Source organism: Streptomyces sp. NPDC101237 (assembly GCF_044767465.1).
GTDB lineage: Bacteria > Actinomycetota > Actinomycetes > Streptomycetales > Streptomycetaceae > Streptomyces > Streptomyces gramineus.
Genome location: NZ_JBIWNY010000002.1, coordinates 56,402 through 167,465 on the forward strand (window position 1 = coordinate 56,402; position 111,064 = coordinate 167,465).

The 111,064-nt window shown below is 70.7% G+C and carries 110 protein-coding genes and 5 pseudogenes (1 of these 115 only partly in view); 79 read left to right on the plus strand and 36 right to left on the minus strand.

What is annotated here, in order from left to right; genetic code table 11:
• Positions 1-15 precede the first annotated feature (15 nt).
• The 3 genes from ACIRQ9_RS03115 (at position 16) to ACIRQ9_RS03125 (ending at position 4,854) form a co-directional block, all read left to right on the plus strand.
• Positions 16-1,815, plus strand: coding sequence for a phosphatidylglycerol lysyltransferase domain-containing protein (locus ACIRQ9_RS03115; protein ID WP_404166552.1), 1,800 nt, complete (start codon positions 16-18; stop codon positions 1,813-1,815).
• Positions 1,816-1,990: 175 nt separating this feature from the next.
• Complete coding sequence (locus ACIRQ9_RS03120) at positions 1,991-2,998, plus strand: cytochrome c oxidase assembly protein (RefSeq protein WP_404166555.1); 1,008 nt, start codon at positions 1,991-1,993, stop codon at positions 2,996-2,998.
• A 350-nt stretch (positions 2,999-3,348) separates the two neighbouring features.
• Complete coding sequence (locus tag ACIRQ9_RS03125; protein WP_404167500.1) at positions 3,349-4,854, plus strand: dolichyl-phosphate-mannose--protein mannosyltransferase; 1,506 nt, start codon at positions 3,349-3,351, stop codon at positions 4,852-4,854.
• 10 nt (positions 4,855-4,864) lie between these two features.
• Here the strand turns inward: ACIRQ9_RS03125 and ACIRQ9_RS03130 are convergent, their stop codons facing one another.
• The gene (locus ACIRQ9_RS03130; protein ID WP_404166558.1) at positions 4,865-5,458 is read right to left on the minus strand and encodes a dihydrofolate reductase family protein; all 594 of its coding nucleotides are present in this window, start codon (positions 5,456-5,458) and stop codon (positions 4,865-4,867) included.
• A 108-nt stretch (positions 5,459-5,566) separates the two neighbouring features.
• Between ACIRQ9_RS03130 and ACIRQ9_RS03135 the strand changes: the two genes are divergently transcribed.
• Entirely contained in the window at positions 5,567-6,355 is a 789-nt protein-coding gene (locus ACIRQ9_RS03135) for an SAM-dependent methyltransferase (protein ID WP_404166561.1), read from the plus strand.
• Between the two features lie 362 nt (positions 6,356-6,717).
• On the opposite strand, the gene ACIRQ9_RS03140 is transcribed toward ACIRQ9_RS03135, so the two are convergent.
• A complete protein-coding gene (locus tag ACIRQ9_RS03140) occupies positions 6,718-7,620 on the minus strand; it encodes a YaaC family protein (protein ID WP_404166564.1) in 903 nt (300 codons plus the stop codon).
• 304 nt (positions 7,621-7,924) lie between these two features.
• Positions 7,925-8,140 (minus strand): hypothetical protein, encoded by a 216-nt coding sequence (locus ACIRQ9_RS03145; RefSeq protein WP_404166567.1) that lies wholly within the window; start codon positions 8,138-8,140, stop codon positions 7,925-7,927.
• Between the two features lie 239 nt (positions 8,141-8,379).
• Here ACIRQ9_RS03145 and ACIRQ9_RS03150 point away from each other — a divergent pair, with 239 nt between their 5' ends.
• Complete coding sequence (locus ACIRQ9_RS03150; RefSeq protein ID WP_404167502.1) at positions 8,380-9,027, plus strand: YdcF family protein; 648 nt, start codon at positions 8,380-8,382, stop codon at positions 9,025-9,027.
• A gap of 7 nt (positions 9,028-9,034) precedes the next feature.
• Here the strand turns inward: ACIRQ9_RS03150 and ACIRQ9_RS03155 are convergent, their stop codons facing one another.
• The 4 genes from ACIRQ9_RS03155 to ACIRQ9_RS03170 all read right to left on the minus strand — a co-directional run bounded on the left by ACIRQ9_RS03155 (position 9,035) and on the right by ACIRQ9_RS03170 (position 11,134).
• On the minus strand, positions 9,035-9,169 hold the full coding sequence (locus ACIRQ9_RS03155) for an acetyltransferase (protein ID WP_404166570.1): 135 nt from the start codon (positions 9,167-9,169) through the stop codon (positions 9,035-9,037).
• A gap of 83 nt (positions 9,170-9,252) precedes the next feature.
• Positions 9,253-10,032, minus strand: a complete 780-nt coding sequence (locus ACIRQ9_RS03160) for a glycosyltransferase (RefSeq protein ID WP_404166573.1) — start codon at positions 10,030-10,032, stop codon at positions 9,253-9,255.
• A complete protein-coding gene (locus ACIRQ9_RS03165) occupies positions 10,029-10,910 on the minus strand; it encodes a phosphotransferase enzyme family protein (RefSeq protein WP_404166576.1) in 882 nt (293 codons plus the stop codon). The genes ACIRQ9_RS03160 and ACIRQ9_RS03165 overlap by 4 nt, the downstream gene beginning before the upstream one ends.
• The gene (locus tag ACIRQ9_RS03170; RefSeq protein ID WP_404166578.1) at positions 10,907-11,134 is read right to left on the minus strand and encodes a hypothetical protein; all 228 of its coding nucleotides are present in this window, start codon (positions 11,132-11,134) and stop codon (positions 10,907-10,909) included. Before ACIRQ9_RS03170 ends, ACIRQ9_RS03165 begins: the two co-directional genes overlap by 4 nt.
• Positions 11,135-11,277: 143 nt before the next feature.
• Here ACIRQ9_RS03170 and ACIRQ9_RS03175 point away from each other — a divergent pair, with 143 nt between their 5' ends.
• The 4 genes from ACIRQ9_RS03175 to ACIRQ9_RS03190 all read left to right on the plus strand — a co-directional run bounded on the left by ACIRQ9_RS03175 (position 11,278) and on the right by ACIRQ9_RS03190 (position 14,423).
• Positions 11,278-12,096 carry a hypothetical protein gene (locus tag ACIRQ9_RS03175; RefSeq protein WP_404166581.1) on the plus strand — a complete coding sequence of 273 codons (819 nt, stop codon included), beginning with the start codon at positions 11,278-11,280 and terminating at the stop codon, positions 12,094-12,096.
• Positions 12,097-12,113: 17 nt separating this feature from the next.
• Positions 12,114-12,599: a hypothetical protein gene (locus ACIRQ9_RS03180; protein WP_404167504.1), complete on the plus strand. Its 486-nt coding sequence runs from the start codon at positions 12,114-12,116 to the stop codon at positions 12,597-12,599.
• A 444-nt stretch (positions 12,600-13,043) separates the two neighbouring features.
• Positions 13,044-13,328 carry a hypothetical protein gene (locus tag ACIRQ9_RS03185; protein ID WP_404166583.1) on the plus strand — a complete coding sequence of 95 codons (285 nt, stop codon included), beginning with the start codon at positions 13,044-13,046 and terminating at the stop codon, positions 13,326-13,328.
• A gap of 240 nt (positions 13,329-13,568) precedes the next feature.
• Positions 13,569-14,423 (plus strand): tyrosine-type recombinase/integrase, encoded by an 855-nt coding sequence (locus tag ACIRQ9_RS03190; protein WP_404166586.1) that lies wholly within the window; start codon positions 13,569-13,571, stop codon positions 14,421-14,423.
• Here the strand turns inward: ACIRQ9_RS03190 and ACIRQ9_RS03195 are convergent.
• Positions 14,402-15,076 (minus strand): hypothetical protein, encoded by a 675-nt coding sequence (locus ACIRQ9_RS03195; RefSeq protein ID WP_404166588.1) that lies wholly within the window; start codon positions 15,074-15,076, stop codon positions 14,402-14,404. The genes ACIRQ9_RS03190 and ACIRQ9_RS03195 overlap by 22 nt on opposite strands.
• A gap of 352 nt (positions 15,077-15,428) precedes the next feature.
• On the opposite strand from ACIRQ9_RS03195, the gene hemL reads away from it, so the two are divergent.
• The 8 genes from hemL to ACIRQ9_RS03235 all read left to right on the plus strand — a co-directional run bounded on the left by hemL (position 15,429) and on the right by ACIRQ9_RS03235 (position 23,451).
• Complete coding sequence (gene hemL / locus ACIRQ9_RS03200) at positions 15,429-16,757, plus strand: glutamate-1-semialdehyde 2,1-aminomutase (protein WP_404166591.1); 1,329 nt, start codon at positions 15,429-15,431, stop codon at positions 16,755-16,757.
• Complete coding sequence (locus tag ACIRQ9_RS03205) at positions 16,754-17,437, plus strand: histidine phosphatase family protein (protein WP_404166594.1); 684 nt, start codon at positions 16,754-16,756, stop codon at positions 17,435-17,437. Before hemL ends, ACIRQ9_RS03205 begins: the two co-directional genes overlap by 4 nt.
• A 125-nt stretch (positions 17,438-17,562) precedes the next feature.
• Entirely contained in the window at positions 17,563-18,822 is a 1,260-nt protein-coding gene (locus ACIRQ9_RS03210) for a hypothetical protein (protein WP_404166597.1), read from the plus strand.
• 68 nt (positions 18,823-18,890) lie between these two features.
• Complete coding sequence (locus ACIRQ9_RS03215) at positions 18,891-19,481, plus strand: TlpA family protein disulfide reductase (protein WP_404166599.1); 591 nt, start codon at positions 18,891-18,893, stop codon at positions 19,479-19,481.
• A 1-nt stretch (position 19,482) separates the two neighbouring features.
• Positions 19,483-20,256, plus strand: a complete 774-nt coding sequence (locus tag ACIRQ9_RS03220; RefSeq protein WP_404166602.1) for a cytochrome c biogenesis CcdA family protein — start codon at positions 19,483-19,485, stop codon at positions 20,254-20,256.
• Positions 20,257-20,259: 3 nt separating this feature from the next.
• Positions 20,260-21,954, plus strand: coding sequence for a cytochrome c biogenesis protein ResB (locus ACIRQ9_RS03225; RefSeq protein ID WP_404166605.1), 1,695 nt, complete (start codon positions 20,260-20,262; stop codon positions 21,952-21,954).
• Positions 21,951-23,045 carry a c-type cytochrome biogenesis protein CcsB gene (ccsB, locus tag ACIRQ9_RS03230; protein WP_404166608.1) on the plus strand — a complete coding sequence of 365 codons (1,095 nt, stop codon included), beginning with the start codon at positions 21,951-21,953 and terminating at the stop codon, positions 23,043-23,045. The genes ACIRQ9_RS03225 and ccsB overlap by 4 nt, the downstream gene beginning before the upstream one ends.
• 25 nt (positions 23,046-23,070) lie before the next feature.
• Positions 23,071-23,451: an SRPBCC domain-containing protein gene (locus tag ACIRQ9_RS03235; RefSeq protein ID WP_404166611.1), complete on the plus strand. Its 381-nt coding sequence runs from the start codon at positions 23,071-23,073 to the stop codon at positions 23,449-23,451.
• 26 nt (positions 23,452-23,477) lie between these two features.
• On the opposite strand, the gene ACIRQ9_RS03240 is transcribed toward ACIRQ9_RS03235, so the two are convergent.
• The 3 genes from ACIRQ9_RS03240 to ACIRQ9_RS03250 all read right to left on the minus strand — a co-directional run bounded on the left by ACIRQ9_RS03240 (position 23,478) and on the right by ACIRQ9_RS03250 (position 27,688).
• Positions 23,478-25,010: an ABC transporter substrate-binding protein gene (locus ACIRQ9_RS03240; RefSeq protein ID WP_404166614.1), complete on the minus strand. Its 1,533-nt coding sequence runs from the start codon at positions 25,008-25,010 to the stop codon at positions 23,478-23,480.
• Positions 25,011-25,024: 14 nt separating this feature from the next.
• Positions 25,025-27,103, minus strand: coding sequence for a hypothetical protein (locus ACIRQ9_RS03245; protein ID WP_404166617.1), 2,079 nt, complete (start codon positions 27,101-27,103; stop codon positions 25,025-25,027).
• A 132-nt stretch (positions 27,104-27,235) separates the two neighbouring features.
• Positions 27,236-27,688 carry a nucleoside deaminase gene (locus ACIRQ9_RS03250; RefSeq protein ID WP_404166620.1) on the minus strand — a complete coding sequence of 151 codons (453 nt, stop codon included), beginning with the start codon at positions 27,686-27,688 and terminating at the stop codon, positions 27,236-27,238.
• A 147-nt stretch (positions 27,689-27,835) separates the two neighbouring features.
• Between ACIRQ9_RS03250 and ACIRQ9_RS03255 the strand changes: the two genes are divergently transcribed.
• The gene (locus ACIRQ9_RS03255) at positions 27,836-28,810 is read left to right on the plus strand and encodes a CorA family divalent cation transporter (protein WP_404166623.1); all 975 of its coding nucleotides are present in this window, start codon (positions 27,836-27,838) and stop codon (positions 28,808-28,810) included.
• 93 nt (positions 28,811-28,903) lie between these two features.
• Positions 28,904-29,287 (plus strand): glycine cleavage system protein GcvH, encoded by a 384-nt coding sequence (gene gcvH / locus ACIRQ9_RS03260; RefSeq protein WP_404166626.1) that lies wholly within the window; start codon positions 28,904-28,906, stop codon positions 29,285-29,287.
• 75 nt (positions 29,288-29,362) lie between these two features.
• Here gcvH and ACIRQ9_RS03265 read toward each other — a convergent pair whose 3' ends face one another.
• Positions 29,363-29,602, minus strand: coding sequence for a chaplin (locus ACIRQ9_RS03265; RefSeq protein ID WP_351327929.1), 240 nt, complete (start codon positions 29,600-29,602; stop codon positions 29,363-29,365).
• A gap of 117 nt (positions 29,603-29,719) precedes the next feature.
• Complete coding sequence (locus ACIRQ9_RS03270; RefSeq protein ID WP_404166629.1) at positions 29,720-30,370, minus strand: FMN-dependent NADH-azoreductase; 651 nt, start codon at positions 30,368-30,370, stop codon at positions 29,720-29,722.
• 129 nt (positions 30,371-30,499) lie between these two features.
• Between ACIRQ9_RS03270 and ACIRQ9_RS03275 the strand changes: the two genes are divergently transcribed.
• Positions 30,500-30,853: a winged helix-turn-helix transcriptional regulator gene (locus tag ACIRQ9_RS03275; RefSeq protein WP_404166632.1), complete on the plus strand. Its 354-nt coding sequence runs from the start codon at positions 30,500-30,502 to the stop codon at positions 30,851-30,853.
• A gap of 6 nt (positions 30,854-30,859) precedes the next feature.
• On the opposite strand, the gene ACIRQ9_RS03280 is transcribed toward ACIRQ9_RS03275, so the two are convergent.
• Positions 30,860-31,498 (minus strand): hypothetical protein, encoded by a 639-nt coding sequence (locus tag ACIRQ9_RS03280; RefSeq protein ID WP_404166635.1) that lies wholly within the window; start codon positions 31,496-31,498, stop codon positions 30,860-30,862.
• A 68-nt stretch (positions 31,499-31,566) separates the two neighbouring features.
• Between ACIRQ9_RS03280 and ACIRQ9_RS03285 the strand changes: the two genes are divergently transcribed.
• From ACIRQ9_RS03285 to ACIRQ9_RS03295, 3 genes and pseudogenes are all read left to right on the plus strand, one after another.
• The gene (locus ACIRQ9_RS03285; protein WP_404166638.1) at positions 31,567-32,529 is read left to right on the plus strand and encodes a Scr1 family TA system antitoxin-like transcriptional regulator; all 963 of its coding nucleotides are present in this window, start codon (positions 31,567-31,569) and stop codon (positions 32,527-32,529) included.
• Positions 32,498-32,602 (plus strand): annotated as a pseudogene (locus tag ACIRQ9_RS03290) (DUF397 domain-containing protein); the annotation flags it as partial. The gene ACIRQ9_RS03285 and the pseudogene ACIRQ9_RS03290, both read left to right, overlap by 32 nt.
• Positions 32,603-32,725: 123 nt before the next feature.
• Entirely contained in the window at positions 32,726-34,426 is a 1,701-nt protein-coding gene (locus tag ACIRQ9_RS03295; protein ID WP_404166641.1) for a LamG-like jellyroll fold domain-containing protein, read from the plus strand.
• 16 nt (positions 34,427-34,442) lie between these two features.
• Here the strand turns inward: ACIRQ9_RS03295 and ACIRQ9_RS03300 are convergent.
• Positions 34,443-34,706, minus strand: a pseudogene (locus tag ACIRQ9_RS03300) (PLD nuclease N-terminal domain-containing protein); the annotation flags it as partial.
• 295 nt (positions 34,707-35,001) lie between these two features.
• The gene (locus ACIRQ9_RS03305) at positions 35,002-35,562 is read right to left on the minus strand and encodes a TlpA family protein disulfide reductase (protein ID WP_404166644.1); all 561 of its coding nucleotides are present in this window, start codon (positions 35,560-35,562) and stop codon (positions 35,002-35,004) included.
• Between the two features lie 76 nt (positions 35,563-35,638).
• Here ACIRQ9_RS03305 and ACIRQ9_RS03310 point away from each other — a divergent pair, with 76 nt between their 5' ends.
• From ACIRQ9_RS03310 to ACIRQ9_RS03345, 8 genes are all read left to right on the plus strand, one after another.
• Positions 35,639-37,096, plus strand: coding sequence for a menaquinone biosynthesis decarboxylase (locus ACIRQ9_RS03310; protein ID WP_404166647.1), 1,458 nt, complete (start codon positions 35,639-35,641; stop codon positions 37,094-37,096).
• Complete coding sequence (mqnP, locus tag ACIRQ9_RS03315; RefSeq protein ID WP_404166650.1) at positions 37,093-37,995, plus strand: menaquinone biosynthesis prenyltransferase MqnP; 903 nt, start codon at positions 37,093-37,095, stop codon at positions 37,993-37,995. The genes ACIRQ9_RS03310 and mqnP overlap by 4 nt, the downstream gene beginning before the upstream one ends.
• A 126-nt stretch (positions 37,996-38,121) precedes the next feature.
• Positions 38,122-38,766, plus strand: coding sequence for a UbiX family flavin prenyltransferase (locus tag ACIRQ9_RS03320; RefSeq protein WP_404166652.1), 645 nt, complete (start codon positions 38,122-38,124; stop codon positions 38,764-38,766).
• Between the two features lie 60 nt (positions 38,767-38,826).
• Positions 38,827-39,282, plus strand: coding sequence for an Lrp/AsnC family transcriptional regulator (locus ACIRQ9_RS03325; protein ID WP_362647513.1), 456 nt, complete (start codon positions 38,827-38,829; stop codon positions 39,280-39,282).
• 82 nt (positions 39,283-39,364) lie between these two features.
• A complete protein-coding gene (gene mqnE, locus ACIRQ9_RS03330; protein WP_093499805.1) occupies positions 39,365-40,528 on the plus strand; it encodes an aminofutalosine synthase MqnE in 1,164 nt (387 codons plus the stop codon).
• A 185-nt stretch (positions 40,529-40,713) separates the two neighbouring features.
• On the plus strand, positions 40,714-41,238 hold the full coding sequence (locus tag ACIRQ9_RS03335; RefSeq protein WP_404166656.1) for a GNAT family N-acetyltransferase: 525 nt from the start codon (positions 40,714-40,716) through the stop codon (positions 41,236-41,238).
• Between the two features lie 75 nt (positions 41,239-41,313).
• Positions 41,314-41,613 carry a DUF4229 domain-containing protein gene (locus tag ACIRQ9_RS03340; protein WP_404166660.1) on the plus strand — a complete coding sequence of 100 codons (300 nt, stop codon included), beginning with the start codon at positions 41,314-41,316 and terminating at the stop codon, positions 41,611-41,613.
• A gap of 38 nt (positions 41,614-41,651) precedes the next feature.
• Positions 41,652-42,290 carry a TetR/AcrR family transcriptional regulator gene (locus ACIRQ9_RS03345; RefSeq protein WP_404166663.1) on the plus strand — a complete coding sequence of 213 codons (639 nt, stop codon included), beginning with the start codon at positions 41,652-41,654 and terminating at the stop codon, positions 42,288-42,290.
• A gap of 13 nt (positions 42,291-42,303) precedes the next feature.
• Here the strand turns inward: ACIRQ9_RS03345 and ACIRQ9_RS03350 are convergent, their stop codons facing one another.
• Positions 42,304-43,152, minus strand: coding sequence for a MaoC family dehydratase (locus ACIRQ9_RS03350; RefSeq protein WP_404166666.1), 849 nt, complete (start codon positions 43,150-43,152; stop codon positions 42,304-42,306).
• A 363-nt stretch (positions 43,153-43,515) separates the two neighbouring features.
• Between ACIRQ9_RS03350 and ACIRQ9_RS03355 the strand changes: the two genes are divergently transcribed.
• Entirely contained in the window at positions 43,516-45,426 is a 1,911-nt protein-coding gene (locus tag ACIRQ9_RS03355) for an AMP-dependent synthetase/ligase (protein ID WP_404167506.1), read from the plus strand.
• Positions 45,427-45,532: 106 nt separating this feature from the next.
• On the opposite strand, the gene ACIRQ9_RS03360 is transcribed toward ACIRQ9_RS03355, so the two are convergent.
• A complete protein-coding gene (locus tag ACIRQ9_RS03360) occupies positions 45,533-46,261 on the minus strand; it encodes a TetR/AcrR family transcriptional regulator (protein WP_404166669.1) in 729 nt (242 codons plus the stop codon).
• Positions 46,262-46,351: 90 nt separating this feature from the next.
• On the opposite strand from ACIRQ9_RS03360, the gene ACIRQ9_RS03365 reads away from it, so the two are divergent.
• Positions 46,352-47,221 (plus strand): NmrA family NAD(P)-binding protein, encoded by an 870-nt coding sequence (locus ACIRQ9_RS03365; protein ID WP_404166671.1) that lies wholly within the window; start codon positions 46,352-46,354, stop codon positions 47,219-47,221.
• A gap of 18 nt (positions 47,222-47,239) precedes the next feature.
• Here ACIRQ9_RS03365 and ACIRQ9_RS03370 read toward each other — a convergent pair whose 3' ends face one another.
• Both ACIRQ9_RS03370 and ACIRQ9_RS03375 read right to left on the minus strand, forming a co-directional pair.
• Positions 47,240-47,878: a class I SAM-dependent methyltransferase gene (locus tag ACIRQ9_RS03370; RefSeq protein WP_404166674.1), complete on the minus strand. Its 639-nt coding sequence runs from the start codon at positions 47,876-47,878 to the stop codon at positions 47,240-47,242.
• A 151-nt stretch (positions 47,879-48,029) separates the two neighbouring features.
• Positions 48,030-48,233: a cold-shock protein gene (locus ACIRQ9_RS03375; RefSeq protein WP_003992177.1), complete on the minus strand. Its 204-nt coding sequence runs from the start codon at positions 48,231-48,233 to the stop codon at positions 48,030-48,032.
• 293 nt (positions 48,234-48,526) lie between these two features.
• Here ACIRQ9_RS03375 and ACIRQ9_RS03380 point away from each other — a divergent pair, with 293 nt between their 5' ends.
• On the plus strand, positions 48,527-49,375 hold the full coding sequence (locus tag ACIRQ9_RS03380; protein ID WP_404166677.1) for a menaquinone biosynthetic enzyme MqnA/MqnD family protein: 849 nt from the start codon (positions 48,527-48,529) through the stop codon (positions 49,373-49,375).
• 42 nt (positions 49,376-49,417) lie between these two features.
• On the plus strand, positions 49,418-51,196 hold the full coding sequence (locus tag ACIRQ9_RS03385; protein WP_404166680.1) for a serine/threonine-protein kinase: 1,779 nt from the start codon (positions 49,418-49,420) through the stop codon (positions 51,194-51,196).
• 21 nt (positions 51,197-51,217) lie between these two features.
• On the opposite strand, the gene ACIRQ9_RS03390 is transcribed toward ACIRQ9_RS03385, so the two are convergent.
• Positions 51,218-55,792 (minus strand): FtsK/SpoIIIE domain-containing protein, encoded by a 4,575-nt coding sequence (locus ACIRQ9_RS03390; RefSeq protein ID WP_404166683.1) that lies wholly within the window; start codon positions 55,790-55,792, stop codon positions 51,218-51,220.
• A gap of 237 nt (positions 55,793-56,029) precedes the next feature.
• On the opposite strand from ACIRQ9_RS03390, the gene ACIRQ9_RS03395 reads away from it, so the two are divergent.
• Positions 56,030-56,335: a WXG100 family type VII secretion target gene (locus ACIRQ9_RS03395; RefSeq protein WP_351317920.1), complete on the plus strand. Its 306-nt coding sequence runs from the start codon at positions 56,030-56,032 to the stop codon at positions 56,333-56,335.
• 73 nt (positions 56,336-56,408) lie between these two features.
• On the opposite strand, the gene ACIRQ9_RS03400 is transcribed toward ACIRQ9_RS03395, so the two are convergent.
• The gene (locus tag ACIRQ9_RS03400; RefSeq protein ID WP_404166686.1) at positions 56,409-57,101 is read right to left on the minus strand and encodes a hypothetical protein; all 693 of its coding nucleotides are present in this window, start codon (positions 57,099-57,101) and stop codon (positions 56,409-56,411) included.
• A gap of 78 nt (positions 57,102-57,179) precedes the next feature.
• Here ACIRQ9_RS03400 and ACIRQ9_RS03405 point away from each other — a divergent pair, with 78 nt between their 5' ends.
• Genes ACIRQ9_RS03405 through ACIRQ9_RS03425 form a run of 5 tightly spaced genes read left to right on the plus strand, consistent with a single transcriptional unit; the run spans position 57,180 to position 60,613 of the window.
• The gene (locus tag ACIRQ9_RS03405) at positions 57,180-57,485 is read left to right on the plus strand and encodes a hypothetical protein (protein WP_404166689.1); all 306 of its coding nucleotides are present in this window, start codon (positions 57,180-57,182) and stop codon (positions 57,483-57,485) included.
• Positions 57,482-58,756, plus strand: a complete 1,275-nt coding sequence (locus ACIRQ9_RS03410) for a putative T7SS-secreted protein (RefSeq protein ID WP_404166691.1) — start codon at positions 57,482-57,484, stop codon at positions 58,754-58,756. The genes ACIRQ9_RS03405 and ACIRQ9_RS03410 overlap by 4 nt, the downstream gene beginning before the upstream one ends.
• A 50-nt stretch (positions 58,757-58,806) precedes the next feature.
• The gene (locus ACIRQ9_RS03415) at positions 58,807-59,385 is read left to right on the plus strand and encodes a hypothetical protein (protein ID WP_404166694.1); all 579 of its coding nucleotides are present in this window, start codon (positions 58,807-58,809) and stop codon (positions 59,383-59,385) included.
• Positions 59,382-60,050, plus strand: coding sequence for a hypothetical protein (locus ACIRQ9_RS03420; RefSeq protein ID WP_404166697.1), 669 nt, complete (start codon positions 59,382-59,384; stop codon positions 60,048-60,050). Before ACIRQ9_RS03415 ends, ACIRQ9_RS03420 begins: the two co-directional genes overlap by 4 nt.
• Positions 60,047-60,613 carry a hypothetical protein gene (locus ACIRQ9_RS03425; RefSeq protein WP_404166699.1) on the plus strand — a complete coding sequence of 189 codons (567 nt, stop codon included), beginning with the start codon at positions 60,047-60,049 and terminating at the stop codon, positions 60,611-60,613. Before ACIRQ9_RS03420 ends, ACIRQ9_RS03425 begins: the two co-directional genes overlap by 4 nt.
• 106 nt (positions 60,614-60,719) lie before the next feature.
• Here ACIRQ9_RS03425 and ACIRQ9_RS03430 read toward each other — a convergent pair whose 3' ends face one another.
• The 7 genes from ACIRQ9_RS03430 to ACIRQ9_RS03460 all read right to left on the minus strand — a co-directional run bounded on the left by ACIRQ9_RS03430 (position 60,720) and on the right by ACIRQ9_RS03460 (position 66,174).
• Positions 60,720-61,736, minus strand: coding sequence for a hypothetical protein (locus ACIRQ9_RS03430; RefSeq protein ID WP_404166702.1), 1,017 nt, complete (start codon positions 61,734-61,736; stop codon positions 60,720-60,722).
• A gap of 65 nt (positions 61,737-61,801) precedes the next feature.
• Positions 61,802-62,473 (minus strand): hypothetical protein, encoded by a 672-nt coding sequence (locus ACIRQ9_RS03435; RefSeq protein WP_404166705.1) that lies wholly within the window; start codon positions 62,471-62,473, stop codon positions 61,802-61,804.
• A gap of 345 nt (positions 62,474-62,818) precedes the next feature.
• Positions 62,819-63,484, minus strand: a complete 666-nt coding sequence (locus ACIRQ9_RS03440) for a hypothetical protein (RefSeq protein ID WP_404166708.1) — start codon at positions 63,482-63,484, stop codon at positions 62,819-62,821.
• Positions 63,481-64,353: a hypothetical protein gene (locus tag ACIRQ9_RS03445; protein ID WP_404166711.1), complete on the minus strand. Its 873-nt coding sequence runs from the start codon at positions 64,351-64,353 to the stop codon at positions 63,481-63,483. The genes ACIRQ9_RS03440 and ACIRQ9_RS03445 overlap by 4 nt, the downstream gene beginning before the upstream one ends.
• Before the next feature lie 50 nt (positions 64,354-64,403).
• The gene (locus tag ACIRQ9_RS03450) at positions 64,404-65,591 is read right to left on the minus strand and encodes an enoyl-CoA hydratase/isomerase family protein (RefSeq protein WP_404166714.1); all 1,188 of its coding nucleotides are present in this window, start codon (positions 65,589-65,591) and stop codon (positions 64,404-64,406) included.
• 58 nt (positions 65,592-65,649) lie between these two features.
• On the minus strand, positions 65,650-65,952 hold the full coding sequence (locus ACIRQ9_RS03455; RefSeq protein ID WP_404166716.1) for a hypothetical protein: 303 nt from the start codon (positions 65,950-65,952) through the stop codon (positions 65,650-65,652).
• Between the two features lie 63 nt (positions 65,953-66,015).
• A complete protein-coding gene (locus ACIRQ9_RS03460) occupies positions 66,016-66,174 on the minus strand; it encodes a hypothetical protein (RefSeq protein ID WP_404166719.1) in 159 nt (52 codons plus the stop codon).
• A gap of 431 nt (positions 66,175-66,605) precedes the next feature.
• Here ACIRQ9_RS03460 and ACIRQ9_RS03465 point away from each other — a divergent pair, with 431 nt between their 5' ends.
• From ACIRQ9_RS03465 to ACIRQ9_RS03485, 5 genes are all read left to right on the plus strand, one after another.
• Positions 66,606-66,908 carry a hypothetical protein gene (locus tag ACIRQ9_RS03465; RefSeq protein ID WP_404166721.1) on the plus strand — a complete coding sequence of 101 codons (303 nt, stop codon included), beginning with the start codon at positions 66,606-66,608 and terminating at the stop codon, positions 66,906-66,908.
• Positions 66,905-68,311: a hypothetical protein gene (locus ACIRQ9_RS03470; protein WP_404166724.1), complete on the plus strand. Its 1,407-nt coding sequence runs from the start codon at positions 66,905-66,907 to the stop codon at positions 68,309-68,311. Before ACIRQ9_RS03465 ends, ACIRQ9_RS03470 begins: the two co-directional genes overlap by 4 nt.
• Before the next feature lie 46 nt (positions 68,312-68,357).
• Positions 68,358-69,161 carry a hypothetical protein gene (locus ACIRQ9_RS03475; RefSeq protein WP_404166727.1) on the plus strand — a complete coding sequence of 268 codons (804 nt, stop codon included), beginning with the start codon at positions 68,358-68,360 and terminating at the stop codon, positions 69,159-69,161.
• A gap of 65 nt (positions 69,162-69,226) precedes the next feature.
• On the plus strand, positions 69,227-69,820 hold the full coding sequence (locus ACIRQ9_RS03480) for a hypothetical protein (protein ID WP_404166730.1): 594 nt from the start codon (positions 69,227-69,229) through the stop codon (positions 69,818-69,820).
• Positions 69,820-70,419, plus strand: coding sequence for a hypothetical protein (locus ACIRQ9_RS03485; protein WP_404166733.1), 600 nt, complete (start codon positions 69,820-69,822; stop codon positions 70,417-70,419). The genes ACIRQ9_RS03480 and ACIRQ9_RS03485 overlap by 1 nt, the downstream gene beginning before the upstream one ends.
• 7 nt (positions 70,420-70,426) lie before the next feature.
• On the opposite strand, the gene ACIRQ9_RS03490 is transcribed toward ACIRQ9_RS03485, so the two are convergent.
• Positions 70,427-70,558, minus strand: a complete 132-nt coding sequence (locus ACIRQ9_RS03490; RefSeq protein WP_404166736.1) for a hypothetical protein — start codon at positions 70,556-70,558, stop codon at positions 70,427-70,429.
• A 462-nt stretch (positions 70,559-71,020) separates the two neighbouring features.
• Between ACIRQ9_RS03490 and ACIRQ9_RS03495 the strand changes: the two genes are divergently transcribed.
• The 14 genes from ACIRQ9_RS03495 (at position 71,021) to ACIRQ9_RS03560 (ending at position 83,760) form a co-directional block, all read left to right on the plus strand.
• Positions 71,021-71,761: a hypothetical protein gene (locus ACIRQ9_RS03495; protein ID WP_404166739.1), complete on the plus strand. Its 741-nt coding sequence runs from the start codon at positions 71,021-71,023 to the stop codon at positions 71,759-71,761.
• 14 nt (positions 71,762-71,775) lie between these two features.
• Positions 71,776-72,615 (plus strand): hypothetical protein, encoded by an 840-nt coding sequence (locus tag ACIRQ9_RS03500; RefSeq protein ID WP_404166741.1) that lies wholly within the window; start codon positions 71,776-71,778, stop codon positions 72,613-72,615.
• Positions 72,612-73,919 carry a CpaF family protein gene (locus tag ACIRQ9_RS03505; protein WP_404166743.1) on the plus strand — a complete coding sequence of 436 codons (1,308 nt, stop codon included), beginning with the start codon at positions 72,612-72,614 and terminating at the stop codon, positions 73,917-73,919. The genes ACIRQ9_RS03500 and ACIRQ9_RS03505 overlap by 4 nt, the downstream gene beginning before the upstream one ends.
• Before the next feature lie 6 nt (positions 73,920-73,925).
• Positions 73,926-74,906 (plus strand): type II secretion system F family protein, encoded by a 981-nt coding sequence (locus ACIRQ9_RS03510; protein ID WP_404166745.1) that lies wholly within the window; start codon positions 73,926-73,928, stop codon positions 74,904-74,906.
• Entirely contained in the window at positions 74,903-75,823 is a 921-nt protein-coding gene (locus ACIRQ9_RS03515; protein ID WP_404166747.1) for a type II secretion system F family protein, read from the plus strand. Before ACIRQ9_RS03510 ends, ACIRQ9_RS03515 begins: the two co-directional genes overlap by 4 nt.
• 49 nt (positions 75,824-75,872) lie before the next feature.
• On the plus strand, positions 75,873-76,124 hold the full coding sequence (locus ACIRQ9_RS03520) for a hypothetical protein (RefSeq protein ID WP_404166749.1): 252 nt from the start codon (positions 75,873-75,875) through the stop codon (positions 76,122-76,124).
• Positions 76,125-76,161: 37 nt separating this feature from the next.
• Positions 76,162-76,611 carry a TadE family protein gene (locus ACIRQ9_RS03525; protein ID WP_404166751.1) on the plus strand — a complete coding sequence of 150 codons (450 nt, stop codon included), beginning with the start codon at positions 76,162-76,164 and terminating at the stop codon, positions 76,609-76,611.
• Positions 76,612-77,040: a TadE/TadG family type IV pilus assembly protein gene (locus ACIRQ9_RS03530; RefSeq protein WP_404166753.1), complete on the plus strand. Its 429-nt coding sequence runs from the start codon at positions 76,612-76,614 to the stop codon at positions 77,038-77,040.
• 2 nt (positions 77,041-77,042) lie between these two features.
• Positions 77,043-77,504, plus strand: coding sequence for a TadE/TadG family type IV pilus assembly protein (locus ACIRQ9_RS03535; protein WP_404167508.1), 462 nt, complete (start codon positions 77,043-77,045; stop codon positions 77,502-77,504).
• 143 nt (positions 77,505-77,647) lie between these two features.
• Entirely contained in the window at positions 77,648-77,998 is a 351-nt protein-coding gene (locus ACIRQ9_RS03540; RefSeq protein ID WP_404166755.1) for an SsgA family sporulation/cell division regulator, read from the plus strand.
• A gap of 226 nt (positions 77,999-78,224) precedes the next feature.
• A complete protein-coding gene (locus ACIRQ9_RS03545; RefSeq protein WP_404166756.1) occupies positions 78,225-81,200 on the plus strand; it encodes a BTAD domain-containing putative transcriptional regulator in 2,976 nt (991 codons plus the stop codon).
• Entirely contained in the window at positions 81,197-82,033 is an 837-nt protein-coding gene (locus tag ACIRQ9_RS03550) for a prepilin peptidase (RefSeq protein WP_404166758.1), read from the plus strand. The genes ACIRQ9_RS03545 and ACIRQ9_RS03550 overlap by 4 nt, the downstream gene beginning before the upstream one ends.
• A gap of 73 nt (positions 82,034-82,106) precedes the next feature.
• Positions 82,107-83,306, plus strand: a complete 1,200-nt coding sequence (gene mqnC / locus ACIRQ9_RS03555) for a cyclic dehypoxanthinyl futalosine synthase (RefSeq protein WP_404166760.1) — start codon at positions 82,107-82,109, stop codon at positions 83,304-83,306.
• 7 nt (positions 83,307-83,313) lie between these two features.
• On the plus strand, positions 83,314-83,760 hold the full coding sequence (locus ACIRQ9_RS03560) for an imidazolonepropionase-like domain-containing protein (RefSeq protein WP_404166762.1): 447 nt from the start codon (positions 83,314-83,316) through the stop codon (positions 83,758-83,760).
• 27 nt (positions 83,761-83,787) lie between these two features.
• Here the strand turns inward: ACIRQ9_RS03560 and ACIRQ9_RS03565 are convergent.
• Positions 83,788-84,300: pseudogene (locus ACIRQ9_RS03565) on the minus strand (hydrolase); the annotation flags it as partial.
• Between ACIRQ9_RS03565 and ACIRQ9_RS03570 the strand changes: the two are divergent.
• The 3 genes and pseudogenes from ACIRQ9_RS03570 to ACIRQ9_RS03580 all read left to right on the plus strand — a co-directional run.
• Positions 84,296-85,554, plus strand: a pseudogene (locus tag ACIRQ9_RS03570) (glycosyltransferase family 2 protein); the annotation flags it as partial. The pseudogenes ACIRQ9_RS03565 and ACIRQ9_RS03570 sit on opposite strands and share 5 nt — an antisense overlap.
• Positions 85,547-86,608 (plus strand): annotated as a pseudogene (locus tag ACIRQ9_RS03575) (acyltransferase); the annotation flags it as partial. The pseudogenes ACIRQ9_RS03570 and ACIRQ9_RS03575, both read left to right, overlap by 8 nt.
• Positions 86,609-86,631: 23 nt before the next feature.
• Complete coding sequence (locus ACIRQ9_RS03580) at positions 86,632-87,327, plus strand: demethylmenaquinone methyltransferase (RefSeq protein ID WP_351317992.1); 696 nt, start codon at positions 86,632-86,634, stop codon at positions 87,325-87,327.
• 15 nt (positions 87,328-87,342) lie between these two features.
• Here the strand turns inward: ACIRQ9_RS03580 and ACIRQ9_RS03585 are convergent, their stop codons facing one another.
• The gene (locus ACIRQ9_RS03585) at positions 87,343-87,651 is read right to left on the minus strand and encodes a PASTA domain-containing protein (protein ID WP_404166764.1); all 309 of its coding nucleotides are present in this window, start codon (positions 87,649-87,651) and stop codon (positions 87,343-87,345) included.
• Between the two features lie 110 nt (positions 87,652-87,761).
• Positions 87,762-88,334: a GNAT family N-acetyltransferase gene (locus ACIRQ9_RS03590; protein ID WP_404166766.1), complete on the minus strand. Its 573-nt coding sequence runs from the start codon at positions 88,332-88,334 to the stop codon at positions 87,762-87,764.
• A gap of 99 nt (positions 88,335-88,433) precedes the next feature.
• On the opposite strand from ACIRQ9_RS03590, the gene ACIRQ9_RS03595 reads away from it, so the two are divergent.
• The gene (locus tag ACIRQ9_RS03595; RefSeq protein ID WP_404166768.1) at positions 88,434-89,717 is read left to right on the plus strand and encodes a geranylgeranyl reductase family protein; all 1,284 of its coding nucleotides are present in this window, start codon (positions 88,434-88,436) and stop codon (positions 89,715-89,717) included.
• Between the two features lie 6 nt (positions 89,718-89,723).
• Here the strand turns inward: ACIRQ9_RS03595 and def are convergent, their stop codons facing one another.
• Together def and ACIRQ9_RS03605 are read right to left on the minus strand one after the other, a co-directional pair.
• Complete coding sequence (gene def, locus ACIRQ9_RS03600) at positions 89,724-90,350, minus strand: peptide deformylase (protein WP_404166770.1); 627 nt, start codon at positions 90,348-90,350, stop codon at positions 89,724-89,726.
• Between the two features lie 384 nt (positions 90,351-90,734).
• The gene (locus ACIRQ9_RS03605; RefSeq protein WP_404166772.1) at positions 90,735-91,541 is read right to left on the minus strand and encodes a C40 family peptidase; all 807 of its coding nucleotides are present in this window, start codon (positions 91,539-91,541) and stop codon (positions 90,735-90,737) included.
• A gap of 754 nt (positions 91,542-92,295) precedes the next feature.
• Between ACIRQ9_RS03605 and ACIRQ9_RS03610 the strand changes: the two genes are divergently transcribed.
• From ACIRQ9_RS03610 to nuoN, 14 genes are read left to right on the plus strand one after another with little or no spacing between them, the layout of a single operon-like run.
• Complete coding sequence (locus ACIRQ9_RS03610) at positions 92,296-92,655, plus strand: NADH-quinone oxidoreductase subunit A (RefSeq protein ID WP_007383963.1); 360 nt, start codon at positions 92,296-92,298, stop codon at positions 92,653-92,655.
• Between the two features lie 14 nt (positions 92,656-92,669).
• Positions 92,670-93,224: an NADH-quinone oxidoreductase subunit B family protein gene (locus tag ACIRQ9_RS03615; RefSeq protein WP_351318004.1), complete on the plus strand. Its 555-nt coding sequence runs from the start codon at positions 92,670-92,672 to the stop codon at positions 93,222-93,224.
• Entirely contained in the window at positions 93,221-93,973 is a 753-nt protein-coding gene (locus ACIRQ9_RS03620) for an NADH-quinone oxidoreductase subunit C (protein WP_404166775.1), read from the plus strand. The genes ACIRQ9_RS03615 and ACIRQ9_RS03620 overlap by 4 nt, the downstream gene beginning before the upstream one ends.
• The gene (locus ACIRQ9_RS03625) at positions 93,970-95,310 is read left to right on the plus strand and encodes an NADH-quinone oxidoreductase subunit D (protein WP_404166777.1); all 1,341 of its coding nucleotides are present in this window, start codon (positions 93,970-93,972) and stop codon (positions 95,308-95,310) included. The genes ACIRQ9_RS03620 and ACIRQ9_RS03625 overlap by 4 nt, the downstream gene beginning before the upstream one ends.
• Complete coding sequence (gene nuoE / locus ACIRQ9_RS03630) at positions 95,307-96,173, plus strand: NADH-quinone oxidoreductase subunit NuoE (protein ID WP_404166779.1); 867 nt, start codon at positions 95,307-95,309, stop codon at positions 96,171-96,173. The genes ACIRQ9_RS03625 and nuoE overlap by 4 nt, the downstream gene beginning before the upstream one ends.
• Positions 96,173-97,519 carry an NADH-quinone oxidoreductase subunit NuoF gene (gene nuoF / locus ACIRQ9_RS03635; protein WP_390633106.1) on the plus strand — a complete coding sequence of 449 codons (1,347 nt, stop codon included), beginning with the start codon at positions 96,173-96,175 and terminating at the stop codon, positions 97,517-97,519. Before nuoE ends, nuoF begins: the two co-directional genes overlap by 1 nt.
• Complete coding sequence (locus ACIRQ9_RS03640) at positions 97,516-100,020, plus strand: NADH-quinone oxidoreductase subunit G (protein ID WP_404166781.1); 2,505 nt, start codon at positions 97,516-97,518, stop codon at positions 100,018-100,020. Before nuoF ends, ACIRQ9_RS03640 begins: the two co-directional genes overlap by 4 nt.
• Positions 100,017-101,387: an NADH-quinone oxidoreductase subunit NuoH gene (nuoH, locus tag ACIRQ9_RS03645; RefSeq protein ID WP_404166783.1), complete on the plus strand. Its 1,371-nt coding sequence runs from the start codon at positions 100,017-100,019 to the stop codon at positions 101,385-101,387. The genes ACIRQ9_RS03640 and nuoH overlap by 4 nt, the downstream gene beginning before the upstream one ends.
• Positions 101,380-101,982 (plus strand): NADH-quinone oxidoreductase subunit NuoI, encoded by a 603-nt coding sequence (gene nuoI, locus ACIRQ9_RS03650; protein ID WP_404166785.1) that lies wholly within the window; start codon positions 101,380-101,382, stop codon positions 101,980-101,982. The genes nuoH and nuoI overlap by 8 nt, the downstream gene beginning before the upstream one ends.
• Positions 101,982-102,824, plus strand: coding sequence for an NADH-quinone oxidoreductase subunit J (locus ACIRQ9_RS03655; protein WP_404166787.1), 843 nt, complete (start codon positions 101,982-101,984; stop codon positions 102,822-102,824). Before nuoI ends, ACIRQ9_RS03655 begins: the two co-directional genes overlap by 1 nt.
• Complete coding sequence (gene nuoK, locus ACIRQ9_RS03660) at positions 102,821-103,120, plus strand: NADH-quinone oxidoreductase subunit NuoK (RefSeq protein ID WP_351318021.1); 300 nt, start codon at positions 102,821-102,823, stop codon at positions 103,118-103,120. Before ACIRQ9_RS03655 ends, nuoK begins: the two co-directional genes overlap by 4 nt.
• Before the next feature lie 14 nt (positions 103,121-103,134).
• Positions 103,135-105,030: an NADH-quinone oxidoreductase subunit L gene (gene nuoL / locus ACIRQ9_RS03665; RefSeq protein WP_404166789.1), complete on the plus strand. Its 1,896-nt coding sequence runs from the start codon at positions 103,135-103,137 to the stop codon at positions 105,028-105,030.
• A 5-nt stretch (positions 105,031-105,035) separates the two neighbouring features.
• A complete protein-coding gene (locus ACIRQ9_RS03670; protein ID WP_404166791.1) occupies positions 105,036-106,607 on the plus strand; it encodes an NADH-quinone oxidoreductase subunit M in 1,572 nt (523 codons plus the stop codon).
• The gene (nuoN, locus tag ACIRQ9_RS03675) at positions 106,604-108,253 is read left to right on the plus strand and encodes an NADH-quinone oxidoreductase subunit NuoN (RefSeq protein ID WP_404166793.1); all 1,650 of its coding nucleotides are present in this window, start codon (positions 106,604-106,606) and stop codon (positions 108,251-108,253) included. The genes ACIRQ9_RS03670 and nuoN overlap by 4 nt, the downstream gene beginning before the upstream one ends.
• A gap of 110 nt (positions 108,254-108,363) precedes the next feature.
• On the opposite strand, the gene ACIRQ9_RS03680 is transcribed toward nuoN, so the two are convergent.
• A complete protein-coding gene (locus ACIRQ9_RS03680) occupies positions 108,364-108,885 on the minus strand; it encodes a hypothetical protein (RefSeq protein ID WP_404166795.1) in 522 nt (173 codons plus the stop codon).
• Positions 108,886-109,130: 245 nt separating this feature from the next.
• On the opposite strand from ACIRQ9_RS03680, the gene recQ reads away from it, so the two are divergent.
• On the plus strand, positions 109,131-111,064 hold the 5' portion of the coding sequence (recQ, locus tag ACIRQ9_RS03685; protein WP_404167510.1) for a DNA helicase RecQ. 88 nt of this gene lie beyond the right edge of the window; 1,934 of the gene's 2,022 nt are visible here — the first part of the coding sequence; the start codon lies at positions 109,131-109,133; its stop codon lies off the right edge, out of view.

A 111,064-nucleotide genomic window follows, 5' to 3' on the forward strand; every position in this document is an offset into this window, starting at 1 on the left:
GGTGACCCGGCCACCATGTCCGCACAGCAGTCGACCCTGAACCTCCCGCGCCCGTCCGCCGACCGGCGCGCCCCCGACACCACGCCCGGTGCCGCGCTGCGCAGACGGGCCGCCGACGCCACCGTCTGGTACCTGCGCCTGATCGCCGTCCTGAACATAGCGGCGGTGCTGTCCCTGCCGTTCAGGCAGGAGGTCGACGAGCACAACAACGGCCGTCTCACCCTGCACCTCCACCGGCAGCACGCCCACCACTCCGGCCAGTTCTTCACCCCGTACCTGGCCACCGCCGGCCTGGTCTCGGCCGCCCTCGCGATCTTCTTCGTGCTGGTGATGCGCCGCCGCAAGCGGGCCGCGTGGGTGGTCAACGTCGTACTGTCCGCGCCGCTCTTCGTCCTCTACGTCCTCGCGCTGACCCAGCACGAGTACCGCGCCCACGCCTTCAACTGGGTCTCCGCCGCCCTCACCGGCCTCTTCGTGGCCGCGCTGCTGATCAGCCGCCGGGAGTTCGACGCGATCGGCGATCCGTCGAACCCGCGGCTCGCGCTGGCGGTGGGCGTGGGCGGCGTGGCCGTCACCGGCGTCCTCGGCACGCTCCTGGTGCACGTCACGAACACCTCCCGCGGCGCCACCCTCCCCGACGAGATCGCCTACACGCTGCTGCGCGGCATCAGCGTCGGGCCGCTCGCCGACCGGGTCACCGCGGTGCACGCCTCGCGCTGGACCGACATCGTCATCAACGTCCTGCTCGCCGCCGCCTTCTGCCTGGTCCTGTACGCCGGCTTCCGTTCCCCGCGCGGCCGCCGCCTGCTCGGCGCCGAGGACGAGGAGAAGCTCAGGGGCCTGCTGGACCGGCACGGCGCCCGCGACTCCCTCGGGTACTTCGCCCTGCGCCGCGACAAGGCGGCGATCTTCTCGCCCACCGGCAAGGCGGCGATCACCTACCGCGTCGTCGGCGGCGTCAGCCTGGCCTCCGGCGACCCGATCGGCGACCCGGAGGCGTGGCCCGGCGCGATCGACGCGTGGCTGACGGAGGCACGGCAGCACGCCTGGACGCCCGCCGTCATGGGCGCGAGCGAGGAGGCGGGCACCATCTACGCCCGCCACGGCCTGGACGCCCTGGAACTCGGCGACGAGGCGATCGTCGACATCGCCGACTTCACCCTGGAGGGCCGCGCGATGCGGGTGGTCCGCCAGGCCCACAACCGGGTCCGCCGCGCCGGCTACACGGTCCGGGTCCGCCGCCACGAGGACATCCCGCCCGACGAGATGTCCCTGCTGACCGACCGGGCGGACCACTGGCGGGACGGCACCACGGAACGCGGCTTCTCGATGGCGCTCGGCCGCCTCGGCGACCCGGCCGACGGCCGCTGCGTGATGCTGGAGTGCCGGGACGCCGACGACGTGCCCCGCGCCCTGCTCAGCTTCGTCCCCTGGGGCGAGCACGGCCTCTCCCTGGACCTGATGCGCCGCGACCGCGACGCGGAGAACGGCCTGATGGAGTTCATGGTCGTGGAACTCCTCCTGCGGGCTCCCGACCTGAAGGTGGACCGGGTCTCCCTCAACTTCGCGATGTTCCGCTCGGTCTTCGAACGCGGTTCCCGCCTCGGCGCCGGCCCGGTGCTGCGCCTGTGGCACGCGACCCTCACGTTCTTCTCCCGCTGGTGGCAGATCGAGTCCCTGTACCGGGCGAACGCCAAGTACCGCCCGATATGGGAGCCGCGCTACCTGCTCTTCGCCCGCAGCAGCGACATCCCGAGGATCGGCCTGGCCAGCGCCCGCGCGGAGGGCTTCCTCACGGTTCCCTGGGGGGCGTGAGCCTCCCGGGGCGGCCCGCAGCGGCCGCCCCGGGCCGGGTGCCGCCGCCGGTACGGGGAGCCCGGTGCGAGGGCCGGGCGCGTCGGGTATAGCGTCGCGCAGTGGGTCGGACCTGACCCGTTTCGTCCTGGACCCGAGCGCGGCAGGACCGAAGGACCCGAGGAGGGCGAGCGGGATGGCCGAACCGACCGTGGGCGGGCTGCTGACGGCGTGGCAGCCGGACGTCCCCGCGCTGCTGCTGGTCGTGCTGCTGGGCGGCCTGTACGGCTGGGGTGTGCTGCGGGTGCGCGCCGCGGGCGGATCCTGGTCGCCGGTGCGCACCGCCGCCTTCGCCGTCGTCGGGCTCGGCGCGCTCGTGGTGGCGACGATGTCGGCGCTCGCCGTCTACGACCACGTGCTGTTCTGGCCGGCCGCCGTCCAGAACGTGCTGCTCGACCTCGTCGCGCCGCTGGGCCTGGCGCTCGGCGACCCGCTGCGTCTCGCCGCGCGGGCGCTCCCCGGGCCCGCGGCGGCACGGCTGCGCCGCGCCACGACCGGCCGGGTGCTGCGCCTGCTGACCTTCCCGCTGGTCAGTACGGCGCTGGTGCTCGCCACCGAGCTGACGGTCTACTTCACGCCCTACTTCGCCACCGCGCTGCGGGTGGGCTGGCTGCACGAGCTGATGTACCTGCACCTGCTGGCCGCGGGCTGCCTGTTCGTCGTCCCCGTGCTGGCCGGGGAGGAGACCCTGCCCGCCTGGTGCACCCACCCGGTCCGGGCCGCGCTGGTCTTCCTGGACGGCGTGATCGACGCGATCCCGGGCGTGGTCGTCATGACGCACGGCACGCTGATCGCCGGCGCCTGGTACCTGCACCACCATCCGTCCTGGTCCCCGGACGTCCGCCAGGACCAGCAGATCGGCGGCGGCGCCATGCTGAGCATCGCCGAGCTGGTCGCGCTGCCGTTCCTGCTGCTGATCCTGTTCCAGTGGGCGCGGGCGGAGCGGGTGCAGACGGCGGCGCTGGACCGGCGGTTGGACCGGCAGCAGGCCGCCGCGGTCGCCGCCTCCGTCCCGGCGGCCGGGTCCGCCCCGTCCGTCCCGTCCGCGGGGTCCGCCGGGTCCGCCGAGCGGGTCCGCCCCTGGTGGGAGACGGAGACGAACGAGGTGGCCGCCAGGATCCGCCGCCAGCACGGCGAGGAGTGACCGGGCCGCGGGAGTGACATCTCCGACACCCGGGACCGCAACCCGTACGGACGAAATCACGTCCAACTGACGTGGCTCACTTGCTCGATGGCATAGACGGCACATACGGGACGGACGGATCGGGCGGGACGGACGGAACGGTCGGAACGGTCGGGACGGACGGAACGGACCGGGGCCGCGGCACCGGCGGCCGGACGCGGCCCGGGGACCGGCGGATCACCGGCCCGGTTCCCGTCCGCCCCGTCTCCGGTGTGCGGGAGCGCCTCGTCCCGCCGTTCCCGGAACCGTCCCCGCGCCTGTGGACGTTCCTCGGCCTCGCGCCCGCCCCGGCGTACCGCCTCGCGAGGGCCATGGCGTGGCTGGGACCGCTGCTGGTCGCCGTGCTCGCGGGCGCGATCCGCTTCTGGCGGCTCGGGAGCCCGCGGCAGATCGTCTTCGACGAGACCTATTACGCCAAGGACGCCTGGTCGATGCTGCGTCTCGGCTACGAGGGCACCTGGCCGGACCGGAAGATCGCCGACCCGCGGATCCTCGCCCATCCGCAGGTCGTCCCGCTCTCCGACGGAGGGTCGTTCGTCGCGCACCCGCCGACCGGCAAGTGGGTGATCGCCCTGGGGGAGGGGCTGTTCGGCCTCACCCCGTTCGGCTGGCGGTTCATGACCGCGCTGCTCGGCACGGTGTCGGTCCTGATGCTGTGCCGGATCGGCCGCCGCCTGTTCCGTTCCACCTTCCTGGGCTGCCTGGCCGGCGCGCTGCTGGCGGTGGACGGCCTGCACGTCGTGATGAGCCGGACCGCGCTGCTGGACCTCGTGGTGATGTTCTTCGTGCTGGCCGCCTTCGGCTGCCTGCTGGTCGACCGGGACCGGGCGCGGGCCCGGCTCGCGGCGGCGCTGCCGGCCGGCGCGGACGGCCGGATCCGCCCGGACGGCGACACCGGCGACCGCACGGGAACGGGCGCGCGGCCCTGGCGGCTCGCGGCCGGCCTCCTCCTCGGCCTGGCGGCCTCCACCAAGTGGAACGGCCTCTACTTCCTGGCCTTCTTCATGGTCCTGACCCTGCTCTGGGACGTCGGCGCGCGCCGGGTCGCCGGGGCCCGGCGACCCTACCGAGCGGTGCTGCGCAGGGACCTCGTGCCCTCCGCGCTCTCCCTCGCGCCGGTCGCCGTCGGCACCTATCTGGCGACCTGGACCGGCTGGTTCCTGTCCGACGACGGCTGGGGGCGCCACTGGGCGGACGGCCGCGGCGGCACCTGGTCATGGATCCCGGCCCCGCTGCGCAGCCTGTGGCACTACGAGTACCTGGTCTACCAGTTCAATGTGGGCCTGCACACGCCGCACAAGTACCAGTCGAACCCGTGGAGTTGGCTGGTGCAGGGCCGGCCGGTGCTGTTCTCCTACACCTCGCCGCAACCCGGCGAGGAGGGCTGCCACACGGCCGCCCCCTGCACCCGGACGGTGCTCGCGCTCGGCACCCCGCTTTTGTGGTGGGCCGCCTGCGCCGCCCTGGTCTACCTCCTCCACCGCTGGGCGCTGCGCCGCGACTGGCGGGCCGGCGCCGTGCTGTGCGCGGTCGGCGCCGGCTATCTGCCGTGGTTCCTCTACCAGGACCGCACGATCTTCTCGTTCTACGCGGTCGCCTTCGTGCCCTACCTGTGCCTGGCCGTGGCGATGATGATCGGGGCCGTGCTGGGGCCGCCGGGCGCGACGGAGCGCAGGCGCCTGACCGGCGCGGTGGCCGCGGGCGCCCTCGTCCTGCTCATCGCCTGGAACTTCGTCTACTTCTTCCCGATCTACACCGGGCAGACCATCCCGTACGCCGGCTGGCAGGCGCGGATGTGGCTCGACACCTGGATCTGAGGGCGGCCGTTCACTCCGCCCCGTCCGGCGCCGGAGCCTCCCGGCGCACCACCCGGTGCCGCAGGTAGACGACCCCGGAACTGACCGGGCGGCTCTCGACGAGTTCCAGGTCCACCCGGCGCTCCTCCCTGGGGAAGAACGGAACGCCGCCGCCGACCAGCACCGGGTAGACCATGGCCCGGTACTCGTCGATCAGGCCCGACGCGGCCGCCTCGGCGGCGAGGGTGGCGCCGCCGATCGCGATCTCGCCCGTCCCCGGCTCGGCCCGCAGCCGCGCGATCTCCTCCGCCACGCCGCCGTGGACCAGCCGGGCGTTGCCCCGGACCTCCGAGAGCGTGGTGGAGAACACCACCTTGGGCAGCGGGTTCCACAGCGCCGTCCACTCGCGGTCCGCGTCGCTGAAGGCGGGCTCCTGGTCGGCGGTCTCCCAGTACAGCATCGTCTCGTACAGCCGCCGTCCCATCAGATGGACGCCGACCCCCCGGATCTCCTCGATCCAGAAGCGGAAGAGCTCCGGGTCGGGGGCCGACCAGTCGAAGCCCCCGTCCGGCCCGACGATGTAGCCGTCGAGCGACATGCTCATCGAATAGGTCACCTTGCGCATCGAAACCCTCCAGAGTGGTCAAGTCGCCCACTGTCCATGGCAGATGAGATGACGAGTACGATCACCGCGAACTCGCTCTGTACTTCTCACCGGCGCGATGGAGTTGCCATGACGTCCAATCCTCAGCCGTCTCCGTCGATCGACACCAGCAGGGCGCACCCTGCGCGGGTCTACGACTGGCTGCTCGGCGGCAAGGACAACTACCCCGTCGACGAGGCGGTCGGCGAGAGGCTGCCGCCCGAGGCCAGGGACGCCGCCCGGCAGAACCGCCAGTTCATGCACCGCGCCGCCGCGTGGCTCGCCACCCAGGGCATCGACCAGTTCCTGGACATAGGCACCGGCATTCCCACCGAGCCGAACCTCCACCAGATCGTGCAGGAGGTCGTGCCGTCGGCCAAGGTCGTCTACACCGACAACGACCCGATCGTCCTGCGGCACGCGGAGGCGCTGCTGATCAGCCGGCCCGAGGGCGCGACCGACTACATCCAGGCGGACGTCCGCGACCCGGAGGCGATCGTCCGGCACGCCCGGCACATCCTGGACTTCGACCGCCCGGTCGCGCTGTCGCTGATCGCGCTGATGCACTTCATCAGCGACGAGCAGGACGCCCACGGCATAGTCCGCGCCCTGGTCGACACGCTGCCGTCCGGCAGCCACCTGATCCTGTCGCACGCCGCGTCCGACCTCTACCCGGACCTCGTCGAGCAGGTCGTCGCCGAGTACGCGAAGGGCGGCATCAAGCTGGCCTTCCGCACCCGCCCCGAGGTGGAACGGTTCTTCGACGGCATGGACCTCGTGACGCCGGGCCTGGTCACGGCGACGGAATGGTTCGCCGCCTCGGTGGCCCCGGCCGCCGAGGGCAGCGGCATCTACGCGGGCGTGGCCCGCATCCGCTGAGCCGGACGGACCCGGCGACACACAGAGGGCGGGGTCCGAGAACCCCGCCCGCAACCCCCGAACCCCTGGCTCAGGGCCACACCAGACAGTACGGCTGGTGTCCCGCCTCGTGCAGGCGGTGCGAGAAGTCCTGCCACTCGTGCAGCGATTGGCGGCGTGAGGGCGTTGACCTGGAGTTTCGCAAGGAAATGTGCGTTGACCTGGGAAAACTCTTCTCCGTAGTTCTCACGGGTCAACGCCGTTTCCCAGGGTCATGTGCCCCGGCGGCTTCAGAACGCCATCGGCTTCGCGAGCAACAACGGCTCCTGATCCAGCCCCTCGAGGACGAGATGAGGGACGACTTCGAGGGCGATGTCCATGGCTTACTCAAGGGCGGCTGCGCTTTTGGACTTGTCGACGACCAGGGCCTCGGACCACTTTCGGGGCTGGTATCGGGCCAGCATCGAAAAGCTGTAGAGGATCAGCCACCAGGACATGAGGGGAGTCAGAGGAGTCTTGGTGGGCTCGAAAGACGGTCGTGCGAAACGGTCCGCGGTGAAGCGGTAGGCAGGAGCCCTGCTGTCGAAGAAACTGTCGACTTCAGCCTCCTCCATCGCCCGCTCGGGGGCAGGCCAACAGATGTCAACGGAAAAGCGCCCAGGGCGGATCTCCGTGAAGGCATCCTGCTCACTGCCCCAGAGACGTGCGTCGTGCAGACCTGGGTACTTCGGCAGGAATGACGCCAACCATGCCTTCCTGTCTGCCCCCGAGGGCGTCTCGTCGTTCACACGGATCGTGGCGCGCAGGTACTCGATCGGCGGCGCGGTGTCGCCGTTCCAGCTTTCCCAGTCACCTCGCAAGGCTGGTTGGCTATCTGCGAGGAACATGATCGCCGGGTCGCTCACCATCCCGTCAAGGGGCGCCTCAGTGAGTTCGGGAATCGAGTTCCACAAGGCCCCGACGCTGATCGCAGCCGCCGTCCGCTCGGATCCTGTGGCGTCGGACACCGCCTGGAACGCGCCTTCGCCGTCGGGCCTGACAGCCACGTCGGGGATGTTCTGCTCCATGTCGAGGATCTTCAAGCCGTGCTTGTCGAAGGTGAATCGCCCTGGTGCATGGGCCGCGGTCATCGCGAGGCCGGCCTGCACGAGGCCGTAGTACAGGTTGATGGGCCGTGTGGCGGCGGAGACGACTTTCGCCGCGTTCATCTGCTCCTCGAACTGCTGCAGCGCAGCGGCGAACGTCTTCCTTCTGGACGAGGACTCCTTGAGCTTGGTCTTGTCCAACAGGCTCGTACGGCGGTGCCGTAGACCCACTCGAATGGCTGTTGATCCGTCCATGGTTCGGCAACGATCTCTGAGTATGTGGACGGCTTGAGGACCTTTTTGCGTCCGCTGGATCCGTTCCCGCCTTCACGACCAGGTCCGTCAGCTGCTGCATCCGTACGTCGAGCGGCCGCCTGGGCTGCCGTTGAAGCAGGGTGTTCATGCGGTCTGAGTTCTTGTGCTCGCCGACCTGCATGGACAGTCGGCGCTGGACGCGTACGAGGGGGTGGGCAGGGCCGAGCATCCACACCGCCGTGGAGCGGAATCAGTGGAGATGGTCCACCGCCACGGTCAAAGCGGTCCAGGCGTTGTGGGACGCATGGTAGGGGTCGGCGTTGGCGTCGTCGCCGGCGAGGGCGCTACCGGGCTGGACCTGCCACTGCTTGGAGTCGGACTGGGTGAGGTTCTCGTACGGCCTGGCGCTGTCCAGCAGTGCAAGGATCCGCCTGAGGTATTGATCTTCCTCAGTTGTGGTTGTCACGGCTTGAGGGTATGGGTGAAGGTCATATTCGTGCGCGATATTTACGTATTTCCTGGGATCGTCAAGGAGCAGGGTCTGCCTTAGCCGGAGAACTGGGTGAGTGTCCAGCACTGTTCGGGATCTCGCAGGCATATCTGTCGGCGCCAATGTCCTGGGCGCGGTGCCCGCCAGGCGCTGATGGAATGTGTGGGTAGTTATCACCCGAGGAGGCGTCGGTGTCGGAGCACCAGCAGTGTCAGATGACCAATGCGCAGTTCCACGACACGAAGTTGATCTGGAACTACCACCAGATGGGGCACACCCCGCGCCATTGCTCGGCGGCCATCGGGCTGGGCAGTCACGACCTCGGTGTCGCCACCACAGCTGCCGGACTCTACCGCGCTGGCCATTTCCCGGTCGTTGTCTTCAGCGGCGGCAACAGTCCGACCACGCGTGCCCGCTTCCCGTGCGGCGAGGCCGTGCACTACCGCGAGCACGCCCTGAGCCTGGGCGTGCCGGACGAAGTGATCCTGGTCGAGTCGAAGGCGGCCAACACCGGCCAGAACATCGCTTTCTCCCGCGAGCTGTTGGCCGACGCAGGCGTCACGGTCGACTCGCTGCTGCTGATCTCCAAGCCCTACATGGAGCGCCGCTCGTACGCGACCTGCCGCAAGCTGTGGCCGGAGGTGGAGGTCGTGTGCGCCTCCGAGCCGCTGGAACTGGAGGATTACATCAAGTCCATCGGCGACGAGAAGCTGGTCGTCGACATGCTCGTCGGCGATTTGCAGCGGGTGGTCGAGTACCCGAAGCTCGGCTTCGCCGTCGAACAGGTCGTACCGGGGGACGTCTATGACGCTTACGAGCGACTTGTGTGCGCTGGGTTCGACAGCCGCCTTGTCGCGCTCTGAGCGTGACTCAGTCCCGGAGGTCTTTGTTCGTGACGGCGTACACCAGCGAGTGGGCGAACGGCTGCTGCTCCCCGGCCTTGGTGTTTTCCCATGTCTCGTAGAGCTTTTGCACCTTGGGGTGGGTCACATCGACCAGCAGCACGGCGAGTTCTTCCGTACGTTCCTTGAGCAGTGCTTCGTGAAGTCGTTCGGAGAGTCCCTGTGTGCGTCAGCGGGGGTACACCATCACTCCGGAGAACACGTAGGTGGAGGTGTAGCCGTTGTTCGGCTCGTAGGCGGTGGAGCGCCACCAATCGCGGCCAGTGGTGAGGAGGCGCTGTACGCGAAGCCGGCCGGCTCATCTCCGTCGTAGGCCACTACGCAGGAGAAGTCGCCCATGCCGCTCCAGTGGTCGACGAACCAGGCGAAGAGCTCGTCCAAGATTGCGACCGGGGCGGCGGTGGCCCGGCCATGGGCGGTCAGACGACGGAAGAAGTCGATGTCCTCGCTCATGAACAGGTCGTCTCGATATCCGCCAACCGTGTTGAAAGCCACGGCGGTTGCGAACTGGGCGACGCCCTGCGCGCCACTGTGGGCGGTTCGGTAGTGGTCCCAGTACGCGCACAGCAGCCGTGCCCCGAGCCGCTTGGGGGTGTAGAGGGGCGGGATGGCGCCACCGACGGCCCCCTCGTCCATCGCGGTCGCAGCGGCGGTGATCGCTTCCAAGGGCAGTGCGACGTCGGCGTCCGTGAAGAACAGCCGCCGGCCGCCGGCCACGGCCGCGCCGCTGTTGCGGACTCGCCCGATACTGCGCCCGCTCTCGCTGATCACACGCACGCCGAAGGATGCGGCCACCTCGGCGGTCGTGTCGGTGGAGGCGTTGTCGACCACGATCACCTCCCCCCGCTCACCGCTGCTCTCCTCCCACTGGGTGAGGGAGGCGAGGACGGTGGGGAGGTAGCGGGGCAGGTACGCAGCTTCGTTGTGGGCGGGGATGACGACGGTCAGGCCGGCGGCTCTGGTCATCGGGGAGTCCTTTCCGTGCGTGGTGTGCGGAAGAGGTGGGGTGTCCGGTGGGGGAGGTCTGTAAGCCGCCCGCGCCACAGCGCTCGGTCCTCGCCGGGAGCGGAATACGCCCAGCAGCGGACGGTGATCAGGACCACCCATGCCGACAGACGGGCGCTGTTCAGGGCGAGGGGATAGCTGCTGATCAGTGCGTCACAGTCCCACGGCGGGTGAGCGGCGGTCATGACGAGGGCGTGGGCGACATCCGACTCCCGCGAGCCGGGGGCGGCGTCGGTGAAGTCGACCAGATGGCGTGTGTCCCGGGGACCGGAGAGGACGACGTTGTCGAAGTGCAGGTCCCCGTGGCACCACACCACCGGCGCCGTGCCGGGGGTTTCGGCGATCAGGGCGAGCGCCGGAGCGATCTGGTCCATCAGGTCAGCGGGGCAGCGCCGGGTCAGCGATGAGACGAAGTCGACGAACGGGCGTCGCTTGACCGACGGCGAGAGCGGCGCCCGGTGCAGCCGGCCGAGAAGGTCGCCGAGATCCTTGAGTGCCTGGGTGTGCGGGACGCGTCGGGTGCGTACGGCGGTGCCAAGGGTGCAGGTTCCGAGGTCGGACGTGATGAGCGCGGTGGCTCCGTCGGTGGAGGTGGTGCCACAGCCGAGCACCTTCGGGACGGGAACGGCGCCCTCGGCCGCTCGCATCGCGATGCCTTCGGTGATCGCGTTGCGGCCGGCGGTGGGCGCGTACAGCTTCACGATCACGCTCCGGCCGTCTGCCAGTCCCGCCCGGTATACGGCGGTGCGCGAACCGGCCTTCAGCCGTTCCGCGGTCCGGGCGGGCGTGCCCAGGAGGGTGGTGCATGCGCGGGAGACCCCCGGCGGGGGCGTGATCATCGAAGCCCCGCGGGCTCGGGGTGGGCGGCGCCCAGCGCGCGGGTGTGCCGCAGGGCGCGCTGTAAGAGGGTGCGGTACTCGCGGACGTCGTCTGTGCGCGGGCACGCCACCTGCCACGGCTTCTCCGGGCCCACGAAGTGGATGACCGGTGCGGCTGGGTCGGGACGCAGGGAGCGGGCGACGACGCGGCGCACCCAGTTGCCGCGTTCCAGGAACCGGCCCACTTCGAAACGGTTGTATCCGGCGTCGACTGGGCGGACGCGGCCGGCGTGCAGGATCCACAGGTTCAGGGCGTCTGGAGTCCACCGCTCGTGCCTTCCGTGCCTGGGACCACAAGTACGGCGGCGGCCTGCGCCGCAAGGCGGTCTTGGGCCAGCTCAGCGAGGTCGCCGCTCATCTCGACGAATACCAGGTACCCAGGGTCGAACGGCGCCTGTACCAGGTCATGGCCCAACTGGCAGGCACAGCGGCCACCATGGCCTGGGACACCGGCCTTCAGCGTCGAGCACAGAGTTACTATCTCCTGGCCCTTCGCGCTTCCCACGCCGGCGGCGACATGGTCTTCGGCGCCAACGTCCTCGCGGGCATGGCCCGCCAGATGCTCTACCGGGAGCAGCCCCAGGACGCCCTCGAACTGGTCCGCCTGGCCCAGGACGGAGCACGATCGGTCGCCGGCCCCAGAGTGCGCGCCATGCTCCACACCCGCGAGGCGTGGGCGTACGCGGCGATGGGCCGCACCGCCGCCTTCCACCGCGCCACCACCCAGGCGACCGAGGCGCTGGCAGACGCCAGGCCGGCCGAAGAGCCGTACTGGATCGCCTACTTCGATGAGGCGGAACTCGCCGGCACCACCGGTGGCAGACTCCTCGAACTCGCCCGCCAGAACCCGAAGAAACACGCCGAAGCCGCAGCCGGAGAGATCCGCCACGCCGTCGCCCAGCGCGGTCCCGAAGCCGGCCGCAGCCATGCCCTCGACCGTATCGGCCTGGCCCAGTGCCACTTCCTCCTCGGCGACCTGACCGGCGCCGTGGCGGAGACGCACCGAGCGGTGGACGCGGCGAGCGAGACCCGCTCGAACAGGGTCCGCACCCAGCTGGGCGAGCTGTACCCGTACACCGTGGGCAACAGCGCGGCCCGCCCCGTGCGCGAGGCCCGCGATAGGATCCGCGACCTGCTGTCGACCTGAGAAGGAGCATGACGACCGTGACGACCATCGCGGTGACCGGGCACATGGACCTGACCGAGGACAGCATTCCTCTGGTCCGCACCGCCCTGGACGACCTGCTCAAGCAGTACGCCGACGATCTCGTCGGTGTCTCCTGCATCGCCAAAGGCGCCGACTCCCTCTTCGCTGAAGCAGTTCTGGCTGCGGGAGGACGCCTGACCGTCGTCGTCCCCTCCCAGGACTACCGCCAGAACAAGGTCAAGCCCGATCACGCCGCCCTCTTCGACCGCCTTCTCGAAGCTGCTGGGGAAGTTCTCGTCCTCCCGCACGAGACGGCCAACCGGCAGGCGTACGAGGCCGCGAACGCCGTCCTCATCGAACGCGCAGACCGGCTTGTGGCCGTATGGAGCGGCGAACCGCCCACCGGCAAGGGCGGTGGCACCGCCGATACCGTCCTGGAGGCACAAGCGGCGGGCGTCCCTGTAGACGTGGTCTGGCCGGACGGGGCAACTCGCAGGGGCTGAGTTCCATGAGCCTGACGTCGGCGGACGCGATCAGTGTCGCTGCCCCTTGAACTCCGGTGAGAACGGAACTGCGGGGGAGAAACGGGCTCCGGCGTTGCGCGGAGTGGCGAGCGGTGGCTGCCTGGGCTCGTGGGCCGGGGGCGTGGCGTTCACCGAGGCGTCGGATGCGCCAAGTCAGCGCGCGGGCGGGGCTGAGGGCATCGTCCAGGGTGCGCTGGCCGAGCGCCCGATCGAGGACGGTGGCCGGGTTGTGTCCTGCCGCTTCTGCCTCGGCGAGCACGGTGGCGAGTGCGTCCCACGCGGGGTCGTTGAGAATGCGCCCGACGTGTTCCGGTACCGCCTGCTGGAGGTGGTGGGCGTAGCGGCGCTTGGTCTGGAGGCCGGGGCACGGCGCGCGAGGTCTGTCAGGACCCGGTCGGCGACCTGCGCGTACGCGACCTGCAGATGGACGAGGGCTTGTTCCGCTGCTGCCTCCTGTTGGGCATGCTGGCGGGTGCGGTGCCAGTGAATCGCGTAGGCGATCGCGGTGAGCGCGACGTCCAGCAGCATCGCCAGCCCGGCACCGTCCTCGTGCCGTGCGGGGTCCTTCCAGATCGCCTGGATGCTGCGGCGCAAGACGCGTGTGCTGTCCAGGTCGGCGGCGATGCGGGAGCGGGCGGCGCGCTCGAAGACGGCCGCGGCCTGTTCGAGTTCGGCCTTCAGCGCAGACGGTGCGGTGACCGGCAGTAGGTCCAGTGCGGCCCCGTCTGCGACCAGCTGTCCCTGCCCCGTGGGGGTCGTCGCCGTGGGTGAGGTGGTGGGGAATGCGTTCGGTGGCGGCGGCGGCCTGGTGCCACGGATTTCCCGGCCGGACGGTGACCGGTTCGGGGCTGGTGGTGGCGTGGCGTCGGCGGATCTGAGGGAGGGAGAGGTCGGGGGCGAGGGTGGAACCGGAGTAGAACACCGGTTCGCCCTTGCCGTACGAAGCGGATGGTCCCCACCGCCGACCACGGCATCGGCAAGCGTTGGCAGGTCCGCTACCGCGACCTGGACGGCCACCAGCGCAAGGAGAACTCCCACACGAAGGCCCAGGCGGACAACCGCGCCGCCGAGGCCGACGTCGAGATCCGGCAGGGCTCCTACGTCGTCCCCGCCGAGACGAAGCAGACGCTCGTCGCCTACGCGCAGAACCCGAGGGCAACAGGATCCGGTCAGTGCCCCCTGTCGGCTCAACTCGCCGCAGCCCTCAAGGCGCGCATGAAGGAGTTCCCGCCGGTCGAGGTCACCCTGCCGTGGACCAAGCCGGACGGCGAGCCGAAAACCTTCCGCCTCCTCTTCGTCGACCAGGAAGGGCGGGCCTACAACCGCAGCGTCTTCGACATGGGTGACTGGCGGCGCGCCTTGGCCGCCGTCGGCGTGATCCCTCCCCGAGCGCGGAGCGCGCGCTACCTCCAGGTGGCTCCGGAAGACGGCATGCACGCCCTCCGGCACGCCTACGCCTCCGTGCTCCTGGACGCGGGGGAGAGCATCAAGGCGCTCTCCGATTACCTCGGACACTCGGACCCGGGTTTCACGCTGCGGACGTACACGCATCTGCTGCCGTCCAGCGAGACCCGCACCCGCAAGGCGATCGACGACGTCTTCACAGAAGCCGAGGCAGAAGCCGGCGCAGAAGACGAGGACGACAGGCCCGGCACCCAGGGCACATCAGCGCCCCAGCGAAACCCATGTGCCCTCAATGTGCCCTGGCCGCCTGACGGCCCCCTCCGGCACCAAAAAGGGCGAGGCCCGAAGACCCCGCCCGCTACTAGCAAGACCCCAGGTCAGGGCCACACCAGGCAATAAGGCTGATGCCCCGCCTCATGCAACCGATGGCTGAAGTCCTGCCACTCGTGCAGCAGCTGGTACACGTTGAACGCGTCCCTCGGGCCGCCCCGGTCCGGGACCGTCGACCAGATGAAGGCCGCCGCGCCGACCGCTTCCTCGCCTATGCCGCGCAGCGGGTCCACGACGGTCATGGGGAGCTTGACGACCGCGTAGTCCGGGTGCAGGACGACCAGCTCCAGGGGCGGCACCTTGTTCAGAGGCACGCCTTCGATGCCCGTCAGCACCATCGCGGCCATGGTCTCCGGCTTGATCTTGGTGAACATGCCGTTCATGCCGAGCTCGTCGCCGCCGAGTTCCTCGGGGCGCATCGAGATCGGGACCCGGGCCGCGGTCGCGCCGTCCGGTGCGCCGAAGTATTTGTACGTCACCCCCACCCGACCACCATTCCTGCTACCGCTCTCCGGACGGTCGATCCGGCGATCGATCCGCTGACCCCTCTGGTCCCACTGATCGATACGTCGGTCGCGCCGCTCGGACTCACTCGGTACGCCGCTCTGTTCCTGACGTGCTGCCTCAGCCGCTTCCTCCGCGTCGCGTCGGTGCCTTCCCCGCCGGGCACGTCGAGGACCCAGGTCGTCAGTCCCCTCGCCCAGTCCGCCACCGCGATGCATATCTCCACCCGACTGCTTTTCTAGGACGCGTGGCCCCCGCCGCGCAACCCGATCATCGTGTCAGTGACCTCCCCCACGGCCGCCCGCCGAAACGTGCGTCGAAACATCAGTCCGCAGGATCTTTACAGCCTCCGGCCGGCTCTGTACCGGATGAGCTGGGTGTATCGGGTCACAGTCTCGCAGATGCTCCGGGCCCTGCGCCGGGCCCGCCGATTACCCGTGCGAGAAGCCCCGCCGCCAGCGCGTCCGCCCCGCGAAGGCCCCCGTCGCTGCGAGCAGAGCAGGCTGCTCCGCCTACCCTGAGGAGGTCACCCAGCAACCGGAGTCCGAGAAGCCGGAGAAGCCGCACGCCATGAGTGCCCAGAGCGAAACGCCCTATCCCTACGACGCGCCCGTCTCACAGGCGCTCTTCGACCGCGCCTCCGCGGTCACGCCCGGCGGCGTGAACTCCCCGGTGCGCGCCTTCCGTGCCGTCGGCGGCACCCCCCGCTTCATGGTCTCCGGCAAGGGGGCCTACCTCACCGACGCCGACGGCCGCGAGTACGTCGACCTCGTCTGCTCCTGGGGGCCGATGATCCTCGGCCACTCCCACCCCGAGGTCATCGCCGCCGTCCAGGACGCCGTCTCCCGCGGCACCTCCTTCGGCACGCCCGGCGAGGGCGAGGTCGCCCTCGCCGAGGAGATGGTCGCCCGGATCGAGCCGCTGGAGCAGGTGCGGCTGGTCAGCAGCGGGACCGAGGCCACCATGAGCGCCATCCGGCTGGCCCGCGGATTCACCCGGCGCACCAAGGTGATCAAGTTCGCCGGGTGTTACCACGGTCACGTCGACTCGCTGCTCGCGGCGGCCGGCAGCGGGGTCGCCACCTTCGCGCTGCCCGACACCCCCGGTGTCACCGGCGCCCAGGCCGGCGACACGATCGTGCTGCCGTACAACGATCTCGAAGCCGTGCAGGAGGCCTTCCACCGGCACCCCGGGGAGATCGCCTGCGTGATCACCGAGGCCTCGCCGGGCAACATGGGCGTGGTGCCGCCCGCGCCCGGGTTCAACCAGGGGGTCAGGGACACCTGCCACAAGAACGGCGCCCTGTACATCTCCGACGAGGTCATGACCGGGTTCCGGACCAGCCGCGCCGGATGGTTCGGCATCGACGGAGTGGTGCCCGACCTCATGACCTTCGGGAAGGTGATGGGCGGCGGGTTCCCGGCGGCCGCCTTCGGCGGACGTGCGGACGTCATGGCGCACCTCGCGCCGGCCGGGCCGGTCTACCAGGCCGGCACCCTCTCCGGGAACCCGGTCGCCACTGCCGCCGGGCTGGCCCAGCTGCGGCTGCTGGACGACGCGGCCTACGAGAAGGTCGACGCCGTATCCGCGCAGATCCAGGCGCTGGTCTCGGAGGCGCTGAACAAGGAGGGCGTGGCGCACCAGGTGCAGAAGGCGTCCAACATGTTCTCCGTCTTCTTCACCAACCGTCCGGTGCGCAACTACGAGGACGCGCGGGCCCAGGAGTCGTTCCGGTTCACCGCGTTCTTCCATTCCCTCCTCTCCGACGGCGTCTACCTGCCGCCGTCGTCCTTCGAGTCCTGGTTCGTCTCCACGGCCCACGACGACCGGGCCATCCAGAAGATCGCCGACGCCCTTCCGGCGGCGGCCCGAGCGGCCGCGGAGGCCACGGCAGCATGAGCGAGCAGCAGGACATCACCGTCGTGCACGTGATGCGGCACGGCGAGGTCGACAACCCCGACGGGGTGCTCTACGGCAGACTTCCCGGCTACCACCTCTCCGAGCTGGGCCGGAAGATGGCCGACCGGGTCGCCGAGCACCTCGCCTCGCGGGACGTGACGTACGTCGTCGCCTCGCCGCTGGAGCGTGCGCAGGAGACCGCCACACCGATCGCCAAGGCGCACGGTCTCGACCTCGCCACCGACGAGCGGCTGATCGAGGCGAAGAACATCTTCCAGGGCAAGACCTTCGGGGTCGGCGACGGTGCGCTCAAGAAGCCCGCCAACTGGAAGCACCTCGTCAACCCGTTCCGGCCGTCCTGGGGCGAGCCGTACGTCGACCAGGTCGTCCGGATGCGGGGCGCGCTGGACGCGGCCAAGGACCGGGCCCGCGGCCACGAGGCGGTACTGGTCAGCCACCAGCTGCCGATCTGGATCCTGCGGTCCTACGTCGAGAAGCGCCGGCTGTGGCACGATCCGCGCAAGCGGCAGTGCACCCTCGCCTCCCTGACGACTTTCACCTATCAAGGGGACAGGATCGTTTCCGTCGGGTACTCCGAGCCGGCCATCGATCTGGTCCCGGCTCACCTCCGGGCCGGTGCCAAGCCGGTGCAGGGGAAGGGCAAGGCCTTCGGGGCGTGAAGTCCGCACCCCTGAAAGCCATTTCCTTAAATTAATCTGAAAATATGTTGTTCCTCATGGAACCTCCCGGTTCGTCCCGGCCTCTGAATGAGTGACCACCAGCGGACGTGACGAATCGGGGAACCATGCGGACCTTCACCCGAAGGGGACTACTCGGCGTCGGCGCGGGCGCCGCGGCCGGACTGGGCCTCGCCGGCTGTGGGAGTCACACATCGTCGGACGGCGCGACCCATGCCGGCGGTTCCGGCGCAACCCCGTCCGGAACGCCCAAGCCCAAGCCCACCGCCCGCCCCATCGGTGACGGTTCCACCTCGAACACCGGCAAGCAGCCCCACCAGCCCGCGGCCCCCGAGCCGCTGGAGCCGGGTCAGACCCCGCCGCAGTTCGTGATCTTCTCCTGGGACGGCGCCGGCGAGGTCGGCAACGGCCTCTTCCCGCGCTTCCTGGACCTGGCCAAGGAACACGGCGCGTCGATGACCTTCTTCCTCTCGGGGCTGTATCTCCTGCCCGAGTCGAAGAAGCGGCTCTACAACCCGCCGAACAACCCGCGGGGCGCCTCCGACATCGGCTACCTCACCGACGAGCACGTCAAGGCGACGCTGGCCAACGTCCACCGCGCCTGGCTCGAAGGGCACGAGATAGGCACCCACTTCAACGGGCACTTCTGCGGCGGCTACGGCACGGTCGGCAACTGGACGCCCAAGCAGTGGCGCAGCGAGATCGACCAGGCCAAGGCGTTCGTGAAGGAGTGGCGGACCAACAGCGGCTGGACCGACCTGCCGTCCCTGCCCTTCGACTACGACAAGGAACTGGTCGGCGGCCGCACGCCCTGCCTGCTCGGCCAGAACAACCTGCTGCCCACCGCCCGCGACCTCGGCTGGCGCTACGACGCCTCCTCGCCGGGCGGCCGCCAGGTCTGGCCGCAGAAGAAGCTGGGCGTCTGGGACCTGCCGTTGCAGCAGATCCCCTTCCCGGGCCGCTCCTTCGAGGTCCTGTCCATGGACTACAACATGCTCGCCAACCAGTCGGTCAACTCGACCAAGGCCCCGGCCTACAACTACCCGGGCTGGCGCAAGCAGTCCGCACAGTCGTACATAGCCGGATTCGAGCGGGCATACACGACGAACCGGGCGCCGTTCTTCATAGGCAACCACTTCGAGCAGTGGAACGGCGGGATCTACATGGACTCCGTCGAGGAGGCCTTCAAGCACATCGCCCGTGAGAAGGAGAAGGGCGCGGACGTGCGTCTGGTCTCCTTCCGCCAGTTCGTGGACTGGATGGACGTCCAGAAGCCCGAGGTCCTGGAGAAGCTGCGCACGCTGGACGTCGGGCAGCGGCCGGCGGGCGGCTGGAAGACGCTCCTCAAGCAGGGCACCGCGGCCTGAACCGGGTGCGCCTCCCGGACCCAGGGGGGTGCGCAAGATCCCCAGAACGGGCATGCGAAACTTTTCACATGAGTACCCGTAGCCGCGCCGTCCTGCTCGGCGCCATGGCCGCCGCGGCGGCTCTGACCCTGTCCGCGTGCGGCTCCGGCGGTACCTCGGGCGGTGGCGGCAACACCAACTTCGTCACCGGCAAGAACGGCATCGACACGGTCGCGAAGGGCCACCGCGCGGCGGCCCCCGACCTGTCGGGCAGGACCATCGACGGCAGCACCCTCGACGTCGCGGACTACAAGGGCAAGGTCGTGGTCCTCAACGTATGGGGCTCCTGGTGCAGCCCGTGCCGCGCCGAGGCGCCCTACTTCGCCGCCGTCTCCAAGCAGTACGCGGGCCAGGGCGTCCAGTTCGTCGGCATCAACACCCGGGACACCAGCACCGGCTCCGCGGTCGCCTTCGAGAAGCAGAACGGCATCGGCTACCCGAGCCTGTACGACCCGACGGGCAAGCTGATGCTCCGCTTCAAGAAGGGCACGCTCAACCCGCAGGCGATCCCCTCCACCCTGGTCCTCGACCGGCAGGGCAACGTCGCGGCGCGCTCGCTCGCGGCGCTCAGCGAGGAGAACCTGCAAAAGATGATCAAGCCGGTCGTCGCGGAGAAGTGACGTGAGCGCACTCCTGACGGTCGCCGCGGAGACCGGCCGCAACGAGACCGTCTTCAGCGGGGCCCTGCTGATCGCCCTGCCGATCGCGCTGCTCGGTGGACTCGTCTCCTTCTTCTCGCCCTGCGTGCTGCCGCTCGTCCCGGGCTACCTGTCGTACGTCACCGGGGTCGCCGGCACCGACCTGGCCGAGGCCCGGCGCGGCCGGATGGCCACCGGCGCCGCACTCTTCGTCCTCGGCTTCACCGCCGTCTTCGTCTCCGGCGGGGCGCTGTTCGGCTACTTCGGCCAGAACCTCCAGGAGCAGTCCGGCACCCTCGCCAAGGTGCTCGGCGTGCTGATGATCGCCATGGGTGTGTTCTTCATGGGCCTGATGCCCTGGTTCACCCAGCGCGAGTTCCGCTTCCACCGGCGGCCGGTGGCCGGACTGGTCGGAGCGCCGCTGCTCGGCGCGCTGTTCGGGATCGGCTGGACGCCGTGCATCGGACCGACCCTCGCCTCCGTGATCGCCCTGTCGTCACAGCAGGGCAGCGCCGGCCGCGGTGCCATACTGACCGTCGCCTACTGCCTGGGGCTCGGTGTCCCGTTCGTGCTCACCGCGGTCGCCTTCCGCAAGGCGCTCGGCGCCTTCGGCTGGGTCAAGCGCCACTATGTCTGGGTGATGCGCATCGGCGGCACGATGATGATCGTGACCGGTGTGCTGCTGCTGACGGGCGCCTGGGACCGTCTCGTGCAGGACATGCAGTCCTGGTCCACCGGCTTCACTGTGGGGATCTGATCGATGAGCAACACCGAAACCGGGACCACCGAGCCGGACCTCGGCGAGGCGGGTTCTCAGCTCTCCACCGCGCCGGTCGAGCCACCGGCGGCCCCAGGGCTCGGCGTCGTCGGCTGGGCCCGCTGGTTCTGGCGGCAGCTGACCTCCATGCGGGTCGCGCTGCTGCTGCTCCTGCTGCTGTCGCTGGGCGCGATCCCCGGTTCGCTGATCCCGCAGAGCGGCGCCGACATCAACAAGGTCGCCGAGTTCCAGAAGGCCCACAGGACGCTGTCGCCCCTGTACGACAAGCTCGGCCTGTTCCACGTCTACAGCTCGGTGTGGTTCTCGGCGATCTACATCCTGCTGTTCGTCTCCCTCGTCGGCTGCATCATCCCGCGCGCCTGGCAGTTCGTGGGCCAGCTGCGCGGCCGTCCGCCGGGCGCGCCGAAGCGGCTGGACCGGCTCCCGGCGTACACCACCTGGCGGACCACGGCCGCGCCCGAGGAGGTCCGTGACGCGGCGCTGACCCTGCTGAAGAGGCGCCGCTTCCGCTCCCACCTCGTCGGCGAAGCGGTCGCCGCCGAGAAGGGCTACGTCCGCGAGTTCGGCAACCTGGTCTTCCACGTCGCGCTGATCGTGATGCTGATCGCGTTCGCCTCCGGCCAGATGTACAAGTCGGACGGCACCAAGCTGGTCGTCGAGGGCGACGGGTTCGCCAACTCGATCCTCCAGTACGACGACTTCAAGTCCGGCTCCCTGTTCAGGACCGACGACCTGGTGCCGTTCAGCTTCGACCTGAAGAACTTCAAGGCCAGCTACCAGACCAGCGGCCCCAGCAAGGGCACCCCGGTCACCTTCAGCGCCGACATCGACTACAGCGAGGGCGCCTACGGCAGGTCGAAGCGGACCACCGTCAAGGTGAACCAGCCGCTGCGCATCGACGACGCCAAGGTCTACCTCGTCAGCCACGGCTACGCCCCCGTCGTCACGGTCCGCGACGCCAAGGGCGAGGTCGTCTACCACGACGCCGTCCCGCTGCTCCCGCTCGACGCGAACGTCACCTCGCAGGGCGTGGTCAAGGTGATGGACGGCTACAAGAACGCCAAGGGCGTCAGCGAGCAGCTCGGCATCTCGGCGTTCTTCCTGCCGACCTACGGCGGCGGCTCCTCGGTGCTGTCCACCTTCCCGGCGCTGGACAACCCGGTGCTGAACCTGACGCCGTACCACGGCGACCTGGGCGTCGACTCGGGCATCCCGCAGAGCGTCTACCAGCTCGACAAGTCCCACATGAAGGAGTTCAAGGACTCCAAGGGGGCGCAGTTCCGCGACAACCTGAGGCCCGGGCAGACCATGCGGCTGCCCGACGGCGCCGGCTCCGTGACGTTCGAGAAGGACATCAAGGAATGGGCCGGCTTCGAGATCGTCCAGGAGCCCGGCAGCGGCTGGGCGCTGGGCGGCGCGCTCGCCGCGATCTTCGGCCTCGCCGCTTCGCTGTTCATCCAGCGCCGCCGCGTCTGGGTGCGGGCCGTGCCGGGTCCCGACGGCGTCACCGTCGTCGAGATGGCCGGGCTCGGCCGCAGCGAGTCGGCGAAGGTGCCCGAGGAACTGGGCGACCTCGCGGACATTCTCTACGACCAGGCGCCGGGGGCTCCCGACCCCGACGAAGACGACCAGTCAGCAGCATCCCCCGTACCTGCCGAAGGGGCTGAGAAGCGATGACTTCCGCCGCCGCAACCACGCTCGCCGCGACCAACGAGCATCTCGCGAGCATGAGCAACACGCTCGTCTACTCCTCGATGGCCGTCTACACGCTGGCCTTCTTCGCCTACATCTTCGAGTGGCTGCTCGGCAGCCGCAGCCGGGTCGCCAGGACCGCCAACGCGCTCACCACCGAGACCGCGGCGAAGAAGGCGCCCGCGGTCACGGTCAAGAAGGCCGGCGGCACCGCCGTCCTGGAACGCCCGAAGGTCGTCGTCCGCTCCGCGGCGGGCTCGCGTGACGTGCCGGACGGTCCCGGCGCGCACGGCGGCGACGAGCAGGGCGACCTCTACGGCCGGATCGCGATCTCCCTCACGGTCCTCGCCTTCCTCGTGGAGCTGGCCGGTGTGATCACCCGGGCCGCCTCCGTGCAGCGGGCGCCGTGGGGCAACATGTACGAGTTCAACATCACGTTCTCCACGGTCGCCGTCGGCATCTACCTCGGGCTGCTGACGCTGAAGAAGAACGTCCGCTGGATGGGCCTCTTCCTGATCACCACGGTCCTGCTGGACCTCGGTCTGGCGGTCACCGTCCTCTACACGGCGAGCGAGCCGCTGGTCCCGGCCCTGCACTCGTACTGGCTCTACATCCACGTCTCCACCGCCATCTTCTGCGGCGCGGTCTTCTACGTCGGCGCGGTCGCCACGATCCTCTACCTGTTCAAGGACTCCTACGAGAACAAGCTGGAGACCGGCGGCACCCCCGGCCGCTTCGCCACCTCGGTCCTGGAACGCCTGCCCGCGTCGGCCTCGCTGGACAAGTTCGCCTACCGCGTCAACGCGGCGGTCTTCCCGCTGTGGACGTTCACGATCATCGCGGGTGCGATCTGGGCGGGCAGTGCCTGGGGCCGGTACTGGAACTGGGACCCGAAGGAGACCTGGTCCTTCATCACGTGGGTCGCCTACGCCTGCTACCTGCACGCCCGCGCCACCGCGGGATGGAAGGGCCGCAAGGCCGCCTACCTGGCGATGCTCGCCTTCGGCTGCTGGCTGTTCAACTACTACGGCGTCAACATCTTCGTCACCGGCAAGCATTCCTACGCGGGCGTGTGAGCCACCGGGGGGCCACACTGGTCCCATGGCCGTCCTTCAGCTGCTGATCCGACTGCCGAGGCCCATGGGCCAGGTCTGGCCGAGCCTCTCCACCGCGGAGGGCCTGGCCGCCTGGCTCACCCCGGTCGACGTCCTGCAACCGAGACTCGACGGCATGGTCACCCTGGGTGAGCTGGGCACGGGCCGGGTGACCGCCTGGGACGTCGACCGGATCGCCGAGTACACGGTGGACGGCGGCGACAGGCTCCGCTTCCACCTGGAACCCGACGGCGGGTCGGGCACGCTCCTGCGCTTCACCCTCGACTCCGACGGCTCCGACGGCTCCGACGAGTCCGACCACGAGACGGCCACCGAGCAGCGGTGGTCGAGTCGTTTCGAGCGTCTGACCGAGCTCCTGGCGGAGTGAGGACCGGGGTGCACGGGGTCCGCGTCTCAGGACGGCGGCAGGCACTCCGCTCCCGGCGGCTTCCCCTCCGGCCAGGCGAGGGTCACGAACCGCGACCCGCCCTCCGGCCGCAGCTCCACGATCGGCACCGCCTTGTCGTACGGATTGCCGTGCACGTCCAGGCAGATCCACCCGCTCGCCCCGTCCACCCGCAGCGACCCCTTCACCTGCGGCCACTGGAGTCCGACGTCGGCGAGCGCGGGCACCGACCTGCCCTGCGGCACCGCCTCGCGGATCCCGTGCACCGCGAGCCGGATCGCGTCGTACGCGATGATCAGCTGTCCGTCCTCCAGGGCCACCGGACCGATCGGCCCGACCGGTGACCTCTCGGCGCTGGTCAGCAGCCGGGTCAGCGTCTGCGCCGCGGCCGTCGAACCACCCGTCGCCGGGCTGCCCTTGCGCCACGCGTCCGGGTGCGCGAGCGCGGTGTAGCGGACGGACAGGCGGTGCCTCAGAGCGTCACGGTCCAGGTGCTTCTCGCCGGTGAGGTACGACCCCTCGTCCCCGGTCAGCACCGTGAACTTCCGGTCCTGGCAGCCCCGTCCGCCCAGCGCGTTGATGAACTGCCGCAGCTGCGTGTGCCGTCCGGCGAACAGGATCGTGTCGGTCGACCGCGAGGTGTCGCAGATCAGGTTGGTGATCTGCCGGAACGTGTTCGCGGTCGTGCCCTCCTCGCTGCGGTCGGCCGGCGGCGTGAACGGCTGCGGCTCGTAGGGCGACCCCTTGATCAGCGCGGCGAACGACGTCTGCAGCGTCCGCGTGTACGGGTCACCCGGCCTGTCGTACACCAGCAGCGCCCGGCCGGCGCCGACCTTGGCGAAGGAGGCGAGCGCCCGGGCCTCGTCGGTGTTGGTCGGGGCCACCCGTGCCAGCCCCGGGTACGGGTCCTTGCCGCCCGGCCCGTTGGCGAGGTCGTCGGCGGTGATCGACGAGCCGACCACCGGGATGCCCCGCCGGGTCAGCTCCTTGACGGCCTTCTTGTTGTCGTCGGTGCTCTGCCCGACCCCGGCCACCGCCCGCAGCCGGTCCGGGCCGCCGGTCATGGCCGCCAGCCGGTCCACCATCTCCTTCCAGTACCGGCTGGTGGCACCGGGGTTGGCCAGCACCAGCCGGATCGCCGGCGACTGGCCGTTGGAGTCGTGGTTGGCCTGGTACTGGGCCAGATAGGCGCCCTGCAGCTCGTGCTCTATGTCGGCGAGGCTGGCCGCCGCGGTCGCGGTGTACGGCAGCATCAGCGCGACCGTCACGTAACGCCCCGGTGCGAGACGGGCGTTCTCCCGGGCGATCGCCTCCACGGTCGCGCGCAGCTGCGGATGCCCGAAGTCGAACGCCGTGGTCGCCACGCCCACGCACTCGTCGCCGCCCTCCGGCCGGGCCACTCCCGGCGCGCAGGACCGGTCCTCGCGCACGGCCGCCCGTATCCCGATCACCGCTCCGGCGACCAGTGCCGCCGCGACCAGCAGGGCGAGGTAGCGGCGCAGCGGGATCTCCCAGACGCCCTCGCGCAACCACGTGCCCATGCGCCGCCGTGCCATCACACCACCCCGTTCCGCTCGTCGTCGTCCTCGTCGTCGCCGTCCGCCTGCGGCGGCCGTCCGGCCAGGGCCGCCGCGGGCCAGGCCCGGGAGGCCTGCCACAGCAGGGCGTTGTCGGCCGGGCGCAGGTTGGACAGCTGCTCCAGTTCGAAGCGCAGCCGGTCGCCCACCCTCGCGTCGGGCACCACCAGCGGGTCGGTGAGGTACCACAGGGCGTGCAGCAGCCGCCGTACCCGCAGGTGCAGTACGGGGTCGGCGCCCTCGGGCACCGGGTGGCGCGCGTCGGTGCGGCCCAGCGCCACCGCCGCCCGCCGGTCGCCGTGCCCGGCGAAGTCGCGGCCCGCGGCGTCGTGGGCGTGGAAGTAGGGCGCGGAGGCGAGGAACCGCAGGGTGCGCAGCCAGACGGGGGTCTCCACGGTCAGGAAGGTGTCGCGGAGATGGGCGACGGCCTGGTCGGTCTCGCCGAGCGCCAGCTGCAGGTGCAGCCTGAAGCCGGCCGGCCAGTCGCCGGTGTAGAAGTCGATCAGGGTCTCGTGGACCGTGCGCCAGTCGCCGTGGTCGGCGTCGCGCAGGTGCAGCCGGAGCAGCAGCAGGGTGCGGACGAAGCGGTCGCCGACGAACTGCCCGTACCTGACCGGCATGCCCTCCTCGGCCAGCAGGTCCTGCAACGCCCGTACGCCCGAGGGGCCGAAGTCGTCCGGGAGCAGCGCCTCGGCCAGGGCGCACGCCGAGCCGTAGTCGTGGGCGGCGGCCAGGACGGTCAGTTCGTCCAGCCGGTCCTCGGGGACCAGCCGGTCCAGGAGCTGGGCGTACGCGGGGGCCGCGGGGCCGTCCTCGGCCAGCCGTACCTCGGCCGTCAGCAGGTCGGCGAGGGTGCCGGCCCGGTCCGGGTGCTGGGCCGCGGCCTCGGCGAGCACGGTGGTGCCCAGCGGGTTGCCTCCGGTCAGCCGGTGGACGGCGTGCGGGAGCTGGGGCACGGCCGGGGCGGCGACGAGGTGCAGGGTGTCGTCGGGGGAGAGCGGCGGTAACGCCACCAGCAGGGCCCGGGAGGTGGGCGCGGCCGCGTCCGGTGCCCACTCGGTGTGCCGTGCCACCTCGGCCAGCTCGCGCCGCACGCCGTTGCGCAGCAGCTCCCGGCCGTCGCCGCGCAGTCCGGCGACGAACGCCACCTGGTCGGCGATCCCGTCGGCGCGGTCCTTCAGCACGGCGTCCAGCAGGCCGGGACCGGGCCCGGCCTGCGCGTTGTCGACCAGCGCCAGCGGACGGCCGAGCCGCTGCATCCGGGGCAGCACGCCCGCGTACGCCTCGGCCAGGTCGGCGAGCAGGGCCCGTACGAGGTAGCGCTCGGCGTGCTCCCGTGAGGTGCCGCCGGCCCGGAAGTGCCCGGACAGCAGGATCAGTCCGCGCTGGGCGTGGCCGCCCGCGTTGGGGTACGTGCGGTACCAGACCGACGCCTTCTGGTGCCGGCGGCTGGTGAAGCCCTCGGCGACCGACTCCAGGGTGGCCTCGATGGCGCCGGAGACCAGCGGCCCGGTGCCGGTGGCGGCGGCCACCACCTTCGCGGCCACCTTCCCGGCCCAGCGTCCCGCGAGGCCGCTGATCCAGGAGCCGCTCTCGTTGAGCAGCAGGATCCGTTCCACCTCGCGCCGGATCCGCTCCGAGTCGGCGTCGCCCCAGCCGCCGGCGGCCACCGCGACCAGTCCCGACATGAGACGCGGGAAGGTGATCCGCCCGGCGCCGGTCACCGGTTCCGCGAGCTGCTCGGCGACGACCAGCAGGAGCTGCCCGAGCGGTGACCAGGACTCGGCGGGCCGTTCGGTGGGCGGGGCCGCGAACTGCGCCTCCGCGCAGTCGGCGAGCGCGACCGGAGTGTGCCCCTGGTAGGCGTCCCGTAACTCGCCGAGCACCGCGCTCTTGCCGAGCCCCCGGGCCCCGGTCAGCACGACGAACGGCAGCTCGCCGAGGTGTTCCGGGGGATGCGCGCGATGCTGGTACGGCCGTAACCCGACGATCCTCGGTATGAGCCCGGCCGGCTCCACGTCGAACAGTGCCCCGCGCCCGTGCAACCGTCTGTGCAAGGCATCTCCCCCCTGACACCAGTGTAGGAAGGGGTGGTTGCTCCGGGCCAGACCGAGTGATGTCCGTATGGTTACGAAACCGGCACCGGGAGTGACGTCTTCGGCGGTGTCGGAGGTGCGGACGTGACGGAGTCAGTCCTCGCCGATGTCCTCGTTCCACAGGGCCGGGTGGTCCCTGGTGAAGGCGCGCATCAGGGCGGTGCACTCCGGGTCGTCCAGCAGGACGATCTCCACGCCGTGTTCGGCCAGCCAGTCGTGGCCGCCGTGGAAGGTGACCGCCTCGCCGATCACCACCCGGGAGATCCCGAACTGGCGGACCAGGCCCGAGCAGTACCAGCACGGCGACAGGGTCGTCACCATGGTGGTGCCCCGGTACGAGCGCTGCCGTCCCGCCGCGCGGAAGGCGGCGGTCTCGGCGTGCAGGGACGGGTCGCCGTCCTGCACCCGCCGGTTGTGCCCGCGGCCGAGCAGGGTGCCGTCGGCGCCGTAGAGCGCGGCACCGATCGGGATGCCGCCCTCGGCGAGCCCGGCGCGGGCCTCGGTGACGGCGGTGGCGAGCCAGGTCCGTGCCTGCTGCTGGTCCATGTCCTCACTGTGCGGTGCCCGCGGCGGCGGGGCAACGGGCCGCGTCCTCACCCGTAGGTGGCCGCCGGACGGGCAGACGGGCGTCCCGGCGTGCGCGGGGCGCCGGCCGTGCGGAGGCTGGGACGGTGGCCGAGGGCGGTGAGGGCGATGATCGTGACGAGGGTGTCGGTGCCGGACGGGGGCCGGACGCGGGTGTCCCCGGCCGAGGCGCGGCGGCTGATCGCCGAGGACCCGTTCCTGCTGCTCGGGGTCCAGTTGCTCGACGAGGCGGATCCGGTGGACGGCCCGGCGGGCCGCCTGCTCGGCCTGGACGACGCGGACCTGGCGTGGTTCGGCCGGGCGGACGAGGCGTCGCGGGCCGAGTTCCTCGGTGACCTCGCCGGTTTCGTCGTCCCGGTGGTCGTCGACGACACGATCGCCTACGTGCACGTGCTGGCCGGCGAGCGTTTCGTGGTGGCCGCCCACTGGGGCCAGGACGTCCTGGCGTCGGGCTTCACCGCGCAGTTGTGCCGGGAGCGGCCGCGGGACGCGGTGGCCACGCTGTTCCTGCTGCTCCAGGAGGCGCTGGCCACCTTCCGCCGGGCCACCGTACGGGCGCTGCTCCAGGTGGAGGAACTGGAGGACGCCATGTTCGAGCACCGGCGCCCCGAGCAGATCTACCGGCTGTCCCAGCTGCGCCGCCGGGCCGCGCTGCTGCACCACTCGCTGCTGCCCTACCTCCAGGCGGTCGACGACGTGGTCTCCCGCCGGATGATGAGCAGCGACTTCCCGGCCGAACGGCAGCGGCTGGCACGGGAGTTCGTCCGCGCGGCCCGGCTAGTCCGCACGGACGTCGAGTCCCTCCAGGATGCCGCGCGCCGCGCCCTCGCCAGCTACTCGTCGCTGATCGCGGGCGAACAGAACGGTGTCATCAACCGGCTGGCCATCGTGTCGGTGATCTTCCTGCCGCTGTCCTTCCTGACCGGGTTCTTCGGCATGAACTTCACCTTCCTGACGGACAAGCTGGAGACCCGCGACGAGTTCTGGCTGCTGGCCGTCGGTCTCCAGGTCGTGGCCGTCGCCGCCGCCGGCTACGTCCTGCACCGCACCCGTGTCTGGCGGCGGCTGCGGGACGACGACTAGACCGGAAGGCGTATCCGAACCGTCGCTCCCCGTTACCCAGAGCGACGATGGTGGCAGGCTGATTGCGCCCACCGACCTCGAAGGAGCCGCGCCATGTATCCGACCGACCGCAAGTACACGAAGGAACACGAATGGGTCCGCGTCAACGGTGGCACCGCCGAGGTGGGGATCACCGAGTACGCCCAGAAGCAGCTCGGTGACATCGTGTTCGTCGACGTGCCGAGCGTGGGGATGACCGTCCCGGCGAACGAGGAGTTCGGCACCGTGGAGTCCGTGAAGTCGGTGAGCGCGCTCTACATGCCGGTCGGCGGCAAGGTCGGCGAGGTGAACCCGGATCTGGAGTCCGAACCCGAGCTGATCAACATGGAGCCGCACGACACCTGGATGATCAGGTTCCAGATCTCCGACAAGAAGCAGCTCGACGGGCTGCTGAGCGCCGACGCGTACGAGAAGTACCTCGCTTCCGAGGGGGACTAGGACCGCCACGCACGCGCGGAGCCCGCCGCAGGACAGAGGTCCTCGGCAGGCTCCGCGGGTGGTGTTCCGGCCGTGTCAGCCGTTGGTGCAGGCGTTGGCCGCCGCCGGGTTGAGCAGGCCGATCACGTTGATGCTGTCGCCGCACAGGTTGACCGGGATGCTGACCGGCACCTGGACGACGTTGCCCGACAGCAGACCCGGGCTGTTGGCCGCGGAACCGGTGGCGTCGGCACCGTTGTCGGCGTAGGCGGCGGTGGTGCCCAGGGCGAGGGTGGCGGCGATGGCGCCGGTGACGGCGAGAGCACGGATGCGCATGAAGGCCTCCTGGTAGCGGGATGACAACGCGTCCATCACAACCGCCCGCCACCGGACCCGCATGCGGAGCTGGGCCGATCGGCGCAATCCGCTGCGCCGGACCGCTGCGCCGGGCCGCTACGCGGCGAGGCGGGCCGCGAGGTCCTTCGCCTTGGCGGCCGCGTCCTGGAGGGCACGGTCGCGGGAGGCCTCGTACAGCGGCACCAGCTCGGTCATGGCCGGGTTCTGCGGAGCCATCGTCAGCTCCGGGACGATGAAGTCGACTTCGAGGCCGAGGGCACCGGAGAGGACCGCCTCCAGGTAGTTCTGCACGTACTCGAACGACTCCCGCGGGGTGCCCGGAGCGTACGAACCGCCGCGGCTGGCCACGACGGTGACCGGCGTGCCCTTGGCGGACGGGTTCTCGCCGCCGGTCCGGCCGAACAGGATCACGTTGTCCAGCCACGCCTTGAGCGTCGAGGGGATCGTGAAGTTGTACATCGGGGCGCCTATGAGGATCGCGTCCGCCTGCTCCAGCTCCTCGATCAGCCGCACGCGCTCCGCGAAGGCCGCCGCCTGCTCGGGGCTGTGGGTGGCGGGATCGGCGAATCCGGCGGTGTGGCTGTGCGCGGTGATGTGCGGAACCGGGTCCGCGGCCAGGTCGCGGTAGACCACCGTGCCGCCGGGGTGCTGCTCCTGCCATGCCGCACGGAAGGCCTCGGTGACGGCGCGGGAGGCGGACGCTCCGCCCGGGAGGAGGGACGAGTCGATGTGGAGAAGGGTGGCCATGGAGGTCTCCAGACACAGGGAGGGCGAGCCCGGCGCGAGACGCGGGCTGAGAATTCGTACTCAGCTATAGATAACACAGGTGCTTACTTTTTTTCACCCCCCTCTGTCCTGGGCCTGTACCCTGAAGCCATGGCGGTGGATCAGACGCACGACCCGGAGCAGTGCAAGGCGGTGGACGTCGGTATCACGCGTGTCTTCCAGGTGCTGGGAAAGCGCTGGAACGGCCCGATCCTGTCCGTCCTGCTGGACCGGCCGACGCACTTCGCCACCCTGCGCCGCGCCATCCCCGGCATCAGCGAGCGCATGCTCTCCGACCGCCTCACCGAACTCGGCGCCGCCGGACTCGTCGTGCGCGAGGTCGACGAGGGCCCGCCGCTGCGGGTCTCCTACCGCCTGACCGCGGCCGGCGCCGCCCTGGAGCCCTCGCTGAAGGAACTCGGCGCGTGGGCGAAGGAACACCTGCCCGACGACTCGTCCTGCTGACCCGCCTCAGGGCCGGACGCTCTCCGGCTCCAGCACCGCGTAGTCCGTGAAGCTGCGCCGGTACCGCAGGTGCCGGGTGTCCCGGGTGTGCCGCCGCTGCCACTCCTCCACCGCTCCGGGCGACCCGCACGGCCCCGACTCCGCGCCGCAGTCCGCCTCGTCCCCGGAGACGCAGTACGCCGCGTACTCCGGCTCGGCGGTCTCGTCCTGCGTGATCAGGTACGGCACGAAGCGGAAGAACCGGCGGGGCCTGGTGCCCCAGTGATCGCGGCGCAGGTGCCGTCGCAGCAGCACGTCGGCGTCGGTCACCGCGCTCGCGTCCGACCGCGCCGCCGCCTGCCGCCGCCGCCCGGCGAACTCGGCGCAGGCCGCGCAGCCGGCCACCGGTTCCGGTGCCGGGGAGTCCGCGACCGGGTGACTCAGCGTGCGGGAGCGGTGGTTGGCCGCCCGCACCTCCGCGCCGAGCCGTTCCTCGGCCGTCGCGGGCCGCACCGACTCGGGCCGCGCCTCCCACTCCCGGCCGCCGCCGAGCGGCCGCAGCAGGGCGTACGGTCCGGCCTGTCCCCGGTACTCGCCGACCTTGTCCGCACGGGTGTCGTAGACGACCGTTCCCGCTTCGATCCCGATTTCGATGTGCTCAGTCATGTGCGCTCCGACGCCACCTTCGTAACTCTGGGTGTGCCGAGCGTTGCGGACGGGAACGGTCGGTATCAATGCCGGACGCGTGCCACCGGCACCTGTCACAGAGGGGGCCGGTCGCGGTGACCACCAACGCGGAGTTCTTCGGCGAGCTGTTACGGCACTACCGCGAGGAGGCACTGCTCACCCAGGAGGCGCTGGCCCGGCAGATCCCGTGCGACCGGTCCCTGGTGGCGCGGGTGGAGGCGGGCACCCGGGTGCCGTCGGACTCGTTCGCGAAGAAGTGCGACGAAGTGCTCCGCACGGGTGGAGTGTTGATGCGGCTGTGGGGGAGGGTGGACTGGTATCCGCAGGTGGAGCATCCGGATTGGTTCCAGCGCATGGTGGACATGGAGGCGAACGCCGTCGCGCTGTACACCTACCAAGTCATGCTCGTGCCAGGCCTGTTGCAGACGCCCGACTACGCGCGAGCGCTGCTCTCCCAGCGAGCCGACGGTGACTTGCTGGACAAGCGGGTCAGGGCCCGGCTGAGTCGACAGCCGCGCTACCTCGCCCAGGGCGGACCTACGTACGTCGTCGTGATGGACGAGAGTTGCCTGCGCCACTCGGTGGGGAGCCCCGCCGTGATGCGTGACCAGTGCGCGCACCTTCTGCGGGTGGGCAAGCTGCCCAATATCCGTATCCAGATCGTTCCGGCCGACCGCTTCGACATCGCGCGCCCCGACAAGTCGATGCTGCTGGTGGCACTGCCCGACGGAGAGCACTGGATCTACTCGGAATCGCGGACGCGCGGCCACTTTCACAACGATCCAGAGGACTACGCCGAGTACAGCCGAATCTATGATGTGCTCCGTGCGGAGACTCCGTCATCCCACGAATCCGCCGCTCTGATCGGCAAGTTGATGAAGGAGTACGGCGAGCATGACCCAGCAGCAGTTGAGCGCGGCGACCTGGATCAAGAGCAGCCACAGCGGAGCCAACGCGGGCGACTGCCTCGAATTCGCCCCCGAGTTCACCTCCGTCGTCCCCGTCCGTGACAGCAAGACCCCCGACGGGCCCGTCCTGATCCTCGGCCGGGCCGCGTGGGGCGCCTTCGTCGCCTCCGTGTAGCGGCCTGTCCGCGAGGGCAGACCCGAGGGCAACTTGCCTCGAGGGGGCCAGAATTGGCCAGTCGGGCCGGCCCGCGGTCCTATGCTGACCGGGTCTTCGGGAGTCAGCGGTGCGGGAGGGGTCGTGGCAGCTCTGGAGCCCGGCGATCCGCGCTCCGTCGGGGAGTACCAGCTGCTCGGACGGCTCGGCGCGGGCGGCATGGGCCGGGTCTTCCTCGGCCGCTCGCCGGGCGGCCGGTCAGTGGCCGTCAAAGTGGTGCACGCCGAACTGGTCGCCGGACAGCACGAGTTCAGGTCGCGGTTCCGGCGCGAGGTGGAGGCCGCCCGCAGGGTGAGCGGTGCCTTCACCGCACCCGTCGTGGACGCCGACCCGGACGCCCCGCTGCCATGGCTGGTCACCAGCTACATCGCCGGACCCTCGCTCGAGGACGCCGTCGCCGCGCGCGGGCCGCTGGCCGCCGACGCCGTGCTCCGGCTGGCCGCCGGGCTGGCCGAGGCGCTCATCTCCATCCACGCGGCGCACCTCGTGCACCGGGACCTGAAGCCGTCGAACGTGCTGCTCGCCGACGACGGGCCGCGGGTCATCGACTTCGGCATCGCCCGCAGCGTGGAGTCCGAGACCATCACGAGGGCCGGACTCATGATCGGCTCGCCCGGGTTCATGTCACCGGAGCAGGTCGAGGGCGGCGAGGTCACCGGCGCCGGCGACGTGTTCGCGCTCGGAGCGGTGCTGGCCTTCGCGGCCACGGGCGCCAACCCCTTCGGCGAAGGGTCCACTCCGGCGCTGCTCTACCGGGTGGTGCACGACGGGCCCGACATCACCGCCGTCACCGACCCGGACCTCGCCTCCCTGATCGCCGCCTGCCTGGCCAAGGACCCGGCCAGGCGGCCCACTCCGCGCGAGATCCTGGCCCGGACCGGCTTCACGGCCGACGCCACCGCGCCGCCCCCGCGGCCCGCGGACGCCCCCGCGGCCGATCCCGCGGCGGACGTCACCCGTCCCGTCCCGCGCCCCGTCGCGACCCGCCCGCTGACACGGCTCGAAGCCGCGCCGCAGCCGGTGCCGGACCGGCGGAACCCCGGCACCGGCCGCCGCACCCTGCTGCTGTCCGGCGGAGCGCTCGCCGTCGCCGCGCTCGCGGCCGTACCGGTCGCGCGCCTCGTCGGCCGCGGCGGGGCCGCTTCGTCGCCGAAGCACTCCGGCGGGTCCGTCTCCGTCCCGTCACCGCTCGCCGCCTGGCCGCTGGACGAGACCTCGGGCGCGGTCGCCGCCGACGACACCGGCCGGTACGACGGCACGGCGGCCCGGGTCGGCTGGGGCCGCGGCAAGGACGGTGCCCCGCTGTTCGACGGCGGCACCAGCCAGATCATGACCGCGGGGCCCGTGCTGCGGACCGACGAGGGCCACGGCTTCACCGTCTCGGCGTGGGTGGCGCTGAGCACGCTGCCGGCCGGGTTCGCGACCGCCGTCAGCCAGGACGCCGGGGCCGTCAGCGGTTTCTACCTCCAGTACGCGGCCGCCGAGAACCGCTGGGCGTTCGCCAGGCCCGACCTGCGCGCCCTGTCGTTCACCGTCCCGAAGCCGGACGTCTGGACCCACCTGGTCGGCGTCTACGAGGACCGGCGCCACCAGATGATCCTGTACGTCGACGGCGTCCAGGAGGCGGGCGTCGACGACGGCGACCCGGTGGCAGCCGACGGCCCGCTGGTGATCGGCCGCGCCACCGCGGGCGGCGGACCCGCCGACTGGTTCCCGGGTTCGATCAGACAGGTCCAGGTGTTCCAACGTCCGCTGACCGCGGCCCAGGTCAAGGCGCTGCTCTAGCGGAACGCGCCGGTCAGTCGGTGCGCGGGTCCTCCGGCTTCAGGGACTTCAGGAACTCGGGGTTGTCGTCCGGCGCGACCCACCGCTCGCGCGGCTGCCGCGCCCGGCCCGCGACCAGCCAGGCCACCGGGCCGACCAGCACCTCGCCGAAGAGCAGGATGATCAGCACCCACACCAGCTTCGGCAGCGCGCGGACCTCCTCCTCGGGGGTGTTCAGGCAGTCCACGAAGGCATAGATCCACAGCGCGAGGACCAGCAGAAAAGGCAGATACCTGAGCATGGCGGCCAGGGTAGCGGGTGCCCGCTCAGGGGCGCGCCGAACTGCCCGACAACCCCCGCCGCACCGGTGACGTAGGGGCTGAAGTCGCCGGTGTTCGGCCTGACGCGGCGCCGACCGACGTGTGCGTCAGCGTGGACGTGCGGGTGCGTGGGCGCTGATCGCGCAGTTCCCCGCCCCTGACGGGGCGCACCACAGCGCCGTTTCTTCGAGGGGCGCGGGGAACTGCGCGACAGGCCCCGACGGACCCGCACCCGACGGCGCGCCCGCAGGACGCATGGTCTCGAGCGCGCGCTGATCACGCCTTCTCGGCCAGCAGCGGGCCGACGATCGTGCGTACGTCCGCCGCAGTGAGCGGACCCAGGTACTTCGCGGCGATCCGCCCGGCCCGGTCGATGAAGAGGGTGTACGGCAGCGCCCGCGGCGCGTAGCCCTGGGGCAGCCGGAGCATCTTGCGGGAGCCGGGGTCGTGCAGGCTCGGGTAGACCAGCCCGTGCGCCTTCTCGAAGGACCGCCCGCTGTCCCGTCCGGCGTCCGTGTCCACCCCGAGCACCTGGACCCCTTTGCTGTCCAACTCCTCCTGAGCCTTGGACAGTTCGGGCGCCTCGGCCCGGCAGGGCCCACACCAGGAGGCCCACACGTTCAGGACGACGACGCGGCCACGGTAGTCGGCGAGCCGTACCGCCCTGCCGTCCAGGCCGTCGCCCGACAGGTCGGGGGCCGCCGGGCGGTCGGCGGCCGCGACGCGGGTCAGCGCGGACACCGGCGAGTCGGCGGTGTCCTGACCGGGTGCGCAGGCGGCGAGCACGAGCGGCAGGACGAGCAGCGGTAACCGGCTGATCCGGCGGCGGACTGTCACGGCCGACGAGTATCGCAGGGGGCATCCCCGGGGGTGGTGACCGGGCGGCCGTCCCCGGTGGCCGATACTGGGAGGCATGGCTTACGACGATCTTCGCTCCCTGCTCCGGGCACTGGAGCGTGAGGGAGACCTCAAGCGTGTCAAGGCCGAGGTCGACCCGTACCTGGAGGTCGGGGAGATCGTCGACCGGGTGCAGAAGGCGGGCGGACCGGCGCTGCTCTTCGAGAACGTGCGCGGCTCCAGCATGCCGCTGGCCATGAACGTCTTCGGCACCGACCGGCGCCTGCTCAAGGCCCTCGGGCTGAAGTCGTACGGCGAGATCTCCGAGAAGATCGGCGGGCTGCTGCGCCCGGAACTCCCGCACGGCTTCGTCGGCGTCCGCGAGGCGTTCGGGAAGCTCGGCGCGATGGCCCACGTCCCGCCGAAGAAGGTGAAGGCCGACCACGCGCCGGTCCAGGAGGTGGTCCTGCACGGCGACGACGTCGACCTGCACCAGCTGCCGGCCCTGTTCACCTGGCCGCAGGACGGCGGCTCCTTCTTCAACCTGGGCCTGACCCACACCAAGGACCCCGAGTCCGGCATCCGCAACCTCGGCCTGTACCGCCTCCAGCGGCACGACCGGAACACCATCGGCATGCACTGGCAGATCCACAAGGACAGCCGCAACCACTACCAGGTGGCGGCGCGCAGGGGCGAGCGGCTGCCCGTCGCGATCGCCTTCGGCTGCCCGCCGGCCGTGACCTACGCCTCCACCGCACCGCTGCCCGGTGACATCGACGAGTACCTGTTCGCCGGGTTCATCGCGGGCAAGCGGATCGAGATGGTCGACTGCAAGACGGTCCCGCTCCAGGTGCCGGCGAACGCCGAGGTCGTCCTGGAGGGCTGGCTGGAGCCCGGCGAGATGCTGCCCGAGGGCCCCTTCGGCGACCACACCGGTTTCTACACCCCGCAGGAACCGTTCCCCGCGCTGAAGATCGACTGCGTGACGATGCGCAAGCGTCCCCTCCTCCAGTCGATCGTCGTCGGCCGCCCGCCGACGGAGGACGGCCCCCTCGGCCGCGCCACCGAGCGCTTCTTCCTCCCGCTGCTGAAGATCATCGTCCCGGACATCGTGGACTACCACCTCCCCGAGGCCGGCGGCTTCCACAACTGTGCGATCGTCTCGATCGACAAGAAGTACCCCAAGCACGCGCAGAAGGTGATGCACGCGGTCTGGGGGGCGCACATGATGTCCCTCACCAAGCTGATCGTGGTCGTCGACTCCGACTGCGACGTCCACGACCTGCACGAGGTCGCCTGGCGGGCCCTCGGCAACACCGACTACGCCCGTGACCTCACGGTCGTGGAAGGCCCCGTCGACCACCTCGACCACGCCTCCTACCAGCAGTTCTGGGGTGGCAAGGCGGGCATCGACGCGACGAGGAAGTGGCCCGAGGAGGGCTACACCAGGGACGGGGGCTGGCCGGACATGGTCCTGTCCGACCCCGAAACGGCGGCGACCGTCGACCGCCGCTGGAAGGAGTACGGACTGTGAGCTCCGCTTCCGCAGCGCTCCCGCAGCCGGGACGCACGAAGGCCTTCCTGCGGCTGGTGATGATCGAACACTCGGTCTTCGCCCTGCCCTTCGCCTACATCGCCGCGCTGACCGCGATGTACGAGCGGGACGAGAACATCCACTGGGGCCGGCTGCTCCTGGTCACGATCTGCATGGTGGGCCTGCGCACCTTCGCGATGGCCGTGAACCGGATCATCGACCGCGAGATCGACGCCCGCAATCCGCGCACGGCCCACCGCGAGCTGGTCACCGGCGCGATGAGCGTGAAGCACGCGTGGACCGGCGCGCTGATCGCGGTGGCGGTCTTCCTCGGCTCGGCCGCCCTGCTCAACCCGCTCTGCCTGGCCCTCGCCCCCGTCGCGGTGATCCCGATGGTGGTCTACCCCTACGGCAAGCGGTTCACGAACTTCCCGCAGGCCATCCTGGGTCTCGCCCAGGCCATGGGCCCGATCGGCGGCTGGCTGGCGATCAGCGGCGAGTGGTCCTGGGACGCGGTGATCCTCGGCCTGGCGGTCGGCATCTGGATCGGCGGCTTCGACCTGATCTACGCCTGCCAGGACGTGACGACCGACCGCGAGATCGGCGTCATGTCCGTCCCGGCCCGGTTCGGCATCCCGGCCGCCATCCGGGGCGCGCGGGTGTGCCACGCGGTGACGACAGGCCTGTTCGTCTGGTACGCGCTCGCCACCGGCGCCGGCGCGTTCTTCTGGCTGGGGCTGGTGATCGTCGCGGGCGCCTTCGTGTACGAGCACACCATCGTCCGCCCGCACGACCTCTCCCGTCTCAACCGCGCCTTCTTCAGCGTCAACGGGTTCATCGGCATTGCCCTCTTCGTGTGCGCCCTGCTGGATCTCCTCGTGCGCGGTCTGACCCCCTGAGGAAGCCCGGCGGCCTCCCGGTGGACGCCCTCGGCCCCCGCGCCGGGGCCGAGGCACCCCACCCGGCCTGAACCTCGGTCGGTGCGCCGGTACGCTCAAGGTGTGAACGCAGGAGAAACGCAGCGCGTGCCTTGGATCGTGGGGGTGTCCGGGGCGTCCGGAACGCCCTATGCGGCCGCGGTGCTGCGAGCGCTGCTGGCGGCGGGCGAAAGCGTCGACCTGGTGGTCAGCCGGGCCTCGCGGCTCACCCTGCTGGACGAGACCGGGATCTCCTTCCGGGACGCGCACTGGCGCGAGGACCTGGGGGAATGGCTGGGCCGCGGGGCCGACGGCAAGCCCGGGACCTTCCAGGCGGACCTGACGGCGGTGCGGTACTGGAACGCCGGGGACCTGGCCGCCGGACCGTCCTCGGGGTCGTACCGGACCAAGGGCATGCTGATCGTGCCGGCGTCCACCGCCGCCGTCGCCGGGGTCGCGCTCGGGCTCTCCAAGGACCTGCTCCAGCGGGCGGCCAGCGTCAACCTCAAGGAACGCAGGCCGCTGGTCGTCGCCGTGCGCGAGACCCCGCTGAACGGCCAGACCCTGCGCCACCTGGTCACCCTGGACGACTTCGGGGCCGTCGTCGTACCCACCTCGCCGGCGTTCTACGCGGGCGCGACGCACATCCAGGACCTGGTGGACTTCGTCGCCGGGCGGGTGCTGGACGCGGCCGGTGTGGGGCACCGGCTGTACCGCCGCTGGGAGGGCGACCTCGGCGGCGCGAGCACGTAGCGGTACCCCTGCACCACCTCTCATCTACTTCGGGAACTTTCAGTGGAAGGCTTCGATCGCATGGATGCCGTGGACAGGCAGCTCATCCAGGCCCTGAGGGAGAACGGCCGGGCCTCGTACGCGGAGCTGGGGCGGCTCGTCGGGCTGTCGGGACCCAGCGTCACCGACCGCATCAACCGGCTGGAGGCGGCCGGTGTCATCACCGGCTACCGCGCCACCGTCGACGCCGCCTCGCTCGGCCTCGGAGTCATCGCCCTGATCGGCATCTCCCTCTCCGACGCGGCCGACCACGAGGACGTGGCGCAGCGGCTGCGGGACCTGCCGGAGATCGAGGACTGCTGGTTCATCGCCGGCGACGACTCCTTCATGCTCAAGGTGCGGTCGACGAACGTGGACGGCCTGGAGAAGACCATCCGGCGGCTGTCCGGGACCAAGGGCGTCTCCCGGACCCGCACCACCGTCGTGCTGTCCACGAAGTGGGAGAACCGGGTCGGGGAACTTCCCGAAGAGGTGTAGGCCCGAAGGGCCGTATGGGGGCCGATCCTGCCCGAAGGGCGGGGGCGTACGGTTGTCGAAGTCGTCGTAGAGAGGTGTGGGCATGGACGTCGGGCTCAAGCGCGAGCTGGAGGAGAAGGTCAGAGCCGGTGAGCGGCTGACCCGTGAGGACGGCATCGCGCTGTACGAGTCGGACGACCTGGCCTGGCTCGGGGGTCTCGCCCACGAGGTGCGCACCCGGAAGAACGGTGACGTCGTCCACTTCAACGTCAACCGGCACCTCAACATGACCAACGTGTGCACCGCGTCCTGCGCGTACTGCTCGTTCCAGCGCAAGCCGGGCGAGAAGGACGCGTACACGATGCGCATCGAGGAGGCGGTGAAGCTCGCCAAGGCGATGGAGGGCGAGAACCTCACCGAGCTGCACATCGTCAACGGGCTGCACCCGAACCTGCCGTGGCGCTACTACCCGCGCTCGCTGCGGGAGCTGAAGGCGGCACTGCCGGACGTCTCGCTGAAGGCCTTCACCGCCACCGAGATCCACCACTTCGAGACGATCTCCGGCCTGTCGGCCTCCGAGATCCTCGACGAGCTGATCGACGCCGGTCTCGAGTCGCTGACCGGCGGCGGCGCGGAGATCTTCGACTGGGAGGTCCGGCAGCACATCGTGGACCACCGCACCCACTGGGAGGACTGGTCGCGGATCCACCGCCTGGCGCACGAAAAGGGTCTGAAGACCCCGTGCACCATGCTGTACGGCCACATCGAGGAGCCCCGCCACCGCGTCGACCACGTGCTGCGCCTGCGCGAGCTGCAGGACGAGACGAACGGCTTCCAGGTCTTCATCCCGCTGCGCTACCAGCACGACTTCGTGGACATGAAGGACGGCAAGGTCCGCAACCGGCTCCAGGCGCGCACCCAGATGGCGACCGGCGCGGAGGCGCTGAAGACCTTCGCGGTCTCCCGGCTCCTCTTCGACAACGTCCCGCACGTCAAGGTCTTCTGGGTCATGCACGGCGTGCAGACCGCGCAGCTGGCGCTTCAGCACGGCGCGGACGACATGGACGGGTCGGTCGTCGAGTACAAGATCACCCATGACGCGGACAACTACGGCACGCCGAACAAGCTGACCCGCGAGGACCTGCTGGACCTCATCCGCGACGCCGGCTTCCGGCCCGTGGAGCGCAACACGCGCTACGAGATCATCCGCGAGTACGACGGCCCGGACCCGGCCCGCCGGGAGTCGCCGCAGCCGATGCGGGTGTGAGCGACGCCGGGCGCGTACTCGGGTGCGGGTGCCGCGTGGCCCGTCGCGCAGTTCCTCCCCGCGCCCCTTCAGGGGCGCGGGGAGCTGCGCGAACGGCCCCCGCGCACCCGCACCCGACCAGGCACCCCTGTCCGCATGGCGCATAGTCGTCGCACCCCTCCTGGGGTAAGGGATAGCATCCCGCCATGCCCCTTACCTTCACCCTGGACCCGGCGGTCACTCCCGCCCTCCGCGACGGCGTCCTCGACCTGTGGACGGACGTGTCCAACGCCGGCGGTTCCGTGGGGTTCGTCGCCCCGGTGACCCAGGAGGAGATCCGCCCGGAACTGGTCAAGCACCTCGCCGCCATGGCCGAGGGCCGCACCCGGCTGCTCGTCGGCCACGACGAGGCCGGCAACGTCGCCGCCACCGCCTTCTTCTCCTTCAACACCCACCGCCTCATGAAGCACTGGGTGTGGCTGTACACGGTGATGGTCCACCCCAAGCACCAGGGCCAGGGCTACGGCCGTGACCTCCTCGCGGCCGCCGCCGACGCGGCCCGCGGCTTCGACGGCACGGCCGCGATACGCCTCACCTGCCGCGGCGGCCAGGGCCTGGAGACGTTCTACGGCTCCTGCGGCTACCGGGAGGTCGGCCGCGTCCCCGGCGCGATCCGGGTGGCGCCGGGCGACGACCGCGACGACATCACCATGCTGCTGCCGCTCGGCTGACCCCGCTGCAAGATCGGCCCTGGCCCGTGCTTCACTGGGCGGTGCCCCTTTTCGTCATCGGAAGACTGGATTGAGATGCTCCGCTACACGCTGATGCGCCTCGGTATCTTCGCGGGCTGCTTCCTGGTCGTCTGGGGCCTGGTCTACGCCGGCGCGTTCCCGCGTGGTTTCGGGGACTCCAACCTCCTGTGGGTCCTGTTGCTCTCCCTGGTCCTGTCGGCGCCGATCAGCTTCGTCGTGCTGCGCAAGGAGCGGGACCGCGCCTCGGTCCAGGTCTCGCGGCGGGTCGACCGCATGAAGGCCAACATCGAGGCCAGCCGCAGCCAGGAGGACGAGGTCGTCGACGAGGCGGCGCAGCCCCGGACCTCTTCCTGAACGACTCCCGCGCGTCCGGCCGCCCGTAGGCTTTGCCCATGGGTGCCGTGAAGACCAGACGCATGCCACGGGCGGTCCGGGAGCAGCAGATGCTGGACGCCGCCGTGCGGACCTTCGGGCAGCGCGGCTACATGGCCGCCTCGATGGACGAGATCGCCGAACTCGCAGGTGTCTCCAAGCCGTTGGTGTACCTGTACCTGAACTCCAAGGACGACCTGTTCACGGCGTGCATCCGCCGTGAGGCGAAGGCGCTCACCGAGGCCGTCCGCGGCGGGGTACATGGCGACCTGCCCGCCGACCGCCAGCTCTGGGACGGCCTCCGGGCGTTCTTCGCGCACACCGCCGCACACCCCGACGGCTGGTCCGTACTGCACCTCCAGGCGCGCACGCACGGCGAGCGGTTCGCCTCCGAGGTCGCCGCGATGCGCACCGAGCTGGTGGAGTTCGTGACCCAGCTCATCGTGGTCGCCGCCCGCGAGGCGCGCCGCGACCCCGACCTGCCCGAGCGCGAGGTGGCGGGGCTCGCCGAAGCCCTGGTCGGCGCCGCCGAGTCCCTCGCCGCCTGGGCGAACGTCACTCCCGGTGTCACCGCGCGCGAGGCGGCGACGACCCTGATGAACTTCGCGTGGGCCGGCCTCGGCGGCCTCATGGAGGGCAGGCCCTGGGCCGACGCCTGACCGGCGTCCGCCCTCAGCCGGGAAGCGGCCGCACACCACCGGTCACGTGCACCCGGTCCGCCGGGCCCCGCAGCTCGAACCGTCCCGCCCGCGCCGCGTAGCCGACCGTCGCGGGCAGCAGCACCGGCGCCCGGAACTCCGCCTCCACGTGCGCCCGTTCCGGCACTCCGTGGGCCGCCAGGCACCGGGCCGCGGTCCACATGCCGTGGGCGACGGCCCGCGGGAAGCCGAAGAGCCGCGCGGTGAGCGGGTGCAGGTGGATCGGGTTGCGGTCCCCGGAGGCGGCCGCGTACCGCCGTCCGACGTCGGCGGCGATCCGCCACTCGGCGACGGCGGGCAGCGGCGCCCGCTCCTCCGGCCGGGCGGTGGCCCCGGCCGTCCGCGCGGTCCGGTGCCGGGCCAGGTACCTGCTCCGCGACTCCCACACCAGGGCCTGTGCGTCCCGCACCTCGGTGACGAGCACGGCCTCGGTGCCCCGCCGGTGCGGACGCAACCCGGCCACGTGGACGGAGAGTTCGTACGCCGCGCCGGCCGGCATCACCGCGTACCGGGAGATCTCCAGGTGGGTGTGCACGAGTCCCAGCAGGGGCAGCGGGAACTCGCGCTCGCTCATCAGCCGCATGGCCAGCGGGAACCCGAGGACGTGCGGATAGGTGACCGGCAGTCCGTCCTCGCCGGTGCCGAAGCCGCAGACGCGTTCGTAGGCGGCGAGCCTGCCGACGTCGGCGCGGACGGCCGGGAGCACGAGCCGGGCGTGCGGGAAGGAGGAGGCGGCGGCGGGCTTCTTGAAGGGCGACCGCAGCGCGCCGCGCGCCAGCAGCGGCCCGAGGGCGGGCGTCCCGCCGAGGACGATGTCCGTCATGTGCGTCCCCCGGTCTCGCCCGAACTACTGACTCTGAAGTAATGTTACCGAAGGTAAGGCTACGTCACGGCGGGCAAGGTCCGGAAGTGGGGCCTAACGTGAGAGACCCTCACGTACCCTCCGGGATTGCACAGGCCCGGCCCCGGACCATCCCCGAAACCCCACACCCCCGCCACAGCGGCCCCGTACGATCTCCAGACCTAACCGCCGGTAACCCCTGCCCGAGGGCCGGCGCCGGTGAACGCCTCGCCGCACGAGGCACGTACGTGATGCAGCAAGCAGTTCACCGCTGCACGCCCGAGGAGCCGCCCCGTGTCCACTTCGTCCTTCCAGCACGCCGTCCCCCTCTCCCCGGGCGCCGCGATCCAGGCCACGGACTACGACGGGAAGCCGATCCTGGTCGAACCCCTCGTCCAGCGGCTGGACGGTGTGGTGCGGGAGGCGTCCGTCCCGCCGTTCGCGCCGCCGGTGCGGCACGGCTCGCTCGCCGACCTGCCGTTCGAGAACGCGGAGGCCGGCCCCGGCACGATCGTCCTCAGCCGCAAGTCGGCCGACGGCGAGGGCCGTTGGGAACAGGTGACGGCCACCGAGTTCGCCGCGCAGGTGCTCGCGGTGGCCAAAGGGCTCATCGCGGAAGGACTGATGCCGGGCGACCGGATCGCCGTCATGGCGCGGACGACGTACGAATGGACCCTCCTCGACTTCGGCGCCTGGGCCGCGGGCCTGGTGACCGTCCCGGTCTACCCGACCTCCTCGGTCTTCCAGACCCGCTGGATCCTGCACGACTCCGGCGCGGTCGCCCTGGTCACCGAGACCTCCGCGCAGGCCGCCGCGCTCGGCCCCGAACTGGACCGGCTGCCCGACCTGCGCCACCTCTGGGTGATGGACAAGGGACACGTGGACCGGCTCGCGGAGGCCGGCGGCCACGTCCCGGACGCCGAAGTGGGGGTACGGCGGGGCATGCTGGGCCCCGACACCATCGCCACCCTCATCTACACCTCGGGCACCACCGGCCGGCCCAAGGGCTGCGCGCTCTCGCACGGCAACTTCTTCGCCGAGGTCGACAACGCGATCGAACTCCTCTACCCGATCTTCAAGGCCCGCAAGGACGAGGAGGTCTCCATCCTCCTCTTCCTGCCCATGTCCCACGTCTTCGGCCGGATGGTGGCGATCGCCTGCATCCGCGCGCGGGTCCGTCTCGGCCACGCGCCCAGCCTCCGCCCGGAAGACCTCCTCCCGGACCTGGCCGCCTTCCGGCCGACCTGTCTGCTGACCATCCCCTACATGCTGGAGAAGGTCTTCAACTCCGCCCGTGCGAAGGCGGAGGCGGGCGGCCGGGTCGCGGTCTTCGACCGGGCCACGGGGATAGCGCGGCGGTACGGCGAGGCCCTGGAGGCCAGCCAGACCGGCACCGGCAGCGGCCCCGGCCGCGCCCTGAAGACCGCCCGCGCCGTCTACGACCCGCTGGTGTACCGGCGGATCCGGCACGCCATGGGGGGGAGGGTCCGGCACATCATCTGCGGCGGCTCCCCGCTGGGCCGCCGGCTCGCCGCGTTCTACGCCGGCGCCGGCATCGAGATCTACGAGGGCTACGGCCTGACCGAGACCACCGCGGCCTCGACCGTCACCCCGCCGCTCAAACCCCGGCTCGGAACGGTCGGCTGGCCGATGCCCGGCACCAAGGTGCGGATCGCCGCCGACGGCGAGATCCTGCTCGCCGGCGACCACGTGCTGCGCGGCTACTGGGACCCGCAGGCCGGCGGGGTCGTCCCGGCGACCCGGGACGGCTGGCTGGCCACCGGCGACATCGGCGAACTCGACGACGAGGGCTACCTCACCATCACCGGCCGCAAGAAGGAACTGCTGATCACGGCGGGCGGCAAGTCGGTGGCCCCGGCGCCGCTGGAGAACTGGCTCCGCTCCCATCCGCTGATCTCCCAGGTGATGCTGGTCGGCGACGGACTGCCCTACGTCAGCGCGCTGATCACCCTGGACCGGGACGGCCTCACCCACTGGCGCCAGATGAACGGCAAGCACCCGGTGCCCCCCGAACTCCTCCTGGACGAGCTGGAGTTGCGGGCGATCCTGCAACGGGCCGTCGACGAGGCCAACAAGCTGGTCTCCCGCCCCGAGTCCATCCGCCGGTTCACGATGCTGCCCGTCGACTTCACCGAGGAGGCGGGCCACCTGACACCGTCGATGAAGCTCCGCCGAGAGGCGATCATGAAGGACTTCGCGGCGGAGATCGACGGCCTCTACACGAAGGAGCGCTAGGTGTATTGCCCTGTCTGGCCGTTCCCGTCGTCGCCCGGAGCGCGGCAGACGGGAACGGCCAGACAGGCCCTGGCTCCGGGGGCCCTCGGCACCGCCCGGACCGGTGTCACGCGTCGTCCGCCAGGCGGTCCAGCCACTCCGTCAGGAGGTGCTGTTCGGCGGTGGTGAGCGGGGTCGGGCGGTCGGCGAGGCCGGCGCGCAGGGCGCGGGCGGCGCCGGCCGGGCCCGCGGTGCGCACGGCGGGCTTCTCGTCGGTGACGGCGGTGACCATCGCCTCGCGCAGGGTGGTCAGCAGGGCCGGGTCGCGCTCGGCCTCCGGCATCGACAGCCAGGTGAGGACGGCACCGCGGGCCGTGGCGTGGATGACGTTGGCCGCCAGGGTCTCGCCCACCCGCAGCAGGCCGGCCACCGCGAGCCGCCGCACCCGGCCCTTCAGGATGCCGAGCCCGGTCCGGAAGGCGGCCGACTCCGCGCGCGTGGCGTCGCCGTACATCAGCGAGTAGAGCGCCGGGTTCTCCAGACCGAACCGGACCGCCAGGTCCCAGCCGTCGCGCAGGTCCTCGATCGGGTCCTCCGGATCAGGGACGACGTGCTTGCTCGCGAGGAACGTGGCGAAGCCGTGCTCGGCCACCGCGTCCAGCAGGCCCTCCTTGTCGCCGAACAGCCGGTAGAGGGCCGGAGGCTGCAGCCCCGCCGCGACGGCGACCGCCCGCGTGGTGACCGCGTCCCGCCCCTCGCGCTCCAGCAGACCGATGGCGGCGTCGATGACGCGCTGCCGGGTGTCCGCGGCGGAGCCGGAGGCGGCGGGGGTCGTGTCACGTGAACCGGAGGCCATGAATCAACGATATCGCGCACGTGGTTCCGCCGTTAGTATCGGTGTTACGCTTCACGTGTTTCCATCGATATCGACGTCCTGGAGGACATCGTGATCATCGTGACCGGAGCCACCGGACTGCTCGGCGGCCAGATCGTGGAGCGGCTGCTGGACCGCGTACCGGCCGAGCGCGTCGGCGTCAGCGTGCGCGACCCGGACAAGGCGACGGCGCGGTCCTTCGCGGACCGCGGGGTGCGGGTGCGGCGGGGCAGCTTCACCGACGGGGCCGGCCTGGCGCACGCCTTCGAGGGCGCGTCCCAGATCCTGATCGTCTCCGTCGACCGGATGGGCGCGGAGACCGTACGGCAGCACCGCACCGCCATCGACGCGGCCGTCGCCGCGGGCGCCCGCCGCATCGTCTACACCGCCCAGATGGGCGCGAGCCCCACCTCGCGCTTCCAGGCCTGCCGCGACCACGCGGCCACGGAGGAGGCCCTGGCCGCCTCGGGCGTCGCCTGGACCTCGCTGCGCAACGGCTTCCACGCGGCCAGCGGACTGCACTTCCTCGCCGAGGGCCTGGCCTCAGGAGAGGTCGCCCTGCCCGCCGACGGACCGGTCTGCTGGACGGCCCACGCCGACCTGGCGGAGGCGGCCGCCGTGATCCTCGCCGACGAGGGCCGCTTCGAGGGCCCGACACCACCGCTCACCGCCACCGAGGCGCTGACGTTCGCCGACCTCGCCGCCGCCGCGGCCGACGTCACCGGCCGGGCCGTCGCCAGGACCACCGCGCCGGACGACGTGTTCCGCGCCCGGCTGGTGTCGGCAGGTGTCCCGGACGAGACCGCCGGCCACCTGCTGAGCATCTTCGCCGCGGCCCGCGAGCACGAGTTCGCGACCGCCGACCCGACCCTGGCGAAGCTGATCGGCCGCGAACCGGTGAGCGTGCGGGAACTGCTGCGCGACCAGCTCACCGGCGGCTGAGCGGGGCGGCCGTCCGCGTCAGGCGGTCGCCGTCAGGAAGGCCTGCGGGCTGCTCTCGCCGAGCACGGCGTCGGCCTCCCGCACCGTGCGGGAGTGGAGCGTGAAGCCCGCCTCCGCCAGCAGTCCCGCCATGGCCTCCGGCTGCCGCCGCCGGAAGTCCAGTGCCACCGGATGCCCCCACGGATCCGTCAGCCGCCGGTCCGTGTCCCCCGCCTGGAAGGCGAGCAGCAGCCGCCCGCCCGGCCGCAGCACCCTGTGGAACTCCGCGAACAGCGCCGGCAGCCGGTCGTCGGGCGTGTGGATGGACGAGTACCAGCACAGCACCCCGTCCAGCGCGCCGTCCGCGAGGTCCAGGTCCAGCATCGAGCCCGCGAGGAAGCGCAGGTCCGGGTTCTCCCGGCGGGCGACGGCGAGCATCGACTCGGACAGGTCGAGCCCGAAGACGGACAGACCGAAGCCGGCCAGCCGCGCGGTGACCCGGCCGGGCCCGCACCCCAGGTCGGCCACCGCGCCGCCCTCGCCGACCAGCTCCGCGAACGCGGCCAGCAGGGCCCGCTCCAGCGGCCGGTCGGCCAGATCGGTACGGAAGTGGTCGGCGTAGTCCTCGGCGACCGTGTCGTAGAAGGTGCGGGTGGCGGCTAGGAAATCGGCAGTCATGGCGCGGCACGCTAGCGGCCGCCACTGACAACGCCCTCCGTCCCGGCCGGGCCCCGGAAAAGGGCAGGAGCCCCGTCGCCGGAAGGCGCGGGGCTCCTTGGGTACTGCACTCAGTCTGAGATCAGACTTGTGGGTGTCTGGATCAGTGAGATCAGACGGGGGTGACGTTCTCCGCCTGCGGGCCCTTCGGACCCTGCGTGACGTCGAAGCTCACCTGCTGGTTCTCCTCGAGCGAGCGGAAGCCGCTCGCGTTGATCGCGGAGTAGTGAACGAAGACGTCCGGGCCGCCGCCCTCCTGGGCAATGAAGCCAAAGCCCTTTTCGGCGTTGAACCACTTAACGGTTCCGGTAGCCATAAGCCCTCCTTGGGCCCAAAAGGGTCGCCCTGCTCCAGAACCTGCAAGTGTGAAAACAAGCTAAGTGCCGCACAACTGCATACGTCTGAAAACGACGAGAGCCTGCGGTTACATGCTCCGCAGGCTCTGTACTGCAAGGGAAACCAAACTGCAACTTGCGGCGAGCGTAGCATGTGGGCAGCCGAAAGCAACAGAGGCCAAGATCACGTCACCCGGACGTTTGAACGGCCTCGGAAGTGGGTTGACGTCAGGGCGGTCTCAGCACCGTACCTCATGGGGTCTAGTCTCGCGATGTGGACAATTCTCGCACCCGGCCGCGCGTCGGCCACATCCAGTTCCTGAACTGCCTCCCCCTCTACTGGGGGCTCGCGAGAACCGGCACCCTCCTCGACTTCGAGCTGACCAAGGACACCCCTGAGAAGCTCAGCGAGCAGCTGGTGCGCGGCGACCTCGACATCGGGCCCATCACCCTCGTGGAGTTCCTGCGCAACGCCGACGACCTGGTCGCCTTCCCGGACATCGCCGTCGGCTGCGACGGCCCGGTGATGTCGTGCGTGATCGTCTCGCAGGTCCCGCTGGACCGGCTGGACGGCCGCCGGGTCGCCCTCGGCTCGACCTCGCGCACCTCGGTCCGCCTGGCCCAGCTGCTGCTCGCCGACCGCTACGGCGTCCAGCCCGAGTACTACACCTGCCCGCCCGACCTCAGCCTGATGATGCAGGAGGCGGACGCGGCGGTGCTCATCGGCGACGCGGCCCTGCGCGCCAACCTGCTGGACGCCCCGCGCTACGGCCTCCAGGTGCACGACCTCGGCGCGCTGTGGAAGGAGTGGACGGGCCTGCCGTTCGTCTTCGCGGTCTGGGCGGCGCGCCGCGACTACCTGGAGCGCGAGCCGCACCTCACCCGCGAGGTGCACGGCGCCTTCCTCGACTCCCGCAACCTCTCCCTGGAGGAGGTCGCCAAGGTCGCCGAACAGGCCGCCCGCTGGGAGGCCTTCGACGAGGCCACCCTGGCCCAGTACTTCACCACCCTGGACTTCAGCTTCGGCGCGCCGCAGCTGGCCGCCGTCGAGGAGTTCGCCCGCCGGGTCGGCCCGACGACCGGATTCGCGGCGGACGTGCGGGTCGATCTGCTTCAGGCCTGACAGGCAATAGGCTGCTGCCCGGACTTACTGGGGGGTGGGGACATGCAGCCGCTCGCGGGTGACGAACCAACGGTTGTCGGGCCGTACCGGCTGCTCGGCCGGCTCGGCTCCGGCGGCATGGGCCGCGTCTATCTGGGCCGTTCGGCCGGCGGCCGGTCCGTCGCGGTGAAGATCGTGCATCCGCACTTCGCCCTGGACGAGGAGTTCCGGGCCCGTTTCCGCCGGGAGGTGGCCGCCGCCCGCCGGGTCGGCGGCGCCTGGACGGCGTCCGTCCTGGACGCCGACCCGGAGGCGCCGGTGCCCTGGGTCGCCACCGCCTACGCGGCGGGCCCGTCCCTCACCGCCGCCGTCGTCGACGGCGGCCCGCTGCCCGCGCACACGGTACGGGCCCTGGGCGCCGGCCTCGCCGAGGCGCTGGCCGCCGTCCACGAACTGGGCCTGGTGCACCGGGACGTGAAGCCGTCCAACGTGCTGCTGACCCTCGACGGCCCGCTGCTGATCGACTTCGGCATCGCGCGCGCCACGGACGGCACCGCCTCGCTCACGTCGTCCGGCGTCTCCATCGGCTCGCCCGGATACATGTCGCCCGAGCAGATCCTCGGCAAGGGCGTCACGGGTGCCGCGGACGTCTTCTCGTTCGGCGCGGTGCTGGCGTTCGCCGCGAACGGCGCACCGCCCTTCCCCGGCGACTCCTCCGCCGCCCTGCTCTACAAGGTCGTCCACGAGGAACCCGAACTCGGCGCGCTGGCCGGTGAGCTGCGCGAGGTCGCCGAGGCCTGCCTGGCGAAGGACCCGACGGCCCGGCCGGCCCCCGCCGAGGTGGCCCGTCGGCTGGCCCCGGAGGGAGCCGCCCGGCTGATGTCCGGCGGCTGGCTGCCGGGGCCGCTGGTGGAGCGGGTCAGCCGGAGCGCGGTGGCGGTGCTGAACCTGGAGGCGACGGGAGCGACGGGAGCGGCGGAGGCCGCGGTGGCGGCGTCCGGGACGGTGGCGCTCGGGGCGCCGTCGCGGGAGGCGCCCGCGGCTGCCTCGACGGACGTCCCCGGGGGCGCCTCGACGGACGTTCCCACGGGTGCCTCGACGGGCGTCCCCGCGGGTGCCTCGACGGGCGTCCCCGCGGGTGTTCCCGCGATGGCGGGGGTGTTCGGGCCGCCGCCCGCGGTGCCGCCCGCGGCCGTACCCGAGCCCCGGGACGCCGTACCGCCGGAAAAGGTCTCGGTGAGCGTGGCCGCGACCGCCGTGCCGGCGGGGGAGGACGGGCGCGGGCGGCGGGTGAGCTGCACGGTGGCGCTCGCGGTCGCCGGAGCGCTGGCGGCGGTGACCGTCGGCGCGGGGTTCCTGCTGCGGCCGTACCTCGGCGACGACGGCGGACCGAGCAGCGGCGCCGGCACCTCGCCGACGGGCTCGTCGTCGGTGTCGTCCGCTACGTCCTCTTCGCCATCCGCCTCGCCGTCCGGGTCGGCGGGCGGGCCCGTCCCGGCCGCCTACCTGGGTACCTGGGAGGGCTCCGCCACCGCCCTGGACGGCAACCTGCCCGTCGGCACCTTCCGGGTCACCGTCCGGCAGGCCAGGACCGGCCAGGAGCTGGGCCGGCTGCGCCAGACCGACCAGCTGGGCGGGGTCTGCACGGACGTCCTCACCCTCAGATCGGTCACCGCCGAGAAGATCGTCGCGACCTCGAAGGGCGCCGAGGGCAACCACGACGGCTGCGACCCCGACCCCGTCACCGTGTACCTGACCCCGAGCGACGGCGAACTCCTCTACACCTCGGACAGCTCGGCGGAGGGCAACCCGGTGTCGGTGATGTCGAGGACGGGGGACTGAGCCCCCGTCCCACGGCCGCCGCTACTGCGGAGTGGTCACCGTGACGTGCTCCCCGCTGCCCAGGTGCAGCATGCCCTTGCCGGGCGTGACGGGCCCGCCCACCATGTTCCGGGTCGTCCGGATGCCGATCAACTCGCCGGAACCGGACTCCTGCGGGGAGAGCAGGATGCCCCGGCGGGCCTTCTTCGCGTCGACCTGCCAGCCGGAGAAGCCGTCGCAGATCTCGTCCTCGTCACCGGCGATGACCACGGCGAGGCCCTCCTCGGCCCCGCGCTCCACGATCCGCTTGAAGACGTCCTCGGCGTCGCAGTCGTCCAGCACCTCGGCGTCGTCGACCAGGACGACGATCGGCTCGGCCGGCGACGCCGACGCGAGCACCTCCGTCAGCTCGTCCTCGTCGACGTCCCGGCCGGTGAAGACCTTCAACACACCCTCGTGGCCCTCAAGTTCACGCAGCGGCGACATCCGTGGCGCGGCCACGACGATCCGCACGCCGTTGGCCAGATAGGAACGGGCGAAGCCCAACAGGCTCGTCGAACGGCCGGACTTGGCCGGTCCGCCGATGACGAACGCCGGCACGCCCTGCGCCAGGTCCGGTCCGAAGGCGGTCAGTTCGTCGCCACCGACACCTACCAGCGCCCACAGCGGCGAGGCGGCCGCGGCCGGGTCCCGCATCGCCCAGGCGTCCTCGAAGGAGATCCGGCCGGGCAGCACGTCCACCCGGAACGGCCGCCGGGAGCGCGGCACCCCGGCGTCCCTGGCCTGTGCCGCCTCGCCGATCTCGGCGATCGCCGCGTTCTGCCCCTGGCCGCTGGTGTCCTCGGACAGCAGCGCGAACTGCGTCTCGGCGGCCGTCTCGCCGCGGAAGGCCCGGCCCGGCGGGATCTCCTCGGGCACCTTGCGGGAGTTGATGTCCAGCATCGAGAAGTCGGCCCGGTCGGCGAGCCGCAGACCGTACTTGTCCTCGGTGAGGGAGGAGATCCGGCCCGCCAGGATCTGCCGGTCGCCGGTGAGGACGAGATGGATGCCGACGCTCGCGCCCTCCCGCATCATCACCATGATCTGGTCGGTGAGGTCGCCGTGGTTCAGTTCACCGAGGGTGGGCAGCCAGCCCTCCCAGCGGTCCAGGAGCAGCACGATGTGCGGCAGCCGCTCCGCCTCCGCGACGGCGCCCCGCTGCTCGCCGATGTCCGCGAACCCCTTCTCGGCCAACAGCTCCTGACGGCGCCCGAGTTCACCGCTGAGACGGGCCATCAGCCGCTCGACGCGCTCGGTCTGGTTGCGGCCGACGACCGCCCCGCAGTGCGGCAGCCGGGTCAGCGCGTTGAGCGCGCCGTTGCCGCAGTCGATGCCGTACAGATGCACGTCCGCACAGGAGTTGGTGCGGGCCAGCGAACCCGCGATGGTGCGCAGCACCTGGGAACGTCCGGTGCGCGGCGCACCGGCGACGATGAGGTGCCCGAAACCGGCGAAGTCGACGGCGACCGCACGGCGTGCCTGTTCACCGGGCAGGTCCTCGACACCGTACGGGGCGGCGGGCAGCGCGCCCCGCGCCCGCACGGCCGGCACGTCGTCCAGCAGCAGCATGTCGTCGAGGGCGGGCAGCCACGGCGAGTGCTGGGCCGGGATCGCCAGCGCGGTGTTCGCCTCGCGCACCGCGTCCACCAGCACCTTCAGGTCCGTGATCTCGTCGTCCTCCCTGGCCTCGGACTTCGGCTTGCGCAACGCCGCCCGCCCGAGGTCCTGCCAGGACAGCGCCCCGGCCCAGGGCGCCAGGGTCGCGGGGTCGGCCGCACCGGGCCGCCGGCCGCCGACCCGGCCCGACTGGAACGGGATCAGCGAGGCGTGCCCGAGCCGCACGTACGCCCGGCCCGGCGTGCTCTTCGCGATGTGCCCGGCGTCGGGCGCGTCGATGACGTCGGTCGACTCGCCCGCGTCGGTCACCCGCAACGCGATCCGCAGGTTGGTGTTGGCGCGGATCTCGGGCGACACCACGCCCGAGGGCCGCTGGGTGGCCAGCAGCAGGTGGATGCCGAGGGACCGGCCCCGCTGGGCGATGTTCACCAGGCCCGTCACGAAGTCCGGGAGGTCGCGCACCATGGACGCGAACTCGTCGATGACGATGAGCAGTCGGGGCACCGGCGGGTGCGCGGGATTGCGGCGCACCAGGTCCTGGTAGTCCTCGATGTCCTTGGCGTCGGCGGCGGCCAGGATGTGCTCACGGCGCTTCAGCTCGGCGCCCAGCGACTCCAGCGCCCGCTCCACGAGGTGCGCGTCGAGGTCGGTCACCATGCCGACGGTGTGCGGCAGCTTCACACAGTCCTTGAACGCCGAGCCGCCCTTGTAGTCGACGAGCACGAAGGTCATGTTCTCCGGCGTGTTCGCCACCGCCAGCGCGGCCACGATGGTCTGCAGCAGCTCTGACTTGCCGGAACCGGTGGTTCCGGCGATCAGGCCGTGCGGCCCGTCCCGCCGGAGGTCGATGCCGAACGGGCCGTCGTAGGACTCCCCGATGACCGCCATCGTCGACTGCCCGCCCATCCGCCAGCGGGCGGCGATCGCGTCCCGGCTCGGCGGCTCCAGCTGGAGCACGTCGAGCAGCCGGCTGGCGGCGGGCAGCGCCGAGTCCTCGGCCTCGCCGCTGATGTCCCGCAGCGGGGAGAGCGAGCGGGCGAGCCGGGCGCACCAGGCGGGGGAGACGAAGTCGGGCCGGACGTCCCGCTTGCGCAGCGCCCCGCTCTGCTCGACCCGCAGCCGCAACCCCAGGTCCTGCGGGGCCTGTTCCGCTCCCCGGTGAGCCTGCTGGGCCTGCGGGTGCCAGGCCTGGAAGGACGGGAAGCCGCCGGCGGCCTGCTGCGCCACGGCCGCCGCGGGCGTCTCCTCGGCCGCCACCGGCTCGGCGACGACGACACCCTGGCACTCGCCCGGCAGGAACCGCTCCTCCTCGTCCAGGCAGATGGACCGCAGGGCCACTCCCGGCCCCTCCTTCAGCAGCCGCACCACACCCGGCATCGACCGCAGCCGCCGCGAACCGTCCCACACGATCACCACGTCCGGGTCGGCGAAGGCGGGCCCGTCCGTCTTGTTCCGGCCGCCCTGCTGCAGGGCCTTCTGCCGGGCGTCGAGGATCTGGGTCAGCTCACCGACGCGGGCCGCGACGGTCTCGGAGTCGGTGCCGATCAGCACGTTCACGTCCTGGCCGCCGCCGGGACGAGAGTGCGGCAGCCAGCGCACCCAGTCCCAGCGGCCGCCGGCGTCGTTGTCGGTGAGGACGTAGAACTGCACGTCCATCGGGCTGTGCAGGACGGCGGTCTGCGCGACCGCCCAGCGTCCCAGCGCGTGCGCCGCGTCCCCGGGCCCGGCGACGCCGACGACCCCGAGGTCGCGCAGCGACAGGGCGACCGGCGCGTCCTCGATGTACCAGCGGACCTTGCGCTTGTGCTCGTCCTGCTCCGGGTCGTCGAGTTCGACCTCGGAGGGCACCCGCCCGGTGCCGAACCGGATCAGCAGGTGGTCGGCGTCGGTACGGCGCCGCTCCCACAGCCGCGTCCGGGGTCCGGTGCCGTACGTCAGCACGGCCGCGGGATCGGGCACGGCGGCCCGCCGGTCGCTCCGCTCGGTCTTCAGGGCCTCCTGCGCGTCGTCCTCGATCCGGCCCTTGTGCTCCTTGTACTCCTTGAGCTGCTTGGCGTGGGACTTGCGCCCGTGCTTCTTGTCCATGAAGTAGTTGCCGAAGAGCATGACGGGGCTCATCACGGCCATGATCAGGTAGTACCAGCGCCCGAACATCATCACCGAGACGACGGCACCGACGAGCGGCAGCAGCGCCATCAGCCAGGGCAGCGGCCGGGCCTCGTAGTCGCCGGGCGGGTTCGGGAGCGAGAAGTGCGTCTGGTGCTCGGCGGGGCGCAGCCGCGGGGGCCGGTTGTAGTCGAGCCCGGCACCGTCGTCGGACCACTTGAGGGCCGCGTTCGGCGGGGCGTAACCGGTGATCTCCAACAGGCTGTTGCCAAGCGCGAGTTGGGCGCCGAGCGGCCAGTCGCCCTCGCCGTCGAACTCCTCGCCGTCCAGCCGGGCGCCGTCGCCGTGCGTACGCACCTTGCAGGTGCCGTCGATGGCGATCGTGAGGGTGGCGGCGCGGGCGGCCAACTCCGGGTCCTCGATACGGAGATGAGAGGCGGCGCCGCTGCCGATGTCGTACCGCCCGATGCCGAGCCGGTGCACGGCGCCGGCCGCGGGACCGCCGGCCACCCGGAACTCCACGATCCCTGTGGGCTCCCCGAGCACGCATCCGGCCGGATCGTGCAGGCTGACGACGACACCGTCGCGCAGCGGCGAGGCGACGACGGTGGCGGCGGGGTCGAGGGCGTAGCCGTCGACGTACGCGAGAGGGCCGCCCGCCGGGACGGCCGACGTCCCGCGCGGCGCCCCGATGGGTATGACCCGGGCGACCTCGTCACCGTCCGGCCGCCCGAGACCGACCTGACCGGCCAGTTCCCGGGTCACGTCACCGACGGTCGACTCGGGATCGGCGTCGAGCACGACGTCGGCGGTGGCGCCGCCGACCGGGTCCACGACGGTCATACTCAGGCGCACGTCAGTCCTCCTCGCAGGCCCGGCACATTCGGAGTGACCTTAGCCGGACGGCCTTTCACGGGCGCAACGGGATTGCTCCGGTTCACGATTCCCTCGCACGAGGGCCCTGCGGCCCCGTGTCTCCCACCCGTAGGATCTTTGCTCATGGGACGGCCGGGTCAGGACCGGCCGAACCGTCCGAGCAAGCCACGGGGGCGAGCCCTGGGGCGGCCACAACACAACGGGAGGGATGCCGACATGGGCAAGGGCAAAGACACGGACCTTACGTATGCCGAGATGGAGAAGGTCGCCGGCGACCTGATCAAGGACATGCACGAGCTCGAAGACAAGATCAAGAACATCGAGAAGCGTGTCTCGGCACTGGTGGAGGAGGGCTTCACCACCCAGAAGGCCTCGGGAGCCTACGACGACTCCATGAAGGACTTCACCAAGGGCGCCACCAAGACGATCCAGGGCCTGCACGGCCTCTCGGACTTCCTGAAGAAGGCCAAGGAAGCGTACGAGCAGCTGGACGACCAGCTGGCGAAGCAGGCCAAGGGCTGATCGACGCCGATTCGGCGAGGACGGGTTCGCGTCGGTGCGACGGAGCACGTGCTGTGCTCCGTCGCACCCGCTGTCAGGCCTCGGTAGTCCTGGACTCGCCCGGCTGCTGTCGGCGCGCCAGGTACGCGTGCAGTTCGCTGCGTCGCTCTTCGGTCGTCAGCCTGATCCACGAGCCGTCCTTGAACCGCAGGAGCAGCCTGTTGCTGTCGAACTCAGGAAGCGGGTTCGCGATGACGGCGTCCCCGGCCGGAATTTCGTCGACGACCTGGGTGAGGGCGTCGCGGCGGACGGACACGCGCTTGGGCGGGGCGGCCAGCAGGATGCGATTTCCCACAGGTGCAACCAGCCGTTGATGGTGAGAGGAATGGCTGTACCACTGCAAGAGGAAGCGGCCGGCCGCCCCGTTCCAGTCGCCGTCGAAGGTCTTGTCCAAGCCCAGTTCGACGACCGCCGCGTCCCGCCGCTTTCTGTCGAGCCGCGCGGCACGGTGGCGTTCCCGCTCTCCGTCCGTCGACAGCATGCGCTCCACGGCCTCCTCGGCCGCGCCGACGAGACCCAGCAACTTCCCGATGTACAGCAGGGGGGTCCCCAGGACGACACCGAGCACGCCGAGCGGTGGCATGGAGGCAGGGCGCAACGCCCCCGCCTCCGTCGCCCGGTGGACCTCGGCGGGTGGTTGGGGGATCTTGCCGATCGTGCACCAGGCTGCTGCGTCGGGTGTGACGCCTAGTCGGTCCCATATGGTGCGGTCGGTGCTCGTGGACAAAGCCCGTCCCACCTTCCAAGTCGTTTGCCGAGGGAAGTCTCTCGGCAGTGTCTCATGTTCGTGATGGGGGATTTTTCAATGGCGGACAGAATCAGGTACGACCTCGACATGATCAAGGGGTGCTCGCGCACCCTGGGCAAGCTTCACAACGAGTTCGATCAGCATGGGAATCCTGCGGACGGTTATCAGGACGAACTGGGGCACGGTGGTCTGAAGGATGCTTTCGACGAGTTCAGCACCACTTGGAAGAAGACGCGGAAGAAATTGTCCAAGGAACTCAAGAAGCTGGCCGACTACACCGGGGCTGCGGCGCAGAAGTACGACGAGATCGACCACGAGTTGGCGAAGGCCATTGCCGAGAACACGGGGAGAGGAAAGAAGTGAGCAGGCGTTCCAGTGACTGGCCGCCGCTGTGGGACGGAGATCCCACCCCGGGCGATCCTGACGAAGTAGCTGCCCTCGGGCGAAAGTTGCGTCAGATGGCCGACATGATCGACGAGCAGGCGCGAGTGATCAAGGCGCTGTCCTCGGTCGAGGGCTGGGACAGCGACGCGGGTCGTGCTTTCAACGAGATCGCCGACGGTACCGGAGACCGGCTCAAGAAATCCTTCGAGCGATACGACGAGGCGTCCAAGGCGGTGGGCACAAAGGTCGCGGAAGGCGAATCAAGCGAATTCGCAGGTGAGTTGCACCGCGCCCAAGTGAAGGCCGACAAGGCCCTGGCGGATTACCGTGAGGCCAAGTCCGATCACGACCTTGCCGACCGGGAGGCCAAGAAGTTCACGGATAAGTACCTCGTCAGTCAGATACCCGAGGCGGACAGGCCCGAGTACGAGCGCTGGGAGAAGAAGCGCGACGAGGCGCTGCACCGTATCGGCCAAGCACGCAAGGAAGTCAAGGCCGCCCGCGACATCTTCGATGATGCCGGGGAGCGTGCAGCTCGCCGTATCAAGGACGTGGTCCACCATGACGCTGTGCGTGACCCGGGCGGATTCATGAACTGGCTGGCCGACTGGGCTGACATGTTTTCCAACATCTCTGCCATCCTGTCCGTCCTGGCGGTCATCTGCGCGTTCATTCCGCCGCTGGAGGTTTTGGTGCCCATCTTCGCCACCCTTGCGGTGCTCGCCAGCGCGGCTGCCCTGGCCGGACACGCCTACGACATGTCGGTGCGAGGCGGAAAGGTCAACTGGCTGAAGCTCGGCACGGACTTCCTCGGTGTTCTCCCGGGGCTCGGTGCTCTCAAGGGGTTCAAGGCGCTCTCCGGACTCGAAGGAATCGCCAAGCTTCAAGCCTTGGGCAAGCTCGGCACCCTGGGCGAGATCGGCTCCGGCGCCCTCGCCGGTGTCGGTCACAACTTCCTCAACGGCGTAAGCGTGAAACTGACGAACAGGGTCTTGGCCCAAGGGCTCAAGCTGGGCCGGCGACTCAACGTCGGCGGTCTCCCGGAGGAGTTCGTGCCCGTAGGCGGCAAACAGATCACCGGGATCATCAAGGGCAACGGTCTTGCCAGCGCGCTGCACCGGATGTTCAGCGGTGAGAATGGCGGGACCACGGGTTATCGGGAGCCGAAGTCCACGCCGACCCCGGCACCCACCCCCTCGCCGTCGCCCCAGCCTTCGCCGAAGCCGTTCCATGCGGCTCTGGCCGCGTAGCCGCAGCGCCATGACAGCGTTGGACTCAGCGCGAAGGAAGGACGAACCAGGTGGATGACAGGACCGACCTCGGCGAGTGGGACTTCGTCGGCCGCCGGGGTACGGAGCCGGTGCGCATGGTCCCCGCGGCGGTGATCTTCGCGATCCCCAGGGCCGGGACGGAAGCCGAGCGGCTGCGAGAGGAACTCCGCTTCGACTTTTTGGACGACCGAGCGGTTCTTCGGATGCTCCGGCAGCGGCATCAGGACGAGGTCGCGATGTTCAACGCGGGGTTCAAAACCGGGGTTCCTCTGGCGTTCGTCGGCTTCGGCGCGGCGGTGTACTGGGGCGGCGTGGTCCAGTTCTGGGAGTCGGCAGCAGCACGTCTCGCCTATTCGAGCGTAGCCGTCGCACTCGTACTGGCCCTGCTCACCGCCTTCGTGCGCGCTGCCGCGGCGCAGTGGGGCGATCCCGTACGCCAGAATCTTCGAGCCCGCGCCAAGGCATACCGCGAACTTGCCCGCCTCGCGCGCAGAGAAGGGGCGGACATTCCTGCTCACTACCCGCACTACGGCCCTTACCCGTTCGCGGCCACCTTCCGCGCCGAAGCCGACCGGGCGGAGACCAACGAGGAGGAAGGGCTGTCGTGAGCGCCCTAGCAGCAGGGGAGAACGTCCGGAGTTCGATCGGCGGCCCGGGCATCGATGTCCGCTGGATCATGCCGGAGGGGTTCTTCGAGATCCCGATGGACGCGGACACCTTGGACGAGACCGCCGAGCAACTCGTCGAACTGGCCCGTTCCGTGATGCCCGAGGCCACCTTCGAGGTGCAGCTGGAGTGGGCGGTCATGGTCGCCGCGCATTACGACTCGTTCGTCGAGGCCGGGATCCAGTACTCCGGCTTCGTCATGACGGAGGTGGACGGGGACCGCTGCACGGCGACGGTCACCGTCAGCATGATCGACCTGGACGAGAGGGCGGGCACCCGCCCCGTCGCGTTCCTCGGCTCGACGATGCGCCACCTCGACATGGGCCAGGTCGGCGAGATCGAGTTGCCCTGTGGTCCGGCCGTGTCCTGCATCGGCACCCGGAAGGCGAGCCTGCCCGGCAGTCTCACCGTCTCCGGAGCCGACGAACCGGTGGTGACCTCCTTCATCCAGGTCCAGATACCGCTCGACAACGGAACGGTCCTGGTCCTGGAGATGGGCACCCCCACCCCCCAGGCCTGGGACGTCTTCTCGGCCATGTTCGCCGGTGTCGTGAAGAGCGTCCGCCTGTTCGACGAGTCGGGCAGGCCGACGGTGATGCCGGCATGACCACGGAGCCCGACGCCACGGCACCCCCGAGGGACTACCGGCTCCTGGTCCCCCGGGACTGGTTCCGCATCGACCTCACCCAGGAGCGCTGGCGTGCCCAGCTGAAGACGTTCGTGGACCACCAGGCCGAGGGCAAGAACGTATCGGCCGACCTGAGGCAGGAGACCTGGGCCGTCCTGCGCAACACCGCCGAGGCCGGGGTCAGAACGGGTGCGTTGGAGTTCTTCCTGAGGCCGGAGCTGGAGGGCGGCGGTGTTCTTCCCGCTTCGCTCATCGTCTCGCTGATCCCACGCACTCGGGGACTGTCCGCCCGTGATCTTCAGGAGTCGCTCCGGGCGGGGTCGGCGCGGAGCGACGGCTCTTCCCCCGAGATCTCGACCGTCGTCCTGCCCGCGGGTGAGGCCGTCCGGGTCCTCGGCCCGACGACTCTGGACCTCTATGTCCAGATGCCCGGCGGAGTCGGCTACCTGGTTCTGGCGTTCGCGGTGCCGCTCGACGGGGTGGCGGGCCCCATGCGCCGGCTCTGCGAATCGATCGCGGAATCCCTGCGCTGGATCCTGTGAACGGCCGGCCGATCGCGGACCACGGCAAGGTCCGCGTTGTCCCCAGGTGATCCGGTCCCCTCCGAACGGCGGGCGGACAGCGGCTTTCTGATCCACCCGCCCCCGATCAGCGGTTGACGGCCTGGATCTCCTGGACGGTGATGTCCTGGGTGGTGCCGAACGTGCCGTCGGGCAGGTCTCCGCCCGCGCCGCCGGTGCCCGTCCAGGAGATCTTCCAGGTGATCGTCGCCCGCAGTTCGAAGACTCCGTCACCGGAGGAGTGCAGGTACCTGATTCCGCAGGGCGGCGTACTGTCGGCGTCGCCCTTGGCGTAGGGCCTGCCGATGGACCCGTCGCCGTTGATGGCGCACTCTCCGGAGGCCGGGAAGGTCTCCGCGTCCGCCGTGCCGGGTTCGAGCTTGAGTGCGACCGGCTCGGCGGTGGTCGTCGCCTGGATGCCGAAGCCGGGGACGTCGATGGCCGCCGTGGCCTTGACCTCGTCGAAGACGGCCTTGTCCAGCCAGGCCCACGTCGGCAGGTTCACCTTGGTGGTGGCCTCGGGGGCGAGGGTCACCTTGGTGTCGGGCAGTTGCATGCGCTGGTACGCGAGGGCGGCGAGGATCTCCGGCTTGATCGCCTCCTCGTACCGGGCGGGCGGGGTGTCGCCGTTGTCCACCCAGAAGGGGAGGTCGTTGCAGGAGCCGCGCTTGAGGATGTCGGGCTCGTCAGGGTTCTCGACGGCGGCCCAGAACATCCCCTTGCCGTCCTTCTCGACGTTGTAGTCCTTGTAACCGGGGGTGTCGGTCCAGCCGTAGTCGTCCTCGTAGTGCCGCTGCATCTCACCGATCGCCGCGCCCGCGGTGCCGCCCATGCCGGGCGTGTTCCTGGCGCTGTCGATCTCCCCGGACATCTTCTTCTTGAAGTCCTTGGCACCGAGGTAGGGGGCGTACCAGCAGGGCGGAGGAGTCCAGTTGACGTCGGAGGAGGTGACGTTTCCGGTGCCGCCGGTCTTGGTGACGGCGCCGGAGTAGTGGATGCTCGCGGCGGCGTAGATGCCGGTCTTGTCGGCGCCGCCCTTCGTGCCCGAGTCACCGCCCTTGCCGTAGTCCACCGGGTCCGCAACCGAGTTGGGCGCCGCCAGCATGAGAGCGCCGGTGGCCAGAACGAGGACAGCGGCACACGTGCCGAGGGGCGAAGGCCGCGATTCGTTCACCGGCACTGCCGAGCTCCCGTCTCGACGTACACCTTCGACGCCTGCCAGAGGTTCTCACCCGTGGCGACCTTGACCATGATGATCTTGTAGTACCCGAAGTCCTTGAGGCTGGGCTCGGTCTTCAGGACCTTCCCGGTCTTGATCTCTTTGCCGTAGAACTTGCTCGCGTCCGAGCAGAAGCCGACCTCCACCGAGGTGCCGTTCGGGGCGGAACGGGTGGTGGCGTCGTAGTGGCGGCGGGTACCGGTGGCGGTCCAGCCGCCCTTCATCCACTCGTTGATCTGCACGGTCGCGTAGTGGAGCCCGTCGCCGGTTGCGTACGCGGCCACCGACGCGTCCTTGGTCGAGTGCTTGACGACGCCCCGGTAGATGGAGCGCATGAAGTTCGCGGCGTCCTCCATCGCGGCCGCCTCGTTCTTGTCCTTCGGCTTGGTCCAGTCGAAGACCAGGTTCACGTCCTTGGGCAAGGACACGTCCACGCCGTCCGGCTTGTCCTCCGCCGGTGCGCCCGAGGCGGATGCCGAAGCCGTCGGTGTCTTCGTCGGCCGGTCGGCGCCCGCGATCTTGTCGTTGTCGCCGGCTTTGTCGTCGCCACTGCCGCAGGCGGTCAACAGCAGTGCTGCCGTGGCCGCCAGCGCGGTTACGGCGGGCAAGGTACGGCGCTTCACAGTGATCTCCCCGTGAGACATAAGTCCAGTCAAGAGATCCGACGGTATCGGTGAGGTTCCTGGTTTCGCCACCGCGAACTTCACTGGGAATGGTGATAATTCTGGGCGGATAGGAGCGCGAGGACGTGTGACCTGTGTCCTGAAAGCGCTGGAACGGCGACCATCTCGTTGCTGTGGGCTGAGGTGTGCTGGGTAGGGCGGCCCGTTCGGGACGCCGAGACGCCATCGCCGTTCCCCGCTGTGAACGTAAACCCTCCGGCATGGGAGCCGATATTCGAGTAGGCCGGCTGTTCCATGCAGACCGTTAGGTGCACGGAAACGAACGCAGACCGTCATGGCCTGCTCCTAAGGGGACGCGCTGTCGATGCGTTCCGTCGCCTCCGGGAACGACACGGTGTGAAGGACGGCCGTCACCATGTTGCAGAACTCGTCCCAGTAGTCGATCGCGGCGGTGTCCAGAGTGAAGACGGCCGTGTGGCGTCCCGACGGAAACGGGACGTGCACCTGGATCTGGCCGGTGTGCAGCGTGGTCCGCTCACCGCTGGCCGTGACGTCGGGATTGAGGCTGATCTCCCGCACCGTGATGTTGACGACGGACGGGCCGCAGGGCAGGTCGAGCCAACGCGCGTCGTTCGCCGCGTCGGAGGAAAGGACGGCAAGAATGCCCTGCGCCGCGATGTCGGGGGCGGGATGATCGGTGACGTACGCCGCCACGCTCAGAGAGCAGTGCGCCACTCCACCGGAATCCAGGGAGAACAGACCGAAGGCCGAGTAGGCGACACCGGCGGCCGCCATGGCCTCCGCGACCAGTTCGTAGAACGGCGCCGTCGACTGCCAGAGCGCGTCGTCGCCACCGGGATACACACCCCGTACGAACTCCGCCGTCACTGCAGCACGTTCCTCGTCGGGGATCGCGACAGGCAGGGCGTGGAAACCCTCAGGGACGACGAACGTCATCGGCGGGACGGGGTGTTCAGCCGCGGCTGTCTCCAGCAGGATCGGCTCCGTCACCGGGGGCTGTCCTTCGTGACGTCGTCCGTGCCGTCGGGGGACAGATAGCGAGTGACGGTCCAGACGGTGCCGCTGGAGAGCGGGACCTGTAGTTCGACCATCACGGTGCCGTCCGAGAAGCGTTCCAGAGAAGGCGGTTCGGTGACCGGAAGCATGGTGCCGATCGAGCGGGAGATCTGCAGGGGAGGGGACGCCACCAGGGTGGCGAGGCGCTCGCGCTGCTGCGGCGTGAGGTCGCCCTCCGCCGCAGGCTGCAGTTCGTTCCGGACGCGTCTCACGAGCTTGAGTGCTTCCTGGACCTTCCAACGTGTCCAGGATCCGTCCCCGAAGCGGACTCTGACGTCCGAGACGCCCTCCGAGTACGGCATGCGCTCGATGTCGGCGACCGTGTGGCGGGCAGCCGTCCACAGTTCCTCGGTGGGAGCGGACCCGGCGTCCTTGTCCTCTCCCAGGATGACAAGGCGCTGGTCGGTCAGTACCAGCTCGGTTCGGTACGCCTTGGGCCGGCGGGCGGGGTCGAGCTGCCAGGGGAGGGTCCGCGCCGTGTCGCCGGGAGCCGCCCACATCACGGGAAAGTCATCCACTTCGTTCTCCGGCTCCCGCGGCTTGCCGATGTCGGCCGGCTCGCCGAACAAGGTGCCGCCGGCCGCGCCCGCGTTCGCGATGATGTTGAGGAGGCGAGGAATGCCGAGCAGTGCGATGTCCAAGGCCCGTACTCCGACCCGGTCGGGCTTGCTCCGAGGAGCGAAGCCGGGACCGGGCGGCCAGCCGAGCTGGGCTTCGATGTCGTGCCGCTGGGTGTCGCGGAAGGAACGCAGCCCCGCCACAGGCGGTGCGATCCCGGTCGCGAAGGCCACCTCCACTCGCATGCGCGGAGTTTCCCCGGGGGCCGGATACCAGTCCACAGCCTTGTGTCCTCTCAGTGTGCCTTGGCGGATTCGTGGAAACGATCCCCCAGGTCACCGATGTGCGAAGGCATCGAGAACGCCTTCGGTGCGATCTTGATCACTGAGTCGATGCCTCGCCCCAGCGCGCTCATGGAGTCGATCTTCTTCAGGCCGGGGACGCCACGAGTACCGAGCCACTGGCCGCTGCGGATGTTTTTCTCGGCGACCAGGCTCATCCGGTTCATGATGCCTTCAGCTTTGACGACCCCTCCGGTCTTGGTGCCCCAGAGACCGACCGTCTTGCCCAGCACCGTGAAGTTCTTGGCGCCGGAGACCCCTTTGCCGACACCGATGATGTTCCGACCGCCGGTCTCCAACCCCTGGAAACCAGGGCCGAGCTTTCCCGCACGGGCCACCGCGGTAGCCCCGTCCGCGACCTTGACGCCCTTGCTGAAGGCTCCGATGCCCGGGATGGCCCCCAGCGCGTCGACCCCGATGCTCTTCCAGCCGACGTCGGCCCCCGCTGCCTTGGCCACGAGGTGGGTGACCAGTGCCAGTCCACTGCTGACCACAGCCGCCACGGCGAAGACGGCGCCGAGCGGTTCGAACGGCGCGGTGATGATCGCCAGCACGGTCAGGATGCAACTCAGATCGCCGAGCAGGTCACCGACCAATCTGATCAGATCGGCGTGATCCTTGATCCAGTCGCCGGTTGCGTCCCACGCGTCCGCGACCCCGTGCCCGAGCTTGTCCCAGAAGCCGGGTTCATGGGGCGCGATGTCGCCGGCCTTGTCCAGCTCCTTGCTGATCTGGCGGGCGGCGGCCCGGTAGTCCTCCTCCAACTGGTGTACCTGCTGGATGACGCCGTCCACCGCGCTGGAGGCCCTGCCGAGCTCCATGCTGCCGTCGCTGCCGGCCTTCCCCTGTGCCTTCGCCTTGGCGTCGAGCTTCTCGCCTGCACTCTTCTCCAGCCGGTCCGCCCGATCCTGGAAGTCCTGGAGGTCTCCGGCCCAGCGGTGCAGGGCTCGGGAGGCCTTGTCGAAGGAGTCGTGGCTCTTGCGGACCAGCGGGGTGACGTCCTGGCCGATGTAGTCGGTGAACGCGATCGCGGTCTTGCCTTTCCAGGCGCCGCATTCGATGCGCTCCAGCTCCTGCAGTGCCGTGCCGAGTTCGCCGGCCAGCTTGCCGAGCTGTCGGGCGAGGTCGCGGGTGTCCTCCACGCTCCCCGGTGTGGGGTCCCAGCCTATGTGGGGGAAGGCAGGCCGATGCCCAGCCACGTCACTTGCCCTTCTGCCGCGGAGCCTTGAGGGACTCGGCGAGGTCCAGGTCGAGTTTGCCGAAGCTCTCGCCGATCTTGTCGATCATTTTCACGGCACCCTGGGTGTGCTTGCCGAGCTGCTTGATGCCGTATTCCCAGTCGCCGGCGAAGTCCTGGACGTCTTCGACGAGGTCTTTCTCGCCGACGGCCGTGGCATCCGCGCTGCGGAGTGCGCGGCGGGTGGTCTCCATACGGTCGCTGATCGAGGAGAAGGTCTTCTTCAGGTCCTGGAAGATCGTGTCTTCGAGGCGCAGGTCAGTCATGTTCGGATTCCGGTCTCTTGCGACGGGAGGGATTGCCGAGGCTGTGGAGAGCCCCGCCGCCGATCAGCGGTTCACGGCCTGGACCGCCTGGAGGGGGAGGTCCTGGGCGGGGCCGCAGGTCTCGTCGGGCCGGTCGCCGCCCGCGCCTTCGCTTCCCTGCCGGCTGATGTGCCAGGTGACGGTCGCCTTGACGGGGTGAGCGCGGTGCCCTGACGAGCGCACGTACTCGGTCTCGCCGGGCGGGACGCGATCGGCCGCGCCCCTGCCGTACCTCTCGCCGATCGAGCCGTCGGAGTTCGGGGTGCGGTGGCAGTGACGGGCAAAGCGCGGCGCTTCACTGTGGGCTCCCCGTGAGAATGGAGTTCGGCAAGGGTACAGACGCTATCGGCGTGGTTCCCGGTTCGCCAGCGCGAACCTGGGCCGCGGTGGGGGAACGCGACTCGGGGCGCCCCGCCCCCACGGTTCCGTGTGCGGATCGTGTCCTCGGTCACCGGGAGAGGACGGGCATCTCGGTTCCCGTCGCCTCGGTGTCTCTCCTTGGTCCGCCCTTTGCGGCTTGTTGGTTGAAGCCGTGCAAACTCTCGACCCACAGTGACCCTGACCCCCCGCGCCTCGTGGGGCGGTCGTGCACGCAGGTGTTCACGGGGGTAGGGGTGGCGGATCACGTCAAGGTGTCCGCGACGGAGCTGCGGGAGATCAGCCGGTCCGTCGCGAAGCTGAAGTCCAACTTCGAGCATGCGAAGGATCTCGTCGACTCGTACGGGTCCGAGATCGGCTCCGGCGACGTGGCCGGCGCGCTCGACGACTTCGCCGACGACTGGAAGAAGAAGCGCAAGCAGCTCTGCGACGGGCTGGAGTTCCTCGGGAGGACCGCGGGCGAGGCCGCCAAGGCCTACGACGGGCTCGACCAGCATCTCGCCGACGCGCTGCTCAAGGCCCAGCCGGGGGAGAAGTGAGCGATCGCGACTTCTCCGGCGTCGACTGGCAGACGGCCCGGTACGACGACAAGGAGTTCACGCCCGGCGACCCGTACGAGGTCGCCCGGCTCGGCAAGCGGATCTCCGACACCGCCCGACTCATCGAGGAGCAGGCCGCCAAGCTGAACAACCTGGTCGACGGGAACGGATGGGACTCCGACGCGGGACGCGAGTTCACCAGGAGGACCGGGGAAACCGTCAAACTGCTCGGCCAGTCGCACCAGCGGTACGCCGCGGCCGGTGCCGCCCTCGGGTCCTCCGTGCCGTACGAGCCCATCGCCGACCAGGTCCGGGAGAACTGGGCCACCGCGCTCGGCCACGCGCAGAACCGGGTCCGCGCCGCGCTCAGGAAAGCCGCCGCGGCCGACACCGACAGCCGCGGCTACCAGAAGCAGATCGATCAGCACCCCTCCGCCGACGACAACCACCCCGACAAGCAGAGACTGAAGCGGCAGAAGGACGCCTCGGACGGTGAACTCGATGCCGCGAAAAGAGAGTTGCGCGCCGCGCTCGACTACCGCGACACCCAGGCCGGGTACGCCGCGAAGGCGATACGGGACGCCGTCGACCACGACGGTCTGAAGGACCCCGCCCACCACTGGTGGGACAACTGGAAGGACTGGGTCGCCGACGTCGGGCACTGGGCGGGCGTCGCCGCGGCCGTCCTGGGCGTGCTGGCCCTCGTCCTCAGCTGGGTACCGGTCCTCGGCGAGGTGCTGGGCGCGCTGGCGCTCGTCGCCTCCGTCGTCGCCCTGGTCTGCGACACCGTCTCCGCGCTGGACGGCAAGGGCACCTGGCTGGACGTCGCCATCGACGTCGTGGGCGTGCTGTCGTTCGGCGCCGGCCGGATCCTCGGGACGACGGCCAGGGAGGCCGCCACCGCGGCCCGCGGCGCCTCCGCGGTCAAGGACCTCCAACTGGCCCGGGAGATCGGGCTGAACCCGACCGCGGCCCGTGAACTCGCCGAGACCCTCAACGGGGTGAAGGCCGGCGAGATCGGCAAGGCGCTGTCCGAGGGGCCCACCACGCTCCTGCCGCGGATGCGGTCGGTGGTCAAGGAGTCGCTGAACCTCAAGGCGTTCGCGACCGACATCCGGGACGCGCCCGCGGCGCACGCCGCCGCCAAGGCCTTCGCGGACTCGGCGCCGGAACTGTCGGAGATCGCGGACTCCTCCTTCAAGACCATGGCGGGCCAGGCCAAGGCGCTCTACTACGGCAGCCAGACGCTGCCACTGCTGGCCGGCTGGTCGAACCTGGCACCTGCGCACTCCGGCGAGCCGTGGGGAACCGGCCCGAACCTCCTGCGGCACGTGAAGGAGATCCCGGGCATCGGGGCCGGCGGCACACCGTTCTACAACTGGCAGTGGAGCACCGGCGGCTGACCCGGCCGGCCACCGGACGTTCCCGAGCGGAGAGAGCAAGGACCACGTGGCGAGTGACGATGAGCGGTCCGTCGACGAGCTGTTCGCGGATCTGCCCGAGAAATGGCAGCGGACTCTGGAGGAGGCGGGCCTGGGACTGCCCGAGCTGCGCCGGGTCGCGGCCGGACCGGACGGCATGCGGCGGGTGCGTACCATCCTGGCCGAGTTCTCCGGGTCCGCACCCGGGGGACGGCCGAAGCGGGCCGAGTACGGCGGCGCCGTCCCGGTGTGGCCGTGGGCCCGGCTGTTCCTGGTGGCCGCCGTGTCGGCCGTCGTCTGTCTGGGTTCGAGCCTGTTCATCGGCACGGCGGCGGCGTTCGTCGGCCTGCTGCTCGGGCTGCCGGTCTTCTGGGTGGCCTTCAAGCCCCGTGACTCCCGGGGGGCCGCCGCCGTCCGGTACGTCACCGCGGCCGCCTACCTCGTTCTGGTCCTGGTCGGCTCGTACTTCGCCAACACCTGGTACCTGCGGCTGCGGGGGGAGGAGCAGACGGTCACCATCGCCGCGCCGGCCCATCAGTGGACGCACGGGACCCGCGAGACGTACTGCAGGGTCCGGCTGTCGGACGGGTCCCTCCACGAGGTGACCGACAACAAGGACGACTGCGCCGACCACGTCGGGCGGACGGCCCCCGCGGTCGTGGACCCGGCGGGGCACTACGAGCCCGCCCTCGGCACCAAGTCCGACCTCGGCGGTCTCCTGGAGGGTTATGTCTGCCTCGGCGCCGCCGCGGTGCTCGTGCTGGCACCGGCGACGGCCGTGGTCCTGGGCCGGCGCCCCCGCTACGCCCGCGTGATCGGGGCGGCGGGATGAGGGACGAGTCGTCCGGCGCGTCCGGGGCCCACCCGGGCGGACCCGTCGCGGGAGCGGGCACGCACGTGTCCGCGTCCCCCTCCGACTACCGCCTCGCCGTTCCCGAGGGCTGGGAGCGGATCGTGCTCGATCCCGACCGGTGGGGTTACCGGATCGACAAGATCGTCAAGCGCGGTCTGCGGCGTACGGCGGCCGACCCCCGGCTGGCGGCCGCGCTCGCGGAGCGGATGCGGGAGCAGGCCGAGGCCGCGCACGCCAACGGCGGTGTCGAGATGTACCTCATGAACCGGATCCTCGGCCGGGTCCCGGTCTCCGCCGGTCTGGTCGTCACCCTGCTGCGTCCGGCTCCCGGCACCGGGGCGGGCGACCTCGGCGACATCGCCCGCTCCCTGGCGCTGCGTGCCGACCCGGGGACGGAAGACGTCACACTCGTCGACCTTCCGGCCGGTCCCGCCGTACGCCACCGCCACCTGCGCCGCCCTGCCGCCGACGACCCGGACGGCAACAGGCTCGCCGTCACGCACCTGGACGTGCATCTCGCCGTCCCGCGCAGCGACCAACGGCTGCTGCTCTCCTTCTCCACGCCGATGGAGCCGCTCGCCGACGCCCTGGTCGGCCTCTTCGACTCCGTCGCCCGCACGCTGCAATGGATGGCCTGATGCCCGAGTTCGCCGCGTCCACGGTGCGTATGAGGGTGCCCGAGGACGCCGTGTCGCTTCCGGTGCGCGCGACGGACGTCGACCTGGACGCGTGGGCCGCGGAGGCGGCGGCGCGCCGTGTCGGCCCGGACGGCGCACACCAGCGGCTCCGGCGGGCCCTCGCCGCCGAACTCCGCGAGGCCGCCGCGGACTCCCGCGAGCGCGGTCCGGTCACCGCGCTGTCGTACGTCCCGGAACCCCGCCTCGGCGAACTGGCCCGCGTCGAACTGTCCGTGCTGGTCGCCGACGCCACGCATCCGGCGATGACCGTCGATCTCCTGCGGGGCTTCCTCGCCGCTCCGACCCCCGTCTCCTACCGGCCGCCCGAGAGCGAGCCGCGCACCCTGCCCGCCGGCCCGGCGGTGCGGGTACGGCACGCCTACGTCCAGGACGTGGACGCGGACGGGCTGGGCACCGTCACGGAGACCTGCGCGTACGGCATCCGCGCCGACCCGGCCTGGGCGCTCGTCCTGTTCACGTCCTGGCGGGCACCGGCCCGCTCCGACGCCCTGTGCGAGCTGACCGACGAACTGGCCCTGACGGTCCGGGTCACCGCCTAGACCGGGGTCACGCGGCCGTCAGGCGGGCGACGAGTTCCTCACCCTCCAGGGAGGTCAGCCGGCACCGGGAGCCGTCCGTGAAGGTGATCCTGAAGTCCCGCCCGCCGACGCTGAACGGGCATCGCTCGACGGTGGCCACCGCGCTCAGGTCCGTCGCCCACAGGACCTCCTCCCAGGGGTCCCCCCGTCCGGCCGGGTGATCCGGAATTCCCGTCAGGCCGCCGTCCGGGAGCGGCCGTCGGCGTGAGCGGTTCGTGCAGGCCTCATGGGCGCACGGTGACGGCGTCGCGTGCGGACCGGTCGCGAGCAGGGCCGGGAGGATTCACCGGCGCACACTGCGGCGTCCCTTGACGTGGCTGGATTCTCAACCGCCGCTCGGGTCACCACCGTTGCAGATCGGAACGTCGATTCCATTGAGGTCAAGGTGTCCGAGCGCGCCTTGAGGGGCTTATGTGCGGCTGATACGGTGCGATCGCTTGACACTCGCCCTGGCGCCGAGTAATCGGCCGGATCGGGTGGTTGGCGTCGAGTGTCCGCTTTTACGGCGTTGACAGAGTTTCAGGGCAGACAGTTTTTCTTGGCTGTAACGGGGAGCGGTTGCGTGAAGATCCAAGAGCGTACGGGGGCGGGCGCCGGTCGTTCCGCGGGCCCGGCTCAGCCTTCGGTCGGTGACCGGCTTCCCACGCCGCCCCGGGAACGCAAGCCCGCGCTCGCCGCGCTCGCGGTGCTGCTGATCCTGCTCGGCGCGCTGGGCGCCACGACGCTCGTGCTGCAGGCCGGCGACCGGATCGAGGTCGTCAAGGTGACCGACGACATCCAGGCCGGCGAGTCCGTCACCAAGGACAACGCGACGTCCGTCCTGGTCGCGGCCGACGACAGCATCAACTACGTCAAGTGGTCCCAGCTGGCCTCGCTGAAGTCCTACAAGGCCAAGTCCACCATCTACAAGGGCACCGTCGTCATCGGCGACATGTTCACCGAGGGCAGCACGCTGCCGTCCGGCAAGGCCTCCGTCGGTGTCGCCCTCAAGGAGGGCCAGTACCCCGCGGACATCAAGCCCGGTGACGTCGTCGCCGTCTACAACGTGGGCACCAACAACTCCGGTTCGGGCTCCGGCTCCGGCTCCGGATCGAGTGGCTCCGACTCGTCGTCCGGCTCCTCCAACACGCCGATCGTCGCCGACGCCAAGGTCAACACCAAGTCCGACGACAGCAACGCCACCATCAGCACCGGCAACCTCCTGCTGACGCTGCTCGTGGACGAGGGCGACGCCGCCGCGGTCGCACGTGCCGCGGCCGCGGGCGCGGTCGCCGTCGTGCACGTTCCCGGCCCCGGCAACTAGAAGGCGGCCCACCCATGGCGCTCATCGCAATCGCCGCCGACAAGGGTTCCCCCGGCGTCACCACCGCGGCCGTCGCGCTGGCCGCGGTCTGGCCGCGCCGGGTCCTGCTCGCCGAGGCCGACCCGGCCGGCGGCGACCTGGTCTACCGCAGCGCCGCCGCGCACGGCGGACCGCTCAACCCCAACACCGGCATGCTCTCCATAGCGGCCACCGCTCGGCGCGGCCTGGTGCCCGATCAACTCTGGGACCACGTGCAGCCGTTGAGCGGCGGCCTGGAAGTGCTCGTCGGACTCGGCATCGCCGAGCAGGCCGCCGGGCTCGCCGGCCTGTGGCCCACCCTCGGGCACGCCTTCGCCTCCCTGGCCGACTCCCCGAACGCGCCCGCCGACGTCATCGCCGACTGCGGCCGGATCAGCGGCGACACCCCGGCCGTGGAGCTGTTCCCGCACGCGGCACTCGTGCTGCTGGTCGCGCGGACCGAGCCGGAGGCGCTCGCCCGGGTCCGGGACCGCGCCGCCGCCCTCGCGCAGAAGCTGCACGGCGGCCCGCGCGGCGCCGCCGCGCTCGCCACCCCGCTGATCGGCGTCGTCCTGGTCGCCGACCCGTCGAGCTCCGGCAAGCTGGTCAACCAGGTCAACGACATGCTCGTGCACGCCCAGACCGGCGCCCGGGTGGTCGGCACGATCGCCGACGACCCCGCGGGCGCCGACCAGCTGGCCGGCCGCAAGCGCGGACGGCTCGACAAGTCGCTGCTCATCCGCTCGGCCCGCAAGGTCACCGCCGACATCCACCAGCAGTACGGCGCCGCCTGGACCGTACCGACCCAGGCGCCCCACGCGGGGGCCGGCCGATGACCGCTGTCGACCACCAGTTGGTCAAGCGGTTCCGGCAGGACGCCGGCGACCGGATCGCCGAGCAGCGCCGTCAGGACCAGACGTCCGGTGTCACGCCGATGTCCAACGAGGACGAACGGCAGTACGCCCGCGCGGTCATCGCCCAGATCCTGGAGGAGTACGCCCGCGCGGAGATCAACGCCGGGCGCACCCCGCTGGACGCGGAGACCGAGGAGCAGTACGCGGCCGCCGTGCACGCGGCGCTCTTCGGCGTCGGACGCCTCCAGCCGCTGCTGGACGACCCCGACGTCGAGAACATCGACATCAACGGCTGCGACCAGGTGTTCGTCGGTTACAGCGACGGCCGCGAGGCCAAGGGGGACCCGGTCGCGGAGACCGACGAGGAACTCGTCGAGCTGATCCAGGTGCTCGGCGCCTACTCGGGTCTCTCCTCCCGGCCCTTCGACTCCGCCAACCCGCAGCTCGACCTCCGCCTGCCCGACGGCTCCCGGCTCTCCGCCGTCATGGACGTCACCCGGCGGCCCGCGCTCTCCATCCGCCGCGCCCGCATGGGCAAGGTCTTCATCTCCGACCTGGTCGGCAACGGCACGCTGACGCCCGAGGTCGCGCACTTCATGGCCTGCGCGGTCCGCGCCCGCAAGAACATCATGATCGCGGGGGCGACCAACGCGGGCAAGACGACGCTGCTGCGCGCCCTGGCCAACGAGATCCCGCCGCACGAGCGCCTCATCACCGTGGAGCGCGCGCTGGAGCTGGGCCTCGACACCTTCCACGACCTGCACCCGAACGTCGTCGCGTTCGAGGAGCGGCTGCCCAACTCCGAGGGCCAGGGCACCATTTCGATGGCCGAACTGGTCCGCCGCTCCCTGCGCATGAACCCCTCGCGGGTCATCGTCGGCGAGGTCCTCGGCGACGAGATCGTCACCATGCTCAACGCGATGTCGCAGGGCAACGACGGATCGCTGTCCACGATCCACGCCAACAGCTCCAGCGAGGTCTTCAACCGTATCTCGACCTACGCGCTCCAGGCCTCCGAACGGCTGCCCATCGAGGCCAGCCAGATGCTGATCGCGGGCGCGGTGAACTTCGTCGTCTTCATCCAGCGGCGCAACAACTACCAGACCGGCGGCCGCCTCCAGCGCATGGTCACCTCGGTCCGCGAGGTCAACGGCGTCGACGGGCGGGTGCTGTCCAGCGAGGTGTTCGCGGAGGCCCCCGACGGCCGGGTCGTACCGCACGCGCCCATAGCCTGCCTGGAGGACCTGATGGCCTACGGCTACCAGCCGCACGGGGCCTGGGGGTGATGTGACATGAACCTGGATTCCCTGGGCTCCCTGGGCGGCCTCTTCTCCACCGAGGTCCTGTACGCGCTCGGCTGCGGTGTCGCCACGGGCGGCGGCCTCGCGCTGCTGATCCTCGCGGTCCGCGGCCTGCCCGCGAAGCCCGACCACGAGAAGCAGAAGGCGAACGAGCGGGCCGCCGAACTCATCCGGTTCGCGGGCCGGCGCGGCTCCCTCGCCGCCCTCGTGGGCCTCGCGGTCCTGCTGATGACCCGCTGGGCGGTGGCCGGCGTCGCCGCCGGCGTCCTGGTCTTCTTCTGGGACAAGCTGTTCGGCGGCGCCGCCGAGGAACGCGCCGCGATGAAGCGCGTGGAGGCGCTGGCCTCCTGGACCGAGTCGCTGCGGGACACCATCGCCGGCGCGGTCGGCCTTGAGCAGGCCATTCCGGCGTCGGCGCGGGCCGCGGCGCCGATCCTGCGCCCGCACCTCGACGCCCTGGTCGACCGGCTGCGCGCCCGCACCCCGCTGCCGGACGCGCTCCAGCACCTCGCCGACGAGATCGACGACGCGTCCGCCGACATCATCGTCGCCGCGCTCATGCTCAACGCCCGGCTGCGCGGCCCCGGTTTGCGCCAGGTGCTCGGCGCGCTCGCCAAGTCGGCGCGCGAGGAGGTCGACATGCGGCAGCGCGTGATGGCCCAACGGGCGTCCACCCGGCGGTCGGTGCAGATCGTCGTCGCCGTGTCGGTCGCGTTCGTGCTCGGCCTCGCCGTCTTCAACCGCGACTTCGTCTCGCCGTACGGCACCGCCGTCGGCCAGCTCGTCCTCGCCCTGGTCTGCGGGCTGTTCGCGCTCGGCTTCTGGTGGCTGCGCAAGCTGTCCACCATCGAGACCCCGGAACGGTTCCTGGTCCGCGACCAGTCCTCCGTCCAGTTCGTCCGGCCGCCCCGCACCGCCCCCGGCCAGCCGGGCCAGCAGACGCTGCCCACCGAGGAAGGGGTACGCCGGTGAACCTCACGATGCCGATCGTCGTCGGCGTGGTCCTGGGTCTCGGCGTGTACGCCCTGATCCGCGCCCTGATGCCGTCCAAGCGCAGCGCGGTCGCCCAGGTCGCCCGGATCGACGCGATGCGGGCGCGCGGCGCCGCCTACGAGTCCGCGCGGCAGACGCGGGACACCGGACGGTTCGGATCCCTGCGCGCCGAAGTCGGCGCGCGCGTCGCCGACTTCTACCGGCAGCAGGGCTGGGAGCAGCGCTCGCTCCGCGCCGACCTCGCGGTCCTGGACCGCGGCTGGGAGAAGTTCCTCGCCACCAAGGTGCTGCTCGCGGCGGCCGGCCTGATCTTCGGGCCGTTCCTGTTCGCCGTCGTCTACACCATGGGGTTCGGGCACAGCCCGGTCATCCCGGTCTGGCTCTCCCTGGCCTGCGCGGCCCTGTTCTTCTTCCTGCCCGACCTGGAGGTGCGGCGGGACGCCGCCGACAAGCGCCGCGACCTCAGGCGGGTGATCGGCGCCTACCTCGACCTGGTGTCGATGAGCCTGGCCGGCGGCCGCGGCCTCCCGGAGGCCCTGATGGCGGCCGCCGACGTCTCCGACGGCTGGGCCAACCAGCGCATCCGCAACGCCCTCTCCGACGCCCGCATCACCGGCGTCAGCCAGTGGCAGGCGCTGGGCGCGCTCGGCGAGGAACTCGGCGTCGAGGAACTGAAGGACCTCTCGGCGTCCCTGGCGCTCGTCGCCGACGACGGCGCCAAGGTCCGCGAGTCCCTCGCCTCCCGCGCCGAGACCATGCGACACCGCGAACTCGCCGAGATCGAGGGCAGCGCGGGCGAGAAGTCCCAGTCGATGCTCGTCGCCCAGCTGCTGCTGTGCGCCGGGTTCCTGGTCTTCCTGATCTTCCCGGCGGCGATGCGGGTGTTCCAGGTCTGATCTCTTGCGTGAACCTTCGCCAACTGCTGTTTCGAGAGGACAACACACCATGAACGGACGGAACTACAGCACCGGGATCCCGGCGATGGACTTCCTGCTCACCTTCCTCCAGGGCCGGGTGCAGCGCGCCCGCTCCGGTGAACTCGACCGCGGTGCCTCCGCCGTCGAGTGGGTCATCATCTCCGCGGTCGTCGTGGCGATCGTCGGTGTGGTGGCCGCCATCATCAACGCGGCGCTCAGCGACGGCGCCAACAAGGTCGGCGACTGCATCAGGGGCGCCAACGCGAGCAAGACCTGCTGAGCGCGCGTACGACGACGGGGTGACGGGGGTGACGGGGATGTCCGAGGGCGTGAGCACGGGCCCGCGCGGCTGGGTACGCCGCCGGGCGGCGGCCGCGCGCGGCGACTCGGGGATGACGGCGATCGAGTTCGTTTTCCTCACCCCCGTCCTGTTCTTCATGATCTTCGCCACGGTGCAGTTCGCGCTCTACTTCTTCGCCGACCACGTGGCCCAGGCCGCGGCCCAGGCGGGCGCGCGCAAGGCCCGCGCCACCGCCGACGCGGAACCCGGCGCCTGGCGCGGCAAAGCCCGGGACGTGGTCGACTCCTACATCAGCCAGCTCGGACCGCAACTGGTCCTGGCACCCGACGTGAAGATGCTGCAGCCGGAGCAGAACACGGTCGGCGTCGAGATCACGGCCCGCATCCCGACGGTGTTCCCGGGCCTGGACCTGACCGTGCACGCGCGGTCGTCGGGCCCGGTCGAGCGATTCGTGGAGGACAACTAGATGTCCGCCGACCACGAGGCGGCCCACGGCGGGCGCGTGGACGACCGGGGACTGTCGACCGTCGAGGTCGTCATCCTCGCCCCGGTCATGATCCTGTTCGTCCTCGTCCTGGTCGCCTTCGGCCAGCTCGTCGACGGGCGCGGCGCGGTGGACGGCGCCGCCCGTGACGCGGCCCGCGCCGGCTCCATCCAGAAGGACCACGGCACGGCCATGTCCGAGGCGCGCAGGGCCGCCGAGGCCGACCTCGCGGACGTCTGCTCCGGACCGGTCTCCGTCGTCCAGACCAGCCAGGGGTTCGCGCCCGACAGCATCTTCACCGTCGAGGTGAGCTGCCAGGTGCGGGGGCTGGCCATGCTGGGCCTGGACATCCCCACCACCCTCACCGCGCGCTTCTCCTCGCCGCTGGATCCGCTCCGGAGGTCGGCGTGAGCCTGAGCATCGCGCTGCTGCGCACCTGGTGGACCGCGCGCCGGCTCCGCCTGGACGACCGGGGTTCCGGCGCCGGTGCGGTCATCATCTTCGCGCTGGTCTTCCTCTCCCTCTCCGCGTTCGTCATCGACGGCGGCCTGTCCATCTCCAAGCGTGAACGCGCCGCCGACATCGCCGAACAGGCGGCCCGGTACGCGGCGCAGGACATCGACCGGGAGAAGCTGTACGAGGGCCAGGCCACCGCGCCGATCAACTTCCAGGACTGCGACGCCCGGGTGAAGACCTTCGCCCGCGAGATGGACATGTCCGCCGCCGACGTCGCGGCCACGCACTGCACCGCGGCCGACGCGCAGCAGGTCCAGGTGCAGGTGCAGTTGACGTACGAGCCGGTGTTCACGGGCATGTTCTACGGCGGCGCGATCGTCGTGCACGGCGAGGCGACGGCCGAGAACGAGGTCGGCTGACCGGCACGGGAGCACCCCGCCGGACCCGAAGGTGACGCATGTCACTCAAGTGATGTGCATTTCCCGCGTAATCAGACGCGGGCGAGCCACTCCATATCTACGACGGCTCCCGCCCTCGCCTTCCTCACCGACGGAGTACGCCCGTGCCCATCACCCTGGAGCAGGCCACCGGCGCCCGCCTGCTCACCGCCGACGAGCAGGAGCTGGCGGTACCCGCGACCCTCCGCTACACCTCCGCCGACCCGCAGTCCGTGCACTTCGTGTTCCCGCCGTGGATCTCCCTGGACGGCGAGGAGGTCACCTGGAGGTTCGCGCGCGTGCTCCTGGAGCAGGGCCTGCACACCTCCGCCGTCCTCGGGAACGTGCACGTACGGCCGTACGGCCCCTCGCGCACGGTGGTCGAACTCCGCGCCGAGGAAGGGGTCGCGGCGGTCACCTTCGCGACCTCCGTCCTGCGCCGTTTCCTGGTCTCCTCGCTGCGCGTCGGCGACTGACCGGCCGCGGCCGGTGAGGGACGTGTGGAGGGACGGTGTGCGGGAGGGCGGAGGTCAACTCCGGCCAATGGGACACGAGTCGACGAACGGGCCGTAACCGGGCGTCCGTTCGGCGTTCCGCCCTTCGACGCTGTCGGTTCCAGTCAATAGGATCGCCAAAGGGGGCTCGGTAGGCTCGTGGTGCCCTCGGCCCGCTCCTTCCGCACACGACCCCAGGACACCCGCCATGGCGCGACGCAGCACATCAAGCTCGACGGGAAGACCGACGGGGACCCCGTCGGGTCCGCGGAACCGGACCCCGCAGCCGGTGCGGATGCGACGCCGCACGGCCGGCGACTTCGTCAAGGCCTTCCTCGCCTTCCTGGTCCTGCTCGTGCTCGTCGTCGGCGTCCCCGGCGCCCTCGCCGTGACCGTCGGCTGGCCCCTGCCGCACAGCGCCCCGAAGACGGAGTGGCTGTCGCAGCCGATCGGCGTCGACGTGTTCCTGAACACGCTGACGGTCGTCGTCTGGCTGGCCTGGGCCCAGTTCACCGCCTGCGTGCTGGTGGAGGTCAAGGCCGCCGTCTCCGGCGTGGGCCTGCCCGGCCGGGTTCCCGGCGCCGGCCCCAGCCAGCTGCTCGCCCGGCAGCTCGTCGCCGCGCTGCTGCTGGTCGGCGCCACCGCCGCCAGCCTCACCCCGGGCCTGTCGCAGCTCGGCCACGGCATCGAGGGCAACCACCAGGGCACCGTGGCCGCCGCCCAGGCGACCCCCGGTCTCCTCGCCCAGCGGCAGGAGCAGGCCAGGAGCACCGCCGCCGCCCTCGCCGAGCAGGCCGGCCACGTCGCGGCCCAGGCCGAGCACGGCTCCACCGCCGCGCACGGAGCGACGAAGTACTACCGGATCCAGCCGCCCGAGGGCCGCCACCACGACTCCCTGTGGGAGATAGCGCAGCGCCACCTCGGCGACGGCCGCCGGTACAAGGAGATCTACGAGCTCAACAAGGACCGCGTCCAGCCCGACGGCTCCCGGCTCTCCGAGGCCAGCCTCATCCGGCCCGGCTGGATCATGGAGATGCCCGGCGACGCGCACGGCGGCGAACTCGTCGAGAACCCCGACGCGCACGTCTCGCCCGAGGTCCGGCAGCAGATCGGCGACTACGCCAGGACCGGCGACCACGCCCGACAGCAGGAGCAGCACCACGAGCAGGGCGGCGACCGGCACGCGGCCGAGGACGGCGCCACCGCCCAGATCACCGTGCCCAGCCCGCGCCAGGCCGGTGACACCGCCCGGCCCGCCGCGCACGCCCGAGGCGCCTCCGATCACGACTCCGGCCACGCCTTCGGCCTCCCGGAGGCACTGCTCGGCGCCCCGTTCCTCGCCGCCGGTCTGCTCGCCGCGCTCGGCCGCCGCCGCCGGCAGGCCCTGTGGCAGTCTGCGCTCGGCGCCGTCGGCGGGCGGCGCGGCATGGAGCCGCCGACCCCGCACGGCGAGGCCCAGGACGTGCAGGACGCCCTCCTCGTCGGCGCGGACCCGGAAGGCGTACGGCAGCTCGACCGGTCCCTGCGCGGACTGGCCGCCGCCCTCACCGCCGAGTCCCGTTCGCTGCCCGTCGTCTACGCGGCCTGGCTCAGCCACGGCGACCTGCATCTCCAGCTCGCCCAGCCCGCCGGCAAGCCGCCGGCGCCCTGGCAGCTCGGCCAGGACCAGACCTTCTGGACGCTGTCGCGCGCGGACGCCGACCGCTACGAGGACACCGACACCGCGGCCCCGTACCCGGGTCTGGTCAGCCTCGGCACCATGGACGACTCGCGGCTGCTGCTCAACCTGGAAGCCGTCCCCGGCATCGTCTCGCTGACCGGCCGGGAGGCCGACCGGACCGCCGTGTTCTCCTCGGTCGCCGCCGAACTCGCCACCAACGGCTGGTCGGACCGGATGACCATCACGCTCGTCGGCTTCGGCGCCGACCTCACCCCGCTCGCCCCCAACCGGCTGCGGCACCTCGACGACGCGGACGCGCTCTTCGAAGTGATGGAGGCGGAGACCCGGCAGCGTCGGGGCGCACTCGGCGCCGCCGGGCACGACTCCGTCCTCACCGGCCGCACCGGCCCCGCCCAGCACACCCGCTGGGCGCCCAACCTGGTGCTGCTCGCCGCCCAACCGTCCGCCGAGGACGCGCTGCGGCTCGCCGAACTCGCCGCCGACGCCGCCCGGCTGGGCATCGGCTACCTCGTCGGCACCGAGAGCGCGGACCTGCCGGGCGCCGCCTGGGCGATGGAGATCACCCCGGACGGCAAGCTCCTCGCGCCGCTGCTCGGCCTCGAACTCGAAGCCCAGCTGCTGCCGGCCGTGCAGCAGCGCGCGGTCGTCGAGCTGTTCGTGGAGGCCGACCCCGAACGCGACCCGGACGGGCCGACCAACGCCCCGCCGTTCCTCGTCGACATCAGCGAACAGGGCCGCCCCGCGGTGTACGCCCGGCTGGTCGGCCCGTACGAGATCATCGGCCTCGACACCCCGGACGGAGACCGCAGCGCGCTGCTCCACGAGGCGCTCGCGCTGCTCCTGCTGCACCGCGAGGGCGTGCACCCGCGGGTGCTGTCGTCCGCGCTGTGGCCGCGCGGGGTGACCGAGGACGTCCGCGACGCGCTGCTGGAGCGGCTGCGCGCCTGGCTGGGCACCGACCCCGACGGCGGACCGCGGCTGCGCGCCGACGCCACCGGCCGCCTGGTGCTCGCCACGTCGGTCGTCTCCGACCTCGACGTCCTGCGCTCCCTCTACTACGAGGCCACCCAGGGCAAGGGCGCCGACAGCCGGGCCGTCCGCGGCCGTCTCCTCACCGACGCGCTCGTGCTCGTGCGCGGTCCGCTGCTCGCCGACCGCGCGGACGGCCGCTACCGCTGGCTCACCCATGAGATCGTCGACGCCCAACTGCCGTTGCTCGTCGCCGACATCGGCCTCGCGCTGTCCGCGTTCCACCTGGAGAAGGACCGCGCGGAGAAGGCGATCGAGGCGCTCGGCGCGGCACTGCGGACCGCTCCGGACGACGAGCGCCTGTGGCACGAGCTGCTGCGCGCCACCCACGCCACCGGCGACCCGGACCGGCTCCGCGCCCTCGCCGCCGACCTCGTCACCCGCAGCGGCGCGCGCGGCCTGCCCCCGCGCACCGAGGCCCTCCTCGACGAACTCCTGCCGACCTGGCGCGAGGGCGCCGAGGCGGCGGGATGACCGGCCCGGACCTCGTCGTCGTGGCCGCCGCCGTGCTCTGGGGCGCGGCGAGCGGCACCCTGCTGCCCCGCGCCGCGTACCGCTTCTCGGCACCCGCGGGGGAGCCGTGGCGCACCACCTGCCCCGCGGACCATCCGCTCGGCGGCTGGCTCGGCCGGGCCCACTGCGCCGCGTGCGCGACGGCCGGCGCGGCGCAGGAGTCGCCGCTCGCCCCGGCACCGGCGGGCGCACCGGAACCCGCGGCCGAGGACGGCACCGCGCCGGCCCCCGGAGGCCCGCGCCCGCCCGCCCACGGCCCCCGCACCGCCCCCCTCGCCGTCGCCACCGCGCTGGTCTGCGCGGCCCTCGCGTGCGCCACCGGCACCCGTCCCGAACTGGTGGTCTGGCTGCTGCTCGCGCCGGTCGGCGTGCTGCTGGCGGCCGTCGACTTCCGGGTGCAGCGCCTGCCCGATCCCCTCACCCTCCCCTTCGCCGCGGCCGCCCTCGCCCTGCTCGGCGGCGCCGCGCTGCTCCCCGAGCACGACGGCGACTGGCTCACCGCCCTGTACGCGTCCCTCGCGCTCGGCGCCGCCTACTTCGTCCTGTTCCTGGTCAACCCCGGCGGCATGGGCTTCGGCGACGTGAAGCTGGCGCTCGGCACGGGCGCCGTCCTCGGCTGGTACGGCTGGCCCACCGTGCTGCTCGGCACCTTCGCCGGGTTCCTGCTCGGGGCGCTGTACGGCGGCGCGCTCGTCGTCGTACGGAAGGCCGGGCGCAAGACGGCGATCGCGTTCGGCCCGTTCCTGATCGCCGGCGCCTTCGCGGCGCTGCTGGTGGGCGCGTACACGGCCTGAGGTCGGGCCCTGCGAGGGCCTGGCGTAGGCTGGCGGAGTCTGTCCACAACCCTTGACGAAAGGGACGCCCAAGGTGACCGAGAAGGCCGACCTCCAGTCTGTCCTCGACCGTGCCGCCGCCGGTGGGCGGATCACTCCGGAAGAGGCGCTCGACCTCTACCGGGACGCGCCCCTGCACGCGCTGGGCGCCGCCGCCGACGCCGTACGCCGCCGCAGGTACGCGGGTACCGAGCACATCGCGACGTACATCATCGAGCGGAACATCAACTACACCAACGTGTGCGTCACCGCGTGCAAGTTCTGCGCCTTCTACGCGGCCCCCAAGGACCAGGCCAAGGGCTGGACCCGCGAGCTCGACGACATCCTGCGCCGCTGCGCGGAGACCGTCGAACTGGGCGGCACCCAGATCATGTTCCAGGGCGGCCACCACCCCGACTTCGGCGTCGAGTACTACGAGCGCAACTTCAAGGCGATCAAGGACGCGTTCCCGCAGCTGGTCATCCACAGCCTGGGGGCGTCCGAGGTCGAGCACATGGCCCGGATCTCCGGTGTCCCGGTCGAAGAGGCCATCACCCGCATCCACGAGGCCGGCCTCGACTCCTTCGCCGGCGCCGGCGCGGAACTCCTGCCCGCGCGCCCGCGCAAGGCCATCGCGCCCCTCAAGGAGAGCGGCGAGCGCTGGCTGGAGATCATGGAGGCGGCGCACGGGCTGGGCGTGGAGTCCACGTCCACGATGCTCATGGGCACCGGCGAGACCAACGCCGAGCGCATCGAACACCTGCGGATGATCCGGGACGTCCAGGACCGCACGGGCGGCTTCCGGGCCTTCATCCCGTACACCTACCAGCCCGAGAACAACCACCTCAAGGGCCGCACGCAGGCGACCCTCTTCGAGTACCTGCGGATGATCGCGATCGCCCGGGTCTTCCTCGACAACGTGGCGCACATCCAGGGCTCCTGGCTGACCACCGGCAAGGAGGTCGGCCAGCTCTCGCTGCACTACGGCGCCGACGACCTCGGCTCGATCATGCTGGAGGAGAACGTCGTCTCCTCGGCCGGCGCCAAGCACCGCTCCAACCGCCTGGAGATCATCGACCTGATCCGCAAGGCGGGCCGGGTCCCGGCGCAGCGCGCGACGACCTACGAGCACCTCGTGGTCCACGACGACCCGGCGAACGACCCGGTGGACGAGCGCGTGATGTCCCACATCTCCTCGACGGCGATCGAGGGCGGGACCGCGCACCCGGAGCTGAAGCTCCTCACCGCCAACTGACCGGGCCGTGGAGACGATTCACGCGGCGGACCGGGTCTTCACCGCCTGGGACGCCGCGCCGGTCGAGGACGGCGCCGTGGTCGTCGTACAGGACCGGATCGGTGCCGTCGGGCCCTACGAGGAGCTGCGGGAGCGGTTCCCGCAGGCGCGGGTGCGCAGGTGGCCGGGGTCCCTCGGCCCGGCCCGGACCCACGACGGCCCCCTGCCGGACGCGCCCAGCCCGCGCGAGCGGGTGCACGCCGTGCTGAAGCGGGGCGCGGTGGCGGTCCTGGCGGCGCACGCCGACTCACCCGCGCTCCGGGCGGCCGCGGAACGCAACGACGTCTCCGTGGTCGCGGCACCCCGCGCCGCGCGCCTCACCGAGACGGTCCGGGCCGACCTGGCGGTGTTCGACGCGGCGGGGGAGTGCATCGCGACCGTGTGCGCGGGGCGGCTCGTCCACCGGCGGAAGTAGGACGACCGTCGGACGGCGCACGGCGGCTCAGCCCGCGAACGCCTTCCCGAACGCCCCGGGACTCTGCGCGACCCCGCTGCAGTCGGTCGACGCGTCGTCGTCCGCCGTACCGCTGCGGCACGGCACGTCGCGGAACGTCGACCACATCGAGACCCAGGCGATCCCCTTCCTCTCCGCGAACGACCGCACGTCGGCCGCGTCCGCGAGCGTGAAGGTCTCCCCGGCCACGTCGTTCACGCCGATCATCGAGGTCAGCGCCATCCCGCCCCAGGCCCCCGCGTCCGACAGCCCGAACACCTTCTTCAACTGAGTGTGCACGGCCTTCGCCGAGGCGACCGCGTAGTCGCCCATGTCCCCGTCGTAGGACTCGCCGTAGTTCATGGTCATGATGTTGACCGTGGAGACCCGCACGTCGTACGTGTTGGCGGAGTCGCGCAACGCGAGGCCGCCGGAGTCGAGCCCGGACGGCATCACCGGCAGGGTGAAGGAGACCACCAGGCCGGGCCGTTCCTTCTGGAGACGGGCGATCGCCCGCGACCTGTCGTACCAGAGCAGCGCCCGGATCAACCGCGAGATGCGGCAGACCCAGCTCGCGCTCGCCGGCGCGGCCGGGATCACGACCACGCTCTTCCGCGCGCCGTACTCCTCGGCGACGGACGCCATCGACGACCACAGCTGGCCTGTCTACCGCAAGCTCGGCGAAGAGGGATACACCAGCGTCTTCGTCGACACCGACAGCGACGACTGGAAGAAGCCGGGCGTCTCCGAGATCGTCGACTGGGCCACGCCGAAGAAGGGCAAGGGCGCCTCGGTGCTCTTCCACGACGCGGGCGGCGAGCGGACGCGGACGATCGAGGCGCTGCCCCGGTACATCGAGAAGATGAAGGCGAAGGGCTACACCTTCACCACCATCAGCGGGGCCGTCGAAAAACAGGACACGGCCGGCGTCCGCACCGGGACGGCCCGGGGCGACACCACCGCCGACGGCCTCCAGGCCGCCCACCGCACCGCCACCGGCATGACGCTCTGGGAGGGCAAGGCGCTCCTGGTGGCGGTCGCGATCGCCGAATGGGCCCTGCCGGTGCTGTCGGGCCTGCTGCTCGCCGTGGGCGTCGCGGTCATGGGCCGCTTCGGGCTGATGCTGCTCGTCGCCCGCCGCCACCACCGGCTGCGCAACAGACGCCGGTTCAGCTGGGGTCCCGCGGTCACCGGACGGGTGAGCGTGATCGTCCCGGCCTACAACGAGAAGGAAGGGCTTCAACCTGGACCGCCGCATGTACGACCTGCTGCGCTGCATGCCGATGATCCCGGGTGCCGTCGGCGCGTTCCGGCGCGACGCGGTGCTGGAGGTCGGCGGGATGAGCGAGGACACCCTCGCCGAGGACACCGACATCACCATCGCCCTGCACCGCGCCGGCCGGCGGGTCGTCTACCAGGAGCACGCCCGCGCCTGGACCGAGGCGCCCGGTTCGCTCAAGCAGCTCTGGTCCCAGCGCTACCGCTGGTCGTACGGCACCATGCAGGCGCTGTGGAAGCACCGCAAGTCCCTGACGGACAAGGGGCCGTCGGGCCGGTTCGGCCGCCTACTCCATGATCTTCGTCGACTTCCGGGCGGCCCTGCTGGCCTGGCTCGCCGTCCTGGGCGTCCAACTGGTCTGCGCGGCCTACGCGTTCCGGCTCGACAAGGAGAAGTACCGGTACCTCCTGATGATGCCTCTCCAGCAACTGGCCTACCGTCAGATGATGTACCTCGTCCTCATCCACTCCTGCGTCACCGCCCTCACCGGCGGCCGCTCCCCCTCCCCGGTCCCGGCCGACCGGCAGGGACCGCTACTTCGACATCCTCCGGGCGGTCGCCCTGGTCCGGGTCGTCACGTATCACACCTTCTGCTGGGCCTGGTGCGCGATGGTGTTCCCCTCCATGGGCATTATGTTCGGCCTGGCCGGCACGCTGATGGCGAAGTCCCTGGAGCGTCCGGCCGCGCAGGTGGTCAGGAGCCGTCTGCGCCGCCTGCTGCCCCCCTTCTGGTTCTGGGGGTTCTTCGTCGTGCCGGCGATGCTGGTGCACGACTGGATGCCGGGGCGGCAGATCGTCTACTGGGTGGTGCCGCTCGGGGACCCGCCGGGCAACGCGTGGGGCGAGCAGGCGTGGGAGATCCTCTGGTACCTGCGGACCTACCTCTGGTTCGTCCTCCTCTCCCCGGCCCTGTTGCGGATCTTCCGCAAGGCGCCCGTCCCGGTCCTCGTCCTGTCCCTGGTCCCGGTCCTGGTGCTGAACTTCGTCTGGTCGGGTCCGGACGGCCGGCTCGGCAGCGCGCTGTGGGACCTGTCGACCTACCTCTGCTGCTGGATCCTCGGCTTCGCCCACCGCGACGGCGTGCTCCGGCGGCTGAAGCCGGCCCCGGTGGTGGCCGCCTCGCTCGCGGCGATGGGGTACGGCTGCTGGTACGCCTTCTCCCACCTGGCCGACCACGGCACCTACGACCTGGACGAGAACCCGCTCGCGCAGGCCTTCTGGTCGGCCGGGTTCGTGCTGCTGCTGATGTGGGCGAAGGAGTACTTCAGGATCGACTTCGCCGGGCTGACCCGGTTCCGGCGGCTGGACCGGACGGTCACCGTCTTCAACGCCCGCGCGGTGACCGTCTACCTGTGGCACGAGATCGCCCTGATCCTGGCGGTCCCGCTGATCGACCGGATGTGGGACGTCCCGGCGTTCGAGAAGTGGCTCCCGCTGGACAGCCAGTGGTTCATGTTCGGCGTCGGCTGGATCCTGATCGCGGTGTTCGTCCTGCTGTGCGGCTGGGTGGAGGACGTGGCGGCGAAGAAGAAGCCCCGGCTCCTGCCGTGACGGCGGGCTGCAAGAATGGCGAGGTGACCCGCGCCTCCCTGAACAAGCAGCCGCACGAAGTCGCCTCGATGTTCGACGACGTGGCGGAACGGTACGACCTGACCAACGACGTGCTGTCGCTCGGCCAGGACCGGCACTGGCGGAAGGAGGTCGCCCGCGCGGTCGACGCGCGGCCCGCGCAGAAGGTCCTCGACCTCGCGGCCGGCACGGGCACCTCCTCCCAGCCGTTCGTCCGCGCCGGCGCCTATGTGGTGCCCTGCGACTTCTCCCTGGGGATGCTCCAGGTCGGCAAGCGGCGCACCGGCTGGATGCCCTTCACCGCCGGGGACGCCACCAGGCTGCCGTTCAAGGACGACACCTTCGACGCCGTGACGATCTCCTTCGGCCTGCGCAACGTGCAGGACACCGACGCGGCCCTGCGGGAGATGTACCGGGTCACCCGCCCCGGCGGACGCGTGGTGATCTGCGAGTTCTCGCACCCGACCTGGACGCCGTTCCGCACCGTCTACACCGAGTACCTGATGCGCGCACTGCCGCCGGTCGCCCGCGCGGTCTCCTCCAATCCCGACGCCTACGTCTATCTCGCCGAGTCCATCCGCGCCTGGCCCGACCAGCCCGCGCTGGCCGGACGGCTGCGCGAGGCCGGCTGGTCGAAGGTGGCCTGGCGCAACCTCACCGGCGGGGTCGTCGCCCTGCACCGGGGCTTCAAGGAGGCCTGAGCCGCGCGTCGGACATCAACCGCCGATCACCTCGAAGGTGTCACCGGGCCGGTCCAGCTCCCGTTGCAGTCCGCCCGACGGCGGCCGTGGGATGCGTGGTTCGCGCACGCCTCCGCCGCCCTCGCCGTCACCGAAGTCGAACCACACGTACACCATCGACTCCCGCGGCACCTCGGCGCCGGCCTGCGGGAACTGGCGTACGACGTAGTCGACGACCGTGAGAGGGAAGTCCGGCCGGTCCGGCGCGTGGAGGAGCAGTCCCCGCGCCCGGGCGGTCTCGCGCGCGTCCACGGCCATCAGTCCTACCAGCCGCGGCACGCGCACTTCGGGTGTTTTGGGCGTTATATGCACAGATGTCACCCCCAGCGATACTGGAAGGGTAACCCCCGGCATAGGGCGGCCGGAAGCGCCAAGTGTCTTTCTGTAACAGATCGTTACTCTGAGTTACGAATGGAGGGGGCGTTCAGGGTGGTGTCCGGTTCTTTGCCCGAGTTGTCGTTCGACAGGTCGAGCCGGAAGCAGAGCGCGTCCTCGGCGAGCCGCAGGTGCGGGAACGTCTGGGCGAGTTCCATCCCGAGCCGACGGGCCACCGCGACCGACCGCTCGTTGCCGGGACGCACCATCGCCACCACCCTCGGCACGCCCGCGGTCCGCAGCCGCTCCAGCGTCGCCAGCGCCGCGGCCGTGGCGTATCCCCGGCCCCAGAACTCCCGGCCTAGCCGCCAGCCGATCTCGATCTCGCCCTTGGGTCCCCAGTCCTGCGGCCACGGCTGGGCGCCGGTGAAACCGATGACCCGGCCGGACTCGTCGGCCATCGTCCACAGGCAGAAACCGAACTCCGCGTCGTGCCGGCGCTGCCGGGCGGTGAGCTCCTCGTAGACGGACAGCTCCGCGGACCTGCCGCCGTGGAACTCCATGACATCCGGGTCGTCGAAGACCCGGTACCAGGCGAACGCGTCCTCGTGCGTGGGTACACGCAGCCTTACCGCGGGGAGAGCTCGGTTCACAGGGGCAGCCCTTCAGCCGGGTGATCAGTTCCGCTGAATAGACTGCCCATGTCCAGTGCCGGTCGGCACGCAGATTTCTAGCCTTGGGGAGACCCTGCCGTGACCGAGCCCCTCTCCGAAAACACCGCCGATGTCATCGTCGTCGGCGCGGGGCCAGCCGGCTCCACGACGGCGTACCACCTCGCCAAGTCCGGTCTGGACGTGCTGCTGCTGGAGAAGACGGAGTTCCCCCGCGAGAAGGTGTGCGGCGACGGCCTCACCCCGCGCGCGGTCAAGCAACTGGTCGCCATGGGCGTCGACATCTCCGAGGAGGCCGGCTGGCTGCGCAACAAGGGCCTGCGCATCGTCGGCGGCGGCACCCGCCTCCAGCTGGACTGGCCGGATCTCGCCTCCTTCCCCGACTACGGCCTGGTCCGCAAACGCGACGACTTCGACGAACAGCTCGCCCGGCAGGCCCAGAAGGCGGGCGCCCGCCTCTACGAGCGCTGCAACGTCGGCGCCCCGATCGTCGACGACCGCACCGGCCGGATCACCGGCGTCCACGCCAAGCTCGGCGAGGAGAAGCGCGAGGTCACCTTCCACGCGCCGCTCGTCGTGGCCGCCGACGGGAACTCCACCCGTCTCTCCCTCGCGATGGGCCTGCACCGCCGCGAGGACCGCCCGATGGGCGTGGCCGTGCGGACCTACTTCACCTCCCCCCGTCACGAGGACGACTACCTGGAGTCCTGGCTGGAGCTCTGGGACCGCCGCGGCCCCCAGGACCGCCTGCTGCCCGGTTACGGCTGGATCTTCGGCATGGGCGACGGCACCTCCAACGTCGGCCTGGGCGTCCTGAACACCTCCGACTCCTTCAAGGAACTGGACTGGCGCGAGGTCCTCAAGGCCTGGTGCGCCTCCATGCCCGCGGACTGGGGCTACACCCCGGAGAACATGACCGGTCCGATCCGCGGCGCGGCCCTTCCGATGGCCTTCAACCGCCAGCCCCACTACACGCGCGGCCTGCTGCTCGTCGGCGACGCCGGCGGCCTGGTGAACCCCTTCAACGGCGAGGGCATCGCCTACGCCATGGAATCCGGCCAGATCGCCGCCGACGTCATCGTCCAGGCGCACGCCCGGGCCACGCCCGGCCAGCGCGAGATGGCCCTGCAGCGCTACCCGCGGGTCCTCAAGGACACCTACGGCGGCTACTACTCCTTGGGCCGCGCCTTCGTGAAGCTCATCGGCAACCCGAAGGTCATGCAGATCGCGGCCCAGCGCGGCCTGACCCACCCGCTGCTCATGAAGTTCACCCTGAAGCTCCTGGCGAACCTCACCGACCCGACCGGCGGCGACGCGATGGACCGCATCATCAACGGGCTGAGCAAGGTGGCCCCGAAGGCGTGAGCGCCGCTACGAGGTGAGCGCCTCGACGTGGGCGGCTCTGCGGGCGTAGACCTCCTCCCGCCGGGCCGCCATCTGCCGCAGCGCCTCCTTGCGCTCCCGTCCGGAGAGCCGGTCCAGATACACGCGGCCGTCCACATGGTCGGTCTCGTGCGCCAGGCAGCGGGCGAAATATCCCGTTCCCTCAACGGTGAGCGGATTGCCGTCCTTGTCGAATCCGTGGACGATCGCCCGGTCCGGGCGCGGTACGTCCATGACGGCGCCGGGCACCGACAGGCAGCCCTCGCCCTCGTCGAGCAGCCGTCGCCCGGCCGGGTCCTGCGACTCCAGCACGGGGTTGACGACATGGCCGACATGTCGGACACCGTCGTCATCGGGGCAGTCGTACACGAACAGGCGCAGATCGACCCCGACTTGGTTGGCCGCGAGGCCGGCTCCCTCGGCGACGTACATCGTGAGGAACATGTCGTCGACGAGCGCGGCGAGGTCGGGTCCGAACTCCGTGACATCCCGGCACGGCTTGTGCAGGGCCTCCTCGCCGGTCTCGGTGATCCGGCGCACCGCACCGCGCAGGGCCTCGGGGGCGTGACGGGGGTAGTGGTCCACGGGGTTTCCCTGGACGAAGACGCGTGGCATCGCGGTGTCCCTCCTCGGATCTCGTGCCGCTCCGTGCGAGCGGCATGCGTCGAGAATCCCAGGAGTCGCCGGAACGCGGGCAGGCCTGTGGAAAACGCGGACCAGACGCCTGTGGACGACCAGGGGGGCGGGCGCCCGCGGACGGCCGGGGGCGGGTCGCCTGTGGATGACCGGGGCGGGGCGCCTGTGGGCGGGCGGGGTGCAGGGCCCACGGGCAACCGGGGAGCGGGCGGCTGAGGACGACCGAGGGCGGCTCTCGCGGAACGGCAGCCCCCGCGCCCCGCCCGGTAACGCCGGAAGGGCCGCTGCCCCCGAGCGGCTGCGGCCCTACCGTGCTTGTGCGTTGCCCGAGTTGTCTCGGGTTGTTCCAGGATGCCCTCGTTCTCAGAGCACCCGCACCGCGCCGCTCGGCGGGTCGTACGACAGCGGGTGCTCACCGACACCGCTGGAGGGGTTCTGGGCGCCCACGAACATGCCGTCGCCCACGTACACGGCCACGTGGTACGCGCTGCCGGCGCTGCCCCAGTAGAGGATGTCGCCGGGCTGCAGGTTGCTCAGCGAGACCTGGGTGCCCTGCGTCGACTGGTCCTGGGAGACGCGCGGCAGGCTGACGCCGACCGACTTGAAGGCGGCCTGCACGAGACCCGAGCAGTCCCACGAGTTGGGGCCCGTGCCGCCGGAGACGTAGGCGTCGCCGATCTGCGCCTTCACGAAGGCGACCACGGCGGCGGCCGAACCGGTCGCCGTGGAGGTGCTCGTGGAGGCGCTGGAGGCGGTCGAGGTGGCGCTGAGGACGGTCCGCTCGGCGCTGCGGGAGGCGGCGCGCGCGGCGGCCTCCTTGCGGGCCTCCTCGGCCTTCTTCTTGGCCTCGGCCTTCTTCTTCGCCTGGGCGAGGTCCGACTTGGCCTGCTTCGCGGCCTTTGCGGCGGCCGCGTCGCGCTCGGCCTGGAGCGCGTAGTTCGCGGCGGCCTGCTGCGTGGCGTCGGCGGACTGGGCCACCTGGGTGGCCAGGTCGGCCGTCAGGGTGGGCAGTTCGAGCGTCTGCGTCACGGGTTCGGCGGCACTCGCCGAGGCCGCGCCCGCCGCTGCCATGCCGAGGACGCCACTGGCAACTCCGGCGCGCACGGCGATGCTTGTCGTCGCGCTGCGGCGGGGTTTCCGGTGGCTGCGTATGTGAGCGGTGTGGGACATGGGAACAACCGGTACCAGGGGCTCCTTCATATCTTCAAGAAACGTGTGCTGCGCCACAGTTGTTCAATCGAGCCCGAGAATCCCGCTCTTGTCATTCTTTATTGACGCCGTAACGGACATTGCGGGCGTCCGTGATCATGCATGTGATCACGTTCTTTCGTCATAACGTCCGAATTGCCCCCCACCTACCATCGGTTGAGATGTTTGGCCAAGCCCGGTTCTCATGGGCCTCTCATCAATGTGGCGGAGGTCACGGAACGGTTACCGGGAGGGGTGCGTCTCGCGTGCGGTTCGAGGCGCCCCGAGTTCGTGAACGCGTGCACGCGTCCACATCACCCCTCGCACCTCCCTCCGACGTGTGAACGCGGTCCTCTATCAGGACGGTCCGTCCATCGCGAATTTGCATGCAGAGGAACCCTCTTGATATGGAGACGCCCGCCCTGGACCCCCTCCGGCCTGCGCCGACGGTCGAAAATGTCACCTCTGGTGATCAGGTGAACGCTTCGAGTATGAAGATCACCACTCATCCGACTTCATGATCGATCGTCAGGTGGTGGAGATCACAAAGCTTGTGTAATACCCCGTGTCGCAGATCACAGAGCGACGGGCATAAGATGCGAGGCAGCTGGGCTTGTGACCTGCTTCACATGTTCGCGATCTTCGCCCGGGACGTGCGGGGTTCGTGTGACGGATGAGGCGAGTGAGCCTGGTCGAACCGCCACCAGTCAGTGCCGACTGAGAGGAGCGAGGAGCGGTGAACGCGTATGCGCCCATCCTCGTACTGGGAGCCCTCGGGGCAGGCTTTGCGATCTTCTCCGTGGTCATGGCCACGCTGATCGGTCCGAAGCGGTACAACCGCGCCAAGCTCGAAGCCTACGAGTGCGGCATCGAGCCGACCCCCACGCCGGCCGGCGGCGGGCGTTTCCCGATCAAGTACTACCTGACGGCGATGCTCTTCATCGTCTTCGACATCGAGATCGTCTTCCTCTACCCCTGGGCCGTCACCTTCGACGCCCTGGGTGTTTTCGGGCTCGTGGAGATGCTGCTCTTCGTGCTCACCGTCTTCGTCGCATACGCGTACGTGTGGCGGCGCGGCGGCCTGGAATGGGACTGAGGGGCTTTTAAGTCATGGGACTCGAAGAAAAGCTGCCGAGCGGATTCCTGCTGACCACCGTCGAGCAGGCCGCGGGCTGGGTGCGCAAGGCGTCCGTCTTCCCCGCCACCTTCGGCCTCGCCTGCTGCGCCTTCGAAATGATGACGGCGGGAGCGGGCCGGTACGACCTGGCGCGGTTCGGCATGGAGGTCTTCCGCGGCTCACCGCGCCAGGCCGACCTGATGATCGTCGCCGGCCGGGTCAGCCAGAAGATGGCGCCCGTCCTGCGGCAGGTCTACGACCAGATGCCCAACCCCAAGTGGGTGATCTCCATGGGCGTCTGCGCCTCCTCGGGCGGCATGTTCAACAACTACGCCATCGTCCAGGGCGTCGACCACATCGTCCCGGTCGACATCTACCTGCCCGGCTGCCCGCCCCGCCCCGAGATGCTGCTGGACGCGATCCTCAAGCTCCACCAGAAGATCCAGAACGGCAAGCTCGGCGTGAACGCGAAGGAAGCGGCCCGCGAGGCGGAGGAGGCGGCGCTCAAGGCGCTGCCCACGATCGAGATGAAGGGGCTGCTGCGGTGAGTGACGCGAACGGTCACGACGGGGCCAACCCCGAGAAGGACCTCGCCGCCGACAACCTTCCCGGCCAGCGCGGCCAGCGCGGCCAGGGCGGCGAGGAGATCCGCGTCCAGCGCGGCATGTTCGGCGCCAACAACGGCGGCGACACCTCCGGCTACGGAGGCCTGGTCCGCTCGGTCCGCCTCCCCGGACCGGCGGCGCGCCCCTACGGCGGCTGGTTCGACGAGGTCGCCGACGAACTGGAGGGCGCCCTGGAGGAACAGGGACTGCTGCCCGCCAACGCCATCGAGAAGACGGTCGTGGACCGCGGCGAGGTCACCTTCCACATCGAGCGCGAGCACCTGCTGCGCGTCGCCCGCACCCTGCGCGACGACCCCGCCCTCCGGTTCGAACTGTGCACCGGCGTCAGCGGCGTGCACTACCTCCACGACAAGGGCCGCGAGCTGCACGCCGTCTACCACCTGCGCTCGATCACCCACAACCGGGTGATCCGCCTGGAGGTCAGCGCCCCCGACGCCGACCCGCACATCCCGTCCCTGGTCTCCGTCTATCCGACCAACGACTGGCACGAGCGGGAGACCTACGACTTCTTCGGGATCGTCTTCGACGGTCACCCGGCCCTGACCCGGATCCTCATGCCCGACGACTGGCAGGGCCATCCGCAGCGCAAGGACTACCCCCTCGGCGGCATCCCCGTCGAGTACAAGGGCGCCCAGATCCCGGCTCCGGACCAGCGGAGGTCGTACTCGTGAGCACACAGTCAGCATCCGCCGCGGCCGCCGCCGCGGCACGCGAGACCACCGAGGGCACCGTCTACACGGTCACCGGTGGCGACTGGGACGAGATCGTCCAGTCCGCGGCCCGCGCCGACGACGAACGCATCGTCGTCAACATGGGTCCCCAGCACCCCTCCACCCATGGAGTGCTCCGGCTGATCCTGGAGATCGACGGCGAGACCGTCACCGAGACCCGCTGCGGCGTCGGCTACCTGCACACCGGCATCGAGAAGAACCTCGAGTACCGCACGTGGACCCAGGGCTCCGCCTTCGTCACGCGCATGGACTACCTGACGTCCTTCTTCAACGAGACCGCCTACTGTCTCGCCGTCGAGAAGCTCCTCGGCATCGAGGACCAGGTACCCGACCGCGCCACGATCATCCGGGTGCTCCTGATGGAGCTGAACCGGATGTCCTCGCACCTGGTGGCCATCGCCACCGGCGGCATGGAACTGGGCGCCACCACGGTCATGATCTACGGATTCCGTGATCGTGAAATGATTCTCGACCTCTTCGAACTGATCACCGGCCTGCGGATGAACCACGCGTTCATCCGGCCCGGCGGACTCGCCCAGGACCTGCCGCCGGGCGCGGTCGACCAGATCCGCGAGTTCGTCAAGAAGATGCGGAAGAACCTCCCCGAGTACGACAAGCTCGCCACCGGGAACCCCGTCTTCAAGGGCCGCATGCAGAACATCGGCTATCTCGACCTCGCCGGCTGCATGGCCCTCGGCGCCACCGGCCCGATCCTGCGGGCCACCGGCCTGCCGCACGACCTGCGCAAGTCCCAGCCGTACTGCGGCTACGAGACCTACGACTTCGACGTCGCCGTCGCCGACACCTCGGACGCCTACGGCCGTTTCCTGATCCGCCTGGAGGAGATGCGCCAGTCGCTCAGGATCGTCGAACAGTGCCTGGACCGGCTCCAGCCCGGACCGGTCATGGTCGCCGACAAGAAGATCGCCTGGCCCGCGCAGCTGGCCCTGGGACCCGACGGACTCGGCAACTCCCTCGACCACATCAAGAAGATCATGGGCACCTCCATGGAGGCCCTGATCCACCACTTCAAGCTGGTCACCGAGGGCTTCCGGGTCCCGCCCGGACAGGTCTACACGGCCATCGAGTCACCCAAGGGCGAACTCGGGGCGCACGTCGTCTCCGACGGCGGCACCCGCCCCTACCGGGTCCACTTCCGCGACCCGTCCTTCGCCAACCTGCAGGCCATCGCGGCGATGTGTGAGGGCGGCCAGGTAGCCGACGTCATCGTCGTCATCGCGTCCATCGACCCGGTACTGGGAGGCGTCGACCGGTGAACACCTCTTCCTCGGAGCGGGGCGTCAGCCTGGGCATGCCCGAGCTGCCCGCGCCCGCGTTTCCGGACGACGTCCGGGCCCGGCTGGAGACGGACGCGCGCGAGATCATTGCGCGCTACCCCGACTCCCGGTCCGCCCTGCTGCCGCTGCTGCACCTCGTGCAGTCGGAGGAAGGGCACGTCACGCGCACCGGGATGCGGTTCTGCGCCGACGTGCTGAAGCTGACCACGGCGGAGGTCACCGCGGTCGCCACCTTCTACACGATGTACCGGCGCAAGCCCTCCGGCGACTACCAGGTCGGTGTCTGCACCAACACCCTGTGCGCGGTGATGGGCGGCGACGCCATCTTCGAGTCCCTCCAGGAACACCTGGGTGTCGGCAATGGCGAGACCACCGACGACGGCAGCGTCACCCTGGAGCACATCGAGTGCAACGCGGCCTGCGATTTCGCACCGGTCGTGATGGTCAACTGGGAGTTCTTCGACAACCAGACCCCCGCGAGCGCCCGGCGCCTGGTCGACGACCTGCGCGCGGGCCGGGACGTCGAGCCCACCCGCGGGGCCACGCTGTGCACCTTCAAGGAGACCGCGCGGATCCTGGCCGGCTTCCCCGACGAGCGGCCCGGTGCCGTGGCCGAGAGCGGCAGCGCCGGACCCGCCTCACTGGTGGGACTCCACCTGTCCAGGGGAGAGGCCGCACCCGCGCGCGTGGTCCATCCGCGGCCGGGCCCGCAGGACCGCACGCAGCCCACTCCGCACGAGCCGTCACCGGCCGAGCACCTCAGTTCCCACGACGCACCGCAGGAGACCTCGGCCTCCGACCCGTCGCACCCGGCAGGACCCGTCGCCGAGGAGGGGGAGTGATGACGGTGGTACCCGATCTCAAGGACACCAGCCCCGAGAAGCTGCTCGCACCCGTGCTGTCGGCCTTCTGGGACGAGGACGAGTCCTGGACGCTGGACGTCTACCGGCGCCACGACGGATACGAGGGGCTGCGCAAGGCCCTTGCCATGTCCCCGGACGACCTGATCGCCTACGTCAAGGAGTCCGGACTCCGCGGCCGCGGCGGCGCGGGATTCCCCACCGGGATGAAGTGGCAGTTCATCCCGCAGGGAGACGGCAAGCCGCACTACCTGGTGGTCAACGCCGACGAGTCGGAGCCCGGGACCTGCAAGGACATCCCGCTCCTGTTCGCGAACCCGCACAGCCTCATCGAGGGCATCGTCATCGCCTGCTACGCCATCCGGTCGTCGCACGCCTTCATCTACCTGCGCGGTGAGGTCGTCCCCGTCCTGCGGCGGCTGCACGAGGCCGTGCGCGAGGCCTACGAGGCCGGCTTCCTCGGCGAGAACATCCTCGGCAGCGGGCTCGACCTGACCCTCACCGTGCACGCCGGCGCCGGCGCCTACATCTGCGGTGAGGAGACGGCGCTGCTCGACTCGCTCGAAGGCCGCCGCGGCCAGCCGCGACTGCGTCCTCCCTTCCCGGCCGTCGAAGGTCTCTACGCCTGCCCCACCGTGGTGAACAACGTCGAGTCCATCGCCTCGGTTCCCGCGATCCTGCACCGGGGCAAGGACTGGTTCAGGTCGATGGGCAGCGAGAAGTCGCCCGGCTTCACGCTCTATTCGCTCAGCGGCCACGTCACCAGCCCCGGCCAGTACGAGGCGCCGCTCGGCATCACCCTGCGCCAGCTCCTCGACATGAGCGGCGGGATGCGCGCCGGCCACCGGCTGAAGTTCTGGACGCCGGGCGGCTCCTCGACGCCCATGTTCACCGACGAACACCTCGACGTCCCCCTGGACTACGAGGGAGTGGGCGCCGCCGGTTCCATGCTCGGCACCAAGGCCCTCCAGTGCTTCGACGAGACCACCTGCGTGGTGCGCGCCGTCACCCGCTGGACCGAGTTCTACGCCCACGAGTCCTGCGGCAAATGCACTCCCTGCCGCGAGGGCACCTACTGGCTCGTGCAGCTGCTGCGCGACATCGAGGCCGGCAAGGGCGTGATGTCCGACCTCGACAAGCTGAACGACATCGCCGACAACATCAACGGCAAGTCGTTCTGCGCCCTCGGCGACGGCGCCGCGTCCCCGATCTTCTCCTCACTGAAGTACTTCCGCGAGGAGTACGAACAGCACATCACGGGCCGGGGCTGCCCCTTCGACCCGGCCAAGTCGACGGCCTGGGCGGACCGCCCGGAGGTGAACGCATGACCGTGACCACGAGTTCCCCCTCCTCGGGGGGAACGGCGGCGGTCCCGCCGCAGGACCTCGTCACGCTGACGATCGACGGCGCGGAGATCAGCGTGCCCAAGGGCACCCTGGTCATCCGGGCCGCCGAGCAGCTCGGCATCGAGATCCCGCGCTTCTGCGACCACCCCCTGCTCGACCCGGCCGGCGCCTGCCGCCAGTGCATCGTCGAGGTCGAGGGCCAGCGCAAGCCCATGGCGTCCTGCACGATCACCTGCACCGACGGCATGGTGGTGAAGACCCATCTCACCTCCCCGGTCGCCGAGAAGGCCCAGCACGGCGTGATGGAGCTGCTGCTCATCAACCACCCGCTGGACTGCCCGGTCTGCGACAAGGGCGGCGAGTGCCCGCTGCAGAACCAGGCGATGTCGCACGGCAACGCCGAGTCCCGCTTCGAGGGCAAGAAGCGCACCTACGAGAAGCCCGTCCCGATCTCCACCCAGGTGCTCCTCGACCGCGAGCGGTGCGTGCTGTGCGCCCGCTGCACCCGGTTCTCCAACCAGGTCGCCGGCGACCCGATGATCGAACTCGTGGAGCGCGGCGCGCTCCAGCAGGTCGGCACCGGCGAGGGCGACCCGTTCGAGTCGTACTTCTCCGGGAACACCATCCAGATCTGCCCGGTGGGCGCGCTGACCTCGGCGGCCTACCGCTTCCGCTCCCGGCCCTTCGACCTGATCTCCTCGCCGTCCGTGTGCGAGCACTGCTCCGGCGGCTGCGCCACCCGCACCGACCACCGGCGCGGCAAGGTCATGCGGCGGCTCGCCGCCAACGACCCCGAGGTCAACGAGGAGTGGATCTGCGACAAGGGACGCTTCGCGTTCCGGTACGCGCAGCAGAAGGACCGCCTGGAGACCCCGCTGGTCCGCAACGCCCAGGGCGTGCTCGAACCGGCCTCCTGGCCGGAGGCGCTCGACGCGGCCGCCCGCGGACTGGCCGCGGCCCGCTCCCGGGCCGGCGTCCTGACCGGCGGCCGGCTCACCGTCGAGGACGCCTACGCCTACAGCAAGTTCGCGCGCGTGGCGCTCGACACCAACGACATCGACTTCCGCGCGCGCGTGCACAGCAGCGAGGAGGCCGACTTCCTGGCCGCCCGGGTCGCGGGCCGTGGCCGCGACCTCGACGGCAAGGGCGTCACCTACACCTCGCTGGAACAGGCGCCCGCCGTCCTGCTGGTCGGGTTCGAGTCGGAGGAGGAGGCGCCCGGCGTCTTCCTGCGGCTGCGCAAGGCCTCGCGCAAGCGCGGGCAGAGGGTGTTCTCGCTCGCCACGCACGCCACCCGCGGCCTGGAGAAGGCCGGCGGCACGCTGCTGCCGGCCGCGCCGGGAACCGAGACCGAATGGCTCGACGCGCTCGCCGGCGGCGTCGGCCTGGAGGAGCCCGGCACGCAGGCCGCTCAGGCGCTGCGCGCCGAGGGCGCGGTCATCGTCGTGGGCGAGCGGCTGGCGTCGGTCGTCGGCGGCCTGACCGCCGCCGTACGGGCCGCCACCGCCACCGGCGCCCAGCTGGTGTGGATCCCGCGCCGGTCCGGTGAGCGCGGCGCGATCGAGGCGGGCGCCCTGCCGTCGCTGCTGCCCGGCGGCCGTCCGGCCACCGACCCGCGCGCGCGTGACGAGGTCGCCGCCGTCTGGGGCGTGGCCGAACTGCCGCTCCGCTACGGCCGCGACACCGGCCAGATCGTCGAGGCGGCAGCACGAGGCGAAATCTCCGCGCTGGTGGTCGCCGGCGTCGAGGTCACCGACCTGCCCGACCCCACGCGCGCGCGTGCGGCGCTCGAAGCCGTCGGCTTCCTGGTCTCGCTGGAGCTGCGGCCCAGCGAGGTCACCGAGCGCGCCGACGTCGTCCTGCCGGTCGCCGCCGTCGCCGAGAAGGCCGGCACCTTCCTCAACTGGGAAGGCAGGGTGCGGCTCTTCGAGGCCGCGCTCAAGCCCGAGCAGATGACCCGGCGGCTGGCGCCCACCGACGCGCGCGTGCTGCAGATGCTCGCCGACGCCATGGACGTCCACCTCGGCCTGCCCGACCTGCGCACCACGCGCGCGGAACTGGACCGGCTCGGCGGCTGGGACGGCCCAAAGGCCTCCGAACCGCGGGAGACGGCCGCACCGCTGCCGCGCCCGGCGGCCGGAGAGGCCGTGCTCGCCGGACACCGGCTCCTGCTGGACCAGGGCGTCCTCCAGGAGGGCGACGAGGCGCTCGCCGGCACCCGGCACGCCGCCCACGCCCGGCTGTCCGCCGCGACCGCAGCCGAGGCCGGCCTCGCCGACGGCGATCCGGTCGCCGTCAGCACGGGGGCCGGCACCGTCGAACTCCCGCTCAGGATCACCGAGATGCCCGACCGCGTGGTCTGGCTGCCGCTGAACTCCGTGGGCGGCGGTGTCGCTTCCGACACCGGGGCGCTGCCCGGCTCCCTCGTCCGCATCGGCCCGGCGGCCACCGCCGGTGAGGCCCCCAAGGAGGTGGAGGCATGACCCCGTACCTCGCTGCTGAAGACCTCTCCATGTTCGGCCGCGACCCCTGGTGGCTGGTCGTCGTCAAGGCGGTCTTCTGCTTCGCCTTCCTGATGGTGACCGTGCTGGTCTCCATCGTCATGGAGCGCAAGGTCATCGCCTGGATGCAGCTGCGCATCGGCCCCAACCGGCACGGTCCCTGGGGCATGCTCCAGTCGCTGGCCGACGGCGTGAAGCTGATGCTCAAGGAAGACCTCATCGTCAAGCGGGCCGACAAGGTCGTCTACATCCTCGCGCCGATCGTCGCGGCCGTCCCGGCGTTCATGGCCATCGCGGTGATCCCCTTCGGTCCGGCGGGCAACGAGATCTCGATCTTCGGCCACCGCACCACGATGCAGCTCACCGACCTGCCGATCGCGATGCTCTACATCCTCGCGGTCGCCTCCATCGGCATCTACGGCATCGTGCTGGCCGGCTGGAGCTCCGGATCCACCTATCCGCTCCTCGGCGGCCTGCGCTCCTGCGCGCAGATGATCTCCTACGAGATCGCCATGGGTGCCTCGTTCGCCTCGGTGTTCCTGTACTCGGGCTCCATGTCGACGTCCACGATCGTCGCCCAGCAGCACGACCGCTGGTACATCGTGCTGCTGCCGGTCTCGTTCATCCTCTACGTCGTCACCATGGTCGGCGAGACCAACCGCGCCCCCTTCGACATGCCGGAGTCCGAGGGCGACCTGGTCGGCGGCTTCAACACCGAGTACTCGTCGATCAAGTTCGCGATGTTCATGCTCGCCGAGTACGTCAACATGGTGACGGTCGCCGCCGTGTCGACCACGCTGTTCCTCGGCGGCTGGCGGGCCCCCTGGCCGATCAGCACCGTCTGGGCGGGGGCCAACCACGGCTGGTGGCCCATGCTCTGGTTCGTCGCCAAGGTCGTGGTGCTGCTCTTCGTCTTCGTCTGGCTGCGCGCCAGCCTCCCGCGCGTGCGCTACGACCAGCTGATGAAGCTCGGCTGGAAGGTCCTCATCCCGGTCTCGGTCGTCTGGCTGATGCTCGTCGCCACCGTGCGGGCCCTGCGCAACGAGAACTACGACTTCGCCGACATCGCCCTCTACGTCGGCGGCGGGGTGCTCGCCCTGCTCCTGCTGTCCTTCATCGCCGACATGTTCCGCGACAAGGGCGGCAAGGAGGCCGCGGCGGGACCTGCCGACGAGCCGGTCGCGTTCGACCCGATGGCAGGCGGATATCCCGTGCCGCCGCTGCCCGGACAGGAGTTGCCGCCGGTGCCCCGGCGCAGCCCGCGCCGGGAGCGGGAGCTGATTGTCAGTGGTGGGCCGGACACTGTCAGTGACGGATCTACGGATGGAAAGGAGGCGTCCGATGGCTGAGGAGCCCAAGGAGACCGAGCCCGGTTTCCTGAACCCCGTGGCCGGCTTCGGCGTGACCTTCAAGGCCATGTTCAAGAAGCGGCTGACCGAGCAGTACCCGGAGCAGAAGAAGACCACGGCTCCGCGGTTCCACGGACGGCACCAGCTCAACCGCCATCCGGACGGCCTGGAGAAGTGCGTCGGGTGCGAACTGTGCGCCTGGGCCTGCCCCGCCGACGCCATCTACGTCGAGGGCGCCGACAACACCGACGAGGAGCGCTACTCGCCGGGCGAGCGCTACGGCCGCGTCTACCAGATCAACTACGCCCGCTGCATCCTGTGCGGCCTGTGCATCGAGGCGTGCCCCACGCGCGCGCTGACGATGACCAACGAGTTCGAGCTCGCCGACACCAGCCGCGCCAACCTCATCTACACCAAGGAGCAGCTGCTCGCCGGTCTCGAAGAGGGCATGGTCGACTCGCCGCACGCGATCTTCCCTGGCACCGACGAACAGGACTACTACCGGGGCCTGGTCACCGAGGCCGCGCCCGGGACCGTGCAGCAGGTGGCCGTCTCCAAGGGCGAGAAGCCGGAGGAAGAGGGGGTGGAGGCGTGATGGGTCCGCAGCTCGCCGCCTACGCCACCTCCACCGGCGAGGCCTTCCAGTTCTGGGTCCTCGGCACCGTCGCGGTGCTCGGCGCCCTGGGCACCATCCTCATGCGGCGGGCCGTGCACAGCGCGCTCTGCCTCGCCGGCACCATGATCATCCTGGCGGTCTTCTACCTCGCCAACGGCGCCTACTTCCTCGGCATCGTGCAGATCGTCGTCTACACCGGCGCGATCATGATGCTGTTCCTCTTCGTGGTGATGCTGGTCGGCGTGACCGCCGCCGACTCCCTCACGGAGACCATCAAGGGCCAGCGCTGGCTGGCTCTCCTGTGCGGTGTCGGCTTCGGCGTCCTGCTCCTCGCGGGCATCGCCAACGCCTCCCTCAAGAACTTCGCGGGCACCGGCCAGGCCAACGCCAACGGCAACGTGGAGGGCCTCGCCGCCCTCATCTTCACCAAGTACGTCTTCGCCTTCGAAATCACCGGCGCCCTGCTCATCACGGCGGCCGTCGGCGCCATGGTGCTCACCCACCGCGAGCGCACCGAGCGCGCGAAGACCCAGCGCGAGCAGTCCGAGCAGCGCGTCCGCGACGGCAAGCACCTGCCGCCGCTGCCCGCCCCCGGCGTCTACGCCCGGCACAACGCCGTCGACATCGCCGGTCTGCTGCCCGACGGCACGCCGTCCGAACTCACGGTCAACAAGACGCTGCGCGACCGCGGCCAGATCCGTGACGTCTCCGCGGAGGCCCTGAACGACCTGCGGGCCCTGGAACAGCGCGCCGAGGAACGGCTGGAGCGGACCCCGATCGAGCCGGAGAACCTCAAGCGGCCCGAGGAGGCGTCGAAGTGAACCCGGTCTACTACCTCTATCTCGCCGCCCTGCTTTTCACGATCGGCGCCACCGGTGTGCTGATCAGACGGAACGCGATCGTCGTCTTCATGTGCGTCGAGCTGATGCTCAACGCCTGCAACCTCGCGTTCGTCGTCTTCTCCCGCATGCACGGCAATCTCGACGGCCAGATCATCGCCTTCTTCACGATGGTCGTCGCCGCCGCGGAGGTCGTGGTCGGGCTCGCGATCATCGTGTCGCTGTTCCGTACCCGCCACTCGGCCTCGGTCGACGACGCCAGCCTGATGAAGCTGTAAGGGGTCGCTGAATCGTGGAGAACCTGATTGCGCTGCTGATCGCGGCGCCCCTGCTCGGAGCGGCCGTCCTCCTGGTCGGCGGCCGCCGCCTGGACGGCGTGGGCCACTGGATCGGCACGCTCCTGTCGACGACCTCCTTCGTGCTTGGCGTGATCCTCTTCGCCGGCCTGCTGGGCAAGGACGCCGAACACCGCACCCTGATGCAGCACCTGTTCACCTGGGTGCCGGTGGAGGGCTTCCAGGCGGACGTCGCCTTCCGCCTCGACCAGCTGTCGATGACGTTCGTCCTGCTGATCACCGGTGTCGGCTCGCTCATCCACCTGTACTCGATCGGGTACATGGAGCACGACGAGCGCCGCCGCCGCTTCTTCGGCTACCTGAACCTGTTCCTCGCGGCGATGCTGCTGCTCGTCCTCGCCGACAACTACCTGCTGCTGTACGTCGGCTGGGAGGGCGTCGGTCTCGCCTCCTACCTGTTGATCGGCTTCTGGCAGCACAAGCCCAGCGCGGCGACGGCGGCCAAGAAGGCCTTCCTGGTCAACCGGGTCGGCGACATGGGCCTGTCGATCGCGATCATGCTGATGTTCACCACGTTCGGCACGTTCGCCTTCGGCCCGGTCCTCACCCACGCCACCGACGCCTCCGAGGGCAAGCTCACCGCGATCGGCCTGATGCTGCTGCTCGCCGCCTGCGGCAAGTCCGCCCAGGTGCCGCTGCAGTCCTGGCTCGGGGACGCCATGGAGGGCCCGACCCCGGTCTCCGCCCTCATCCACGCGGCGACCATGGTCACCGCCGGCGTCTATCTCATCGTCCGCTCCGGAGCGATCTTCAACGCGGCCCCGGACGCCCAGCTCGTCGTCACCGTCGTGGGCGCCGTCACGCTCCTGTTCGGTGCGATCGTCGGTTGCGCGAAGGACGACATCAAGAAGGCGCTGGCCGGTTCGACCATGTCGCAGATCGGCTACATGGTGCTGGCCGCCGGCCTCGGCCCGATCGGCTATGTCTTCGCGATCATGCACCTGGTGACGCACGGCTTCTTCAAGGCCGGACTGTTCCTCGGCGCCGGCTCCGTCATGCACGGCATGAACGACGAGGTCGACATGCGCAAGTTCGGCGGCCTGCGCACGTACATGCCGGTCACCTTCATCACCTTCGGCCTCGGCTACCTCGCGATCATCGGCTTCCCGGGCCTGTCCGGCTTCTTCTCCAAGGACAAGATCATCGAGGCGGCGTTCGCCAAGGGCGGCACCGAGGGCTGGATCCTCGGCGCCTGCGCCCTGCTCGGCGCGGCCATCACCGCGTTCTACATGACCCGCGTGATGCTGATGACGTTCTTCGGCGAGAAGCGCTGGCAGCCGGACGAGCACGGCCACGAGCCGCACCCGCACGAGTCCCCGAAGTCCATGACGATCCCGATGATCGTGCTGGCGATCGGCTCGGTCTTCGGCGGCGCGTTCTTCAGCATCGGCGACCGCTTCCTGCACTGGCTGGAGCCGGTCACCGGCCACAGCGAGGGCGACTCCCCGCTGAGCGCGGCCACCGTCACCGGCGCCACCATGGTGTGCCTGGTCATCGGCGTCGGCATCGCCTGGCTCCAGTACGGCCGCCGGGCCGTCCCGGCCGTCGCCCCGCGCGGTTCGCTGCTCACCCGCGCGGCCCGCCGCGACCTCCTCCAGGACGACTTCAACCACGTCGTGCTGGTCCGCGGCGGCGAACACCTCACCCGCTCCCTGGTCTACGTCGACCACACCCTGGTCGACGGGGTCGTCAACGGCACGGCGGCGGGCTTCGGCGGACTGTCCGGCCGGCTGCGCAAGCTCCAGAACGGCTACGCGCGCTCGTACGCGGTCTCGATGTTCGGCGGCGCCGCCCTCCTGGTCGCCGCGACCCTGCTGATGAGGGCGGTCTGATACCGATGTCCTTTCCTCTGCTGACAGCGACGGCGGTGCTCCCCGCCGTCGGGGCGGTCGCCACGGCCGCCGTACCGGCCGCCCGGCGCACCGCCGCCAAATGGCTCACGCTGCTGGTCTCGCTCGCCACCCTGGCCCTCGCGGTCGTCGTCCTGGTCCGCTTCGACCCGGACGGCGCCCGCTACCAGCTCACCGAGTCCCACGCCTGGATCTCGGACTTCGGCGTCCGCTACGAACTGGGCGTCGACGGCATCGCGGTCGCCCTGATCGCGCTGACCGCCCTGCTGATCCCGTTCATCGTCCTCGCGGGCTGGCACGACGCCGACCCGCTGGAGACCGGCAGCAAGCGGTGGCGGCCGACACAGGGCTTCTTCGCCCTGATCCTGGCCGTCGAGGCGATGGTGATCATCTCCTTCGAGGCCACCGACGTCTTCCTCTTCTACATCTTCTTCGAAGCCATGCTGATCCCGATGTACTTCCTCATCGGCGGCTTCGGGGACCGGGCCCACTCCGGCTCCGACGAGAACGCGGCGGCCCAGCGGTCCTACGCCGCCGTGAAGTTCCTGCTCTACAACCTGGTCGGCGGCCTGATCATGCTGGCCGCGGTGATCGGCCTCTACGTGGTCGCCGGGAACTTCTCCCTCGCGGAGATCGCGCAGGCCCGCGCGAACGGCTCGCTGCACATGGCGACCAGCACCGAACGCTGGCTGTTCCTCGGCTTCTTCTTCGCCTTCGCGGTGAAGGCTCCGCTGTGGCCGCTGCACACCTGGCTGCCCAACGCCATGCAGGAGTCCACCACCCCGGTCGCCGTGCTCATCACGGCGGTCGTCGACAAGGTGGGCACGTTCGCGATGCTCCGCTTCTGCCTCCAGCTCTTCCCCGAGGCCTCGAAGTGGGCGACCCCCGTCATCCTCGTCCTCGCCGTGATCAGCATCATCTACGGCGCGCTGCTCGCCGTCGGCCAGCGGGACATCAAGCGGCTGGTCGCCTACGCGTCCATCTCGCACTTCGGCTTCATCATCCTGGGCATCTTCGCGATGACCAGCCAGGGCCAGTCCGGCGCCACGCTGTACATGGTCAACCACGGCATCTCCACCGCCGCGCTGATGCTGGTCGCCGGCTTCCTGATCTCGCGGCGCGGCTCGCGCCTCATCGCCGACTACGGCGGGGTGCAGAAGGTCGCCCCGGTGCTCGCCGGCACCTTCCTGATCGGCGGCCTCGCCACCCTGTCGCTGCCGGGGCTCGCCCCCTTCGTGAGCGAGTTCCTGGTCCTGGTCGGCACGTTCACGCGCTACCCGGCCCTCGGCATCGTCGCCACCCTCGGCATCGTCCTCGCCGCGCTCTACACCCTCGTCCTGTACCAGCGGACGATGACGGGCCCGGTGAAACCGGAGGTCTCGGCGATGCCCGACCTACGCGCGCGTGAGCTGCTGGTCGTCACGCCGCTGATCGTCCTGCTGATCTTCCTGGGCGTCTATCCGAAGCCCGTCACGGACATCGTCAACCCGGCGGTCAAGCAGACCATGTCGGACGTACACAAGACCGACCCGAAGCCCGCAGTGGAGGCGGCCAAGTGAGCGCAGCAGCCGTCCACAGCCTGTGGACAACCGCGGCGGAGCCGATCGCGAAGATCGACGCGCCGAAGATCGAATACGGACAATTGTCCCCCACCCTGATCGTGCTCGGCGCGGCGATCGTCGGGGTGCTCGTCGAGGCGTTCGTGCCGCGCAAGTCCCGCTACTACGCGCAGGTCTTCGTCTCCGCGGTGGCGCTGTGCGCCGCCTTCGCGGCGGTCGTCGCCCTGGCCGCGGACGGTTTCGGCACCACCAAGGCGCACATCGCCGCGATGGGCGCGATCGCCGTCGACGGACCGTCCCTGTTCCTCCAGGGCACGATCCTGCTGGCCGGCCTGCTCGCCCTGTTCACCTTCGCGGAGCGGCGCCTCGACCCGGCCGCGCACGGCAACCGCGTCGACTCCTTCGCCGCACAGGCCGCCTCGGTGCCCGGCAGCGACAGCGAGCAGGCCGCGGTGAAGGCGGGCTTCACCACCACCGAGGTCTTCCCGCTGCTCCTCTTCGCGATCGCCGGCATGCTGGTGTTCCCCTCGGCCAACGACCTGCTGACGCTCTTCGTGGCCCTGGAGGTCTTCTCCCTCCCGCTCTACCTGATGTGCGCTCTGGCCCGCCGCAAGCGCCTGATGTCCCAGGAAGCCGCGGTCAAGTACTTCCTGCTGGGTGCCTTCGCCTCCGCGTTCACCCTGTTCGGCATCGCCCTGCTGTACGGCTACGCCGGCTCGGTCTCCTACGGGACGATCTCCCGGGTCGTCGACGGCACCGTCGGCAGCGTCGACCCGGCCCTCGCCGACACCATGGGCAACGACGCCCTGCTCCTGATCGGCACCGCCATGGTCGTCATGGGCCTGCTCTTCAAGGTCGGCGCGGTGCCCTTCCACATGTGGACGCCCGACGTCTACCAGGGCGCGCCCACCCCGGTGACCGGCTTCATGGCCGCGGCGACCAAGGTGGCCGCGTTCGGCGCGCTGCTGCGGCTGCTGTACGTCGTCCTGCCCGGTCTGCGCTGGGACTGGCGACCGGTCATGTGGGCCGTCGCGATCATCACCATGCTGGGCGGCGCGATCGTCGCGATCACCCAGACCGACATCAAGCGGCTGCTCGCCTACTCGTCGATCGCGCACGCCGGATTCATCCTGGCCGGTGTCATCGCGACCTCGAAGGACGGCGTCTCGTCCGTGCTGTTCTACCTGGCCGGCTACTCCTTCGTGACCATCGGCGCCTTCGCCGTGGTGACCCTGGTGCGCGACGCCGGCGGCGAGGCCACCCACCTGTCCAAGTGGGCCGGTCTCGGCCGCCGCTCACCGCTGGTCGCGGCCGTCTTCGCGGTGTTCCTGCTGGCCTTCGCGGGCATCCCGCTGACCTCGGGCTTCGCCGGGAAGTTCGCCGTGTTCAAGGCGGCGGCGGAGGGCGGGGCGGCCCCGCTGGTCGTCGTCGGTGTGATCTCGTCGGCGATCGCCGCGTTCTTCTACATCCGCGTGATCGTGCTGATGTTCTTCAGCGAGCCCAGGCCCGACGGGCCCACCGTCGCCGTCCCGTCACCGCTGACCATGGCGGCGATCGGCATCGGCGTCGCGGTCACGCTGGTGCTCGGCGTGGCCCCGCAGTACTTCCTTGACCTGGCGAGCCAGGCGGGAGTCTTCGTGCGCTGACCGCCCCGGTGCGGCCGTGGGCCCCGGTTCCTTCCGAGGAACCGGGGCCCACGCGCGTGCGGACGGCCCCGGGGCCGGGCGGCCGCGCGCCACAGGCCCGCCGGCACCGGCTACGAGCACGTCACCGTCGGGTTCCACGGCGCGAACAGGCCGCTCGGGTTGTCCTTCCAGATCCAGGCGTGCAGCGTGTACACCGATCCCACGCCCTCCAGGTTCGCCGGACCCTGGAACGTCTGCCCGAACAGCGTCGGCGCGCCGGTGCCCGCGTCGGCGCGCACGATCCACTCCACCCCGACCAGGGCCCGGGCGCCGTCGCCGTCGCTCTCGTAGAGCAGGCCCGCGGGCGCGGCCGGGTCGAGGCTGCCGATGTTCGCGGGGTTCACGTAGTGCAGGCCCGCGCCTCCCTCGCCCGTCACGGTGTCCCGCGCGCACGCGCCGAGGGGCGCGTACCCGTCCGTGACCGCGAACGGTTCGTACTGGTAGTCCGTGGTCGCCGTGTACGTCGGGGTCAGATCCGTCCACACGAACGGGTCGGCCTCGGGGACGGGAGCCGCGTCGGCGGGAACCGCGGCCAGAGCGAACGGCACACCCAGCGCCAGGACGGCGCCGACGGTGCGGGACCTGAGAGACATCGTGCTGCTCCTAGGGGGCGGAGGAGACACGCTGGTGCGGTGCCTCCGTACAGCGCGGGCCTGCCCGGTCCCGCCCGTGCAGCATGGCCCGCGCCGCTTCGGGGCCGCCACGCGAGGACGGCCAAAGGGCTGAGGGCTCCACCGGCCCGAGGCGGCGGGCGGCCCTGTGGACAACTCCGGCGCTGTCGGTCCGAGCCCCTATCGTGGAGGCAGTGGTCGAGGGACGACGTACGGGGGACACGACGATGGGCGCGACGGGCGGAACCGACGAGATGCCAGGGACGACCGAGCCGCCGGAAGCGCGGCAGACGCCCGGACCGACGGACAGCGAGGCACTGGCCACGCTCCACAAGGTCTTCGGGTACGACGCCTTCCGGGGCGAGCAGCAAGCGATCATCGAGCATGTGGTGGCCGGCGGGGACGCCGTGGTCCTCATGCCCACCGGCGGCGGAAAGTCGCTGTGCTACCAGATCCCGGCCCTGGTCAGACCTGGTACGGGCATCGTGGTCTCGCCACTCATCGCGCTCATGCAGGACCAGGTGGACGCCCTGCGCGCCCTCGGCGTGAACGCGGGCTTCGTGAACTCCACCCAGGACTTCGACGAGCGGCGCGTGGTCGAGGCCCAGTTCCTGGCCGGTGAGCTCGACCTGCTCTACCTGGCGCCGGAGCGGCTGCGCCTGGACTCCACGCTGGACCTGCTGGCCCGCGGCAAGGTCTCCCTCTTCGCGATCGACGAGGCGCACTGCGTCTCCCAGTGGGGCCACGACTTCCGCCCGGACTACCTCGCCCTCTCCCTCCTCGGCGAACGCTGGCCGGACGTCCCGCGCATCGCGCTGACGGCGACCGCCACCCGCGCGACCCACCAGGAGATCACCCAGCGCCTGCACATGCCGGCCGCCCGGCACTTCGAGGCCAGCTTCGACCGGCCCAACATCCAGTACCGGATCGTCCCCAAGGCCGACCCCAAGAAGCAGCTGCTCACCTACCTCCGCCAGGAACACGAGGGCGACGCGGGCATCGTCTACTGCCTGTCCCGGAAGTCGGTCGAGTCCACGGCCGAATTCCTCTCCCGCAACGGCGTCGACGCCGTCCCCTACCACGCCGGCCTGGACGCGGCCACCCGCGCGGCCCACCAGTCCCGCTTCCTGCGCGAGGACGGCCTGGTCGTGGTCGCCACCATCGCCTTCGGCATGGGCATCGACAAACCCGACGTCCGGTTCGTCGCCCACCTCGACCTGCCCAAGTCCGTCGAGGGCTACTACCAGGAGACCGGCCGCGCCGGCCGTGACGGCCTGCCCTCCACCGCGTGGATGGCCTACGGCCTCAACGACGTCGTGCAGCAGCGCAAACTGATCCAGTCCGGCGAGGGCGACGAGGCGTTCCGGCGGCGCGCCCAGTCCCACCTGGACTCGATGCTCGCCCTGTGCGAGACCGCCCAGTGCCGCCGCGGGCAGCTGCTCAAGTACTTCGGTCAGGAGCCCACCGCGGAGGGCTGCGGCAACTGCGACACCTGCCTTGCTCCGCCGGAGACCTGGGACGGCACCGTGGCCGCCCAGAAGGTCCTGTCCACGGTGGTACGGCTGCAGCGCGAACGCGGGCAGAAGTTCGGCGCCCTCCAGATCGTCGACATCCTGCTCGGCAAGCGCACCGCCAAGGTCATCCAGTTCGACCACGACCAGCTGTCCGTCTTCGGTATCGGCACCGACCTCGACGAGGGCGAATGGCGTGGCGTCGTACGGCAGCTGCTCGCCCAGGGGCTGCTGGCCGTCGAGGGCGAGTACGGCACGCTGGTGCTCACCGAGGCCAGCGGGACGGTGCTGCGGCGCGAGCGGGAGGTTCCGCTCCGCAAGGAGCCGAAGAAGCCGGTGGTCTCCCGGTCCTCCGGATCGTCCGGGTCCGGAGGCAAGGGCAAGGCGAAGGCGGCGGTGGCGGAGCTGCCCGACGACCTGCTCCCCGCCTTCGAGGCGCTGCGCGCCTGGCGCGCCGAACAGGCCCGCGAACAGGGCGTCCCGGCGTACGTGATCTTCCACGACGCGACCCTGAGGGAGATCGTCGGCCGCTGGCCCGAGTCGGTCGCCGAACTGGGCACCGTCGGCGGCGTCGGTGAGAAGAAGCTCCTGACCTACGGGGAAGGCGTGCTCGGCGTGCTGGCCTCGCTGAGGACACCCGCGGCCTCGGC

What these genes read in the sequence shown, in the direction of transcription:
- ACIRQ9_RS03115 (WP_404166552.1), top strand. Translation starts at nt 16, where the DNA reads ATGTCCGCACAGCAGTCGACCCTGAACCTCCCGCGCCCGTCCGCCGAC.
- ACIRQ9_RS03120 (WP_404166555.1), top strand. Translation starts at nt 1,991, where the DNA reads ATGGCCGAACCGACCGTGGGCGGGCTGCTGACGGCGTGGCAGCCGGAC.
- ACIRQ9_RS03125 (WP_404167500.1), top strand. Translation starts at nt 3,349, where the DNA reads ATGGCGTGGCTGGGACCGCTGCTGGTCGCCGTGCTCGCGGGCGCGATC.
- ACIRQ9_RS03130 (WP_404166558.1), bottom strand. Translation starts at nt 5,458, where the DNA reads ATGCGCAAGGTGACCTATTCGATGAGCATGTCGCTCGACGGCTACATC.
- ACIRQ9_RS03135 (WP_404166561.1), top strand. Translation starts at nt 5,567, where the DNA reads ATGACGTCCAATCCTCAGCCGTCTCCGTCGATCGACACCAGCAGGGCG.
- ACIRQ9_RS03150 (WP_404167502.1), top strand. Translation starts at nt 8,380, where the DNA reads ATGACCAATGCGCAGTTCCACGACACGAAGTTGATCTGGAACTACCAC.
- ACIRQ9_RS03160 (WP_404166573.1), bottom strand. Translation starts at nt 10,032, where the DNA reads ATGACCAGAGCCGCCGGCCTGACCGTCGTCATCCCCGCCCACAACGAA.
- ACIRQ9_RS03165 (WP_404166576.1), bottom strand. Translation starts at nt 10,910, where the DNA reads ATGATCACGCCCCCGCCGGGGGTCTCCCGCGCATGCACCACCCTCCTG.
- ACIRQ9_RS03185 (WP_404166583.1), top strand. Translation starts at nt 13,044, where the DNA reads ATGGACGAGGGCTTGTTCCGCTGCTGCCTCCTGTTGGGCATGCTGGCG.
- ACIRQ9_RS03190 (WP_404166586.1), top strand. Translation starts at nt 13,569, where the DNA reads ATGGTCCCCACCGCCGACCACGGCATCGGCAAGCGTTGGCAGGTCCGC.
- ACIRQ9_RS03195 (WP_404166588.1), bottom strand. Translation starts at nt 15,076, where the DNA reads ATGCATCGCGGTGGCGGACTGGGCGAGGGGACTGACGACCTGGGTCCT.
- hemL (WP_404166591.1), top strand. Translation starts at nt 15,429, where the DNA reads ATGAGTGCCCAGAGCGAAACGCCCTATCCCTACGACGCGCCCGTCTCA.
- ACIRQ9_RS03205 (WP_404166594.1), top strand. Translation starts at nt 16,754, where the DNA reads ATGAGCGAGCAGCAGGACATCACCGTCGTGCACGTGATGCGGCACGGC.
- ACIRQ9_RS03210 (WP_404166597.1), top strand. Translation starts at nt 17,563, where the DNA reads ATGCGGACCTTCACCCGAAGGGGACTACTCGGCGTCGGCGCGGGCGCC.
- ACIRQ9_RS03215 (WP_404166599.1), top strand. Translation starts at nt 18,891, where the DNA reads ATGAGTACCCGTAGCCGCGCCGTCCTGCTCGGCGCCATGGCCGCCGCG.
- ACIRQ9_RS03225 (WP_404166605.1), top strand. Translation starts at nt 20,260, where the DNA reads ATGAGCAACACCGAAACCGGGACCACCGAGCCGGACCTCGGCGAGGCG.
- ccsB (WP_404166608.1), top strand. Translation starts at nt 21,951, where the DNA reads ATGACTTCCGCCGCCGCAACCACGCTCGCCGCGACCAACGAGCATCTC.
- ACIRQ9_RS03235 (WP_404166611.1), top strand. Translation starts at nt 23,071, where the DNA reads ATGGCCGTCCTTCAGCTGCTGATCCGACTGCCGAGGCCCATGGGCCAG.
- ACIRQ9_RS03240 (WP_404166614.1), bottom strand. Translation starts at nt 25,010, where the DNA reads ATGGGCACGTGGTTGCGCGAGGGCGTCTGGGAGATCCCGCTGCGCCGC.
- ACIRQ9_RS03250 (WP_404166620.1), bottom strand. Translation starts at nt 27,688, where the DNA reads ATGGACCAGCAGCAGGCACGGACCTGGCTCGCCACCGCCGTCACCGAG.
- ACIRQ9_RS03255 (WP_404166623.1), top strand. Translation starts at nt 27,836, where the DNA reads ATGATCGTGACGAGGGTGTCGGTGCCGGACGGGGGCCGGACGCGGGTG.
- gcvH (WP_404166626.1), top strand. Translation starts at nt 28,904, where the DNA reads ATGTATCCGACCGACCGCAAGTACACGAAGGAACACGAATGGGTCCGC.
- ACIRQ9_RS03265 (WP_351327929.1), bottom strand. Translation starts at nt 29,602, where the DNA reads ATGCGCATCCGTGCTCTCGCCGTCACCGGCGCCATCGCCGCCACCCTC.
- ACIRQ9_RS03270 (WP_404166629.1), bottom strand. Translation starts at nt 30,370, where the DNA reads ATGGCCACCCTTCTCCACATCGACTCGTCCCTCCTCCCGGGCGGAGCG.
- ACIRQ9_RS03275 (WP_404166632.1), top strand. Translation starts at nt 30,500, where the DNA reads ATGGCGGTGGATCAGACGCACGACCCGGAGCAGTGCAAGGCGGTGGAC.
- ACIRQ9_RS03280 (WP_404166635.1), bottom strand. Translation starts at nt 31,498, where the DNA reads ATGACTGAGCACATCGAAATCGGGATCGAAGCGGGAACGGTCGTCTAC.
- ACIRQ9_RS03285 (WP_404166638.1), top strand. Translation starts at nt 31,567, where the DNA reads ATGCCGGACGCGTGCCACCGGCACCTGTCACAGAGGGGGCCGGTCGCG.
- ACIRQ9_RS03310 (WP_404166647.1), top strand. Translation starts at nt 35,639, where the DNA reads ATGGCTTACGACGATCTTCGCTCCCTGCTCCGGGCACTGGAGCGTGAG.
- ACIRQ9_RS03325 (WP_362647513.1), top strand. Translation starts at nt 38,827, where the DNA reads ATGGATGCCGTGGACAGGCAGCTCATCCAGGCCCTGAGGGAGAACGGC.
- mqnE (WP_093499805.1), top strand. Translation starts at nt 39,365, where the DNA reads ATGGACGTCGGGCTCAAGCGCGAGCTGGAGGAGAAGGTCAGAGCCGGT.
- ACIRQ9_RS03335 (WP_404166656.1), top strand. Translation starts at nt 40,714, where the DNA reads ATGCCCCTTACCTTCACCCTGGACCCGGCGGTCACTCCCGCCCTCCGC.
- ACIRQ9_RS03340 (WP_404166660.1), top strand. Translation starts at nt 41,314, where the DNA reads ATGCTCCGCTACACGCTGATGCGCCTCGGTATCTTCGCGGGCTGCTTC.
- ACIRQ9_RS03345 (WP_404166663.1), top strand. Translation starts at nt 41,652, where the DNA reads ATGGGTGCCGTGAAGACCAGACGCATGCCACGGGCGGTCCGGGAGCAG.
- ACIRQ9_RS03350 (WP_404166666.1), bottom strand. Translation starts at nt 43,152, where the DNA reads ATGACGGACATCGTCCTCGGCGGGACGCCCGCCCTCGGGCCGCTGCTG.
- ACIRQ9_RS03360 (WP_404166669.1), bottom strand. Translation starts at nt 46,261, where the DNA reads ATGGCCTCCGGTTCACGTGACACGACCCCCGCCGCCTCCGGCTCCGCC.
- ACIRQ9_RS03370 (WP_404166674.1), bottom strand. Translation starts at nt 47,878, where the DNA reads ATGACTGCCGATTTCCTAGCCGCCACCCGCACCTTCTACGACACGGTC.
- ACIRQ9_RS03375 (WP_003992177.1), bottom strand. Translation starts at nt 48,233, where the DNA reads ATGGCTACCGGAACCGTTAAGTGGTTCAACGCCGAAAAGGGCTTTGGC.
- ACIRQ9_RS03385 (WP_404166680.1), top strand. Translation starts at nt 49,418, where the DNA reads ATGCAGCCGCTCGCGGGTGACGAACCAACGGTTGTCGGGCCGTACCGG.
- ACIRQ9_RS03395 (WP_351317920.1), top strand. Translation starts at nt 56,030, where the DNA reads ATGGGCAAGGGCAAAGACACGGACCTTACGTATGCCGAGATGGAGAAG.
- ACIRQ9_RS03405 (WP_404166689.1), top strand. Translation starts at nt 57,180, where the DNA reads ATGGCGGACAGAATCAGGTACGACCTCGACATGATCAAGGGGTGCTCG.
- ACIRQ9_RS03425 (WP_404166699.1), top strand. Translation starts at nt 60,047, where the DNA reads ATGACCACGGAGCCCGACGCCACGGCACCCCCGAGGGACTACCGGCTC.
- ACIRQ9_RS03430 (WP_404166702.1), bottom strand. Translation starts at nt 61,736, where the DNA reads ATGCTGGCGGCGCCCAACTCGGTTGCGGACCCGGTGGACTACGGCAAG.
- ACIRQ9_RS03445 (WP_404166711.1), bottom strand. Translation starts at nt 64,353, where the DNA reads ATGCGAGTGGAGGTGGCCTTCGCGACCGGGATCGCACCGCCTGTGGCG.
- ACIRQ9_RS03455 (WP_404166716.1), bottom strand. Translation starts at nt 65,952, where the DNA reads ATGACTGACCTGCGCCTCGAAGACACGATCTTCCAGGACCTGAAGAAG.
- ACIRQ9_RS03485 (WP_404166733.1), top strand. Translation starts at nt 69,820, where the DNA reads ATGCCCGAGTTCGCCGCGTCCACGGTGCGTATGAGGGTGCCCGAGGAC.
- ACIRQ9_RS03500 (WP_404166741.1), top strand. Translation starts at nt 71,776, where the DNA reads ATGGCGCTCATCGCAATCGCCGCCGACAAGGGTTCCCCCGGCGTCACC.
- ACIRQ9_RS03505 (WP_404166743.1), top strand. Translation starts at nt 72,612, where the DNA reads ATGACCGCTGTCGACCACCAGTTGGTCAAGCGGTTCCGGCAGGACGCC.
- ACIRQ9_RS03510 (WP_404166745.1), top strand. Translation starts at nt 73,926, where the DNA reads ATGAACCTGGATTCCCTGGGCTCCCTGGGCGGCCTCTTCTCCACCGAG.
- ACIRQ9_RS03520 (WP_404166749.1), top strand. Translation starts at nt 75,873, where the DNA reads ATGAACGGACGGAACTACAGCACCGGGATCCCGGCGATGGACTTCCTG.
- ACIRQ9_RS03525 (WP_404166751.1), top strand. Translation starts at nt 76,162, where the DNA reads ATGTCCGAGGGCGTGAGCACGGGCCCGCGCGGCTGGGTACGCCGCCGG.
- ACIRQ9_RS03530 (WP_404166753.1), top strand. Translation starts at nt 76,612, where the DNA reads ATGTCCGCCGACCACGAGGCGGCCCACGGCGGGCGCGTGGACGACCGG.
- ACIRQ9_RS03545 (WP_404166756.1), top strand. Translation starts at nt 78,225, where the DNA reads ATGGCGCGACGCAGCACATCAAGCTCGACGGGAAGACCGACGGGGACC.
- ACIRQ9_RS03550 (WP_404166758.1), top strand. Translation starts at nt 81,197, where the DNA reads ATGACCGGCCCGGACCTCGTCGTCGTGGCCGCCGCCGTGCTCTGGGGC.
- def (WP_404166770.1), bottom strand. Translation starts at nt 90,350, where the DNA reads ATGCCACGCGTCTTCGTCCAGGGAAACCCCGTGGACCACTACCCCCGT.
- ACIRQ9_RS03605 (WP_404166772.1), bottom strand. Translation starts at nt 91,541, where the DNA reads ATGTCCCACACCGCTCACATACGCAGCCACCGGAAACCCCGCCGCAGC.
- ACIRQ9_RS03615 (WP_351318004.1), top strand. Translation starts at nt 92,670, where the DNA reads ATGGGACTCGAAGAAAAGCTGCCGAGCGGATTCCTGCTGACCACCGTC.
- nuoF (WP_390633106.1), top strand. Translation starts at nt 96,173, where the DNA reads ATGACGGTGGTACCCGATCTCAAGGACACCAGCCCCGAGAAGCTGCTC.
- ACIRQ9_RS03640 (WP_404166781.1), top strand. Translation starts at nt 97,516, where the DNA reads ATGACCGTGACCACGAGTTCCCCCTCCTCGGGGGGAACGGCGGCGGTC.
- nuoH (WP_404166783.1), top strand. Translation starts at nt 100,017, where the DNA reads ATGACCCCGTACCTCGCTGCTGAAGACCTCTCCATGTTCGGCCGCGAC.
- nuoI (WP_404166785.1), top strand. Translation starts at nt 101,380, where the DNA reads ATGGCTGAGGAGCCCAAGGAGACCGAGCCCGGTTTCCTGAACCCCGTG.
- ACIRQ9_RS03655 (WP_404166787.1), top strand. Translation starts at nt 101,982, where the DNA reads ATGGGTCCGCAGCTCGCCGCCTACGCCACCTCCACCGGCGAGGCCTTC.
- ACIRQ9_RS03670 (WP_404166791.1), top strand. Translation starts at nt 105,036, where the DNA reads ATGTCCTTTCCTCTGCTGACAGCGACGGCGGTGCTCCCCGCCGTCGGG.
- ACIRQ9_RS03680 (WP_404166795.1), bottom strand. Translation starts at nt 108,885, where the DNA reads ATGTCTCTCAGGTCCCGCACCGTCGGCGCCGTCCTGGCGCTGGGTGTG.